108 protein-coding genes, 2 tRNA genes and 1 other RNA gene (1 of these 111 only partly in view) are annotated in these 113,505 nt (G+C 71.2%); 52 read left to right on the top strand and 59 right to left on the bottom strand.

Going from position 1 to position 113,505, the window contains the following annotated elements; translation table 11 throughout:
- Nucleotides 1–107: 107 nt before the first annotated feature.
- The 5 genes from AB0M30_RS36780 to AB0M30_RS36800 form a co-directional block, all read right to left on the bottom strand.
- Nucleotides 108–863: an SDR family oxidoreductase gene (locus tag AB0M30_RS36780; protein WP_364593877.1), complete on the bottom strand. Its 756-nt coding sequence runs from the start codon at nt 861–863 to the stop codon at nt 108–110.
- Between the two features lie 63 nt (nt 864–926).
- On the bottom strand, nt 927–1,754 hold the full coding sequence (locus AB0M30_RS36785) for a hypothetical protein (RefSeq protein ID WP_364593880.1): 828 nt from the start codon (nt 1,752–1,754) through the stop codon (nt 927–929).
- Between the two features lie 9 nt (nt 1,755–1,763).
- The gene (gene aspS / locus AB0M30_RS36790; RefSeq protein WP_364593883.1) at nt 1,764–2,978 is read right to left on the bottom strand and encodes an aspartate--tRNA(Asn) ligase; all 1,215 of its coding nucleotides are present in this window, start codon (nt 2,976–2,978) and stop codon (nt 1,764–1,766) included.
- A 297-nt stretch (nt 2,979–3,275) separates the two neighbouring features.
- Complete coding sequence (locus AB0M30_RS36795) at nt 3,276–4,475, bottom strand: cytochrome P450 (RefSeq protein WP_364593886.1); 1,200 nt, start codon at nt 4,473–4,475, stop codon at nt 3,276–3,278.
- 97 nt (nt 4,476–4,572) lie between these two features.
- Nucleotides 4,573–5,301, bottom strand: a complete 729-nt coding sequence (locus AB0M30_RS36800) for an SDR family oxidoreductase (RefSeq protein ID WP_364593888.1) — start codon at nt 5,299–5,301, stop codon at nt 4,573–4,575.
- 170 nt (nt 5,302–5,471) lie between these two features.
- Here AB0M30_RS36800 and AB0M30_RS36805 point away from each other — a divergent pair, with 170 nt between their 5' ends.
- Nucleotides 5,472–7,049 carry a discoidin domain-containing protein gene (locus AB0M30_RS36805; RefSeq protein WP_364593891.1) on the top strand — a complete coding sequence of 526 codons (1,578 nt, stop codon included), beginning with the start codon at nt 5,472–5,474 and terminating at the stop codon, nt 7,047–7,049.
- A gap of 77 nt (nt 7,050–7,126) precedes the next feature.
- Nucleotides 7,127–7,750 (top strand): class I SAM-dependent methyltransferase, encoded by a 624-nt coding sequence (locus AB0M30_RS36810; RefSeq protein ID WP_364593894.1) that lies wholly within the window; start codon nt 7,127–7,129, stop codon nt 7,748–7,750.
- Nucleotides 7,751–7,807: 57 nt separating this feature from the next.
- Here AB0M30_RS36810 and AB0M30_RS36815 read toward each other — a convergent pair whose 3' ends face one another.
- Together AB0M30_RS36815 and AB0M30_RS36820 are read right to left on the bottom strand one after the other, a co-directional pair.
- Entirely contained in the window at nt 7,808–8,824 is a 1,017-nt protein-coding gene (locus AB0M30_RS36815; RefSeq protein WP_364593897.1) for a S1 family peptidase, read from the bottom strand.
- 152 nt (nt 8,825–8,976) lie between these two features.
- The gene (locus AB0M30_RS36820; RefSeq protein ID WP_364593899.1) at nt 8,977–9,273 is read right to left on the bottom strand and encodes a GNAT family N-acetyltransferase; all 297 of its coding nucleotides are present in this window, start codon (nt 9,271–9,273) and stop codon (nt 8,977–8,979) included.
- Nucleotides 9,274–9,482: 209 nt separating this feature from the next.
- Here AB0M30_RS36820 and AB0M30_RS36825 point away from each other — a divergent pair, with 209 nt between their 5' ends.
- From AB0M30_RS36825 to AB0M30_RS36855, 7 genes are all read left to right on the top strand, one after another.
- Nucleotides 9,483–11,606, top strand: a complete 2,124-nt coding sequence (locus AB0M30_RS36825) for a germacradienol/geosmin synthase (RefSeq protein WP_364594154.1) — start codon at nt 9,483–9,485, stop codon at nt 11,604–11,606.
- Nucleotides 11,607–11,738: 132 nt separating this feature from the next.
- On the top strand, nt 11,739–12,530 hold the full coding sequence (locus AB0M30_RS36830; RefSeq protein WP_364593902.1) for an MBL fold metallo-hydrolase: 792 nt from the start codon (nt 11,739–11,741) through the stop codon (nt 12,528–12,530).
- Complete coding sequence (locus AB0M30_RS36835) at nt 12,527–13,108, top strand: VTT domain-containing protein (protein ID WP_364593903.1); 582 nt, start codon at nt 12,527–12,529, stop codon at nt 13,106–13,108. The genes AB0M30_RS36830 and AB0M30_RS36835 overlap by 4 nt, the downstream gene beginning before the upstream one ends.
- Entirely contained in the window at nt 13,105–15,213 is a 2,109-nt protein-coding gene (locus AB0M30_RS36840) for a phage holin family protein (RefSeq protein WP_364593906.1), read from the top strand. The genes AB0M30_RS36835 and AB0M30_RS36840 overlap by 4 nt, the downstream gene beginning before the upstream one ends.
- Nucleotides 15,210–15,440, top strand: coding sequence for a glutaredoxin domain-containing protein (locus AB0M30_RS36845; protein ID WP_364593909.1), 231 nt, complete (start codon nt 15,210–15,212; stop codon nt 15,438–15,440). The genes AB0M30_RS36840 and AB0M30_RS36845 overlap by 4 nt, the downstream gene beginning before the upstream one ends.
- Nucleotides 15,437–15,667, top strand: a complete 231-nt coding sequence (locus tag AB0M30_RS36850) for a ferrous iron transport protein A (protein WP_364593912.1) — start codon at nt 15,437–15,439, stop codon at nt 15,665–15,667. The genes AB0M30_RS36845 and AB0M30_RS36850 overlap by 4 nt, the downstream gene beginning before the upstream one ends.
- A gap of 2 nt (nt 15,668–15,669) precedes the next feature.
- The gene (locus AB0M30_RS36855; RefSeq protein ID WP_364594157.1) at nt 15,670–16,419 is read left to right on the top strand and encodes a methyltransferase domain-containing protein; all 750 of its coding nucleotides are present in this window, start codon (nt 15,670–15,672) and stop codon (nt 16,417–16,419) included.
- Here AB0M30_RS36855 and AB0M30_RS36860 read toward each other — a convergent pair.
- Entirely contained in the window at nt 16,397–17,197 is an 801-nt protein-coding gene (locus AB0M30_RS36860; RefSeq protein ID WP_364593915.1) for a TetR/AcrR family transcriptional regulator C-terminal domain-containing protein, read from the bottom strand. The two genes, AB0M30_RS36855 and AB0M30_RS36860, sit on opposite strands and share 23 nt — an antisense overlap.
- 76 nt (nt 17,198–17,273) lie before the next feature.
- Here AB0M30_RS36860 and AB0M30_RS36865 point away from each other — a divergent pair, with 76 nt between their 5' ends.
- From AB0M30_RS36865 to AB0M30_RS36885, 5 genes are read left to right on the top strand one after another with little or no spacing between them, the layout of a single operon-like run.
- Nucleotides 17,274–19,547 carry an excinuclease ABC subunit UvrA gene (locus tag AB0M30_RS36865; protein WP_364593918.1) on the top strand — a complete coding sequence of 758 codons (2,274 nt, stop codon included), beginning with the start codon at nt 17,274–17,276 and terminating at the stop codon, nt 19,545–19,547.
- Nucleotides 19,544–20,362 (top strand): siderophore-interacting protein, encoded by an 819-nt coding sequence (locus AB0M30_RS36870; protein WP_364593921.1) that lies wholly within the window; start codon nt 19,544–19,546, stop codon nt 20,360–20,362. Before AB0M30_RS36865 ends, AB0M30_RS36870 begins: the two co-directional genes overlap by 4 nt.
- Complete coding sequence (locus tag AB0M30_RS36875; protein WP_364593924.1) at nt 20,347–21,219, top strand: aminoglycoside phosphotransferase family protein; 873 nt, start codon at nt 20,347–20,349, stop codon at nt 21,217–21,219. Before AB0M30_RS36870 ends, AB0M30_RS36875 begins: the two co-directional genes overlap by 16 nt.
- Nucleotides 21,220–21,273: 54 nt before the next feature.
- Nucleotides 21,274–21,690, top strand: a complete 417-nt coding sequence (locus AB0M30_RS36880; RefSeq protein WP_364593927.1) for a nuclear transport factor 2 family protein — start codon at nt 21,274–21,276, stop codon at nt 21,688–21,690.
- Nucleotides 21,691–21,737: 47 nt separating this feature from the next.
- Nucleotides 21,738–22,283 (top strand): GNAT family N-acetyltransferase, encoded by a 546-nt coding sequence (locus tag AB0M30_RS36885; RefSeq protein ID WP_364593930.1) that lies wholly within the window; start codon nt 21,738–21,740, stop codon nt 22,281–22,283.
- Here the strand turns inward: AB0M30_RS36885 and AB0M30_RS36890 are convergent.
- Both AB0M30_RS36890 and AB0M30_RS36895 read right to left on the bottom strand, forming a co-directional pair.
- A complete protein-coding gene (locus tag AB0M30_RS36890) occupies nt 22,216–22,779 on the bottom strand; it encodes a TetR/AcrR family transcriptional regulator (RefSeq protein WP_364593933.1) in 564 nt (187 codons plus the stop codon). The two genes, AB0M30_RS36885 and AB0M30_RS36890, sit on opposite strands and share 68 nt — an antisense overlap.
- Nucleotides 22,780–22,900: 121 nt before the next feature.
- Nucleotides 22,901–23,605: an SDR family oxidoreductase gene (locus tag AB0M30_RS36895; RefSeq protein ID WP_364593936.1), complete on the bottom strand. Its 705-nt coding sequence runs from the start codon at nt 23,603–23,605 to the stop codon at nt 22,901–22,903.
- Nucleotides 23,606–23,706: 101 nt separating this feature from the next.
- Between AB0M30_RS36895 and AB0M30_RS36900 the strand changes: the two genes are divergently transcribed.
- From AB0M30_RS36900 to AB0M30_RS36910, 3 genes are all read left to right on the top strand, one after another.
- Nucleotides 23,707–24,198 carry a helix-turn-helix domain-containing protein gene (locus tag AB0M30_RS36900; RefSeq protein ID WP_364593939.1) on the top strand — a complete coding sequence of 164 codons (492 nt, stop codon included), beginning with the start codon at nt 23,707–23,709 and terminating at the stop codon, nt 24,196–24,198.
- A gap of 115 nt (nt 24,199–24,313) precedes the next feature.
- Nucleotides 24,314–24,868 (top strand): snapalysin family zinc-dependent metalloprotease, encoded by a 555-nt coding sequence (locus AB0M30_RS36905; protein WP_364593942.1) that lies wholly within the window; start codon nt 24,314–24,316, stop codon nt 24,866–24,868.
- A 113-nt stretch (nt 24,869–24,981) separates the two neighbouring features.
- Nucleotides 24,982–26,142 (top strand): AAA family ATPase, encoded by a 1,161-nt coding sequence (locus AB0M30_RS36910; RefSeq protein WP_364593945.1) that lies wholly within the window; start codon nt 24,982–24,984, stop codon nt 26,140–26,142.
- A gap of 6 nt (nt 26,143–26,148) precedes the next feature.
- Here AB0M30_RS36910 and AB0M30_RS36915 read toward each other — a convergent pair whose 3' ends face one another.
- A complete protein-coding gene (locus AB0M30_RS36915; RefSeq protein WP_103341995.1) occupies nt 26,149–27,153 on the bottom strand; it encodes a LacI family DNA-binding transcriptional regulator in 1,005 nt (334 codons plus the stop codon).
- A 153-nt stretch (nt 27,154–27,306) separates the two neighbouring features.
- Between AB0M30_RS36915 and AB0M30_RS36920 the strand changes: the two genes are divergently transcribed.
- Genes AB0M30_RS36920 through AB0M30_RS36940 form a run of 5 tightly spaced genes read left to right on the top strand, consistent with a single transcriptional unit; the run spans nt 27,307 to nt 34,390 of the window.
- Nucleotides 27,307–28,386 carry an ABC transporter substrate-binding protein gene (locus AB0M30_RS36920; RefSeq protein WP_364593948.1) on the top strand — a complete coding sequence of 360 codons (1,080 nt, stop codon included), beginning with the start codon at nt 27,307–27,309 and terminating at the stop codon, nt 28,384–28,386.
- A complete protein-coding gene (locus AB0M30_RS36925; protein ID WP_364593951.1) occupies nt 28,383–29,939 on the top strand; it encodes a sugar ABC transporter ATP-binding protein in 1,557 nt (518 codons plus the stop codon). The genes AB0M30_RS36920 and AB0M30_RS36925 overlap by 4 nt, the downstream gene beginning before the upstream one ends.
- On the top strand, nt 29,932–30,894 hold the full coding sequence (locus AB0M30_RS36930; RefSeq protein WP_364593954.1) for an ABC transporter permease: 963 nt from the start codon (nt 29,932–29,934) through the stop codon (nt 30,892–30,894). Before AB0M30_RS36925 ends, AB0M30_RS36930 begins: the two co-directional genes overlap by 8 nt.
- Complete coding sequence (locus AB0M30_RS36935; RefSeq protein WP_364593957.1) at nt 30,891–31,865, top strand: ABC transporter permease; 975 nt, start codon at nt 30,891–30,893, stop codon at nt 31,863–31,865. The genes AB0M30_RS36930 and AB0M30_RS36935 overlap by 4 nt, the downstream gene beginning before the upstream one ends.
- A gap of 29 nt (nt 31,866–31,894) precedes the next feature.
- Complete coding sequence (locus AB0M30_RS36940) at nt 31,895–34,390, top strand: LamG-like jellyroll fold domain-containing protein (protein ID WP_364593960.1); 2,496 nt, start codon at nt 31,895–31,897, stop codon at nt 34,388–34,390.
- Nucleotides 34,391–34,779: 389 nt separating this feature from the next.
- Here AB0M30_RS36940 and AB0M30_RS36945 read toward each other — a convergent pair whose 3' ends face one another.
- The 3 genes from AB0M30_RS36945 to AB0M30_RS36955 are packed head-to-tail and all read right to left on the bottom strand — an operon-like array spanning nt 34,780 to nt 37,290.
- The gene (locus AB0M30_RS36945) at nt 34,780–35,427 is read right to left on the bottom strand and encodes a TetR family transcriptional regulator (RefSeq protein ID WP_364593963.1); all 648 of its coding nucleotides are present in this window, start codon (nt 35,425–35,427) and stop codon (nt 34,780–34,782) included.
- 10 nt (nt 35,428–35,437) lie between these two features.
- On the bottom strand, nt 35,438–35,866 hold the full coding sequence (locus tag AB0M30_RS36950) for a PGPGW domain-containing protein (RefSeq protein WP_364593966.1): 429 nt from the start codon (nt 35,864–35,866) through the stop codon (nt 35,438–35,440).
- A complete protein-coding gene (locus tag AB0M30_RS36955) occupies nt 35,845–37,290 on the bottom strand; it encodes a serine hydrolase domain-containing protein (protein ID WP_364593969.1) in 1,446 nt (481 codons plus the stop codon). The genes AB0M30_RS36950 and AB0M30_RS36955 overlap by 22 nt, the downstream gene beginning before the upstream one ends.
- 153 nt (nt 37,291–37,443) lie before the next feature.
- Here AB0M30_RS36955 and AB0M30_RS36960 point away from each other — a divergent pair, with 153 nt between their 5' ends.
- Nucleotides 37,444–38,043, top strand: coding sequence for a dihydrofolate reductase family protein (locus tag AB0M30_RS36960; RefSeq protein ID WP_364593972.1), 600 nt, complete (start codon nt 37,444–37,446; stop codon nt 38,041–38,043).
- Between the two features lie 63 nt (nt 38,044–38,106).
- Nucleotides 38,107–39,336, top strand: a complete 1,230-nt coding sequence (locus AB0M30_RS36965) for a DUF222 domain-containing protein (RefSeq protein WP_364593975.1) — start codon at nt 38,107–38,109, stop codon at nt 39,334–39,336.
- Between the two features lie 172 nt (nt 39,337–39,508).
- Here AB0M30_RS36965 and AB0M30_RS36970 read toward each other — a convergent pair whose 3' ends face one another.
- Together AB0M30_RS36970 and AB0M30_RS36975 are read right to left on the bottom strand one after the other, a co-directional pair.
- A complete protein-coding gene (locus AB0M30_RS36970; protein WP_364593978.1) occupies nt 39,509–40,096 on the bottom strand; it encodes a CE1759 family FMN reductase in 588 nt (195 codons plus the stop codon).
- Nucleotides 40,093–41,205, bottom strand: a complete 1,113-nt coding sequence (locus tag AB0M30_RS36975) for an LLM class flavin-dependent oxidoreductase (protein ID WP_364593981.1) — start codon at nt 41,203–41,205, stop codon at nt 40,093–40,095. The genes AB0M30_RS36970 and AB0M30_RS36975 overlap by 4 nt, the downstream gene beginning before the upstream one ends.
- 107 nt (nt 41,206–41,312) lie before the next feature.
- Here AB0M30_RS36975 and AB0M30_RS36980 point away from each other — a divergent pair, with 107 nt between their 5' ends.
- From AB0M30_RS36980 to AB0M30_RS36990, 3 genes are all read left to right on the top strand, one after another.
- Nucleotides 41,313–42,809: a hypothetical protein gene (locus tag AB0M30_RS36980; RefSeq protein ID WP_364593984.1), complete on the top strand. Its 1,497-nt coding sequence runs from the start codon at nt 41,313–41,315 to the stop codon at nt 42,807–42,809.
- A 134-nt stretch (nt 42,810–42,943) separates the two neighbouring features.
- Complete coding sequence (locus tag AB0M30_RS36985; RefSeq protein ID WP_364593987.1) at nt 42,944–44,995, top strand: DNA topoisomerase IV subunit B; 2,052 nt, start codon at nt 42,944–42,946, stop codon at nt 44,993–44,995.
- 29 nt (nt 44,996–45,024) lie between these two features.
- Nucleotides 45,025–47,508: a DNA topoisomerase (ATP-hydrolyzing) gene (locus AB0M30_RS36990; protein ID WP_364593990.1), complete on the top strand. Its 2,484-nt coding sequence runs from the start codon at nt 45,025–45,027 to the stop codon at nt 47,506–47,508.
- A 51-nt stretch (nt 47,509–47,559) separates the two neighbouring features.
- Here the strand turns inward: AB0M30_RS36990 and AB0M30_RS36995 are convergent, their stop codons facing one another.
- Nucleotides 47,560–48,831, bottom strand: a complete 1,272-nt coding sequence (locus AB0M30_RS36995) for an RICIN domain-containing protein (protein ID WP_364593993.1) — start codon at nt 48,829–48,831, stop codon at nt 47,560–47,562.
- A gap of 28 nt (nt 48,832–48,859) precedes the next feature.
- Nucleotides 48,860–50,689 carry a glycoside hydrolase family 3 N-terminal domain-containing protein gene (locus AB0M30_RS37000; protein ID WP_364593996.1) on the bottom strand — a complete coding sequence of 610 codons (1,830 nt, stop codon included), beginning with the start codon at nt 50,687–50,689 and terminating at the stop codon, nt 48,860–48,862.
- A 153-nt stretch (nt 50,690–50,842) separates the two neighbouring features.
- Here AB0M30_RS37000 and AB0M30_RS37005 point away from each other — a divergent pair, with 153 nt between their 5' ends.
- The gene (locus tag AB0M30_RS37005; protein WP_364593999.1) at nt 50,843–51,334 is read left to right on the top strand and encodes a DUF664 domain-containing protein; all 492 of its coding nucleotides are present in this window, start codon (nt 50,843–50,845) and stop codon (nt 51,332–51,334) included.
- On the opposite strand, the gene AB0M30_RS37010 is transcribed toward AB0M30_RS37005, so the two are convergent.
- The 8 genes from AB0M30_RS37010 to AB0M30_RS37045 all read right to left on the bottom strand — a co-directional run bounded on the left by AB0M30_RS37010 (nt 51,335) and on the right by AB0M30_RS37045 (nt 56,383).
- Nucleotides 51,335–51,499, bottom strand: a complete 165-nt coding sequence (locus AB0M30_RS37010) for a hypothetical protein (protein ID WP_364594002.1) — start codon at nt 51,497–51,499, stop codon at nt 51,335–51,337. It lies immediately after the preceding gene.
- On the bottom strand, nt 51,492–52,397 hold the full coding sequence (locus AB0M30_RS37015) for a hypothetical protein (protein ID WP_364594005.1): 906 nt from the start codon (nt 52,395–52,397) through the stop codon (nt 51,492–51,494). The genes AB0M30_RS37010 and AB0M30_RS37015 overlap by 8 nt, the downstream gene beginning before the upstream one ends.
- Nucleotides 52,398–52,594: 197 nt before the next feature.
- The gene (locus AB0M30_RS37020) at nt 52,595–53,095 is read right to left on the bottom strand and encodes a YbaB/EbfC family nucleoid-associated protein (RefSeq protein ID WP_364594008.1); all 501 of its coding nucleotides are present in this window, start codon (nt 53,093–53,095) and stop codon (nt 52,595–52,597) included.
- Complete coding sequence (locus AB0M30_RS37025) at nt 53,092–53,475, bottom strand: YbaB/EbfC family DNA-binding protein (protein WP_364594011.1); 384 nt, start codon at nt 53,473–53,475, stop codon at nt 53,092–53,094. The genes AB0M30_RS37020 and AB0M30_RS37025 overlap by 4 nt, the downstream gene beginning before the upstream one ends.
- Nucleotides 53,476–53,478: 3 nt before the next feature.
- Complete coding sequence (locus AB0M30_RS37030; protein ID WP_364594014.1) at nt 53,479–54,612, bottom strand: NlpC/P60 family protein; 1,134 nt, start codon at nt 54,610–54,612, stop codon at nt 53,479–53,481.
- Nucleotides 54,609–54,953 carry a hypothetical protein gene (locus tag AB0M30_RS37035; RefSeq protein WP_364594016.1) on the bottom strand — a complete coding sequence of 115 codons (345 nt, stop codon included), beginning with the start codon at nt 54,951–54,953 and terminating at the stop codon, nt 54,609–54,611. Before AB0M30_RS37035 ends, AB0M30_RS37030 begins: the two co-directional genes overlap by 4 nt.
- A 110-nt stretch (nt 54,954–55,063) precedes the next feature.
- Nucleotides 55,064–55,810, bottom strand: a complete 747-nt coding sequence (locus AB0M30_RS37040) for a thioredoxin domain-containing protein (protein WP_364594160.1) — start codon at nt 55,808–55,810, stop codon at nt 55,064–55,066.
- Between the two features lie 66 nt (nt 55,811–55,876).
- Entirely contained in the window at nt 55,877–56,383 is a 507-nt protein-coding gene (locus tag AB0M30_RS37045; RefSeq protein ID WP_364594163.1) for a MauE/DoxX family redox-associated membrane protein, read from the bottom strand.
- 87 nt (nt 56,384–56,470) lie between these two features.
- Here AB0M30_RS37045 and AB0M30_RS37050 point away from each other — a divergent pair, with 87 nt between their 5' ends.
- The 4 genes from AB0M30_RS37050 to AB0M30_RS37065 all read left to right on the top strand — a co-directional run bounded on the left by AB0M30_RS37050 (nt 56,471) and on the right by AB0M30_RS37065 (nt 61,458).
- On the top strand, nt 56,471–57,301 hold the full coding sequence (locus tag AB0M30_RS37050; RefSeq protein WP_364594019.1) for a glutamate ABC transporter substrate-binding protein: 831 nt from the start codon (nt 56,471–56,473) through the stop codon (nt 57,299–57,301).
- Nucleotides 57,298–59,691, top strand: coding sequence for an ATP-dependent helicase HrpB (hrpB, locus tag AB0M30_RS37055; RefSeq protein WP_364594022.1), 2,394 nt, complete (start codon nt 57,298–57,300; stop codon nt 59,689–59,691). The genes AB0M30_RS37050 and hrpB overlap by 4 nt, the downstream gene beginning before the upstream one ends.
- A gap of 70 nt (nt 59,692–59,761) precedes the next feature.
- A complete protein-coding gene (locus AB0M30_RS37060) occupies nt 59,762–60,676 on the top strand; it encodes an ATP-binding cassette domain-containing protein (RefSeq protein ID WP_364594025.1) in 915 nt (304 codons plus the stop codon).
- Nucleotides 60,673–61,458 carry an ABC transporter permease gene (locus AB0M30_RS37065; RefSeq protein ID WP_364594028.1) on the top strand — a complete coding sequence of 262 codons (786 nt, stop codon included), beginning with the start codon at nt 60,673–60,675 and terminating at the stop codon, nt 61,456–61,458. Before AB0M30_RS37060 ends, AB0M30_RS37065 begins: the two co-directional genes overlap by 4 nt.
- 788 nt (nt 61,459–62,246) lie before the next feature.
- On the opposite strand, the gene AB0M30_RS37070 is transcribed toward AB0M30_RS37065, so the two are convergent.
- Nucleotides 62,247–62,789, bottom strand: a complete 543-nt coding sequence (locus AB0M30_RS37070) for a TetR/AcrR family transcriptional regulator (protein WP_364594031.1) — start codon at nt 62,787–62,789, stop codon at nt 62,247–62,249.
- A gap of 64 nt (nt 62,790–62,853) precedes the next feature.
- Here AB0M30_RS37070 and AB0M30_RS37075 point away from each other — a divergent pair, with 64 nt between their 5' ends.
- Nucleotides 62,854–63,990 (top strand): FAD-dependent monooxygenase, encoded by a 1,137-nt coding sequence (locus AB0M30_RS37075; RefSeq protein ID WP_364594034.1) that lies wholly within the window; start codon nt 62,854–62,856, stop codon nt 63,988–63,990.
- On the opposite strand, the gene AB0M30_RS37080 is transcribed toward AB0M30_RS37075, so the two are convergent.
- From AB0M30_RS37080 to AB0M30_RS37090, 3 genes are read right to left on the bottom strand one after another with little or no spacing between them, the layout of a single operon-like run.
- On the bottom strand, nt 63,935–64,609 hold the full coding sequence (locus AB0M30_RS37080; RefSeq protein WP_360176585.1) for a response regulator transcription factor: 675 nt from the start codon (nt 64,607–64,609) through the stop codon (nt 63,935–63,937). The two genes, AB0M30_RS37075 and AB0M30_RS37080, sit on opposite strands and share 56 nt — an antisense overlap.
- The gene (locus AB0M30_RS37085; RefSeq protein WP_364594037.1) at nt 64,606–66,180 is read right to left on the bottom strand and encodes a histidine kinase; all 1,575 of its coding nucleotides are present in this window, start codon (nt 66,178–66,180) and stop codon (nt 64,606–64,608) included. Before AB0M30_RS37085 ends, AB0M30_RS37080 begins: the two co-directional genes overlap by 4 nt.
- 47 nt (nt 66,181–66,227) lie before the next feature.
- On the bottom strand, nt 66,228–66,350 hold the full coding sequence (locus tag AB0M30_RS37090) for a hypothetical protein (RefSeq protein ID WP_364594040.1): 123 nt from the start codon (nt 66,348–66,350) through the stop codon (nt 66,228–66,230).
- Between the two features lie 441 nt (nt 66,351–66,791).
- Here AB0M30_RS37090 and AB0M30_RS37095 point away from each other — a divergent pair, with 441 nt between their 5' ends.
- Together AB0M30_RS37095 and AB0M30_RS37100 are read left to right on the top strand one after the other, a co-directional pair.
- Nucleotides 66,792–67,001: a hypothetical protein gene (locus AB0M30_RS37095; protein ID WP_103343677.1), complete on the top strand. Its 210-nt coding sequence runs from the start codon at nt 66,792–66,794 to the stop codon at nt 66,999–67,001.
- An 11-nt stretch (nt 67,002–67,012) separates the two neighbouring features.
- Nucleotides 67,013–67,762, top strand: a complete 750-nt coding sequence (locus AB0M30_RS37100; RefSeq protein WP_364594166.1) for a hypothetical protein — start codon at nt 67,013–67,015, stop codon at nt 67,760–67,762.
- Here the strand turns inward: AB0M30_RS37100 and AB0M30_RS37105 are convergent.
- Nucleotides 67,744–67,965: a hypothetical protein gene (locus AB0M30_RS37105; protein ID WP_360176591.1), complete on the bottom strand. Its 222-nt coding sequence runs from the start codon at nt 67,963–67,965 to the stop codon at nt 67,744–67,746. The two genes, AB0M30_RS37100 and AB0M30_RS37105, sit on opposite strands and share 19 nt — an antisense overlap.
- Nucleotides 67,966–67,973: 8 nt before the next feature.
- Nucleotides 67,974–69,101 carry an inorganic phosphate transporter gene (locus AB0M30_RS37110; protein WP_364594044.1) on the bottom strand — a complete coding sequence of 376 codons (1,128 nt, stop codon included), beginning with the start codon at nt 69,099–69,101 and terminating at the stop codon, nt 67,974–67,976.
- Between the two features lie 194 nt (nt 69,102–69,295).
- Between AB0M30_RS37110 and AB0M30_RS37115 the strand changes: the two genes are divergently transcribed.
- Complete coding sequence (locus AB0M30_RS37115; RefSeq protein ID WP_364594047.1) at nt 69,296–70,714, top strand: acyltransferase; 1,419 nt, start codon at nt 69,296–69,298, stop codon at nt 70,712–70,714.
- Between the two features lie 81 nt (nt 70,715–70,795).
- A complete protein-coding gene (locus tag AB0M30_RS37120) occupies nt 70,796–71,659 on the top strand; it encodes a lipase (protein ID WP_364594050.1) in 864 nt (287 codons plus the stop codon).
- Here the strand turns inward: AB0M30_RS37120 and AB0M30_RS37125 are convergent.
- The 6 genes from AB0M30_RS37125 to hutH form a co-directional block, all read right to left on the bottom strand.
- Nucleotides 71,643–72,800 carry an NAD(P)/FAD-dependent oxidoreductase gene (locus AB0M30_RS37125; RefSeq protein WP_364594053.1) on the bottom strand — a complete coding sequence of 386 codons (1,158 nt, stop codon included), beginning with the start codon at nt 72,798–72,800 and terminating at the stop codon, nt 71,643–71,645. The genes AB0M30_RS37120 and AB0M30_RS37125 overlap by 17 nt on opposite strands.
- A gap of 107 nt (nt 72,801–72,907) precedes the next feature.
- On the bottom strand, nt 72,908–74,053 hold the full coding sequence (gene hutI, locus AB0M30_RS37130) for an imidazolonepropionase (RefSeq protein WP_364594056.1): 1,146 nt from the start codon (nt 74,051–74,053) through the stop codon (nt 72,908–72,910).
- On the bottom strand, nt 74,041–75,273 hold the full coding sequence (locus AB0M30_RS37135; RefSeq protein ID WP_364594059.1) for a formimidoylglutamate deiminase: 1,233 nt from the start codon (nt 75,271–75,273) through the stop codon (nt 74,041–74,043). Before AB0M30_RS37135 ends, hutI begins: the two co-directional genes overlap by 13 nt.
- Before the next feature lie 113 nt (nt 75,274–75,386).
- Complete coding sequence (locus AB0M30_RS37140) at nt 75,387–76,583, bottom strand: allantoate amidohydrolase (protein WP_364594062.1); 1,197 nt, start codon at nt 76,581–76,583, stop codon at nt 75,387–75,389.
- The gene (gene hutU, locus AB0M30_RS37145; protein WP_364594065.1) at nt 76,580–78,232 is read right to left on the bottom strand and encodes a urocanate hydratase; all 1,653 of its coding nucleotides are present in this window, start codon (nt 78,230–78,232) and stop codon (nt 76,580–76,582) included. The genes AB0M30_RS37140 and hutU overlap by 4 nt, the downstream gene beginning before the upstream one ends.
- Before the next feature lie 2 nt (nt 78,233–78,234).
- Nucleotides 78,235–79,761: a histidine ammonia-lyase gene (gene hutH / locus AB0M30_RS37150; protein WP_364594068.1), complete on the bottom strand. Its 1,527-nt coding sequence runs from the start codon at nt 79,759–79,761 to the stop codon at nt 78,235–78,237.
- Between the two features lie 84 nt (nt 79,762–79,845).
- Between hutH and AB0M30_RS37155 the strand changes: the two genes are divergently transcribed.
- The 3 genes from AB0M30_RS37155 to AB0M30_RS37165 all read left to right on the top strand — a co-directional run bounded on the left by AB0M30_RS37155 (nt 79,846) and on the right by AB0M30_RS37165 (nt 83,345).
- Nucleotides 79,846–80,628 (top strand): IclR family transcriptional regulator, encoded by a 783-nt coding sequence (locus AB0M30_RS37155; RefSeq protein ID WP_364594071.1) that lies wholly within the window; start codon nt 79,846–79,848, stop codon nt 80,626–80,628.
- Between the two features lie 121 nt (nt 80,629–80,749).
- A complete protein-coding gene (locus AB0M30_RS37160; RefSeq protein ID WP_364594074.1) occupies nt 80,750–81,967 on the top strand; it encodes an MFS transporter in 1,218 nt (405 codons plus the stop codon).
- A 139-nt stretch (nt 81,968–82,106) separates the two neighbouring features.
- Nucleotides 82,107–83,345 (top strand): GGDEF domain-containing protein, encoded by a 1,239-nt coding sequence (locus AB0M30_RS37165; RefSeq protein ID WP_364594076.1) that lies wholly within the window; start codon nt 82,107–82,109, stop codon nt 83,343–83,345.
- A gap of 4 nt (nt 83,346–83,349) precedes the next feature.
- Here the strand turns inward: AB0M30_RS37165 and AB0M30_RS37170 are convergent, their stop codons facing one another.
- Together AB0M30_RS37170 and ssrA are read right to left on the bottom strand one after the other, a co-directional pair.
- Nucleotides 83,350–83,505, bottom strand: a complete 156-nt coding sequence (locus tag AB0M30_RS37170; protein WP_014466647.1) for a hypothetical protein — start codon at nt 83,503–83,505, stop codon at nt 83,350–83,352.
- Nucleotides 83,506–84,284: 779 nt separating this feature from the next.
- Nucleotides 84,285–84,652, bottom strand: a transfer-messenger RNA (tmRNA) gene (gene ssrA / locus AB0M30_RS37175).
- A 152-nt stretch (nt 84,653–84,804) separates the two neighbouring features.
- Here ssrA and AB0M30_RS37180 point away from each other — a divergent pair.
- Genes AB0M30_RS37180 through AB0M30_RS37190 form a run of 3 tightly spaced genes read left to right on the top strand, consistent with a single transcriptional unit; the run spans nt 84,805 to nt 87,290 of the window.
- Nucleotides 84,805–85,479 carry a sensor domain-containing protein gene (locus AB0M30_RS37180; protein WP_364594079.1) on the top strand — a complete coding sequence of 225 codons (675 nt, stop codon included), beginning with the start codon at nt 84,805–84,807 and terminating at the stop codon, nt 85,477–85,479.
- The gene (locus tag AB0M30_RS37185) at nt 85,476–86,609 is read left to right on the top strand and encodes a sensor histidine kinase (protein ID WP_364594082.1); all 1,134 of its coding nucleotides are present in this window, start codon (nt 85,476–85,478) and stop codon (nt 86,607–86,609) included. Before AB0M30_RS37180 ends, AB0M30_RS37185 begins: the two co-directional genes overlap by 4 nt.
- Nucleotides 86,610–86,648: 39 nt before the next feature.
- A complete protein-coding gene (locus AB0M30_RS37190) occupies nt 86,649–87,290 on the top strand; it encodes a response regulator transcription factor (RefSeq protein ID WP_014466646.1) in 642 nt (213 codons plus the stop codon).
- Here the strand turns inward: AB0M30_RS37190 and AB0M30_RS37195 are convergent.
- Entirely contained in the window at nt 87,275–87,706 is a 432-nt protein-coding gene (locus AB0M30_RS37195) for a heme-binding protein (RefSeq protein ID WP_364594085.1), read from the bottom strand. The genes AB0M30_RS37190 and AB0M30_RS37195 overlap by 16 nt on opposite strands.
- 138 nt (nt 87,707–87,844) lie before the next feature.
- On the opposite strand from AB0M30_RS37195, the gene AB0M30_RS37200 reads away from it, so the two are divergent.
- Together AB0M30_RS37200 and AB0M30_RS37205 are read left to right on the top strand one after the other, a co-directional pair.
- Nucleotides 87,845–88,069 (top strand): hypothetical protein, encoded by a 225-nt coding sequence (locus AB0M30_RS37200; RefSeq protein ID WP_360176636.1) that lies wholly within the window; start codon nt 87,845–87,847, stop codon nt 88,067–88,069.
- 97 nt (nt 88,070–88,166) lie between these two features.
- Entirely contained in the window at nt 88,167–89,477 is a 1,311-nt protein-coding gene (locus AB0M30_RS37205) for an acyltransferase (RefSeq protein ID WP_364594088.1), read from the top strand.
- Here the strand turns inward: AB0M30_RS37205 and AB0M30_RS37210 are convergent.
- The 8 genes from AB0M30_RS37210 to AB0M30_RS37245 all read right to left on the bottom strand — a co-directional run bounded on the left by AB0M30_RS37210 (nt 89,467) and on the right by AB0M30_RS37245 (nt 95,463).
- Nucleotides 89,467–90,363 (bottom strand): amidohydrolase family protein, encoded by an 897-nt coding sequence (locus tag AB0M30_RS37210; RefSeq protein WP_364594091.1) that lies wholly within the window; start codon nt 90,361–90,363, stop codon nt 89,467–89,469. The two genes, AB0M30_RS37205 and AB0M30_RS37210, sit on opposite strands and share 11 nt — an antisense overlap.
- Nucleotides 90,360–90,842: an SsrA-binding protein SmpB gene (smpB, locus tag AB0M30_RS37215; protein WP_013223156.1), complete on the bottom strand. Its 483-nt coding sequence runs from the start codon at nt 90,840–90,842 to the stop codon at nt 90,360–90,362. The genes AB0M30_RS37210 and smpB overlap by 4 nt, the downstream gene beginning before the upstream one ends.
- A gap of 45 nt (nt 90,843–90,887) precedes the next feature.
- The gene (ftsX, locus tag AB0M30_RS37220) at nt 90,888–91,781 is read right to left on the bottom strand and encodes a permease-like cell division protein FtsX (protein WP_364594094.1); all 894 of its coding nucleotides are present in this window, start codon (nt 91,779–91,781) and stop codon (nt 90,888–90,890) included.
- 62 nt (nt 91,782–91,843) lie between these two features.
- A complete protein-coding gene (gene ftsE / locus AB0M30_RS37225; RefSeq protein ID WP_003082104.1) occupies nt 91,844–92,533 on the bottom strand; it encodes a cell division ATP-binding protein FtsE in 690 nt (229 codons plus the stop codon).
- A 112-nt stretch (nt 92,534–92,645) separates the two neighbouring features.
- A complete protein-coding gene (gene prfB, locus AB0M30_RS37230; RefSeq protein WP_364594097.1) occupies nt 92,646–93,746 on the bottom strand; it encodes a peptide chain release factor 2 in 1,101 nt (366 codons plus the stop codon).
- A 63-nt stretch (nt 93,747–93,809) separates the two neighbouring features.
- The gene (locus tag AB0M30_RS37235; RefSeq protein ID WP_086852689.1) at nt 93,810–94,310 is read right to left on the bottom strand and encodes a helix-turn-helix transcriptional regulator; all 501 of its coding nucleotides are present in this window, start codon (nt 94,308–94,310) and stop codon (nt 93,810–93,812) included.
- 417 nt (nt 94,311–94,727) lie between these two features.
- A tRNA-Met gene (locus AB0M30_RS37240) sits at nt 94,728–94,801 on the bottom strand.
- A gap of 77 nt (nt 94,802–94,878) precedes the next feature.
- A complete protein-coding gene (locus AB0M30_RS37245) occupies nt 94,879–95,463 on the bottom strand; it encodes a TetR/AcrR family transcriptional regulator C-terminal domain-containing protein (RefSeq protein ID WP_364594099.1) in 585 nt (194 codons plus the stop codon).
- Between the two features lie 94 nt (nt 95,464–95,557).
- Between AB0M30_RS37245 and AB0M30_RS37250 the strand changes: the two genes are divergently transcribed.
- A complete protein-coding gene (locus AB0M30_RS37250; protein ID WP_364594102.1) occupies nt 95,558–96,979 on the top strand; it encodes an FAD-dependent monooxygenase in 1,422 nt (473 codons plus the stop codon).
- Between the two features lie 134 nt (nt 96,980–97,113).
- On the opposite strand, the gene AB0M30_RS37255 is transcribed toward AB0M30_RS37250, so the two are convergent.
- Nucleotides 97,114–97,187 (bottom strand) — tRNA-Met (locus AB0M30_RS37255).
- Between the two features lie 67 nt (nt 97,188–97,254).
- Entirely contained in the window at nt 97,255–100,251 is a 2,997-nt protein-coding gene (locus AB0M30_RS37260) for a UPF0182 family protein (RefSeq protein ID WP_364594105.1), read from the bottom strand.
- 149 nt (nt 100,252–100,400) lie between these two features.
- Between AB0M30_RS37260 and AB0M30_RS37265 the strand changes: the two genes are divergently transcribed.
- Nucleotides 100,401–100,952, top strand: a complete 552-nt coding sequence (locus AB0M30_RS37265) for a PPA1309 family protein (RefSeq protein WP_364594108.1) — start codon at nt 100,401–100,403, stop codon at nt 100,950–100,952.
- On the opposite strand, the gene AB0M30_RS37270 is transcribed toward AB0M30_RS37265, so the two are convergent.
- Entirely contained in the window at nt 100,949–102,055 is a 1,107-nt protein-coding gene (locus AB0M30_RS37270) for a PDZ domain-containing protein (protein WP_103339528.1), read from the bottom strand. The two genes, AB0M30_RS37265 and AB0M30_RS37270, sit on opposite strands and share 4 nt — an antisense overlap.
- Nucleotides 102,056–102,156: 101 nt before the next feature.
- Here AB0M30_RS37270 and AB0M30_RS37275 point away from each other — a divergent pair, with 101 nt between their 5' ends.
- Entirely contained in the window at nt 102,157–103,539 is a 1,383-nt protein-coding gene (locus tag AB0M30_RS37275) for a zinc-dependent metalloprotease (RefSeq protein WP_364594110.1), read from the top strand.
- 366 nt (nt 103,540–103,905) lie between these two features.
- Here the strand turns inward: AB0M30_RS37275 and AB0M30_RS37280 are convergent, their stop codons facing one another.
- On the bottom strand, nt 103,906–104,415 hold the full coding sequence (locus tag AB0M30_RS37280) for a M48 family metallopeptidase (RefSeq protein WP_013223146.1): 510 nt from the start codon (nt 104,413–104,415) through the stop codon (nt 103,906–103,908).
- Between the two features lie 230 nt (nt 104,416–104,645).
- On the opposite strand from AB0M30_RS37280, the gene AB0M30_RS37285 reads away from it, so the two are divergent.
- The 3 genes from AB0M30_RS37285 (at nt 104,646) to AB0M30_RS37295 (ending at nt 108,143) form a co-directional block, all read left to right on the top strand.
- The gene (locus AB0M30_RS37285) at nt 104,646–105,692 is read left to right on the top strand and encodes a hypothetical protein (RefSeq protein ID WP_364594113.1); all 1,047 of its coding nucleotides are present in this window, start codon (nt 104,646–104,648) and stop codon (nt 105,690–105,692) included.
- A 60-nt stretch (nt 105,693–105,752) separates the two neighbouring features.
- Nucleotides 105,753–107,093 (top strand): AarF/ABC1/UbiB kinase family protein, encoded by a 1,341-nt coding sequence (locus AB0M30_RS37290; protein ID WP_364594116.1) that lies wholly within the window; start codon nt 105,753–105,755, stop codon nt 107,091–107,093.
- Between the two features lie 162 nt (nt 107,094–107,255).
- A complete protein-coding gene (locus AB0M30_RS37295; RefSeq protein ID WP_364594169.1) occupies nt 107,256–108,143 on the top strand; it encodes a hypothetical protein in 888 nt (295 codons plus the stop codon).
- A 32-nt stretch (nt 108,144–108,175) separates the two neighbouring features.
- Here AB0M30_RS37295 and AB0M30_RS37300 read toward each other — a convergent pair whose 3' ends face one another.
- From AB0M30_RS37300 to AB0M30_RS37325, 6 genes are all read right to left on the bottom strand, one after another.
- On the bottom strand, nt 108,176–108,361 hold the full coding sequence (locus tag AB0M30_RS37300; RefSeq protein WP_364594119.1) for a hypothetical protein: 186 nt from the start codon (nt 108,359–108,361) through the stop codon (nt 108,176–108,178).
- Nucleotides 108,358–109,224 carry a methyltransferase gene (locus AB0M30_RS37305; RefSeq protein ID WP_364594121.1) on the bottom strand — a complete coding sequence of 289 codons (867 nt, stop codon included), beginning with the start codon at nt 109,222–109,224 and terminating at the stop codon, nt 108,358–108,360. The genes AB0M30_RS37300 and AB0M30_RS37305 overlap by 4 nt, the downstream gene beginning before the upstream one ends.
- A 609-nt stretch (nt 109,225–109,833) precedes the next feature.
- Entirely contained in the window at nt 109,834–110,088 is a 255-nt protein-coding gene (locus AB0M30_RS37310; protein WP_364594124.1) for a hypothetical protein, read from the bottom strand.
- Complete coding sequence (locus AB0M30_RS37315; RefSeq protein ID WP_364594127.1) at nt 110,085–110,441, bottom strand: WhiB family transcriptional regulator; 357 nt, start codon at nt 110,439–110,441, stop codon at nt 110,085–110,087. Before AB0M30_RS37315 ends, AB0M30_RS37310 begins: the two co-directional genes overlap by 4 nt.
- Nucleotides 110,442–110,591: 150 nt before the next feature.
- On the bottom strand, nt 110,592–110,849 hold the full coding sequence (locus tag AB0M30_RS37320; RefSeq protein ID WP_360176683.1) for a hypothetical protein: 258 nt from the start codon (nt 110,847–110,849) through the stop codon (nt 110,592–110,594).
- A gap of 221 nt (nt 110,850–111,070) precedes the next feature.
- A complete protein-coding gene (locus AB0M30_RS37325; RefSeq protein WP_364594130.1) occupies nt 111,071–113,155 on the bottom strand; it encodes an ATP-dependent DNA helicase UvrD2 in 2,085 nt (694 codons plus the stop codon).
- Nucleotides 113,156–113,220: 65 nt separating this feature from the next.
- Here AB0M30_RS37325 and AB0M30_RS37330 point away from each other — a divergent pair, with 65 nt between their 5' ends.
- Nucleotides 113,221–113,505, top strand: partial view of a DUF4191 domain-containing protein gene (locus AB0M30_RS37330; RefSeq protein ID WP_364594133.1) — the beginning only. Its footprint extends 444 nt past the window's final position; 285 of the gene's 729 nt are visible here — the first part of the coding sequence; it begins with the start codon at nt 113,221–113,223; its stop codon lies off the right edge, out of view.

Genomic DNA, 113,505 nt, shown 5'->3' on the forward strand with positions numbered 1-113,505 from the left:
CCTTCGGTGCGTTGAACGCACCGAAGGCCGCCTTCGGTGCGTTCAACGCACCGAAGGCCACATTGGGGCGCTCTTCCCGGACGTCAAACAACTTGCGACGCGCGACACTAGTCGACCAAGGCACCGCAGCTGACGTTCACCGTCGCCGCCGTCATCGAGGCCGCCCGGTCCGAGGCCACGAACGCCGCCACCGCACCCACGTCGGCCAAGGTCGCCGCGCGGCCGAGCATCGTCTTGCCCGCGATGTTCTCCGCCAGCTCCGACCTGCCCGGAAAGTCCGCCGGCAGCGTCTCCGGGATGCCGCCCGTCCGGAGCGTCACCGTGCGGATCCCGTGCGGGCCCAGCTCGGCCGCGAGCTGGCGGCGCATCGCCTCGACCGCGTGGAACGCCACCTGCAGCCCGCCGACCGCGAACTCGCGCACCGGGTCGGCCGCTCCCCCGAAGAACAAGATCACCCCGGACCGCCGCGCGATCATGTGCCGGGCCGCCGCGCGGGCGGTGAGGAACTGGGTGCGCACGGCCGTCACCACCGGGCGTTCGTAGTCCGCGAGCGCCATGTCCACCAGCGGCGTGCCCTGGACGTCGCCGTGGCCGATCAAGTTGACCGAGACGTCGATGCCGCCCTCGGCGGCGACCGCGGCGGCGTGCTCGTCCACCGCTCGCTCGTCGAGGGCGTCGACCTCCGCCGTCTCGGCCTCGCCGCCGGCCGCGCGGAGGGCGCCGGCCACCTCGTCGAGGCGGGCCCGGGTCCGGCCGGCGAGGAACACCCGCGCGCCTTCCCCGGCGAACGCGGTGGCGACGGCCGTGCCGATCCGCCCCGCGGCGCCGTAGATGATCGCGTTCTTGCCGGCGAGCAACGTCATGGAGTCCTCCGAAGTCCGGGTGCGTTCACCAGTGCGTCGAACGGGCCCGGCCGAAATCGACACTCACGGACGGGTGACACCCATCGGGTTCGGCACCGGGACCACGCCGCTGTCGAACACCGCCCGGGCCAGGGGCACCGCCAGCTCCAGCAGCCGCTCGACGTCGGCGCCCAGGGCCGTCACCGGCGCCTCCGCCAGGCGATCCGTGTCCTCCTCGATCCCGCGGCGCAACTCGCGGCCCGCGTCGGTCAGGCGGCCGTGAGCGTCGAGGATTCCGCGGGTGCGCAACCGGTCGACCGCCGCGTCCCACTGAGTGTCCGACCAGCCGCGGTGGGGCTGGACGTCCCTGCGGCCGAGCACTCCGTCACCGATGTGGGTGAGCGTCGTCTCCAAGCCGCTCAGGCCGGCGTGGACCGCCGCCAGGACGTGGCCGTCGCCGCGGTGCTCGCGCAGGATCGTCGTCGCCAGCCACAGGCTCGACAGCGGGTCCGCCGGCTTCGGCACCGCCGCCCACGCCGCCGCGAGCGGGCGGCCGCCGAACTCGCACGCGTCCGCCGCCCGCCACAGGAGGGCGCTCAGCTCCGACACGTCGGCCATGACCGGCCGCAACGCCGTCCCCACGGCCTCGAGCCGGGAGCCGAGGACGGCCGCGGGCGAGGCGAACGACCACGCGTCGGGCAACGCCCGGGCCACCATCTCCGGCGCGAAGCCGAACAGCACCGCCGCCGCCGGCTCGGGACCGATCGGGCCCAGGGGCGCCAGCCGCCCCGCGAAGTAGCCCATCCAGTAGCCGCGCAGGCCGGCCGCCTTCGCCGCTTCGGCCGTCTCGGGCGCGAAGTAGACGACGGCGTGCAACGGTTCCACGGCCGCCCAGAGGCGACGAGCTGTCATGGGCCCTCCTCACGGGGTCAGCCGGTGCAGGTCGCGCGGGAACAGCGTGACCTGCCGGACGTTCGCGGCGCCGAGCAGCCGCGCCGTCCAGCGTTCCAGACCGATCGCGAAGCCGCCGTGGGGTGGCATGCCGTGCGCGAACGCCTGCAGGTAGTCGGCGTACTCCGGCGCGGCGTCGCCCAGCACCGCGAGGTAGTCGGCGTGCCGGTGCAGGCGCTGGCCGCCGGTCACCAGCTCCACCCCGCGGAAGAGCAGGTCGAAGCTGTTCGAGTAGCCGGGCCGCGCCGGGTCGGGGTGCGTGTAGAACGGCCGTTTCGCCATCGGGTAACCGGTCACGAAGAGGAAGTCCGACCCGTGCTCGCGCCGCGCCCACGCCGACAGCGCCCGCTCGTGGGCCGGGGCGAGGTCGGGCTCACGCGGGTCCGCCTCCAGCAGGTCCAGCGCCGCGGCGAAGGGGATCTCCGGGATCTCCCCGGGCACGGTGACCAGCGCCGGGTCCGCCATCCCGGCCAGTACTTCGCGGAGCACGGCCATGACGTCGCGGTGGTCCCGGATGAACCCCAACTCGACGTCGAGGCTGGTGTACTGCGCGAGGTGCCGGGCGGTGTCGTGCGGCTCGGCGCGGAAGACCGGGCCGACCTCGTAGACGCGTTCGAACACGCCGACGAGTGCCTGCTTGAAGAACTGCGGCGACTGCGCGAGGTAGGCGGGCCGGCCGAAGTAGTCGATGCCGAAGACGTTCGCGCCGGATTCGGTCGCCGACGCCACGATCTTGGGCGTGTGCACCTCGGTGAAGCCCAGGCTGTCCAAAGTGGACCGGAATCCGCGCACGGCGGCCGCGGCCACCGCGAAGCGTTCCTTCAACGCGGGGTGCCGCAGGGCCACCGGCGCGTGGTCGAGGATCGCCGGCAGTGACGCGGTGACGGCGGGCCGGTAGAGGTCGAACGGCGGCGGCACCGCTTCGGCCAGCGTTTCCACGACCGGCTCGGTCAGCTCGACACCGCCGGGTGCGCGCGGGCTGGCCGACACGGTGGCGTGCACCTCGACGACGGTTTCCTCCGGCGGCGCGGCACCGCGCAGCACGACCTGCGCGAGCCCGGAGCGGTCCCGGACCACGACGAACGTGACGGACTTCAGGCGTCGCCGGCGGTGCACCCAGCCGGCGACGCGGACGCGGGCGCCGACGTACCGGGGCAGGTCGGCGGCCAGAACACGAGAACTCATCACCCTCCCAACAAGATCCCTCGGGAGTGCGGGCGACTAGGGGAATCGCGGTGCCACCGCACTTTCACCGCCGGCGGGGCGGCCTCTTCGCGGCCCGGTGACGGGGGCCGGCCGGCGGGGCATGGGACGCGGACGCCGTTCCTCCCCGCACTCCGGAGGGTCTTCGCCGCCGGGCACGGGACCGCCTTCCCAGCTACCGGCGGCTCTCTTGACCCGTGCGCTCCCGGGACTACTCGGCTCCATCAGCGCGTTGCCGGCCACGGTAGCCGCCCGGCCGCGAAGACGCCCCCGATTTTCTCAGCCCCAGGCGACCGGCAGCTCCCGGACGCCGTACACCAGCGTGTTGTGCTTGTACCCCAGTTCCTCCCGCGGCACGGCCAGCCGCAGGTCGGGCACCCGGCGGAACAACCCGGTCAGCGCCTCCTGCAGCTCCACCCGGGCCAGCTGCTGCCCGACGCACTGGTGGGCCCCGAACCCGAACGCCACGTGCGTCCGCGGCGACTCGCGATCGAAGTCCAGCTCGTCCGCGCCCGGGAACACCGACTCGTCGCGGTTGGCCGAGTTCAGCGCGGCGACGAGCCACTCGCCCGCCCGGACCGGCTGCGACCCGACCTGGACGTCCGAAGTCGCGTACCGGAGCACACCCCACTGCACCACCGAGAGGTACCGCAGCAGCTCTTCGACCGCCCGCTCCGGCGCGGCGAGCGCCGCCTCCCGCTGGCCGGGGTGGTCCAGCAGCACCAGCGTGCTCAACGCGATCATGTTGGCCGTCGTCTCGTGGCCGGCCACCAGGAGGCTCAGCCCGAGCACGACCAGCTCCTCCATCGTCAGCGGGTCGTCGGCACCGGCGACCGAAAGCCTGCTGAACAGGTCGTCCTGCGGATTCCGCTGCTTTTCGGTGAACAACGCGGCCAGATAACCCGAAAGCGCGTCGTACGCTTCCTCGCCTTCCTCACGCGTCGCGTCCGTGCTGACCAGCGTCGTGCTCTGCCGCTGGAACCGCGACCGGTCGGCGTACGGGACGCCGAGCAGCTCGCAGATCACCAGCGACGGGATCGGCAACGCGAAGTCCCGCACCAGATCGGCCGGCGCGCCCTGCGCGAGCATCGCGTCCAGGTGGCTCTCCACCAGCTGCCGGACGTAGCCGCGCAACGCCTCCACGCGCCGCACGGTGAACTCCGCGATCACCTTCTTCCGCAGCCGCGAATGCGTGGCGCCGTCGAGCTGGATGATCGAGCCCGGGTGGACCTCTTCGTCGAGGTCGGCGTTCGGGTTCACGTGCACCGATGACGCGCCGCGCGAGCTCATCGTGCGGTCGGCGAGCACGGCGCGGACGTCGGTGTACCGCGTCACCAGCCAGGCGTCCATGCCCGCCGGGCACCGCACCTTCGACGTGGGCGCGGTTTCCCGGCGGGCGGCGTAGCTGCCGGGTGGGTCGAACGGGCAGCCGGCCGGCCGGGTCGTCGGGAGGGCCGGGGTTGCGGGTGCGGCCGTCACGGCGGATCACCTCTCTCTTCCGGTGGTCTTTCCCTTTCCACCATGGAGAGGACCGCGGCCGCCGTGGGGCGGGCGCCCCACTTGCGACCCGGATGGCCTAGCGAGCGCCGTACGCGCCGCCGTTCACGTGCACGACCTGGCCGGTGAGGTGGGCGGCTTCCGGCGCCGCCAGGAACCGCACGGTGTCCGCGATTTCCTCCGGACGGCCGGCACGCTGGTTGAAGGCGATGGAGATCCGGGAACTCAGCCATTCGTCGGTCATCGTGCCGTGGAAGAACTCCGTGTCGAGGACGACACCCGGCGCGACGACGTTGGCCGTTCCCCCGGCGCCCAGCTGCCGCGCGAGGTCGGTGTTCCACGCCTCGATCGCCGCCTTCGCCGCGCCGTACGAGCCCGAGCCCTGCTTGGCCGCGATCGAGCCGAGAGTCACGACACGCACGTTGTCCGCGAAGCGCGGCTTCAGTGCCGCGGTGACGAGCACGGCGGAAAGCACGTTGGCCTCGAAGTTCGCCTGCCACGCGTCGGCGAGGCCCTTCAGGTCGCCGGCCGCGGGCGCCTCCCGGACCCGGTCGGTGTTGCCGCCGGCGTTGTTGACCAGGACGTCCACCCGCCGCGGCAGCTCCGCCAGCGCGGCCTGCACGGCCGCCGGATCGCTCGCGTCGAAGGCCACCGCCCGCGCGCCGATCTTCTCCGCCGCCGCTTCGAGGACGTCCTTGCGCCGCCCGGTGACCGTCACCCGCTCGCCCGCCGCCGCGAACCGCGCGGCGATCGCCAGCCCGATGCCGGTGCCGCCGCCGGTGACCACGATTTCCCGCTGTTCGCTCATGGCGCCATCTTCGCCGAGGAATCCGCTTCCCCACCGGATTTTCCCGGCGAGCGGGACACGAAACCCGGTTCGTTAGGAAAGTTTACGAATAGGTCTTGACGCGCCCGCGAACCCCGGCGAACCTTGGACGCACGCCGCAGTCATCGTCCGCCCAGTCCCTCGGAGGCAGCATGACCCGGCGCGCGCTCGTGCTCGTCGTGACCCTGTTCCTCGCCTTGACCGCCGCGCTGACCGGCGCGAGCACGGCGAGCGCGGCCGCGACCCAGCCGACGTTCCTCACCTTCTACGGCTGGTGGGACAACACCCCGCCCGGCGGGGACATCTCCTACCCGCAGATCCACGGCACCGCGGGCGGCAAAGGCACGTACGCCGACCCGATCACCTTCGCCACCAGTAGCGACGAACTCAAGCCCGGCACCAAGGTCTGGGTGCCGCGGGTGCAGAAGTACTTCATCATGGAGGACGGCTGCGACGAGTGCTCCGACGACTGGAACAGCCAGGGCCCGAACGGCGGCCCCGGCCTGCGCCACATCGACCTCTGGCTCGGCGGCAAGGGCGGCAGCGCCTTCGACGCGATCGACTGCGAAGACGCGCTCACGCACTACAACCCCGACAACACGCCGGTCATGGAGCCGGTCGTCGTCGACCCGCCCTCGAACGAGCCTTATGACGCGACGCCGATCTTCAACACGAGCACCGGTGAGTGCTGGGGCGGCGCGCAGCCGAACACCACGGTCGGGCAGTACCGCAACACCGCCACCGGCACCTGCCTGGCCGCTCCGAGCAGCGGTACCACGCTGAAGGTGGCCGCCTGCACTTCAGGTGCCGAGCAGCGGTTCACCTTCCACGGCGCCTTCCTCGTCATCAACGACAAGTGCGCGGGCATCTCCGGCAGCTCGATCGTGCTGCAGACCTGCACCGGCGGCCCGGCCCAGCAGTGGTCGATCAACCCCGACGGCACCATCTCGGACATCCAGACGAGCAAGAAGTGCTTCCACGCCTCGGGCACCACGCTGACCGCGGGCAGCTGCTCCGGCACCGCGGCCCGCTGGACGTTCACCGCGGCGAGCGCCGCGGGCCTCAGCGTGACGCCGTCGTCGGTGACGGTCGCGCCGGGCGCTTCGGCGACGGCCACCGTGACCTCCACCGACGCGGTGACGCTCTCCGCGAGCGGCGCTCCCGCGGGCGTGACCGTCTCCTTCTCCCCCGAGTCGGTGCCCGCCGGCGGGACCTCGACCGTCACGGTCGCCGCCGCGGCCACCGCGTCCCCCGGCTCGGCGGCGATCACCCTCACCGGCGGCACGAAGACGGCCTCGCTGGGCGTCACGGTGACCGGCACCGGCGGCCCGGAAACGCTGCTGTCGCAGGGCAAGGCCGCGACGGCGTCCTCCACCGAATCGTCGTCGTACCCGGCGGGCGCGGCCGTGGACGGCAACCTGACGAGCACGCGGTGGGCGTCCAAGGAAGGGAGCAACGCCGAGTGGCTGCGCGTCGACCTCGGCGCGGCGAAATCCGTCACGCACGTCAAACTGACCTGGGAAGCCGCGTACGGGAAGGCGTACAGCATCCAGACGTCGGCCGACGGCACCACCTGGACGACCATTTACACCACCACGACCGGCAACGGCGGCACGGACGATCTCACCGGCCTGACCGGCACCGGCCGGTACGTGCGGATGAACGGCGTCACGCGCGGGACCTCGTACGGCTACTCGCTGTACGAAATGCAGGTGTACGGCACGGCCTGAGTTGCCGGATCGGCAACGAGGTTTGCCTTCTCGGGGACGTCGTCCGCATGCTGGGTGGACGTCCCCGAGGAGGAACCATGCCCCACGACCACCCGATGACCGTCGACGCGATGCTCAAGCAGGACTTCTGGGAAGCGATGTACCAGCGTGACGAGCACCGCATCTGGAGCGGGAACGTCAACGTCAACCTCCGCACCGAGGTCGAGGGCCTGAAACCCGGGCACGCCCTCGACCTCGGCAGCGGCGAAGGCGGCGACGCGATCTGGCTGGCCAAGCGGGGCTGGACGGTCGACGGCGTCGACATCTCGACCACCGCGCTCGCCCGCGCGGCGGAAGCCGGCGCCGAGGCGGGCGTGACGGTGAACTGGCTGCACCGCAACATCCTCGAGTGGCGGCCGGAGGCGCAGTACGACCTGGTCTCGGCGCAGTACATGCACCTCCCGCCGGACCTGCGCCGCGACGTCTTCACGGCGGCCGCGGCGGCGATCCGGCCCGGCGGTTCGCTGCTGGTCGCCGGCCACTCGCCGAAGGCCATGCGGGAGTTCGACGGCCAGAAGCCGCCGGAGGAGCTGTACTTCGAGCCCGAGGAGATCACCGGCTACCTCGGCGACCCGTGGCAGTGGGTGGTCGAGACGTGCGAGACGCGCGGCGAGGGTCACCACACCGACGCCGTCTACCGCGCGCGGCGGCTCCAAGCGTGACGGAACGAGGGCCCGCTCACCTCCCCCGACGGAAAGTGAGCGGGCCCTCGCCCTGGCTCAGGCGAGCTGGAGGCCGTAGGCCTGCAGCTCGAGGGTGAGCGGGTAGAAGTAGCTGGTCACGGTGTCGCCGCCGGACAGCGTGCCGAGGCCTTTGGAGCCGTCGTAGGCCGGGCCGCCGGAGTCGCCGTGGTCGGTGTGCGCGGTGGTGCCGAACTCGTGGTTGAGCACGCCGACGTCGAAGTTGACCGACTCGTCGACCGAAGTCACTTCACCGCTGCCGCCGCCGGTGGTCGAGCCCTGCTTCTGCATCTGCTCGCCGACGGTCGGGGTGGCCGCGCCGGTGATCTGCTGGCCGGTGTTGATATGGCCGGGCCCGGTGCCGTTCGGGCGGGTCAGCAGGCCGGAGTCGGCGCCGGGGCAGTCGCTTTCGACGACCTGCGCGCCCGAGACGTCGCCGCCGGCCCAGGTGCCGCCGAGGTTGGTGCAGTGGCCCGCGGTGAGCAGGAACGGCGAGCCGCCGCGCGTCACGTTGAAGCCGAGCGAGCAGCGGCCCTGGCTGTTCTGGATCGCGTCGCCGTCCTTGATGTACAGCTCCAGCTTGCCGGTGCGGTGCTCGACGCGGACGCTGTCGCCGTACCGCGCGGCGGCCGCGGCAACCTTGCCGGCGGTCTCCTGGCTGGCCGCGTCGTAGACCTTCACCACGACCTGGTTGGTCTTCGTGTCGATGCCCCAGGCGGTCTGCGGCACGTTCTTCACCGCGTCCAGCTGGTTCTTGACACCGGTGAGCGCGGCGAAGGTGTGCTTGACCTTCTTCGCGGTGAGGCCGGCGGCCCGCACCTGCTGCATCGCGGCGTCGTCGACGACGTTCACGACGGCCTTGCCGTTCTCCAGGTAAACGCCGCCGGAAGCGGCGCCGAGCGCGTCGGCCACCTGGGTGGCGTCGGTGATCGCCTGGGCCTGCAGTTCGGCGAAGGCCAGTGGGGACGCGGTGGCCGCCGAGGCGCAAACGCCGCTGGTCAGCGCGGCGGCCGACAAGACCGCGAGGGTCTTGAGGGCGGTCTTCCGGGGAGTCATCAACTTCCTCCAGGGTTGCCGTTCGAAGCCTGTGCCGACACTTTCGTTGCCAGGCAACCAACGCAGTACCGACGAAGGTTGGTTAATAACCAAGGGAACCGGACATACCGCTCAGATCACCCGGACGGCCCAACGCTCGTAAGGCTTCCGGCCTACTCGCGCGGCCAGCGGACGTGGTCCTCGTAGCCCGGGTTCTTCTTCAGGTACCCGGCGATGAACGGGCAGACCGGCACGATGGTCCGGCCCTGGGCGACGACGTCGTCGAGCGCGCCGGCGGCCAGCACCTTGCCCAGGCCCTGGCCGGAGAACGCGTCGTCGATCTCGGTGTGGGTGAACACCGTGAGGTCGCCGCGGCGGTCGTACTGCGCGATCCCCGCCAGCTTCTCACCCGCCCACAGCTCGTAGCGGTCTTCGTCCGGGTTGTCGACCACCCGGGTTTCGTCGGTCATCTGCTCTCCTCGTTCGCCGGAGACACCGGAGACACCATCGTGCGACGGCCCGCCACCGCGTGCCGATCGGGCCGGACCGCCGCTGGGCCGGCCGGGGGACGCGCTCGTCCCGTTCGTGTGCTTCGCGGCTGTTCCCCTTGGCGGACACCGCGGGCGGCTGGTTGCCTCGCGGTGTGCCTGAACAGCCGTTCGTCCTCCCCGAGTTCTACATGCCCTACCCGGCGCGCCTGAACCCGCACCTGGATCGGGCGCGCGAGCACAGCAAGGCCTGGGCGCGCGAGCTCGACATGATCGACGTGCCGCAGCACGGCACGGTGATCTGGACCGAGCACGACCTCGACTCCCACGACTACGCGCTGCTCTGCGCGTACACCCACCCCGACGCCGGCGCCGGCGAGCTCGACCTGATCACCGACTGGTACGTCTGGGTGTTCTACTTCGACGACCACTTCCTCGAGCTCTACAAGCGCACCGGCGACATCGGCAGCGCACGCGCCTACCTCGACCGGCTCGAACAGTTCATGCCGGTCGACGGGGAAATCACCGCGACCCCGGAAAACCCGGTCGAGCGCGGCCTCACCGACCTGTGGAACCGGACGGTCCCGCACCGGTCGGCCGGCTGGCGGCGCCGGTTCGCCGACAGCACGAAGGCACTGCTGGACGAGTCGCTCTGGGAACTGGCCAACATCAACGAAGGCCGGCTCGCCAACCCGATCGAGTACGTCGAGATGCGGCGGAAGGTCGGCGGCGCGCCGTGGTCGGCGAACCTGGTCGAGCACTCGGTGCACGCCGAGGTGCCGGCCGCGATCGCCGCGTCCCGGCCGATGGAGGTCCTGCGAGACTGCTTCGCCGACAGCGTCCACCTGCGCAACGACCTGTTCTCCTACCAGCGTGAAGTGCAGGACGAGGGCGAGCTGTCCAACGGCGTGCTGGTGTTCGAGAAGTTCCTCGGGCTGGGCACCCAGGAGGCGGCCGACGCGGTCAACGACCTGATCACCTCCCGGCTGCACCAGTTCGAGCACACCGCGCTCACCGAGGTGCCCGCGCTGCTCGACGACCACTGCGTCGACCCGGCCGCGCGCGCGGCGACGTTCGCCTACGTCAAGGGCCTGCAGGACTGGCAGTCCGGCGGGCACGAATGGCACCTGCGGTCCAGCCGGTACATGAACGAAGGCGCCCTGGCCGGCCACGGCGGCCCGGACCTCGGCACGTCCGCGGCCCGCATCTTCGCTTCGGTGCTCGCCACCGCACCGCAACGGCTGCGGGCGTACGGCTCGACGCCGTTCCGCCCGGCCGACGTGCCGCGGCCGTCGCTCGACCTGCCGCTGCCGCCGCGGTTCAGCCCGCACCTGGACGCCTGCCGGGTCCGCAACGTCGACTGGGCACGGCGCACGGGCTTCCTCGACGGCGTGGTGTGGGACGAGCGGAAGCTGCGGGCCGCCGACCTGCCGCTGTGCGCGGCGGGCATCCACCCGGACGCGACCGCCGACGCCCTCGACGTCACGAGCGACTGGCTGACCTGGCGCACCTACGCCGACGACTACTACCCGCTGGTGTTCGGCGCGACCCGCGACCTCGCGGGTGCGAAGGCGGCCAACTTCCGCTTGCCGGCCTTCATGCCGGCGGCCGGCGCGCCGATGCCGGCGCCGACGACACCGCTGGAGGCGGGCTTGGCCGACCTCTGGCCGCGGACCCCGGCGGAGAGCCGGCCCGCCGTGCGCCGGGCGGTCGAGTCGATGACGTCGAGCTGGCTCTGGGAGCTGGCGAACCAGGCCCAGAACCGCATCCCGGACCCGATCGACTACGTCGAGATGCGGCGCCGGACGTTCGGCGCGGACCTCACGATGAGCCTCTCGCGTGACAGCGCGGTGCCGCCGGCACTGCACCGGACGCGCCCGGTGCAGACGCTCGAGCACGCGGCGGCGGACGTGGCCGGCCTGGCCAACGACCTGTACTCCTACCGCAAGGAGATCCAGTACGAAGGCGAGCTGCACAACGCGGTGCTGGTGGTGCGGAACTTCCTGGACTGCCCCGAGGAGCGCGCGGTCGAGGTGGTGACCGACCTGATCCACGCCCGCTTGGCGGAGTTCGACCACGCGGCGGCGACCGAGCTGTCCGCCCTGTACCGCGACGACGCCACCGAGGAGACCCTGCTCGGGTTCGTCAAGGAGCTGCGCGACTGGATGGCCGGCATCGTGCACTGGCACCAGACCTCGGCCCGCTACACGGAGCCGGAGCTGGGCTACCACCCGGCAACGGTCCCGGTCTTCAGCGGCCCGACCGGCATCGGCACATCGGCACTGCGCATCTCGTCCCTGCTTCCGACCCCCTGAGTACGCAAACCGACCCTCCAGGCACGCGAGCCGACCCTCCGAGTACGCGAGCCGACCCTCCGGGGTCACCGGACGGCGTTGCCCTGGCCACTCCGCCGGGCGTCCGGCGGCGGCGAAGGTGATACTCGGGGCGTGAGCGGCTTCAGCCTGCGATTCCTCGGCCATTCGACCGTCCGCCTGGAACTCGGTGGCCGGGTCGTGCTGACCGATCCGGTGCTCACCGCGCGCGTCGGCGGGCTGGTCCGGGTCGTGCCCGTGCCGGCACCCGAAAGCTACGCCGGCGTCGACCTCGTCCTGCTGTCCCACCTCCACGGCGACCACCTGCACCTGCCATCCCTGCGGCTGCTCGGCGAAGACACCCGGATCGTCGTCCCCCGCGGCGCCGGGACGTGGCTGCGCAAGAAGGGCTTCGAGCGCGTCGAGGAGATCGCGCCCGGGGAGACGCTCACCGACGGCGGCCTGACCGTCACCGCCACCGAAGCCGTCCATTCCGGACACCGGTGGGGGCCGCGGCTGACGCACGGGCCGCAGAGTCCCGCGCTCGGGCACCTCCTGGAAAGCGACGGCAAGAAGATCTACGTCGCCGGCGACACCGACCTCTTCGACGGCATGCGCGGCCTCGGCCCGGTCGACGTCGCCCTGCTGCCCGTCTGGGGCTGGGGCCCGAACCTCGGCCCCGGGCACCTCGATCCCGCCCGCGCCGCGCGGGCCGCCGGGCTCGTCGGGGCCCGGGCCGCCGTGCCGGTGCACTGGGGCACGCTCGCCCTCCCCGGCCTGCGGCGCACCGCCCGGATGCGACGGCTGCTGGCCGATCCGCCGCGGGTGTTCGCCGCCGAGGTGAAAGCCGCCGGCGGAACCACCGACGTCCTGTTCACCGAGCCCGGTGCCGACGTCGCCCTGCCCTCGCCGAAGGACCGCGCGTGAACTGGACCGACCCGGCCGCCATCGGCTACCCCGCGGTGTTCGGCGGCGTGCTGCTCGGCTCGATCATCCCGATCGTGCCCACCGGCGCGGTCGTCGGTGCCGCGGCCGCCGTCGCGATGACGACCGGCCACCTGTCCCTGCCGCTGGTGATCGTCCTCGCCACCCTCGGCGCCTACCTCGGCGACGTCGTGACGTTCGGGATCCCGCGCCTGGGCAGCGAAGCCGCGTTCCGCTGGATCAGCCGCCGCCAGCCCGCCGAACGGCTCGAGAAGGCCCGCGAGCAGTTCGCCCGCCGCGGCTGGCAGCTCGTGGTGATCGGCCGGCTCGTCCCGGCCGGCCGCATCCCGGTGCTGCTCGCCGCGGCCGCGCTGGGCTACCCGTGGCGGCGCCTGCTGCCCGCCGCGCTCGGCGCGTGCGTGCTCTGGGCGAGCGCGTACGCGGTGCTCGGCATCCTGAGCGGGGGCATCTTCGACTCGCCCGTCGTCGCGACGCTGCTGGCGACGGTGCTCGTCCTGCTGGTCACCGTGCTGGCCAACGTGATCGCCCGGTGGCGGCGCAAGACCAAGGAGCCGGTGTGACGTCGGCCGCGCCGAAGGGCCGGCTGCTGCGCGGCGGCCGGGCCGTGGCCCGCGCGGTGGGCGTGTGGATCGCGGTGACCGGCGCGCTGCGCCTGCTCGACGTGCTCCTGCCCGGGTTCCGGATGACGCACTGGTGGCAGCCGGCGGTCTGCGCGCTGCTGTTCGGCCTGCTCGCCGCCGTGGTCTGGCCGCTGGTGATGCGGATCGCCTACCCGCTGGCGTTCCTCACCTTCGGCGTCTTCGGGTTCCTGCTGCTCGGGGCCGGGACGCTGGCCGTGTTCCGGACCGTGCCCGGCGTCGAGGTCGCCGGGTTCCGGACCGCGGTGATCGTCACGCTCGGCATGGCCGCCGTCGGCGCGCTCATCTCGAGCGTGCTCGCCGTCGACGAGGACGAGATCTTCTTCCGCCGCGCCGCCCGGCGCCGCCGGCGGCACACCCCCGCCACCGGGGCCGCGGACCAGCCGCCCGGGGTGCTGTTCCTGCAGATCGACGGCCTCGGGTACGACACCGTCCGCCGCGCGATCCGCGACGGCGACATGCCGACGTTCGCCGCGTGGCTCGCCGAGGACAGCCACGCGTTCACCCGGTGGCACACGGACTGGAGCTCGCAGACCGGGGCGAGCGTCTGCGGCATCCTGCACGGCTCCAACCACGACATCCTCGGGTTCCGCTGGTACGAAAAGGACCGCGACCACGTGATGGCGTGCGCGCACCCGGCCGACGCGGCCGAGATCGAGCGGCGGCACTCCGACGGGCGCGGCCTCCTGGCCGGCGACGGCGCGAGCCGCGGCAACCTGTTCTCCGGCGACGCCGCCCACGTCAGCCTCACGATGAGCTCGATCCCGTTGCTGGTCCCGAAAAAGCTGCTGCGCCGGCACCGGGATCGGCTCGGCGCGGGCTACTACGCCTACTTCGCGAACCCGGTCAACGCGCTGCGCACGTTCGCCGTCGCGCTCGTCGACGTCTTCCGCGAAATCAGCGCGTCGGTGCGCCAGCGCCGCGCCGGCGTGGTGCCGCGGATCCCGCGCGGCGGCTGGTACCCGCTGGCCCGGCCGGGCACGACGGTGATCGCGCGTGACATCGTCGTCTCCGCGATCCTCGGCGACATGCTCGCCGGGCGGCCGGTCGTGTACGCGGACTTCCTCGGCTACGACGAGGTCGCGCACCACTCCGGCATCGAGCGGTTCGACACGCTGTCGGTGCTGCGCTCGATCGACCAGCAGGTCGCGCGGCTGCACCGGGCGAGCCGGCTGGCGCCGCGCCGCTACCACGTCGTGGCGCTGTCGGACCACGGCCAGACCCAGGGCCAGGCGTTCTCGCAGCGGTTCGGCGAGACGATCGAGGCGTACGTCGGCCGGCTGTGCGGGGGTTCGCCGTCAACGGCGTCTTCGGGGAAGCGGCGGCAGGCCGAGAGCTGGCAGATCAACGCGGCCCTGGCCGAGGCGACGACGAGCGGCGGCCCGATCGCGCGCCGGCTGCGCGCCCGGGTGGAGGACGCAGAGTGCGCCGAGGACCGCCCGCGCACGACGTCCGGCGCGCCGGGCGCGGTCACCCGGGTGGCACCCGGCGTGGTGGTGGTCGTGTCGGGGCACCTCGCGATGGTGTCGTTCACCGACCACGAAGGCCGCGTCGAGCTGGAGACGATCGAGCGGGAGTTCCCGGACCTGCTGCCGTCCCTGGTCGACCACGCCGGCGTCGGCTTCCTGCTGGTGCGCAGCCGCGAATTCGGCCCGGTGGTCCTGGGCCGCGACGGCCTGCACCGGCTGGCGACGGGGGTCGTCATCGGCGAGGATCCGCTGCCGCCGTACGGCCCGCACGCGGCGGACCTGATCCGCCGGGTGGACACGTTCCCGCACTGCGCGGACGTGATGATCAACAGCCGCTACGACCCGGATTCGGACCAGGCGTCCCCGTTCGAGACGCACGTGGGCTCGCACGGCGGCCTCGGCGGCCCGCAGCAGCGCGGGTTCGTGGTGCACCCGCGTGAGCTGCGGTTCCCGGGCGAGGTCGTCGGGGCGGAGGCCCTGCACCGGGTGTTCCGCGGCTGGCTGGCAGAGTTGGGGCACGTCCCGGTGGAAACCCCGGTCAGGGAGGTAGTTTCGTGAAGCTGACGGTCTACGGCGCGAGCTGGTGCCCGGACGTGAAGCGCAGCCGCGCGCTGCTCGACCGCAAAGGCGTCGAATACTCCTATGTGGACGTCGAGGCGGACGCCGACGCCGAGCGCCGCGTCCGCGAGCTGCAGGACGGCGCCCGCCGCATCCCGACGATCGTCTGGGAGGACGGTTCGTTCCTGGTCGAGCCGTCGGACGAGGAGCTGAGCGGCCGGCTGTGAAACTGCTGCGAGAACTGCCGCTCGGCACGCGGGTCGTGGTGCGCTACCGCATCGAGGGCGGCTTCACCGACGCGCTCGGCGACCTGGTGGCCCGCGACGAGGACTCCTGCACGGTGGAGACCCGGCGCGGCCCGGTCGTGGTGGCGTTCTCCGCGGTCACGCTGGCCAAGCCGGTGCCCCCGCCGCCGGTCCGGAAATCGGGTGGCGGCCCGCCGTCGGCTTTGTGACCATCGGAGGCGTGTTCGAGGACTTGGTGGCCGAAGCGTCGGCGGTGTCCGTCGACGGCTGGGACTTCTCCTGGCTGGCCGGCCGCGCCACCGAAGCCCGGCCGTCGTGGGGCTACCAGCGGCTGCTCCGCGAGCGCCTGGCCCAGGTTTCCGCCGCGCTCGACTTGGAAACCGGCGGCGGCGAAGTCCTCGACGGCTGCCCGTCTCTGCCACCGCTGATGGCCGCCACCGAGTCGTGGGCGCCGAACATCGCGAAGGCGGCGGCCCGGCTGCGGCCGCGCGGGGTCACCGTCGTGGCGACCGCGGGCTTCCCCTTCCGCGACAACGTGTTCGACCTCGTCAGCAGCCGCCACCCGGTGACAACGCGGTGGGCCGAGATCGCCCGCGTCCTGCGCCCCGGCGGGACGTACTTCTCCCAGCAGGTCGGCCCGGCGAGCGTGTTCGAGCTGGTCGAGTTCTTCCTCGGCCCGCAGCCCGAGGCCGCGCGCAACAGCCGTCACCCGGACCGGGCCGCCGCCGCCGCTTCCGCCGCGGGGCTGGAAGTCGTCGATCTGCGCTCGGAGTCGCTGCGCACGGAGTTCTTCGACATCGGCGCGGTGGTGTACTTCCTGCGCAAGGTGATCTGGATGGTGCCGGGGTTCACGGTGGAGCAGTACCGCGGCAAGCTGCGGGAGCTGCACGAGAAGATCGAGCGCGACAGCCCGTTCGTCGCCCACACGACCCGGTTCCTCATCGAGGCCCGGAAGCCTTGACGATCGCCGCCTCGACGCCGTCCAGCAGCAGCTCCAGGCCCGCCTCGAACGATAACCGGGCCTCCCGCTCGAGATAAGGCTCCTCCGACGCCGCAGCCTCGTACTCGCCCTCCTCACCCAATCGAGCCACCGTCGGGAACCGCGCCGGAAGATCCGGCGCCAGCTCCCCCAGCAACGCCGACCGCGCGTACCACCAGTCCTCTTCGGACTGTCCCGTCTCGCGGGCCGCCTGCCGCGATTCCGCCGCCGCCTGCACCGAGCCGCGCACGATGTTGAACAACGCCGCCACCACCCAGCGGACCCGGGACAGCGGCAGCCCGGTCGACGCCAGAACGGACAGCAGCGTCTCCTGCACGTGGAACTCCCCCGGCCCGAGCACCGGCCGCGCCGGCGAGACCTGCAGCAGCCACGGGTGGCGCAGGTGCAGGTCCCACAGCGCGTCGGCCAGCGAGAAAGCCGCCGCGCGCCACCCCGAAGTCACCGGGAACGACGAAGGCAATTCACCCAGGGTGCGGTCGTACATCAGGTCGACCAGCTCGGTCTTGCCCGGCACGTACGTGTACAGCGCCATCGCCGTGCGGCCGAGGCGCTCCCCGACCGCGCGCATCGACAGCGCCGCCATGCCCTCGGCGTCCGCGATGTCGATCGCCGCCGCGACGATCGCCTCGACCGACAGGCCCGGCTTGGGCCCGGGGCCCGTGCGCGGCGCCACCACGCGCGGCCCCCACAGCAGTTCCATGGACCGGCGGGCGTCGCCCTGACCCGCGAAGACGACCACCTTGCCGACTCCTTACACCCTAAAGTATTGTACGATCGGTAATCACTTTACAGCCTAAACTATCGAGAAGGACGGTATGACCTCACCCAGGCGGGCCGCCGACACCCACGACGTGATCGAGGTCCGGGGAGCCCGGGAGAACAACCTGACCGGCATCGACCTGGACATCCCGAAGCGCCGGCTCACGGTGTTCACGGGCGTCTCCGGCTCCGGCAAGTCGTCCCTGGTCTTCGGCACCATCGCGGCCGAGTCCCAGCGGCTGATCAACGAGACCTACAGCGCCTTCCTCCAGTCCTTCATGCCCAGCCTGTCCCGCCCGGACGTCGACCTGCTGGAGAACCTCAGCGCGGCCATCGTCGTCGACCAGGAGCGGATGGGCGCCAACTCGCGCTCCACGGTCGGCACCGCGACCGACGCCTACGCGATGCTGCGGATCGCCTTCTCGCGACTCGGCGAACCGCACGTCGGCACGTCCGGCGCGTTCAGCTTCAACCTGCCCGAGGGCATGTGCCCGGGCTGCGAGGGCCTCGGCCGGGTGTCCGACCTCGACGTCCACGCCCTGCTCGACTTCGACCGCTCACTGCACGACGGCGCGATCCAGGTACCCGGCTTCACGCCCGACAACTGGTACGTGCAGACCTACCTCTCGTGCGGCTTCTTCGACCCGGACGCCAAGATCCGCGACTTCACGCCCGAGCAGCTCGACGACCTGCTGCACAAGGGGCCGTGCAAGGTGAAGGTCGGCAAGACCAACATCACCTACGAGGGCCTCGCGGTGAAGGTCCGGCGGCTCTACCTGCAGAAGGACACCGAGTCGCTGCAGCCGCGCCTGCGCGCGTTCATCGAGAAGGCGGCGACGTTCAAGACGTGCGGGGAGTGCGGCGGCGCCCGGCTCAACCAGGCCGCGCTGTCGGCGAAGATCGAGGGCCGGAACATCGCCGACTGCGCCGCGATGCAGATCAGCGACCTCGCCGAGTTCGTCCGGAGCCTCGACGCGCCGTCGATCCGGCCGCTGCTGGGCAACCTGCGCGACACCCTCGACTCGCTCGTCGAGATCGGCCTCGGCTACCTCTCGCTCGACCGCGAATCCGCGACGCTCTCGGGCGGCGAGGCCCAGCGCGTGAAAATGGTGCGCCACCTCGGGTCCAGCCTCACCGACGTCACCTACGTCTTCGACGAGCCGACCGTCGGGCTGCACCCGCACGACATCGAGCGGATGAACAACCTCTTGTTGTGCTTGCGGGACAAGGGGAACACGATCCTGGTCGTCGAGCACAAGCCGGAGACGATCCGGATCGCCGACCACGTCGTCGACCTCGGTCCCGGCGCGGGCACCGCGGGCGGGCGGCTCTGCTACACGGGAAGCGTCGACGGCCTGCGCGCGTCCGGCACGCTCACCGGCCGCCACCTCGACCACCGCGTCACCCTGCGCGCGCAACCCCGCACGCCGTCCGGGCACGTCTCGATCACCGGCGCTCACCTGCACAACCTGCGTGACGTCAGCGTCTACGTCCCGCTCGGCGTGCTGACCGTGGTCACCGGCGTGGCCGGGTCCGGGAAGTCGTCGCTGATCCACGGCTCACTGGCGAGCCGCGACGGCGTCGTCGTGGTCGACCAGTCGGCGATCCGCGGGTCCCGGCGCTCCAACCCGGCCACCTACACCGGCCTGCTCGACCCGATCCGGACGGCGTTCGCCAAGGCCAACGGCGTCAAGGCGAGCCTGTTCAGCGCCAACTCCGAGGGCGCCTGCCCACGCTGCAAGGGCCTCGGCGTGATCTACACGGACCTGGCGATGATGGCCGGCGTCGCCTCGGTCTGCGAAGAGTGCGAGGGCAAGCGGTTCACGCCCAAGGTGCTCACCTTCGAACTGCGCGGCAAGAACATCAGCGAGGTCCTGGCGATGTCCGTCGCCGAAGCCCGGGACTTCTTCGCCACGGGCAACGCGCGGACGGTCCTCGACCGGCTCGCCGACGTCGGCCTCGGCTACCTGACGCTCGGGCAGCCGCTGACCACGCTTTCCGGCGGCGAGCGGCAGCGGCTCAAGCTGGCGATCCGGATGGCGGAGAAGGGCTCGACGTACATCCTCGACGAGCCGACGACCGGGCTGCACCTCGCCGACGTCGACCAGCTGCTGGCGTTGCTCGACCGGATCGTCGACGCCGGCAACACGGTGATCGTCATCGAGCACCACCAGGCCGTGATGGCCCACGCCGACTGGCTGATCGACCTCGGCCCCGGCGCCGGCCACGACGGCGGGCGCGTCGTCTTCGAGGGCACGCCGGCTTCACTGGTGGCCGACGCCTCCACGCTCACCGCCCGCCACCTGCGCGAATACCTGGGGAAGCCGTGAAGCCGACCGGTCTGCTCGAAGTGACGGCGGTGCGGCCGGTCACCCCGCGCACCGTGCGCGTCACCTTCACCGACTCCGATTTGGCCGACCTGGAGCCGTGGCCGGACCAGCAGCTCAAGCTCCTGTTCCCGCCGCCGGGCCGCCCCGTGCGGCTGCCGGCGGCCGACGGCGACGTGATGCGCTGGTACCAGGCGTTCCTCGCGGTCCCCGAGAACGAGCGCCCGGTGATGCGCAGTTACACCGTGCGCTCGCGGGATCGCGACACGATCGACGTCGACTTCGTGCTGCACTCCGGCTCGGCGGGACCGGCCACGGCGTGGGCGCGCCGAGCCGCGCCGGGCGACGTCCTCGGCCGCTACGGCCCGGACGCGGCCTACCGCCGCCCACTGTCCACAGCGGACACATTGCTGTGCGCGGGCGACGAGACGGCGATCCCCGCCATCGCGACCATTCTGTCCGAAGTGGACAACGCGGTGGCGTTCGTCGAAGTCGCGGACGCGGCCGAGGAGCAGCCGCTGCCCGGCGAGGTGCACTGGCTGCACCGGGACGGCGCCGGGCACGGCCGCAAGCTGGTCGAGGCGGTTCGCGGGGCGGCGTTGCCGGAGGGTTCGGTGGCGGCGTGGCTGGCCGGCGAGGCTTCGACGGTCCGTGCGGTGCGCCGCCACCTCGTCGGCGAGCGCGGCTGGGCCAAGAACGTCGTCGAGTTCACCGGCTACTGGCGGCGCAGCCTGACCCAGGACGATGCCCCGACCCCGGAGGACCTGGCCGACGCGGCGGAAAAGCTGGAAGACTCGGCCGGGTGGAAGGGGAACTGACGGCATCGGGCATCGACCCGGCTTCGGTGGTGGCGGCCGAGGAGATCGGCGGCGGAACGTACAACCGGGCGGTCCGGGTGCGGCTCGCGGACGGACGGCGGCTGGTCCTCAAGATCGCACCGACGGCTCCCGGCCTGACCTACGAACACGACCTGCTCGCGACGGAAGCGGAGTACTACCGCCGGATTCCGGGCCCGGTGCCGTCGGTGGTGGGCGCCGGGCCGGGGTTCCTGCTGATGACGGAGGTGCCGGGCGTCCCGTGGGCCCAGGTGCCCGGCGCCGGCCCGCACCTGCGCACCGAGCTGGGCGCGATCGTGGCCGGCCTGCACGAAGTGACCGGCGACGGGTTCGGCTACCCCCAGGACCCGCTGCACCCGACGTGGCCGGCGGCGTTCGCGGCGATGGTGGACGCGGTCCTCGCGGACGCCGTCCGGTACGGCGTGCGCCTCCCCCGCCCGGCGGCGGAGATCGCCCACCTCGTCCGCCGCCACGAGCCGCTGCTGGAGCTGGTCACGACGCCGGTGCTGGTCCACTTCGACCTGTGGAAGGGCAACATCCTGCTCGACGGCGACCGGGTGTCGGGCATCATCGACGCGGAACGCGCGTTCTGGGGCGACCCGGTGGCGGAATTCGTGTCGCTGACGCTGTTCGACGACCTGGACGCACCGCTGCTGGCGGGGTACGGCGCGGCCCGCTTCGACGCCCCGGGCCGCCGCCGGCTGACGGTGTACCGCGTCTACCTGGGCTTGATCATGCTGGTGGAGATGGTGCCGCGGCAGGACACGAACGCCGACCGGGAGCGGTTCGTCTCGGCCTGGCTGGCGGAGCACCTGGACGCGGCCCAGCGGGCCTTGTGATGACGTCGCGAATCCGCCAGCCTGCGCCACCCGCGCCCGGTTAGGGTCGCGGGCATGCCGAGCCGCGACATCGTCGAAAACGCCTGGAAAGCCTTCGCCAGCCACGACGCGGACCGGATCTCCGCCGTCTTCACCGAGGACGCCGAATGGCTGGCGCCGCCGGGCAACGCCACGGCGGTCGCCCTGGGCGGCTCCTCGCACCTCGTCGGCAGGCCGGCGATCGTCCAGTTCCTCGCCGAGGACTTCCCCCGCTTCTTCGTCAGCGACGTCACGGTGACGTTCCACGGGTTCCACGCGGACGGCGAGCGCGTCATCGTGGAGGAGACGATGACGGCCACCCTGGCCAACGGCAACCACTACGCCAACGACTACTGCTTCGTCTTCGAACTCCGCGACGGCCTCATCCACCGCGTCCGCGAGTACATGGACACCGCCCGCGGCCACCGCATGGTCTTCGGCGAGACGGCCTGATCACGCGCTTTGCCGAGCAGCCGGGTGAACTCGATACCGTGGCTTCCGTGCGCTCCGAAATCGTGGTCCCGCTGGTCATCCGCGACCTCACCGAAGCCGACCTGCCCGGATGCGGCTGGTCGGGCTCCCGGCTGCACCTCGAACACGTGGCCCGGGAGCTCCGCCGGGACGACGCCGACTACCTCGTCGCGTGCGCGGCGCGGTCCGGGCTGCCCGTCGGCAAAGGACTGATCGACTACCGGAAAGCCGCCGGGGCGGGCACCATCGGGCAGCTGGCCGTGCACCCGGCGCTGCAGTCGTGCGGGATCGGCACCGCTCTGGTGCTCGCGGCCGAGGACCGCATCCGGGCGCGCGGCCTGGCCCACGCGGAGCTGGGTGTCGAAGTGGACAACCCGCGTGCGCAGGCGTTGTACGAGCGGCTCGGCTACCTCGCCTACGGCAGTGAACCCGACGGCTGGGACGAGGAAGCTCCCGACGGTTCGATCCGCCGCTACGAGACCACCTGCGTCCTCATGCGGAAGCCGGTCACGCGAACACCAGCGACACCAGCTCGTCCACGAACGGCTCCACCAGCTCGGCCCCCGTCCGGTTGAGCACGCTGTGGAACAACGCCACCCGCCCGTGCGCGCCCACGAACACCACCGCCGCCGCGCGGCCTGGTGTCACCCGGAGCGGGTGACCTGCCTCGATGCAGCGCTCGAAGCCCGCGGCCAGCCGGTCGATCACGTCCAGCAGCGGGCCTTCCGCGCGGGCGTCGGGGTCCGGCCGGGAGGCTCCGTTGGCCAGCATCAGGCGGTAATGGCCCGGATTCTCCATGGCGAACGCGCAGTAGGCGTGAATCTGGGCCCGGACCCGGCCGACGACGTCGGATTCGCCGATTGACTCCTCCGCGGCGCGCATCGAATCCCGCAGCCGGACGTATTCGTGGTCGAGCAATCCGCGGACCAATTCCGCTCGATCGGAGAAATGCTGGTAGATGCTCGCCGGGGCGATGCCGACGGCACGGGCGACGCCGCGGATCGTCAGCCCGTCCTCGCCGCCGAGCTCGGCGAGCAACCGGCCGGCCGCGGCCAGGATCTCGCCGCGCAACCGTTCGCCTTCGCCCCAGCGGTTTCTCGTTCGGCCTATTCCGGCTTCGACGTGTTCCGGCACCCGCCTATTCATACGCCCGCGGCGGGGACCACCGTATTCCGGGGTCGGAAAAACGCCTTCAGGAAACCAGTGCGGGGTACAGCCCGGTGAGATCGCCGGAGAGCCCGGCCCGCACGTTCCGGCTGACGTCGTCGGCGAGCACCTCGAAGCGGCCTTCTTCGACGCCGTCCAAGGCGAGGCCCGCCACGACCGCCGGGTCGATCTTCGGGCCGTCGACGTTCTTGGCCATGTCGGTGTCCATGTACCCGACGTGCAGCGCCGTCACCTGCGTCTTCTGGGCCGCCAGTTCCAGGCGCAGCGCGTTGGTCAGCGACCAGGCCGCGGACTTCGCCGCGGAGTACGCCGCCACCTGCGGTGCGGTGAACCAGGAAAGCACCGACAGCACGTTGAGCACCGCGCCGCCGCCGTTGCGCTCGAGGACCGGCGCGAACTCGCGCGTCACGGCCAGCGTGCCGAAGTAGTGCGTGTCCATCTCCAGCCGGATGTCCTCGATGGACCCGCCCAGCAGGGACGACCCGGTCGACGAGCCGGCGTTGTTCACCAGCAGCGTGACGTCGCCCGCCGCGGCCGCGGCGGCCCGGATCGACTCCGGATCGGTGACGTCGAGGCGCAGCGGGACCACTCCCGGCAGATCGATCGACTCGGGATTGCGCGCGGCCGCGTAGACCTTCGCCGCGCCGCGCTCCAGCAGCGCCGCGGCGAACCGCCGGCCGAGGCCCCGGTTGGCTCCGGTGACCAGCGCCACCGCACCCGTGATGTCCATGACGAACTCCTCTCGCACCTGGCTTGCTCGTTGCAAGCTAGCTGACTCAGACGGTACGGGGTAAACTTGCTCCAAGCAAGTCAGGTCGAAGGGATCACACGATGAGCCGTCGCATCACCTGGGCGGACGCCGCCTGCCCGATCGCGCGCGCCGCCGACGTCCTCGGCGAGCCGTGGACGCTGCTGATCCTGCGCAACGCCACCGCGGGCACCACCCGGTTCGAGGACTTCCGCGCCCAGCTCGGCATCGCGGACAACGTGCTGACCACCCGGCTGGCCAAGCTCGTCGACCGCGGCCTGCTCACGAAGCTCCCCTACCGCGACGGCGGCCGCACCCGCCACGAGTACCGCCTCACCCAGGCCGGCTCGGACGCGCTGCCGGTGCTGCACGCTCTCGGCGCCTGGGGTGACGCCCACACGGCGTCGGAAGCCGCCCCCGGCCCGATGACGCTGGTCCACACCCGCTGCGGGCAGCTCACCCGGCCGGGCGCGAAGTGCGATTCCTGCGGAAAACCCCTGACCAGGGGCGACCTGGCGTGGCGCGGATCCTGGCTCGGCGAGGGCGAAGTCCCCCTGGCGGACCCGGTCGGCTGAGCCGAACGGCCCCAAGCCGGTACGAAAGTCGGGTCACAAACGCGGGGCGATTCCGTAAGTTCGACACCCAGCGCGCGCAGACCTGGCAAATTCCCCACGGCAAGGAGTCGTCCCGATGTCCAGGAAATACCTGCTGCCCGGAGCCGCCGTCGCCCTGGCGATGATCGCGACCCCGCTGACGGCCGGCCCGGCCTTCGCGGCCCCGGAAGCGGCCACGATCGTCTACTACGACACCTCGGACGCCCCCAGCTTCCGCGCGGTGATCAACGCCGGCGCGGCCCACTGGAACGCGGCGGTGTCGAACGTCAAGCTCCAGGAACGCTCCTCGGGCGCGTCGCTGCACTACACCGAGGGCAACGACCCGCGTGGTTCGTACGCCCAGACCGACGGCCACGGCAGCGGCACGATCTTCATCGACTACACCCAGGCGGGGCAGTACGACCAGACGCGCATCGCCGCCCACGAGACCGGCCACGCGCTGGGCCTGCCGGACCACTACGAAGGCCCGTGCTCGGAACTGATGTCCGGCGGCGGTCCCGGCCCGTCCTGCACCAACGCGAACCCGAACGCCACCGAGGCGTCCCGGGTGGAATCCCTGTGGGCCAACGGTTTCACCGGCGCCCGCAAGGCCGCCACCCGCGTCTACGAAGTGACGATGCCGGTCAAGTGAGCGGGCATCCCGCCTGCCTGAAGGGGCATTGCGCGTGATCGAGGGGGGCATCAGCCGTGATGCCCCCTCGATCACGAGTGCCTGCCCCTCGGCATGTCGGCTAGGTTCGAAGCATGCTCACCACGCTGGCCGTCGAGAACTACCGCTCGCTGCGTGACCTGGTGCTGCCGCTGTCCGGCCTGACCGTCGTCACCGGGCCGAACGGCAGCGGCAAGTCGAGCCTGTACCGGGCGCTGCGGCTACTGGCCGACGCGTCGCGCAACGGCGCCGTGGCCGCGCTGGCCCGCGAGGGCGGGCTGCCGTCGACGCTGTGGGCCGGCCCGGAGAACGGCGTGCGGCGAGGGACCACGCGCGTCGAGGGCAAGGTGCACACCAAGGCCGTCGGGCTGCGGCTCGGCTTCGCGGGTGACGAGTTCGGCTACGCCCTCGACCTGGGGCTGCCGGTGCCGGGCAAGCGGACGTTGTTCAACCTCGACCCGGAGTTCAAGCGGGAAGCGGTCTGGTCGGGGCCGTACCTGCGGCCGTCGGCGTTGCTGGCGGACCGGGCGGGCCCGTCGGTGCGCACGCGCGTCGCGTCCGGGGCCTGGGGCGACGACCGGTTCAAGATCCGGCTCACGGACAGCATGCTGAGCGAGTTCTCGGACCCGCGGGCCTGCCCGGAACTGGTGGTGCTGCGGGAACGCATCCGGTCGTGGCGCTTCTACGACCACTTCCGCGCGGACGCCGACGCGCCCGCGCGCCAGTCCCGCATCGGCACCCGCACGCCGGTGCTGTCCCACGACGGCGCCGACCTCGCGGCGGCCCTGCAGACGATCATCGAGGTGGGCCGCGAAGCGGACCTCGCGGAAGTGCTCGACGCGGCCTTCCCGGGCTCGACCGTGGAGGTGCGGCGCTCCGAGGACGGCCTGCTGTCGGTGGAGTTCCGCCAGCACGGGTTGCTGCGTGCGTTGTCGGCGGCGGAGCTGTCGGACGGAACGCTGCGGTTCCTCCTGTGGGTGGCGGCCCTGCTGACCCCGCGCCCGCCGGAGCTGCTGGTGCTGAACGAGCCCGAGACCAGCCTCCACCCGGACCTCCTGCCGGCCTTGGCGACCTTGATCGCGACGGCGGCGAAGGAGACCCAGCTCGTGGTGGTGTCCCACGCCCAGCCCCTCATCCGCGCCCTGGCGGAGGTGGCCGAGGTGAGCACGGTCGAGCTGGAGAAGGAGTACGGCGAGACGAAGGTGGCCGGCCAAGGCCGGCTGGACCGTCCGTCGTGGCACTGGCCGGCCCGCTGAGAAGCGTCAGCGGCCGCGAGTGCTTTCGCGGATCTCCAGCGCGAACGGCGTCTGGATGTCCTGCGGCGGCGACGTCTTGTCGCCGGTGATGCGCCGGTGCACGAGGTCCACCGCCGCCTCGGCCAGCGCGGTCTTGTCCGGCGCGATCGTCGTCAGCGACGGCAGCGAGAATGCGCTCTCTTCGTTGTTGTCGAACCCCACGATCGCCACGTCCTCCGGCACCCGCAGCCCCAGCTCGGCCACCGCGCGCAGCGCGCCGACGGCCAGCAGGTCGTTGAAGCAGAACACCGCGTCCGGCGGCGAAGGCAGCGCCAGCAACGACTTCATCGCCGCCGACCCCACCGACCGGTGCCACTTCTCCGCCGGGGCCACCAGAGCGTCCGAATAGGACAAACCGGCCTCCGCGAGCGCCGAACGGTAGCCGGCCAGGCGCTGCGACGACGTCCCGCGCTCCGGGTTGCGCCCGATCGCCGCGATGCGCTTGCGGCCCAGCGCGGCCAGGTGCGACACCGCCGTGCGGGCGGCCAGGACGTTGTCGATCGCCACGTGGTCGATGGGCACGTCCACCGCGTGCTCACCCAGCATGACCAGGGGAATCCCGCCCGGGTCGGCCGGGAAGTCCGGCGCCTCCAGGGCTTCCGGGTGCACCAGGGCCCCGTCGACCAGGTGGGGCCCCAGCGACGAGAGCGTCTCCCGCTCCCGTGACCGCGTCCCCTGCGTCTGTTCGATCAGGACGCTCCAGCCGCGCTTCTGGGCCGCCGTGATCACCAGGCCGGCCAGCTCGCCGAAGTACGGGATCGACAGCTCCGGCACCATCAGCGCCAGGAAGCCGGTGCGGCCGCGGCGGAGGTTGCGGGCCCCGACGTTGGGCCGGTACCCGGTCGTCGCCAGGGCTTCCTCGACCCGCCGGCGGTTCTCCGGCTTGACGAAGGCGTAGCCGTTCACGACGTTCGACACCGTCTTCACCGAAACTCCGGCAAGCGTGGCGACGTCCTTGAGCGTCACGGTCACGGGCGGTCCCTTCAGAGAGTGAGCACGAAGTGTAGCGAGCCGCCGCCGGTTTACAACGTTGTTCCAACGATGTAAAAAGTACCTCAAGGCTCCCGCGGTGACCCCGATCACCCCGGCGAGCGGGCCACCAACGACGCTGCCCGAGGAGTCGCCGTGCTCTTGTCCTCCCGTCCCCGACTGGTTCTGGTCACCGCAGCCGCCGCCGCGCTGACCCTCACCTCCTGCACCAGCAGGGAAGATTCCCCCGCGGCCCCGTCGAGCGGCGGTGGACCGGCCGCCAGCGCCCAGTCCGCCGCGCCCTCCGCCGACGGCTGCACGCTCGAGAAGACCGGTTACCCCAAGGTCGACCCGAAGACGGCGGTGGTCGGTTTCTCACAGTCCGAAAAGGAGGCCAATCCCTTCCGGATCACCGAGACGCAGTCCATCCGCGACGAAGCCGCGAAGCTCGGCATCGCGAGCGACAAGCTGCTCGTCACCAACGCCCAGAGCGACCTGAACCGGCAGATCAGCGACATCAAATCGATGCTCGACCGCGGCGCCCAGCTGCTGGTCGTCGCCCCGCTGAACTCCGACGGCCTCCAGCCGGCCCTCGACGCGGCGAAGGCCAAGAAGGTCCCGGTCATCACCATCGACCGCAAGGTGACGTCGCAGGCCTGCACCGACTACCTGACCTTCATCGGCTCGAACTTCGTCGAGCAGGGCAAGCGCGCCGCCGAGGAGACCGCGCGGGTCACCGGCGGCACCGGCAAGGTCGCGATCCTGCTCGGCTCGTCCGGCAACAACGTCACCACCGACCGCACCAAGGGCTTCAAGGACGAGCTCGCGAAGACACCGGGCCTGTCCGTGGTCGCCGAGCAGACCGGCGAGTTCGACCGGTCCAAGGGCCAGTCCGTGATGGAGCAGCTCATCCAGAGCCACCCGGACATCACCGCCGTCTACGCCGAGAACGACGAAATGGGCGTCGGCGCGGTCAACGCGCTGAAGACGGCGGGCAAGACGCCGGGCAAGGACGTCAAGATCATCTCCATCGACGGCACCCGCAACGCGGTGCAGCTCATCGTCGACGGCAGCTACAACGCCGTGATCGAGTCCAACCCGCGCTTCGGCCCGCTGGCCTTCCAGACGCTGCAGAAGTTCGAGAGCGGTGAGCCGATCCCGGCGAGCATCGTGATCACCGACGACCAGTACGACGAGACCAACGCCGCGCAGAAGGTCGGGAACTCCTACAAATGACGGCAGCCACCGAAGAGGACGTCGCCATGACGACCGCACCGGTGCTCGAGGTGGCCGGGGTGACCAAGCGGTTCCCCGGCACCCTCGCCCTCGACGACGTCAGTTTCGCGCTGAAGCCGGGCGAGGTGCACGCGCTGGTCGGCGAGAACGGCGCCGGCAAGTCCACCCTGATCAAGGTGCTCACCGGCGTCTACCAGCCCGACGAGGGCGAGGTGCGCCACCTCGGCGAGCCGGTGGCGTTCAAGCGGCCGATCGACGCGCAGCGCGCCGGGATCTCCACGATCTACCAGGAGGTCAACCTCGTCCCGCTGATGAGCATCGCCGGCAACGTCTTCCTCGGCCGCGAGCCGCGCACTCGCACCGGGCTGGTCGACTGGTCCAAGATGTACGCCGATGCCCGTGAGCTGCTCAAGGGCTACGGCATCGTCGACGACGTCAAGCGCCCGCTGCACACCCTCGGTGTCGGCGCGCAGCAGATGGTCGCGCTCGCCCGCGCGGTCTCGACCGACGCCAAGGTCGTCATCATGGACGAACCGACGTCGTCGCTCGAGCCGCGCGAGGTCGAGACGCTCTTCGAGGTGCTGAACCGGCTGCACGCCGAAGGCATCGCGATCGTCTACGTCAGCCACCGGATGGACGAGCTGTACCGGGTGTGCGACAGCGTCACCGTCCTGCGCGACGGCCGAGTCGTCCACAGTGGACCGCTGAAGCCGCTGCCGCGCATCGAGCTCGTGTCGCTGATGCTCGGCCGCGAGATCCGCCAGATCCGCGAAGAGGGCGTCACGGCGTTCGGCGAGGAGCACGACGTCGAGCGCGAGCCGCTGCTCAAGGCCGAAAACCTGTCGGGCATGCGCAAGCTGCACGACGTCTCGGTGAGCATCCGGCCCGGCGAGGTCGTCGGCCTGGCCGGCCTGCTCGGTTCCGGCCGCAGCGAGACGGCGAGGGCCATCGTCGGCGCGTTCCCCCTCGACGGCGGCAGCGTGCTGCTGGCCGGGAAACCTCTGAAGAAGGGCAAGATCAAGGCCGCCATGCGGGCCGGGATCGCGCTGCTGGCCGAGGACCGCAAGACCGACGGGATCATCCCGAACCTGTCGGTCCGCGAGAACATCGTGCTCGCCGCGCTGCCGACGCTCTCGCCGTTCGGCCTGGTCAGCAAGGCCAAGCAGGACAAGATCGTGAAGATCTTCATGGACCGCCTGCGGATCAAGGCGGCCAGTCCCGAGCAGAAGGTGTCGGAGCTCTCCGGCGGCAACCAGCAGAAGGTGCTGCTCGCCCGCTGGCTGGCCACCGGCCCGAAGATCCTGCTCCTCGACGAGCCGACGCGCGGCATCGACGTCGGCGCGAAGGCCGAGGTGCAGGCGCTGATCGACGAACTCGCGCAGGAAGGGCTCGGCGTGCTGCTCATCTCGTCCGAACTGGAAGAGCTGATCGACGGTTCCGACCGCGTGGTCGTGCTGCGCGACGGCTCGGTCGTCGGCGAGCTGACCGGCGACCGGATCACCGAGGAGAACGTCCTGACCGCCATCGCAGCCGAGGGTGACAACGATGTCTAGCGCCACCCTGACGAGAACCCCCGACCGCGCGAAAGTCACCGCGTGGTTGCAGAACTACGGCGTCTACCTGGCCGTCGTGGTGCTGCTGCTGTTCAACATCGTGTTCACCGAGAACTTCCTGTCCGCGGCCAACTTCCGCACCCAGCTGGTGCAGGCGGCGCCGGTCTGCATCGTCGCACTCGGCATGGCGCTGGTGATCGGCACCGAGGGCATCGACCTGTCGGTCGGCTCGGTGATGGCGATCGCCGCCGCGCTCATCCCGCTCTACCTGGGCGCGGGCCCGCTGATGGCGATCATCGTCGCCGCCATCGCCGGCGTGGTCTCCGGCCTGTTCAGCGGCTACCTGGTGGCCTACCTGGGCATCCAGCCGATCATCGCGACGCTGGCGCTGCTCGTCGGCGGGCGCGGGCTCGCCCTGGTCATCGCCCACGGCCAGCTCGTCCAGCTGCACAACCGGGAGTTCCTGGAGCTGGGTACCGGCGACTTCCTGGGCGTGCCGATCATGGTCATCGTCGCGGGCGTGCTCGCGGTGCTGGCCGGGCTGGTCGTCCAGCGCACGACGTTCGGGCGGCACCTGGTCGCGGTCGGCGGCAACCGTGCCGCGAGCACCCTGGCCGGCCTGCCGGTGAAGCGCGTGCTCATCAGCGTCTACGTCATCTCCGGGGCACTGGCCGCGATCGCCGGCGTGCTGGCGACATCGCGACTGGCCGCCAGCGACCCGAGCGACGTCGGCCTGCTCATGGAGCTGTCCGCGATCACCGCGGTCGTCGTCGGCGGCACCCCGCTGACCGGCGGCCGGGTCCGCGTGCTCGGCACCGTGTTCGGCGCCCTGCTGATGCAGCTCGTCCAGGCGACCCTGATCAAGCACAACCTGCCGGACTCGACCGCGCAGATGGTCCAGGCGGCCATCATCGTCGTCGCGGTCTACGTCGCGCGCGAGCGGAGCAGCCGATGACCGCCACCCAGACCACCGCTCGCAACGCGGCGTTCGCCGGCGTCTTGCAGCGCCAGGGCGCGGCCGTCGTGCTCGTGCTCGGCATCTTCGCTTCTTGGTTCGCCTTCCCGCACTTCGGCACCGCGGACAACCTGCGCAGCCTCGTGCTGCAGGGCTCGTTCCTCGCGGTGATCGCGCTGGGCATGACGTTCGTGATCATCTCCGGCGGCATCGACCTGTCGGTCGGCTCGAACTACGCGCTCGGCGGCGTCCTCGCCGCGTACGGCGCCCAGTACGGGCTGGTCGTGGCGATCCTGCTGCCGCTGGCGGTGTGTTCACTGATCGGGTTCGTCAACGGCGTGCTCATCGCCCGCACCGGGATGGCGCCGTTCATCGTGACGCTGGCGTCCCTGCTGTTCGCCAGGGGACTCCTGCTCGCGCTGACCTCCGAGGGCGCGACGACGTACAAGGTGGAGCCGGGCTCGGCGTTCCTCTGGCTCGGCCAGGGCACGATCTTCGGCATCGGCGTCCCGGTCTACCTGACGCTCGTCCTGTTCGCCCTCGGCGGGCTGCTGCTGCGCCGCACCCGGTTCGGGCAGTCGGTGTTCGCCATCGGCGGCGCCGAGCAGTCGGCGCTGCTGATGGGGCTTCCGGTCGCCCGCACCAAGATCAGCCTCTACACGCTCAGCGGCGCGCTCGCCGGCGTCGCGGGCATCCTCACCGCCGCGTACCTGCAGTCCGGCGTCACGGTGATCGGCGTCGGCACCGAACTCGACGCGATCTCCGTCGTCGTCATCGGCGGCACGCTGCTCACCGGCGGCGCCGGGACGATCATCGGCACGCTCGTCGGCGTCCTGCTGCGCACGCTGATCCAGAACGTCATCAACCAGATCGGCACCCTCGACTCCAACTACCAGACCGTGGTGAGCGGGGCCTTCCTGCTCGTCGTCGTGGTGATCCAGCGCCTGCTCGCGCGCTCCCGTACCCGCTGAACCCGCGTCCCTACCAGGAGGTTCAACGCATGTTCCGCCCCGCCCGAAAATCCCGGAGATGGCTCACCGCGGCCGCCGCGTTCGCGGTCGCGGTGGCCGGCCTCGGCACCGTGCCGGCCGCGGCCTCGGCCGCCGAACCGCAGTGGCAGCGGCTCACCCCGCCGCTGTCCACGCCGTGGACCAAGGACGTCTCCCCCGCCAACGCCCTCCCCGACTACCCCCGGCCCCAGCTGACCCGCGACAAGTGGCAGAACCTCAACGGCGTCTGGGAATTCGCCAAGGCGACCCCCGGTGAAGCCGCGCCGGTCGGCAAAACCCTCGGCGAGCGCATCCTCGTGCCCTACCCGGTCGAGTCCGCGCTGTCCGGGATCATGCGCCACGAGACGAACATGTGGTACCGGCGCGCGTTCGAGGTCCCGAAGGACTGGCAGGTCGGCAAGGGGCAACGGCTGCTGCTGCACTTCCAGGCCGTCGACTACGACGCCACGGTCATCGTCAACGGCAAGACCGTCGGCCGCCACACCGGCGGGTACGACGCGTGGTCGGTGGACGTCACCGATGCACTGACCACCCGGAAGACCCAGGAGGTCGTCGTCGGCGTCGCCGACCCGAACGACCAGGGCGGGCAGCCGATCGGCAAGCAGCGCCAGCCCGGTGACGGCATCTTCTACACACCGTCGTCGGGTATCTGGCAGACCGTCTGGATGGAGCCGGTGGCGGCCACGCGCATCGACCGCCTGGACGTGACGCCCGACGTCGCGAGCGGGTCGGTCGCGGTGAACGCCGTGGTCGGCGGCCCGGTGAAACAGCGCGTCGAAGCCGTCGCCTACGACCACGGCCGCCCGGTGGGGCGCGTGTCCGGCGACGCGAACAAGCCGTTGAAGCTCAAGGTGGACCGGCCGCACCTGTGGTCGCCGGACGACCCGTTCCTCTACGACCTGCGGGTGAAGCTCTCCGGCGGCGACGAGGTCGGCTCGTACTTCGGCCTCCGGTCGATCAGCGTCGGCAAGACCGCCGACGGCAAGCAGCGGATGCTGCTCAACGGCAAGTTCGTCATGCAGGTCGGCCCGCTCGACCAGGGTTTCTGGCCGGACGGCATCTACACCGCGCCGACCGACGCGGCGCTGAAGTTCGACCTGGAGCAGGAGAAGGCGCTCGGCTTCAACATGGTGCGCAAGCACATCAAGGTCGAGCCGGACCGCTGGTACTACTACGCCGACAAGCTCGGGTTGCTGGTGTGGCAGGACATGCCGGCGATGAAGGATGACATCGAGCCGTCCGCGGCTTCGCGCGTCAACTTCGAGTCCGAGATGCACCGGATGATCGACCAGCACCGCAGCTTCCCGTCGATCGTCAGCTGGGTGCCGTTCAACGAGGGCTGGGGCGACTACGAAGTCGGCCGCATCGCCGATCTCGTCAAGTCCTGGGATCCGACGCGGCTGGTGAACGCCGAGTCCGGCGTCAACTGCTGCCGGTCCGAACCGGACAGCGGCAAGGGCGACGTCTACGACGACCACACCTACACCGGCCCGGGCACGCCGATCCAGACCGGCCCGCGCGCGGCGGTCGACGGCGAGTACGGCGGCCTCGGCCTCAAGGTCGCCGGCCACGAGTTCGACGCGACGGGCAGCTTCGCCTACGAAATGGAGCCGGACAGCGCCACGCTGACCAGGCGCTACGGCGAGCTCCAGCAGCGCCTGCTGCTGGTCGCCCAGCGGTGCGGGGTGTCCGCGGGGGTCTACACGCAGACCACCGACGTCGAGAAGGAGGTCAACGGCTTCTTCACCTACGACCGGCAGGTGAAGAAGATGGACTTCGCGGCGGTCCGCGCGGCGAACCTCGCGGTGATCAAGGGCGCCACCGGCGCACCGGTTTCCGGTCCCTCGGTGCCGGCCGGAACGCCCGGGATCGACGGCATCGCGGCGTACCCCTTCGACGAGAACACCGGCACGGTGGCGAAGGACGTCGCCGGCAGCCACGACGCGACGCTCGCCGGCGGCGCGTCCTGGACCGCGGGCAAGAGCGGTTCGGCGCTGGCGGTGAACGGGTCGGGCCAGTACGCCGACACGGGTGCCGCGCTGCTGAACACCGAAGGCAGCTACAGCGCGGCGGCGTGGGTGAAGTTCAACGCCGTGGGTGACGGCTTCCAGACGATCGTGAGCCAGGACGGCGACAGCAACAGCGCGTTCTTCCTGCAGTACTCGGGCGCGGACCACCGGCTGGCGATGAGCTTCGTCGGCACGCGGGCCCTGGCACCCGCGGCCCCGGAGCCGAACCGCTGGTACCACGTGGTCGGCGTCCGCGACGCGGCGTCGGGCACGCTGAAGCTGTACGTCGACGGCCAACTGGCGGCGACGAAGAGCGTCTGCCTCGGTGAAGCATCGACGGGCCACACGGTGATCGGCCGCGGCAAGTACGGCGGCGGCCCGGTCGACTACCTCAACGGAGCGGTCGACCAGGTCCACGTCTACGACCGGGCCCTGTCCGACGCGGACGTGAGCGCGTTGTACAGCAGCGGCAAGTAGCGATTCATCCGGAATGGCCGCATCGGGATTTCCGGTGCGGCCATTCCGCTTTCCACCGGTAACACCGCCGCGGCGCCGGCGCCTCGTGGGCGTACTCAGCAGCAGCTACGATCGCGCGCCGCTGAAGCCGGCGCAGCTCACGGTGAACACGCACCCGTGCGCGGCGAAGCCCGTCGCCGCCGGCGACAGCCCTGTTCCGCTCGGTGCCGTGGTCACCGACCCCGACGGCGACTCCCGCCAGACCGAGCTCTGGTCTTCCGTGCGCGCGAAGCGCCAACGCGGCCAGGCAGCACACGGACACGGTCCACCAGCTTCTCCGTCGACCCTGCCGCGAGCACAGCAGCAAAGCCGGGGCTGCGCACAGTCCGGCGACCGCTGACGGGTGGCCGTCACTGCCGTGCGACCAGCCCCACCAGCAGGTTCGTCAAGCCCTCGGCCAGCCCGAACACCGGCGGCTCGTCCCGCTCGGCCGCCGCCACGGCCGCCGTCGGGTGGGTCGCGGGCCACGAGCCCGACACCAGGACCACCACCCCGCCGGCGAAGTGCCGGGCCGCTTCCGCCGGCAGCTCCGGCACCCGGACCCGCACCAGCTCACCCAGCCGCCCGGTGTTCGCGGCGGCGCGGCGCTTGAAGCCGCGGGCGAACTCCACCGGGATGTTGCGCTCCAGCACCGGCGCCATGGAACTGAGCAGCTCGCACAGCACCGGCCGCCCGGCGAGCGTCGCCGCGATCGTGCCGGCGATCCGCTCCTCACGGGCGAACCCGGGCTCCGCCGGCCCCGGCTCGCCGAGCGCCTCGGCCAGGTCGTCGAGCCAAGCGGTCCACGCGCTGTCGAGGACTTCCAGGAAGATCGCTTCGCGGCTGTCGAAGTACCGGAGCACATTGGACTTCGCCAGCCCCACCCGGCAGCTGAGCTCCCGCAGGCTGATTTCGGCGACCGGCCGCTCGGCGAGCAGCTCCCGCGCGACGGCGAGGATGACCCGCCGGCGCGCCTCGATCTGTTCGGGACGGCGGGCGCGCTGGAATCCGGCGCTCATGGCGCCGAGGCTACCGATCGGTGGAAGCCTTCGTCCCGCTCTCCCGGCGCGACCTGACCCGGTGGTAGCTCCAGCCCAGCAGCGCGAACAGGATCACCGACGACAGGATCAGGCTCGACCCGGTGCTCCAGCCGCTGAACGGCAGCGACTTCACCGTGCCCCAGACGATCCCCGCCGCCAGCAGCGCCAGCCCGGCCAGCACCGACCCGGCGATGCGCAGCGGCGACGACACGCTGTCCTCGGCCGCCTTCATCGCGCGGTCGCGCACCGGGTCGACGTACCGCTCGAGCGCCGGGAACTCCGAGGCCAGCAGCAGCAAGCCGGCGAGCACCAGCAGCAGCCCGGGGCCGGGCAGCACAAGCAGCAGCACCCCGACCACCAGCAGGATGGCACCGGCCACCACGACCAGGACCCGCTTCATCCGCTTTCCGAGCCCCACGCGACCACTCCTGTCGTTTCGGCCGATTCTTCCCGTCGCGGCCGCTGTCTGCCACTCACGAGAGCCCGTACCCGCGCGGCGGCCACCACTAACGCGCAGAGCGTCGCCGATCCCAGCCAGCCGACGACGCCGGGCCAGACGTACAGCACCTGCCCGAACGTGCCCCGGCGGCCGGCGAAGAGGACCCCCATCAGCTCCGGCAGCAGCACCAGGGCCACGCCGGGCACCAGGCAGGGCAGCAGCCGCAGCCCCGCCCGCCACGGGCTCGTCCGCCGCGCGGCCCACCGGCGCGCGTGGCGGACGCCGAGGGCGGCGAGCAGCACCGAAAGCAGGATCAGCCCGGCGAGCACCCGGTCCGCGACCACCCCGGCGGGCAGCGCGAGCTCCGGCGAACCACCCTGGACCAGGGTGGCCAGGCCCTGCGCCAGCGTCTCCGCGTCGTTGTCCAGCGCCAGGCCGGTGGTGGCGATCACGGCGACGCCGTGGCCGTCCGGCAGCAGGATCTGCGCGGCGGTGTGGCTGAACCAATCGCCGGAGTGGGACAGCTGTCCCGGCGGATAGGCACGCCAGCCGAAGGCGTAGTCGCGCCCGGGTGCCGGGGTGTGCGCCAGCGCGACCGACGACGGCGACAGGACACCGCCGCCGTCACGCTGCGCGATCAGCCACCGCGCCAGGTCCTCGGCGGTGGTCAGCACGCCGTGGCTGCCACCGGTGAACCAGTCGCGTTCGGCGACCGGGATCTCCAACCCGAACGCTCGCACGTACCCCGGCGAGAGGTCCGCGGGCGGCTCGTCCACGGTCGTGCTCGACGCCATCCCGAGCGGCAGGAACAGCCGTGTCCGCAGGTATCTGTCGAACGGCTGCCCGGCGACGACCTCGACGATCCGGGCGGCGACCTCGTAGTTCGGGTTGTGGTAGTGGAACCGCGCGCCCGGCTCGTCGGCGAGTTCGGCGTCCTTCAGCCGGGTGACGGCCTCGGCGAGGGTGTGCGGCTGCGGCAGCGTCAGGTCGGGGAACGCCGAGTCGGCCATCCCGGACGTCTGGTCCAGCAGCATCCGGACGGTGATCTTCGCGCCGCGCGGGTCGGCGAGCCGGAAGTCCGCCAGGTACCGCGTCACCGGCTCGTCCAGCCCCAGCCGGCCCGCTTCGGCGAGCTGCAGGACCGCGAAGGCCGTCATGGACTTGCTCACCGACGCGATCGGCAGCCGGGTCGACGCCGTGAGCGGCGTGCCCGCGGCGTCGTGCCCGTAGCCGGCGACGCGGACGACGTCCTTGCCGTGCGTGACCACGACCGTGGCGCCGGGCAGGCCGGTGTAGTCCAGGTAAGCGCGCACGTAGCTGTCGATGTCCCGGGGCGCGGCCGCGGCCGCCGGGGTGGCGGTGGCCAGCAGGAGGGCCGCCAGCACGAGGAGGAGCCTGGTCATGGCGGTGAAGGTAGGCAGCGCGGGGCGGCGGGCGCTGCTGCCGGACGATCGGGTCGGCCCCCTACTTTCGGCACCTCTTGACGAGCCGTCGCCGCCTGCTTATATTCAACTTATCGGTTGATAAACCACTAGGTTGATCAGGAGAGGTGACTCATGCCGGACGTGGTGGCGAGCTTCTGCATGTCGCTCGACGGGTTCGTGGCCCGGTCCGACGACAGCGTCGGACCGCTCTTCGACTGGTACCAGGCCGGCGACGTCGAGGTACCGATGGTCGGCTACCCGATGACGTTCCGCGTCGCCCCCGCCAGCGCGGAGTACCTGGGCACGTTCCTCGATTCGGTGCGCCACAGCGCCTTCGTCTGCGGCCGACGCGTGTTCGAGTACACGCACGGCTGGGGTGGCCATCCCCCGGGCGGCGGCGCGGCGTTCGTCGTGACCCACCGGCCCCCACCGGCCGACTGGCCCGCGGACCACTTGGCACCCTTCACGTTTTGCGCGGACATCAGTAGCGCGATCGAGAAAGCCAAGGCGGCCGGCGACGGAACGGTGGGCGTTTCCGGGCCGTCGATCGCCCAGCAGTGCTTGAACCTCGGCCTGCTCGACGAGGTGCGGATCGACCTGGTTCCGGTGCTGCTCGGCGACGGCGTGCGGTACTTCGACGACTCCGGCACCGGGAACGCCGAGCTGGAACAGGTGGAAGTCGTTGCGGGGCAAGGGGTTACGCATCTGCGGTATCGGGTTCACTACCGCTGATCCCGTTTGGACACCACCCGATCGTGTGATGAACTCCTGTTCGATGCTCGGTAATCTTGAGCTATGTCCGACAACGCGACTCTCACCTCCGACGCGGTGGCCATCGCCGACCGCATCGGTGAACTGCTCGCGTGCATGCGCTCCGCCGAAGCCGAACTTGGTGCGCTGCTGGTGGAAATCGAACAGCGCGGGGTGATGGAGCTGTTCGGTTACCGCTCTGTCGCACGACTGTTGGAGCATCTCGGCGATGTTCCGACACAGGCCGGCGAACGGATAGTGAAACGGGCTCGGGCCCTCAACCCGGGCCGGAACCTCGACGGCAGCCCGATTCCTGCTCTCGCACCCGCGACCGGTGTTGCGGCGCTGGCGGGGCGGTTGAGTAACCCGATGATCGATGTGATCACCGGTGTGCTCACCCAAGTCCCACCCGAGCATCACGCGAACGTCGAGGTCGACCTTCTGACTTTCGCCACCAATGCCGGACACAAGCAGGTCGCCGCCCTCGGGGCCCGCATCCTCGCCCACCTCGCTCCTGACGGCGCCGAACCCTCTGACTCCGAACCCGCCGCCCCGACCCGGGAACTGTTCTTGCGCCGCAAGCGCTCCGGGGTCTGGGAGTTGAACGGCAGGTTCGATGACGAGACCGGCGCTCGCGCCAGCGCTTTGCTCGACGCGCTGGCTGAACGCCGCACGGGCGACGAGGGCCCCGACCACCGAACGCTGCCTCAACGCTACGGCGATGCTTTTTCCGACGCGGTCGACCTTGCTTTGAACTCTCCGGATCTGCCCATGCAGGCCGGAGAACGAGCGCATGTGATGGTCGCGGTGTCGCTAGCCGACCTCAAAACCGGCGTGGGTACGGCCACCCTCGGCGACACCGGCGAAATGACCGCCGCCGAAGCCCGGATACACGCCTGCGACAGCATGATCATCCCCGCCGTCCTGGGCGACAAGAACGAACCCCTCAACCTCGGCCGCCTCCGCCGCCTCATCTCCGCCGGACTCCGCCGCGCCCTATACCTACGCGACCGCGGCTGCGCCTTCCCCGGCTGCCACCGACCACCACGACACTGCCAAGGCCACCACATCCGCCACTGGGCCGACGGAGGACCCACCGACCTCACCAACCTGGTCCTGATGTGCGCCCACCACCACCGACTCCTCCACCGCTCCGGCTGGGAAGTCCGCATCGCCCCCGACGGCCTCCCCGAATTCCTCCCACCGGTCTTCATCGACCGGCGCCGAAAACCCAGACGCAACAACATCCACGAACCACTCCCACTCGCAGCCTGAACACGGGAAAGGCCCGCAGCCACACGGCTGCGGGCCCACACCCACGGCAATCCGGTCCGGCGACCGGCTCAGCAGTCGCAGCGCTTCGTCTGCGCCGCAACCACCGGGCTCAGCGACCAGTCACCCACCTCAACCGCATACAAGACACACCGAGCCGGCAGTGAAGCCAGCCTCACTCGGCCGCCAGCAACTGCTCGAACGGAACGAAATCCGGCTCCCCCGACACAGCAGGCCGTCCCCCGGCCAGCGCAGCCAACTCCGCCCCCGCCTTCTCGATCCGCCGCTGCAACGCCCCCGAGGCCTCACCGCTGCCCCAGTCCGACGAAGCCGCGTACACGCCCGTAGCGACCGGGTCGGCCTTCAAGTACCCGAACAACGGCCGCAGCTGGTAGTCGAGGACCAGGGAATGCCGTTCCGTCCCGCCCGTGGCCGCGAGCAGCACCGGCTTGCCCACCAGCGAATCCGCGTCCAGCACGTCGAAGAACGACTTGAACAGCCCGCTGTAGCCCGCCGTGAACACCGGCGTCACCGTGATCAGCGCGTCCGCGCCGGTCACCGTCTCGATCGCCGTGCGCAGCTGCGGGCTCGGGAAGCCCGTCAGAAGGTTCTTCGTGATGTCCAATGCGATGTCCCGCAACTCGACCACGGACACCGAGACCGGTTCCCCGGCCGCGGCGACGGTCGCCGCGGCCAGGCGGTCGGCCAGCAGGCGGGTCGATGAAGGCACCGACAGGCCGGCCGTCACCACTGCGAGTTTCATACCGAAGCCTCCATCGAAGCCGCCACCGAAGCCGCCTCCGCCGAAGCGGCCTTCAGGGACGCGTGCGTCGGCGCGTCCGGGACGTGGGCGGGGCGCAGGGAGTCCAGTTCCTTGCGCAGCACCGGGATCACCTGCTCGCCGAGCAGGTCGAGCTGCTCCAGCACCGTCTTAAGCGGCAGGCCCGCGTGGTCCATCAGGAACAGCTGGCGCTGGTAGTCGCCGAAGTTCTCGCGGAAGGTCAGCGTCTTGTCGATGACCTCCTGCGGGCTGCCGACCGTCAGCGGCGTCTGCTCCGTGAACTCCTCCAGGGACGGGCCGTGGCCGTACACCGGTGCGTTGTCGAAGTACGGCCGGAACTCGTTCCACGCGTCCTGGGACTTCGGGCGGATGAACGCCTGGCCGCCGAGGCCGACGATCGCCTGGTCCGCCGAGCCGTGGCCGTAGTGCTCGAAGCGCTGGCGGTAGAACGAGATCAGCTGCTGGAAGTGCGACGTCGGCCAGAAGATGTGGTTGGCGAAGAAGCCGTCGCCGTAGTACGCCGCCTGCTCGGCGATCTCCGGGCTGCGGATGGACCCGTGCCAGACGAACGGCGGGACGCCGTCCAGGGGCCGCGGGGTCGACGTGAAGCCCTGCAGCGGGGTGCGGAACTTGCCGGACCAGTCGACGACGTCCTCGCGCCAGAGCCGGCGCAGCAGCGCGTAGTTCTCGATGGCCAGGGGGATGCCCTGGCGGATGTCCTGGCCGAACCACGGGTAGACCGGGCCGGTGTTGCCGCGGCCCATCATGAGGTCGACGCGGCCGTCGGCGAGGTGCTGCAGCATCGCGAAGTCCTCGGCGATCTTCACCGGGTCGTTCGTGGTGATCAGCGTCGTCGACGTCGACAGGATCAGCTTGGACGTCTGCGCCGCGATGTGGCCCAGCATCGTCGTGGGCGACGACGGGACGAACGGCGGGTTGTGGTGCTCGCCGGTCGCGAAGACGTCGAGGCCGACCTCCTCCGCCTTGAGCGCGATGCGGACCATCGCCTTGATCCGCTCGTGCTCGGTGGGCGTGGTTCCGTTCGTGGGATCGGTCGTGACGTCGCCCACCGTGAAGATTCCGAACTGCATGACCTGCTCCCTTCGCGAGCACCATCTTACATGCGCGTTCAACTACTTCCAAGCAAGAGATATTCCGGCCGTCAGGTGCTCCAGGGGCACCGGCTAAGGTCGGGGGCATGGACGCGGAGCTCGCTCGGCTGGGTTTGGCAGAACGTTCGGTACGACTACTCGCCGGTCGCGACATCTGGGCCTCGATCACCCCCTTGCTCGCCCCGCGCCGGAACCTGGTGGCCGCCTTCGGCCACGTCGGTCCCGGCGCGGCGGCCCTGCTGCCGTTGCAACCCGGCGACACGCTGATCACGGACGCGAGCCTGGACACCGTGCTGTCCGGCGCGACGAGCCCGCACGCGCTGCTGCACTGGGTCAAGGCCGGGGTGATCGTGCACTCGCTGCGGGGGCTGAACGCGAAGCTGGTGATCGCGGAGGACGACCCCTCGTTCGTCGTGGTCGGCTCGGCCGATGTCACGGCCGCCGGCCCGCGGCAGCTGTTCGAGGCCGTCACCCTCTCCCACGAGCGGCAGACCGTCGAGGAGGCCCAGGAGGCCTGGCTCGAGTGGTGCGACCTCGCGGGCCCCTCGCTGACCGCCGGCGACCTGGAGCCGCTGCTGGAGCAGTACGGCGCCGGCAAGCTGGTGACGGCCCGCCCCGCGGCGACCCGGCCCGCCGCCGCCCGGCCGGTGGTGACCAGCCGCCCGGTGACGCCGGTCCGGCCCGCGGCCGCGGCACCGCCGCCCTCGCCGGTGCGCCCCGCGGCTCCCGCGCCTTCGCCCGTCCGCCCGGCTCCCACACCGCCCGCTTCCCCGGTTCGCCCGGGCGTTCCGGGCGCGGCTCCGTCGGGCGTGATCCGCCCGGGTGTCCCCGGTGGCCCGGCCACGACGTCCGCGGCCCGCCCCGGCGTCCCTGCCGAGGTCGCGGGCCCCGCACAGCCCGCCACGGCCCCGCCGGCCGCCTCCGCCGCCGAGCCGGGCACCACACAGCCGGAACAGCCGGAACCGGCCACGCCCGCCGCTGCCGAGCCCGGTTCCCCGGCCGGCACCGCGGAACCGGTTGCGGCCGAACCGGAAGCCTCCGAAGGCACCGAAGCCACTGAAGCCCCCGAAGCCACTGACGTGCCCCGGCCGTCGTGGCCGCGCCCGGCCGAGCTGTACCTGGTCAGCCTCGTCGAAGGCGGCGAACCGAACGCCGAGGCCGCGTACCGGCTCGAAGAGCTGCAGCGCGAGTACACCCACCCCGGCGAGGACGGCGAGTCACCGTTCCGCGTCGAGCTGCTCTGGGCCGACGACGGCCAGGGCCAGGACCCGCCGCGCACGCTCCGCGCGGGGGTGCACGTGATCCCCGTCTACAGCCAGAAGCAGGGCCGCCCCCTCGTCGGGTCGCGGATCGAGGCCCCCGGTCTCGTCCTGCAGGCGTACATCGACGAATTCGCGTACCCCCGCCGGACGTACTGCTACGTCCTGACCCGGCAGTCGGCCGCCAAACCGGCCTTCGGCGACCTCCGCAAGGCCCTCGCCACGATCGGCGAGAAGCCGAACTTCCGGAACAGCTTCCAGGTCCCGCGGAAGATCGAAGCCCTGCTGGGCCTGTGGCCCGACCTGGGCTACGACCCCCGCTGACGGGCGGCGTACGCCACTCCGGGGACGGGAGCGCGCGAAAGTTGTCGGGGTCGGCGGATATCCTGCACTACGGTGCAGGCGAGTCCGCACCACCACCAGCACTTTCGCGAGCCACGATCCGGGAGAACGACCCTGTGACTGCCGAGACCTTGTACGGGGCCGACGACCTGACGCATCTCGAGGGTCTCGAAGCCGTCCGCAAACGACCCGGGATGTACATCGGCTCCACCGACAGCCGGGGCATCAACCACCTCTTCTCGGAGGTGGTGGACAACTCCACGGACGAGGGCGTCGCCGGCCACGCGACGAAGATCGTCGTCACCCTGCACGCCGACGGCAGCGTCCAGGTGGACGACGACGGCCGCGGCATCCCGACCGGCACCCACGCCAAGTCCGGTTTGTCCGGTGTCGAGCTGGTGCTGACGCGCCTGCACGCCGGCGGCAAGTTCGGCGGCTCGGGCTACAAGACCTCCGGCGGCCTGCACGGCGTCGGCGCTTCGGCGGTCAACGCGCTGTCGCACCGCTTCGACGTCACGGTGAAGCAGGACGGCAAGGTCCACCAGATGTCGTTCAAGCACGGCGTCCCGGGCACGTTCGACGCGCCCGGCCCGAAGGCGAAGTTCACCCGCCGGTCCGGGCTGAACCTCACCGGCAAGATGAAGCGCGGCGAGCGCAGCGGCACGTCGATCCGCTACTGGTACGACGCGCGCTACTTCGAGTCCGGCGCGGCGCTCGACGTCGACGGCGTGCGGGCCAAGCTGCGCAACACCGCGTTCCTCGTCCCGGGCGTCACGTACGTGCTGCGCACGGCGATCGAAGACACGATCAACGAGGAAACCTTCCACTTCCCGCACGGCCTGGTCGACATGGTCGACTTCCTCACGCCGTCGGGCGAGAAGCCGGTCTGCGGCACACTGCTGATCACCGGCGAAGGCACGTACAAGGAGAACGCGGCCGACGCCGCCGGCGTCATGCAGTCCAATGTGGAGCGCCACGCCGAGGTGGAGGTGGCGATGCGCTGGGGCACCGGCTACGAGCGCACGGTCGAGTGCTTCACCAACACGATCCGCAACGTCCACGGCGGCACCCACCGCCGCGGCTTCGACCGCGCGGTGACGAAGGCGCTGCAGGAGGCCATCTCCAAGACCCGCGGGCTGCTCAAGCCCAAGGAGGACATGCCGACCCTGGAGGACGTCCTCGAGGGCATGACGGCCGTGGTGCACGTCCGGCTGCCGGAGCCGCAGTTCACCTCGCAGACCAAGGACGAACTGTCCACCGCCGGGATCACCCGGGTCCTGCAGGCCATCGTCGACAAGCACGTCAAGGCCTGGACCGAGGACCGCAAGACCAAGTCCGAGGCGAAGGTCGTGCTGCAGAAGGTGGTCGACGCCTCCCGCGTCCGGCTCACCCAGAAGCAGCAGAAGGACGCCGCCCGGCGCAAGACCGCCCTCGAAGGCGCGGCGATGCCGCCGAAGCTGGTCGACTGCCGCACCACCGGCGTCTCCCGCAGCGAGCTGTTCCTGGTCGAGGGCGACAGCGCGCTGGGGTCGGCGCGGATGGCGCGCGTCTCGGAGTACCAGGCCCTGCTGCCGCTGCGCGGCAAGATCCTGAACGTCCAGAAGGCGTCGCTGGGCGACACGCTGAAGAACGCCGAGATCGCGTCGATCGTCCAGGTGCTCGGCGCGGGCACCGGGCGCACGTTCGACCTGACGACCATGCGCTACGGCCGGGTGATCCTGATGGCGGACGCCGACGTGGACGGCTCGCACATCCGCACGCTGCTGATCACGCTGTTCGCGAAGTACATGCGCCCGGTGATCGAGGACGGCCGGCTGTACGCGGCGATGCCGCCGCTGCACAAGCTCGTCACGAAGGGCCGCAACCCGGAAACGCACTTCACGTACACGCAGCAGGAGATGGAGACGAAGTTCGCCGAGCTGGAGCGGGCCGGCAAGAGCATCGTCACCCCGGTGCCGCGGTTCAAGGGTCTCGGCGAGATGGACGCCGACGAACTGTGGGAGACCACGATGAACCCGGCCACCCGCTCGGTCCGCCGGATCACCATGGACGACGTCGAAGCCGCCGAAGGCGCGCTGGAACTGCTGATGGGCGAGAAGGTCGAGCCCCGGCGGAACTGGCTGGTCGCCTCTTCGGACCGGATCGACCGCGAAGCCATCGACGCCTGAGTTTTTCGTAGCTACCAAGGAGTTCTGCCGTGGCACGCCGCAAGGGCACCACCACCAAGGTCGATCCGAGCGCGTTCGACGCCGCCGGGGCGCAGGTCTTCGAGAACCCGCTGAAGACCGAGATCGAAGACTCCTACCTGGAGTACGCGTATTCGGTCATCCACTCGCGCGCCCTGCCGGACGCGCGTGACGGGCTCAAGCCGGTGCACCGCCGGATCCTGTACTCGATGAACGAGAACGGCTACCGCCCGACGCACGCGTACGTGAAGTCGTCGCGCGTGGTCGGTGACGTGATGGGCAAGTACCACCCGCACGGCGACGTCGCGATCTACGACGCGATGGTGCGGCTGGCGCAGGACTTCTCGCTGAACGTCCCGCTGATCGACGGCCACGGCAACTTCGGCTCCCCCGACGACGGCCCGGCCGCCAGCCGGTACACCGAAGCCCGGATGTCGCCCGAGGCGATGCAGCTGGTCGGCGAGCTCGGCGAGGACACCGTCGACTTCCGGCCGAACTACGACGGTTCGCTCGAGGAGCCGTCCGTGCTGCCCGCGGCGTTCCCGAACCTGCTGGTCAACGGCACGTCCGGGATCGCGGTCGGGATGGCGACCAACATGATCCCGCACAACCTCGGCGAGGTCGTCGCCGCGGCGCGGTGGCTGATCACGCACCCGTCCGCGACGCTCGACAAGCTGATGGAGTTCGTCCCGGGCCCCGACCTCCCCACCGGCGGCAAGCTGCTCGGACTCGACGAGGTCCGCCGCGCCTACGAGACCGGCCGCGGCGTGGTCCGGATGCGCGCGAGCGTCGAGACCGGGCCCCTGGAGGGCAGCCGCGGGCGGCAGGCGATCACCGTCACCGAGCTGCCCTACGGCGTCGGCCCGGAGAAGGTGATCGAGAAGATCACCGACGAGGTCAACAAGTCCAAGCGGCTCACCGGCATCGCCGACGTCAAGGACCTCACCGACCGCGAGAACGGCACGCGGCTGGTCATCGAGTGCAAGGTCGGCGTCAACCCGCAGGCGCTGCTGGCCGACCTCTACCGGCTCACGCCGCTGGAGCAGTCGTTCGGCATCAACAACCTGGTCCTCGTCGACGGCCAGCCACAGACCCTGGGCCTGAAGGAACTGCTGGAGGTCTTCCTCCGCCACCGCTACGACGTCGTCACGCGGCGCACGAAGTACCGGCGCCGCAAGCGCGAAGAGCGGCTGCACCTGGTCGACGGCCTGCTGATCGCGCTGCTGAACATCGACAAGGTGATCAAGCTCATCCGCGAAAGCGAGAACGCGCAGGCCGCGAAGGACGGCCTGATGACGCGCTTCAAGCTGTCGGAGATCCAGGCGACGTACATCCTGGACACGCCGCTGCGCCGGCTGACCAAGTACGACCGGCTGGAGCTGGAGTCGGAGCAGGAGCGGCTGCGCGAGGAGATCGCGGAGCTGTCCAAGATCCTCGACGACGAGTCGGTGCTGAAGAAGCTCGTCTCGGCGGAGCTGGCGAAGGTCGCAAAGGACTTCACGACCGAGCGCCGCACCGCGCTGATCGACGGCGACCTGAAGGAGGTCCTGGCCGCGTCGAAGCCGTCCGGGCCCCTCGAAGTCGCGGACGACCCGTGCCAGGTGATCCTGTCGGCGACCGGGCTGGTGGCGCGCACCGCGGCCGAGTCGGAGGAAGCGACGGAGACGCGGCGCCGCAACGGCCGGGTGAAGCACGACGCGGTGGCGGCCCTGGTCCACACGACCGCGCGCGGGCAGGTCCTGCTGGTGACCAGCCGCGGCCGGGCGTTCAAGACCGACGTGCTGCCGCTGCCGGTGCTGCCCGAGCAGGCCGGCACGGTCTCGCTGCGCGGCGGCATGGCGGCGAAGGAACTGGTGCCGCTGGAGAAGGGCGAGACGGTCGTCGGGATCGCGCCGCTGGGCGAGCAGGCGGCGGCCTCGCCGGGCCTGGCGCTCGGCACGAAGGCCGGCGTCGTGAAGATCTGTTCGCCGGAGTGGCCGGTCCGCTCGGACGAGTTCGAAGTGATCTCGTTGAAGGACGGCGACGAGGTCGTCGGCGCGACCTGGCTGACGGACGGCTCGGAGACGCTGGCGTTCGTGTCGTCGGAGGCGTCGCTGCTGAAGTACCCGGCATCCCTGGTCCGCCCGCAAGGTCTCAAGGGCGGCGGCATGGCGGGCATCAACGTGGGTTCGGGCTCGGTGGTGTTCTTCGGCGCGGTCCGCACGGACGACGACGAGCACGGCGAGCCGATGGTGATCACCGCGACGGGCCAGAGTGTGAAGGTGACACCGTTCAGCGAGTACCCGGCCAAGGGCCGCGCGACGGGCGGCGTCCGGGCGCAGCGGTTCCTCAAGGGCGAAACGGAGCTGCGGGTGGCGTGGATCGGCCCGCGCCCGGCGGGCGCGGCCCGCAACGGCGACCCGGTGGAGTTGCCGGAGATCGACGTCCGCCGCGACGGTTCGGGCCACGCCCACCCCGGCCCGGACGTGGTGGGCCACCTCATCGAACGCGGCTGACGGTCGTGAGTATTTAGGCGGGTTAGAACCCGCCTAAACACTCACGACCCGCTAGCCGACCTTGAACGACTGAGCGGCGCTGCCGCTGCAGGCTGCCTGGACCAGCTGGACGCTGTCCGCCGTCGACGAGCCCGGCACGGTCAGGCACTTGCCGCTGTGGCGGGCGGTGAAGTGGTAGTAGCCTCCGCCCTCGGAGACCGGCTGCCACTGCTGGTTGCCGCCGCCGCTGTAGGACCACAGCTGCAGCCCGGCGTTGTCCGCGGTCGAGACGTCGGTGACGTCGATGACCTCGGCCGGGTTCGTCCGGTTGTTGATCCGGTCGTAGCCGCCGCCGGCCGGGGCGATCTGGTACTGCTGGGCCGCGGTGCCGTTGCAGGTGTACTGCTGGATCACCGTGCCGTTGGCGCTGCCGGCCGCGCGGGCGTCGACGCACTTGCCGGACGCCTTGTTCGTCACCGCGTAGAAGGCCGCGGGGTCGATCGTGCCCGGGTCGGTCGGCCCGGTCGAGCCGCCGCCGAGCCACTTGAGCCCGTCGAGCACGAACCGGTTCTGGTCGGCGCTCTCGAACGTCGACGACAGCGCCGTGTTCGTCTCGTAGTTCATCGCGTTGTGGCCGAAGTTGGCGTAGAGCATCTTGTAGTTCTTGTTCGTCCACGCGATCGGGTAGTAGCCGCTGTACCAGGTCTGGTTCGGGTCGGTGCCGATCGGGAAGGTGCCCTGGTCCATCGACGCCAGGATGGTGATGTTGCCGTTCTGGCGCAGGTCGTTCTGCCAGGCGTACCACTCCGACGTCGACGACCGGATCGTCGCCGGCAGGTTCGCCGTCGACGGGTGCGTGCGGTTCTCGATCTTCAGGGTCTCCGGGGTCGGGCCCCACGTGTTCGACGTGAACCGGCCGGTGCCGAGGAAGTCGTTGTGGAACCAGTTCGCGTAGGACGGCGTCGAGCTGTCGTTGTAGGCGGTGACGTGGAAGCCGAAGAACCCGCCGCCCGCCTGCATGTACCGCTGGAAGCCCTGGAACTGCGCCTGCGACTGCGGCTGGTCGTCGAGGAACAGCACCACCTGGTACTGGTCCGGGGTGAGGGTGGTGAGCTGGTTCCAGTTGGTCGTCGCGGTGTAGGTGAACCCGTTGGCCGCCGCCTGCTGCGGGAACCAGACGTTCGCTTCCTTCTCGAAGCTGATGTGCGCGGCGTCGTACGTGCCGCTGTAGAACGCCAGGACCTTGAACGGGGTGGCGGCCTGCACGGGCGGACCACCCAGGCTCAGCCCGAGGCAGGCGGCGAAGAACGCCAGGATCCGGAGCAGCGGACGGCGGGATCTCATGGGCGGACCTTTCCGTGGGGGACGGGGATCACCAGGGGCGGTGCGGGTACCGCAGGCCGAAGCCGAACGGGAACAGGGCGGGCTTGCCGTCGCCGGCGTTGATCGGCTGCTGGTCGGCGCTGCGCATCCAGGTCACCGGCAGCTTGCCGGTGGGGTTGTAGTCGCCGAAGAGAACGTCGGCGACGCCCTGTCCTTCGCTGCCCGGCAGCCAAGATTCGACGAGCCCGGCCCAGTCCGGCAGCTGCGCGGCGATGTCGAGCGGGCGCCCGGACACCAGCACGACCACCGTCGGCACGCCGGAGTCCTTCAGCTTCTGGAGCGTGGCGAGGTCGGTGGCGTCCAGCCCCATCCCCTGGGGACGGTCGCCCTTGCCTTCGGCGTACGGCGTCTCCCCCACGACCGCGACGGCGACGTCGTAGCTCTTGTCGATCCCCGTGCCGTCCTTGGCGAAGGTGACCTGCGCGGACTTCTGCCGGACGCCCTGCAGGATGGTGGTGCCCGGGATGACCGGGCCGCTGGTGCCCTGCCAGCCGACCGTCCAGCCGCCGGACTGGTTGCCGAGGTCGTCGGCGTTCTTGCCGGCCACGAAGACCTTGCCGCGCTTCGAAAGCGGCAGGACACGCCCCTCGTTCTTCAGCAGCACCTGGGATTCCCGCACGGCCTGGCGCGCCAGGTCGCGGTGCGGCTTGCTGCCGATCGTGGCCAGGAACCGCCGGTCGGTCAGCGGGTGCTCGAACAGGCCGAGCTCGAACTTCTTGGTGAGGATGCGGCGGTTGGCGTCGTCGATCCGGGACATCGGCACGCGGCCCTGGTCCACCAGCGACCGCAGCGTGTCGATGAACTTCTGCCACGCGTAGGGCACCATCACCATGTCGATGCCGGCGTTGATCGACGCCTCGACCTCTTCCGGGGTGAAGCCGCTCTGGCCGTCGATCTTGTCGACGCCGTTGTAGTCGGAGACGACGATCCCGGTGAACCCGAGTTCCTTCTTGAGGACGTCGTTGATCAGGTAGGAGCCGGCGTGCATCTTGACGCCGTTCCAGCTGCTGTAGGAGATCATCACCGAGCCGACGCCGCGCTGGATCGCGGCCTTGAACGGCGGGAGGTGGATCGCGCGCAGCTCCTGCTCGCTGATCTCGGTGTTGCCTTCGTTGACGCCGCCGGTGGTGCCGCCGTCGCCGACGTAGTGCTTGGCGGTGGCCATGACCGAGCCGGGCCGGTTCAGCGCGTTCCCTTGCAGGCCGGTGATGATCGACGTCATCTGCGTGGCGAGCTGCGGAACCTCGCCGAAGGACTCGTAGGTCCGCCCCCAGCGGTCGTTGCGGGCGACGCACAGGCAGGGCGCGAAGTCCCAGTCGATCCCGGTGCCGGAGACCTCTTCCGCGGTGGCGCGCCCGATCTTCTCGACCAGCCGCGGATCGCGTGTCGCGCCGAGGCCGATGTTGTGCGGGAAGACGGTGGCACCGTAGAGGCCGTTGTGGCCGTGGACGGCGTCGACACCGTAGATCAGCGGAATGCCGAGCGGCGTCGCGAGCGCGGCCTTCTGGAAGCCGTCGTACATGTCGGCCCAGGTGACGGGCGTGTTCGGGGTCGGCTGCGAGCTGCCGCCGGAGAGCAGCGAGCCGAGCCGTCCGGTGGTCACGTCCGCCGGGCCGCTGACCCCGAGCCGCTCGGCCTGCATCATCTGGCCGAGCTTGTCGTCGAGGGACATCCGGCCCAGCAGGTCGGCCACCCGCACCTTGACCGGCCGCCAGGAGTCCTTGTAGGCCGGGCCGTTCCCGGCCAGCGCGGGTGTTTCCGACGTCAGCAGCAACCCCACGGCCAGCGCGCCGATGCCCAGCCTGTGTCCGAGGCGCATCCGGGTCCTCCTCGTCGAGAGACCAAAATTCACGCCTTGAATTAATACATAGCCGTTCCCGGTTGGTCCAGACCTCTGCCGGAACTCGGTTGCCGCTCAGCGGGATCGCCCTTCCGGTCAGGAACTGGCCTAATTCGGTTCTACGGTGTGCCCATGACCCGCGAACACGAAGATCTCTTGGACCTCCTGGCCGAAGTCCGCAAGCGCTTGCTGATCCCGGCCCGCGACATCTCGGACGCCGACGCGGCCAAGCGCACGACGGTCAGCGCCCTGACCCTGGGCGGCTTGATCCGGCACCTGGCCACGGGCGAGCGCCTGTGGCTCCGGATCCTGCGCACGGCCGACGGATCCCTGCCGGACGGCATGCTGGACACGGACCAGTACGCGATGAGCGAAACGCTGTCCCACTGGCGCACGGCTTACGCGGAGGCCGCCGCCGCGACGGACGAGTACGTGGCTTCGCTGCCTTCGCTGGACGTCGAGGTACAGCTCCCGACGACACCGTGGTCACCCCCGGAACCCCAGTTCTGGTCGGCCCGCCGGATCATCCTGCACCTGATCCACGAGACGGCCCAGCACGCCGGCCACGCGGACATCATCCGCGAATCCCTGGACGGCGCGAACTCCACCACCCAGCTCGGCTGACTACTTCGGGCTCTTCGGTTTTCGCACCAAGGAGACCAGACACCGGAGAACAGCAAGCGCATCCGCCCGACGACGCTCGTTCGGGTGAAACAGCGCGACCGACACCGCCAATCCCAGATACGCGATGACCAACACACCCATGACCACCAGCGCCAGGTCAACCATCGGCACGGGACACCCCGTAGCGGAGCGTGAGCACGGACGAGCCCAGCCGGATTTCGCGGACGTGAGCGGAAAGCCGTACCGCGGCTGCCCCGGGAACTCCGATGTGCGGATCGGTCAGGCAGCCGACGATGTCGTCGGGGTCGGGGTGCTCGGTCCACGCCAGTTCCCATCGTCCACCTGAGCCCCAGAGCGATATCCCGCCGTCGTGGCCGGCGGTGATCGAGCGCCGCAAGGGATCCGTCCACCACAGGCCCAGCGCCCACTCGCCGGCCGGGTCCCGGGCGTCCAAACAGGCGACGAGTGCAGCGAGAAGAGCCTCGATCTCCTCGGTCATCGCCGGGATCCGAGCGCGAACGGCCCGCTCGACGGGCGAAATCGCCACGTCGAGCCCCGGCCATTCGCGAGCCCAGGAGGAAGACTTGCCCGGCTTGCCACTCCGGATGTCCGCGATCGAGGGGTAGGCGGACTGCCTGGCCAGCGTCATCCGTCCACCGGTGACGAGATCGACCAAGTGATAAGCCTGGTAGGGCGCCGACGCGGCCACCCGCAGGCCCGGTACACGATGGCGAGGATCGGAAGAGCTGCTGGACAACCGGCTGAGCGCGTTCTCGAGGGCACCGGGAACAATGCACAGAAGCTCGTCGTACCGCGGGGACACCGTCATCGTGTACGAGAGGAAGGCGCGTGCACTGTGCAGCTCCGCGTCCGAGAACGGGGGTTTGCCATTGTTCTCGTTGAACAGGTGCACAGCCAGGGTGGCGCGAAATCGCCGTTGGACCGGCGAGCAGTGTGTCACGCCGAGGCCACCGCGGCCTACTCCGGCCTCGGCGGCCTTCTTGTCTTCGCCCGTATAGGCACGGCGGACATCACGAAGGGAACGGCGACGAGAAGAAGGCACCCGTGATCCATCTCTGCGTTCCGGCCCGCGCATGGTCACGACGAACAATGGACGAGTACTGGTACGCGCGAAGCGGGTGCACCACACCCTCGGCATTGTCCGCGGTGTGGCGCCGGAGCCCTTTCCGCCAATGCCGTCGCGGTCCTTCACGCAGACCGCCGCCCTCAAGGGGCGGCTTCACGATAACACGAAGAGAGTCAGCGATCCGAGCGCAGCGAAGCCGGGTCGAAGGACTCCCAATACGCGTCCTCGTCCTCGACACTCGCGGCCGGAGCGGACTCCGGGGACGAAGGTGCCGCCCCCAGCCGCTCGGCCCGCTGCCGCTGGAACTCCTCGACCGTCATGCCCGGGTCGTCGTCCTCGGCGCGGGCCGGGGCCGGCATGCCGGTCATCTGCTCGATCATCGCCGTCATGTCCTCGCCGAGCAGCAAGGCCACCTTGTTGTAGCCGTCCTGGGTCGCCTCGCGCATCGCCGCCTGGGCGATCTCCACCACCAACGGCCCCAGGCGCTCGCCCAGGTCCACCGCCGAGGGGGCCAGCCACAGCCGCAGGAGCTTTCCGCGGGCGTCGACCGTCACCTCGACCTGGCCGTCGAGGTCGTGGGCCGTGCCCGACGCCGACGCGAGCAGTTCCTCCACGCGGGCCATGGCTTCTTCGCGGGCGCGGGCCTGGGCGATCAGCTGGCGGGTCGTGATCACCGCGGTCCCCCACCGTAGGAGTAGGTCTCGGCGTCCGGGTCGTCGTCCGGAATCGGCTCGTAGCCCAGGGTTTCCAGCTGTTCGCGGTCGACGACCGGCGACAGCGCGTGGTACATCCGGTCGCCCGCGCGGCGGGTCGCGCGCTGGGCCAGCTCGAAGATCCGGTCGGCGAGCACCGCGGACCCGTGCCGCAGCTCCGAGCGGTGGATCGACACGCCGGTCAGCAACCCGCCCGGCGCCACCTGGACCTCGATGCCGCCGGACGCAGCCTTGCCCACCACCGGACCCGAGCGGGCCAGGCGTGCGGACACCTCCTCGCCCGCGCGCGAGGCCTGTTCGGCGATCCGCGCGGACGCCAGGTCGATGTCGAATTCAGCCACAGCTCACCCCGTAGGCCGGTAGAAGCCGATGAACGACTGCCCGGCGTTCGTGGTGCGGATCTTGCTGATCTGCACCGGGTCGCCCGCCTCGATCATCTGGCCGTCGCCGATCACCATCGCCACGTGCCCGGACCACACCACGAGGTCGCCGGGCAGCAGCTGGTCGATCGAGGGCACCTCGGCCCCGACCGTCTGCTGCGCCGCCGTCCGCGGCAGCTGCATGCCGGCGTCCTGGTACGAGGTCATGGTCAGCCCGCTGCAGTCGAGGCCGACGCCGCGGGCGGTGCCGCCCCACACGTACGGCACGCCGAGCTGGGAAAGCGCGTTGCGCACGGCCTTCGCCGCGGTTTCGTTCGGCGCCATCACCTGCTTGCCGCCGGGCAGGTTGATCGCGACGCCGCTGCCGGGCTGCGGCGGGATCGCCACCGGCAGCCGCGGTTTGTGGACGGCGCCACCGCCACCACCGCCGCCGCCACCTCCCCCGCCGCCGCCTCCGCCGTTCGAACCGCCGGAGTACCCGCTGTTGCTGTTGAACGACGACCCGACCTTGGTCGAGGAAGCGGAGGCCGAAGACGACGACGTCGTCTGCTCCTCGCCGCCGAGCCTGGTACCGATGGCGGTCAGGTCGTTGATCGTCTGCTCGCTGAACGTCGCCGCCTGCCCGGTGAGCTGGCTGATCTTCGTCTGCAGCTTCATCAGGATGTCGCGCGAAGCGGCGCCGCGGCTCTCCGGCGGCTGGATGGTCTTCACCGCTTCCAGCGCCTTCATCGACGCCGCGATCTCCTTGATGATCTGGTCGCGGACCTGGTCGTTCTTGATCTCGCCCACGTGCAGGGTCTCGGCGGCCTCCGCGACGGCCTTCTCGATTTCGGCGCTCTCGTCGAGGAGGTCCTGGACCTCCTTCTCCAGGCTCTGCGACGTCGCCGTGGCGCGGTCGGTCGTCGAGCCGGAGCTGGCCGAAGCCAGCGAAACGCGCTGCTCGGACGCGACGTCGCGGGTGCGGCCCACCGACGTCTGCAGCGCGACGTGCGCGTCCCGCGCGCCGCCGATGGCCGCCGGGTCGTGGCGCAGCTTCTGCGCGAACTGGTTCGTCGTGTCCAGGCCGTGCCGGACGAGCTGGTCGGTGTGCTCGGTCACGCGGAGCCCTGCCCCAGATCGCCACCGAGCCGCCGGACGACGTCGCCGTGCTCGCCCTCGACCGCCGCGTAGTTGCGATCGGTCTGCCGGGCGGCTTCGCCGACCTGCCCCCAGCCGCCGCCGACGCGGTGCATCTTCTCCCGCAGCGCGCGCATCCGGCCGCTGTAGGCGCCGGAGAAGCCGGCCTCGCCGCCCATCTCCGAAAAGCCGTGGCCGCCGAGCGTCACGTGCGGGCCGACGTGCCGCTCCGCGGCCCCTTTGACGTCTTCCCCGAGCGGGTCGACTTCGCGCGCGTACCGCGTGTACGCGCCCTCATCGACGTGAAACCCCGAACCGTCCACTGGCCCTCCCTGTCACCGGAGGTGCGACGTGCGCACGGCACCCCCGGTTCCCCTGGTGCGGGAATCAGCCTAGTCCACGGTCCGTACCCGGGTGGGCGAATTGCCCGGAGTCAGCCGAGGACCTTCGTGAGCCAGTTCGGGTCCTGCCAGGACACGATCGAGCCGTTCGCGGTGACCGTCGGCGTGCCGAACCCGCGCTGCCCGCCGCCGAAGTCCTGCGCCAGCTTCGGGTCGTTCTCGATCTGCTGGAACGCGGCGTTCAGCTGCTGGTCGTAGGTCCCGGCGTTGACGGTCTGGGCGAACTCCGGGTCGGTGATGCCGACGTTCTTGCCGAGCTCGATCAGCTGCGCCTTGTCGTAGCCGCGCTTGCCCTCTTCGGGCTGGCTGGCGAACAGCGCGTCGTGGAACTGGAGGAACTTGCCGGCGTTGGCGGCGGCCAGCGCCGCGTTCGCCGAGTCGAGCGAGTAGCCCGGCGGGCTGGACCGCTCGTTGAGCAGCGGCACCATGTGGTAGCGCACCTGCAGCTTGCCGTCGTTGATCGCCTGCTCGATCTGGCTCTTGTACTGCTTCTCGAACTCGCCGCAGATCGGGCAGAGGAAGTCGGCGTAGACGTCGATCGACGCCTTGGCCCCGGTCTTGCCCACGATGGCGACCACGCCGTCACGCTTCTGGGTGACATCGCCCGTCAGTGCGCTCGTCGACGCGCCGGGGTTGATCACCTGGCCCTCGGTCCGGTTCCGGTCCGCGATCGTCCAGATCACGCCGCCGATCACGAGCGCGACCACGACGACCACGGCACTGACCCCGATGATCCACTTCCGCCGGTCGCCGGACGCTCCCCTGGCCTGCGCGACCACGTTCGAACCGGACTGCGCCGCCTGACGGCGCTTCCGTGCGGTCCGCTCAGCTCCACCCACTGTGTATCAGTTCCCTTCCGCGATACCCGAGTAGTCGTGCCCGGGTTCGCCCGAGTTCCCGCGACCTCGCGCCAGCCAGCCGTCGAGCGACAGCCAGGTGCGCGGCCGCGCCAGCAGCCAGCCGGCGAGCAGCGCGAATCCCGTGTCGCGGAGGATCTCCTGCGGGTACGCGGTCTGGCCCGCCGCCACTTGGCCGCCGCCACCGAAGCACCCGCAGTCGATGCTCAGGCCGCGCGCCCACGATTGGGCGATCCCGGCGATGAGCACGACGAGCAGCCCCAGCGCGGCCGCGGCGGCCCACCGGGTCGCCAGGCCCGCGAGCAGCAGCAGCCCGAGCACGAGTTCCACGAGCGGCAGCGCGATGGCCACCACGTCTTCGAGTGCGTCCGGCAGCACCTCGTACGCCTGCACGGCGATCAGCGTCTGGCCGGGATCCGCCAGCTTGAGCGCACCGGAAACGAGCCAGACGGCCGCCAGCCCGAGCCGGGCGAGCGTGCCGACGGTGTTCAGCACGGGTTGGGACGGTCGCACCACGCACTTAGGCTAACGGGAGGACCTGAGAACTTCGTGAGGCAGGACAGCGCGGGAGGGAGCGGCCGGATGCGGTGGCGCACGCTCCTCGGCTCGTTGTTGCTGCTGGTCACCGTGTCGGCGTGCGGCCCGGCGAAGGTTTCGCCGACGGACTCGCTCGTCACCCGGGCGAGTGCCACGGATCACCTGACCATCGGCATCCGGTTCGACGCGCCGGGACTTTCCGAGCACACCATCGACGGCCGGTTCGTCGGGTTCGACGTCGATGTCGCGACTTTCGTCGCGAGTGAACTCGGTGTGCCCGCGAAGGACATCACGTGGCGCGAGACGACGTCGGCGACGCGGGAGACGGACCTCACCTCCGGCGCGGTCGACCTGGTCGTGGCGAGTTACTCGATCACCGACAAGCGCAAGCAGGTCGTCTCGTTCGCCGGCCCGTACTTCACCACCGGCCAGGACCTGCTGGTGCGGCGGACGTCGGCCGACATCGCCGGGCCGGAGGCGCTCAACGGCCGCCGGCTGTGCTCGGTCACCGGGTCGACGCCGGCGCAGCAGGTGAAGGACAAGTACGCCCAGGCCGTCCAGCTGGTCGAGTACCCGCGGTACTCCGACTGCGTGACCGCGCTGCTCGCCGGGCAGATCGACGCGGTGACCACCGACGCGGTGATCCTGGCGGGCTACGTCGCGCGCGACCCGGAGCTGCTGAAGATCGTCGGGAAGCCGTTCTCGAAGGAGAGCTACGGTGTCGGCCTGCGCAAGGACGACACCCAGGGGGTGGCCGCGGTCGACGACGCGATCCGGAAGATGATCTCCTCCGGCGAATGGCTGCGCTCGCTCAACGCGAACATCGGCCCGTCCGGTTACCAGCTGCCCCCACCTCCCGAGGTCACGGCGAAGTGAAGCTCCCCGACCTGCCGGTCCGGTCCGTGCTGCCGGACGTCGTCGCCGCGCTCGACGAACGCGGCGCCGCGGTGCTCGTGGCGCCGCCCGGCACGGGGAAGACGACGCTGGTCCCGCTCGCCCTCGCGGAGGCGGCCGAGGGCCGGGTCGTGGTGGCCGAGCCGCGGCGGCTGGCGGCGCGCGCGGCGGCGGCTCGGATGGCGGCGCTGCTGGGTGAGCCGGTCGGCGAGACGGTCGGCTACGCCGTGCGCGGCGACCGGAAGGTGTCGGCGCGGACCCGCATCGAGGTCGTGACGTCGGGGCTGCTGGTGCGGCGCGTGCAGGGCGACCCGGAGCTGGCCGGCGTCTCGACGGTGCTGCTCGACGAGTGCCATGAGCGGCACCTGGACGCCGACCTGCTGCTCGCGCTGCTCCTGGACGTCCGCGCCGGGCTGCGCGAGGACCTGCGGCTGCTGGCGACGTCGGCGACGGTCGCGTCCGGTCGGCTCGCGGCGCTGCTCGGCGACGCCCCCGTGGTGACGGCCACGGCCCGGACCTACCCGGTGGAGTTCTCGTACGTCCCGCCCGCTCGCGGTGAGCGCGCCGAGGCGTGCGTCGCGCGGGCTGTAAGAACGGCGTTGTCCGACGGGGACGGCGATGTGCTGGCTTTCCTGCCCGGCGCTGGAGAGATCGCCCGGACCGCCGGTCTGCTACGGCTGTCCGATGTGGACGTTCTTCCGCTGCACGGCCGGTTGTCGGCGGCGCACCAGGACGACGCGCTGCGGCCGCGTGACCGGCGGCGGGTGGTGCTGGCGACGGCGGTGGCGGAGTCGAGCCTGACGGTCCCGGGCGTGCGCTCGGTGGTGGACTCGGGACTGGCGCGCGTGCCGCGCGTCGACCACCGGCGCGGGCTGCCGGGACTGGCGACGGTCCGGGTGTCGGCGGCGGTGGCCGCGCAGCGGTCCGGCCGCGCGGGCCGCGAGGCGCCCGGGCGGGCGTACCGCTGCTGGGCCGAGCACGAGCAGGCGACGCTGCCGGCGTACCCCGAGCCGGAGATCCGCACGGCCGAACTGGCCCGGCTGGCGCTGGAGCTGGCGTGCTGGTCGACGCCCGACGGCAGCGGGCTGGCCTGGTGGGACCCACCGGGCGAAGGCGCGCTGGCGGCGGGCCGGGCCCTGCTGGTGACGCTGGGCGCGACGGCCGCGGACGGGACGGTGACCCAGCGCGGACGGCGGATGGCCGAGCTCGGCCTGCATCCGCGGCTGGCCCGCGCGCTCCTGGACGGCGCTTCCGAAGTGGGCGCCCGCAACGCGGCGGAGGTGGTGGCGCTGCTGGACGCGGGCGCGACGCTGACGGACGTGACCGCGGAGCTGCGCCGCCTCCGCTCGGCGAGTGACGAAGGTGCGCGGCGCTGGAAGCGGGAAGCGCGGCGGCTGGAGGGCCTGGTCCCGGGACGGCGGGCCGAGCGTGCGGCCCCGGCCGATCCCGCGCTGGTCGTCGCCCTCGCCCATCCCGAGCGGCTAGCCAAGCGGCGGCCCGGCGGCGCGCCCGTCTACCTCATGGCCGGTGGCACCGCCGCCGAACTTCCGCCCGGCAGCGGCCTCGACGCCGAGTGGCTGGCGATCGCCGAAGCCACCCGCGATCCCGGCCGCGTCCACGGCACCGTCCGCCTCGCCGCGGCCGCCGACGAAACCCTCGCCGTCCGCGCCGGCACGGTGTCCGAAGTGGACGAAGTCACCTGGGACGGCGATGTCGTCGCCCGGCGGGTCCGCAAGCTCGGTGCCATCGTCCTGTCCGAGAAGCCGCTGAAGAACGCCGACGTCCGCGCCGCCCTGATCGCCGGGCTGAAGTCCGAGGGGCTCGGCCTCCTGAAGTGGAGCCAGGACGCGACCCGCCTGCGCGAACGGATGGCCTTCCTGCACCGCGTCCTCGGCCCGCCATGGCCCCCGGTCGACGACGCCGCCCTGCTGTCCGATGTGGACAACTGGCTCGACCTGGGCATCGCCCGCCGGAAGGCGGACCTGGCGAACATCAACGCGGGCACCGCCCTGAAGGCCCTCCTCCCCTGGCCGGACGCGGCGAAACTCGACGACCTCGCCCCGGACCGCCTCGCAGTGCCGTCGGGGTCGCACATCCGCGTCGACTACCGCGGTGACCGGCCCGTGCTCGCCGTGAAGCTCCAGGAGACCTTCGGCTGGACCGAAACCCCGGTGCTCGCCGGCGTCCCGGTGGTGCTGCACCTGCTCTCCCCCGCCGGCCGGCCCGCGGCGATCACCGCCGACCTCGCGTCCTTCTGGACGTCCGGCTACCCGGCCGTGCGCGCCGAACTGCGTGGCCGCTACCCGAAGCACCCCTGGCCGGAGGACCCCGCGGCCGCCGTCCCGACCCGGCACACCCGCCGCCGCTCCTGACGAAAGTCGGGGGCGGCCCGCGACCGTCGTCCGATGCCCGCGCACCCCCGCGGACCGCAGACTTCGACGCATGATCACACTCAGGGGACTCACGAAGCGCTACGGGGAGAAAACCGTCGTCGACGCGCTCACCTGCGACGTCGCCGCGGGGCAGGTGACCGGGTTTCTCGGCCCCAACGGCGCCGGGAAGTCGACGACCATGCGGATGACCGTCGGGCTCGACCACCCGCAGGCGGGTGAAGTCCAGGTCGGCGGGCGGCGCTACGCCGAGCTGCGGCACCCGCTGCGCGAGGTCGGCGCGCTGCTCGACGCCAAAGCCCTGCACCCCGGCCGCAGCGCGGGAAAGCACCTGCTGGCCGTGGCCCGCAGCAACGGCATCGCGGCGAGCCGCGTCGAGGAAGTCCTGGCGACGGTCGGGCTGTCCGACGTCGCCGGCAAGCGGGCCGGGCAGTTCTCGCTCGGCATGGGACAGCGGCTCGGCATCGCGGGCGCGCTCCTCGGCGACCCGGGAGTGCTGCTGTTCGACGAGCCGGTGAACGGCCTCGACCCGGACGGCGTCCGCTGGGTGCGGCAGCTGATGCGCTCGCTGGCGGCCGAGGGGCGGACGGTGTTCGTCTCGAGCCACCTGATGAGCGAGATGCAGCTGACCGCCGACCACCTGGTGGTGATCGGCAAGGGCCGGCTGCTGGCCGACGCACCGGTGGCGGAGTTCATCGCCGGCCATTCCCGCACGACGGTCTCGGTCCGCGTCCCGGCCGACGCCGAACGCTCTTCGCTGGACGCGCGGTTGCGCGCCGAAGGCGGGCTGACACACCCGGGCGAGCCGGGAGAGCTGGTAGTGGACGGCATCGACGTCACCCGCGTCGGCGACCTCGTGCACGAGCTGGGGATCCGCGTGCACGGCCTCGCCGAGCGGACGGCGTCGCTCGAGCAGGCGTACATGGAACTGACGGCTTCTTCGGTGGAATACGGGGTGTCGGCATGACCACATCGGCCGAAGTACGCGGCGGCGGCCTCCCGGGGGCGGTGGCCGCGGAGTGGACGAAGTTCTGGTCGGTCCGGGCAACGTGGTGGTGCTTGGTGGCAGGAACGGTCCTGATGTTGTGCTACGGAACGCTGTCGGCCATCGCCCAGCGCATCGGCGACGACCCGCAGGCCGCCAACACGATCACCCTCGGCGGCGGGTTTTACCTGACCCAGTTCGCGGTGATCGCCCTGGCAACACTGTTCGTGACGAGCGAGTACGCGGGCGGCGGCATCCGCTCGACACTGCTGTGGACCCCGGTCCGCGCCCGGGTGGTCCTGGCGAAGGCGGCGGTGGTTCTACCGGTCCTGTTCGCGTACGGGGTGCTGCTGTCGTGCGCGGGAATGGCCTTGGCCACAGCGGTGATGAACGGCGGCGGCCTGCCGACATCGTTCGAAGCGGGCTTCACAACGGCATCGGGCATGGGCGGCTACTTCGCGCTGCTGGGTCTGTTGTGCACGGGCATCGGCTGGGCGTTGCGCAGCGCGGCCGGAACACTGGTGTCGGTGATCGTGCTGCTGGTCCCGCTGCCGCTGATCGTGGCGTCGCTGGGCCTGCCGGAGGCGGTGCCGTACTTCCCGGGCATCGCGGGGGTGAACGCAATGGTCGAGGCGGGCCGGCCCAACCCGATCACGATGACGTCCGCGCCGTATCCGCCTTGGGTGGGCTTGCTGATCTGCGCGGCTTGGGCCGCTGCGGCGCTGCTGGTGGGCGCGGCGGTGTTGCGCCGCCGGGACGCCTGACAAGAAAAACGCCCCCACCCTCTCCGGCAGGGTTCCGGCAAAGTCTTTTGGCCTGGTTGCAGGACGGGCACGGCTCTCGTTGATCATGTGATTGTCTAGGTCCCATGATTGTGGGAGAGAGCCGTGCCCGCTTCCCACTCGTGCCTGATCCCCGCAGTACGTGATCGTCTGACCCCGGTCCTCGATTCCGGTGCCGATCCACTCTGGACTGCTGACCTGCGGAAACAGTTCGCCGCAGTGCCTGATCCACGAGATCGGCGTGGGGTGCGGCATTCGATCGGATCGATTCCGACGCTCGCCGCCGCGGCCGTCGTCGCGGGAGCCCAAGCGTTCACCGCGATCGGCGCTGCACTCGGGATCACCAGCCTCACCGGCCCCTGGGCCCACCCCGCCCACATCGGACAGTACGTCCGCGGCCACTGGCACATCGAAAACAAACTCCACCGGGTCCGCGACGTCACCTACAACGAAGACCAATCCCGAGTCCGCACCGGCACCGCACCCCGCGTGATGGCCACGCCTGCACAACCTCGCCACCAGCGCACACCGCCAAGCCGGGCACACCAACATCGCCCAAGCACTCCGCCACACCACCCGCAACGCCACCCGAGCCCTCACCCTGCTCGGAATACCGACCTGACCAGCACAAATACTTTGCCGGAACCCTGACCTCTCCGGGGTGCTGTCCCAGGTCCAGTCTATCGAGGCCGCCCGACAAAACCCGGAAAAGCCGCCACTGCGAGCCGGTTGTCCACATCACCGCAAGGGTGTGGACAACCGGGCCGAGGTCACTCCACACCGATGCCCGACAGGATCTCCCGAGCGCTCTCGACCAGCTCGTCCAAGCCAAGCGGCGCAAGCGATCCCGTCCCCGCGAGCGCGCCGAAGATCGTCCCCTCCATCCAGTCCACCACCACCCTCGCGTGCCGCGAAGGGTCCGCCGAACCGGCCGCCTCCAGCGCCGCCGCTGCTTGGCGGCGGATCTGCAACCCACCCTCGTCGTACACCGCTCGCAGCTCCGGGCGCCGCGTCGCCTCCAGTGCGAATTCGTACCGCGCCAGCATCCGCGTCCGCCCCGAGGTGATCGCCTCGAACGCGTAGCCCGCGATGAATTCCGCCAAGGACCCCGACGACCCGGTCGGAGCCTGGTCCAGGAGCACGATCCGCGCGATCGTCAGCTCCAGCAGCGCCGCCCGCGTGCGCGCGTAGTACGACGTCGACCCCACCGGCAGGCCCGCCGCGCGATCGACCGCCCGGTGGGTCAAGCCGCGCATGCCCTCCGCCGCGATCACCGCGATCGCCGCGTCGGCGATCACATCCACTCGTTCCACGCAGTGCACTCTACAAGAAGCACTCTACAGGTGTAGAGTGCTCTACAGATGTAGAGGAGGCGCCATGCACGCAGTAGTGGTCGGCGGAGGCATCGGCGGCCTGGCGGCGGCCGCGGGGCTGCACCGGGTCGGCTGGACCGTCACCGTCCTCGAGAAAGCGCCCGAGTTCGGCGACGTCGGCGCCGGGATCTCGCTCTGGCCGAACGCCCTGCGCAGCCTCGACGAACTCGGCGTCGACCTAGGCGGGCGCCTGGCCCCGCAACGAGAAGGCGGGTTCCGCGACCGCCGCGGCCGGCGGATCTCCCGCTTCGACGCCACCGAATTCGCGCGACGGCACGGGCGGCCACTCGGCGCGATCCACCGGCGGGACCTCATCGCCGCCCTTCGGGACGCGATTCCCGCCGAAAGCCTGTGCACCGCCGAAGAAGTCACCGAAGTCCGCGAGGACGGCCTGGTCCGCGTCGGCGGCAAAGAACTGCGCGCCGACCTCGTCGTCGCGGCCGACGGCATCCACAGCCGGGTCCGCCACACGCTCTTCCCGGACCACCCGGAACCCGTTTACACCGGCAGCACGGCGTTCCGCGGCGTCGCGCACCGCCCCGGAACCGGGCTGAGCACGAGCTTCGACCGCGGCACCGAAGTCGGCGTCCTCCCGCTGACCGGCGGCGACGTCTACTGGTGGATCTCGGCCCTCGCCGCACCGGGCACCCGCCGAGCCGACCTCGCACAGGCCTTCGCGAACTGGCACGACCCGATCCCGGCCCTCCTGGCCGCCACCCCGCCCGAAGCCGTGCTGCACCACGACCTCTATTACCTCGGCACCCCGCTCCCCACCTACACCCGCGGCCGGATCGCGCTGCTCGGCGACGCCGCCCACGCGATGCCGCCGTTCCTCGGCCAGGGCGGCTGCCAAGCCATCGAAGACGCCGTCGTGCTCGCCCACGCCGTGTCCACACAGGACACCGTCGACGCGGCCCTCGAGCACTACGACCGGCAACGACGGCCGCGCAGTCAGCACGTCGTGCGCGAGTCCGTCCGGATGGGCAAACTCGGCCCGCAGCTGACCAACCCCGTCGCGATCGGACTGCGCACGGCCCTGCTGAAGTGCCTGCCGGCCAAAGCGACGGCCCGCGCCGGCGCGGGGATCACGGGGTGGACGCCGCCGCGTCTCCCCCGACCAGTCCCGCCTCGTACGCCGTGATCGCCGCCTGCACCCGGTTCTTCGCGCCGAGCCGGGTCAGGATGGTGCTCACGTGCGCCTTCACCGTGCCCTCGACGACGAACATCTTCGCCGCGATGTCCGCATTGGACAGTCCCGAACCCAGCAGCGTCAGCACTTCCCGCTCGCGCGGGGTCAGCGCGGCGATCCGCTCGCGGGCCGCGGCGGCGCGCGCCAGCTGCCCGCCGGAGAGCCGGGCGATCACCCGCTGGGCCACCTTCGGCGAGAGGAACGCGGCCCCGCCGGCGACGGCGTGGATGCCGGCGAGGAGCTCGCGCGGGTCGCCCGACTTGAGCAGGAACCCGCCCGCGCCGAGGGAGAGGGCGCGCTCGATGTAGTCATCCTCGCCGAACGTGGTCAGCATGATCACGCCGGTCGCGGGCAGCAGCCGCCGGATCTCGGCGGCCGCGCCGAGGCCGTCGAGGCCCGGCATCCGGATGTCCAGCAGCACGACGTCGGGGTGCGTGGCGAGGACCTGGGAGACCGCCGAACGGCCGTCGGCGGCTTCGGCGACGACCTCGATGCCCGGGTCCGCGGCGAGGATCGCCGCCACCCCCGCCCGCATCATCGCTTCGTCGTCGGCCAGCACGACCCTGATCACGTTGCCCCCTCGGCGAACCTGTCCTTGGCGACCAGTCTCCCATCGGCGAAACACAGCCGGTAGGCGGCGTAGTCGTTGTCGAGCCAGGACCGCCCGGTGCCGTAGTACTCGCACGCGATCCCGGCCACCGCCGGCAGGGGCGGCTCACCTCGCACCGGCCGGGCGATGCGCTGGTTCTCCGGCAGCTGCGGCGCCACCTCGGCCCGCGGCTGCCCGATCCGCAGCCGCTCGTAGACCGGCGTGGGCAGCTCCGAGGAGTTCCACTGGTACAGGAACGCGATCCCGGCGACCGCGAGGACCATCGCGAACAGGACGAGCGGGACGGTGACAGCCTGGATCAGGCTGCGCCGCACGTCACGCCGGGCCAGTTCGAGAGCGCGAGCCGACGTCGACTGCCCGGACTCGTCGTCGGCCGAGCCGGTCTCCTGCCGCTCGACCGGCGCGGCCCCGTGCGGCAGCGTCGCGCTGACGGCGAACCCGCCGGCGTCAGGCCCGGCCCGCAGCGTGCCACCCACGAGCCGGACGCGCTCGCGCAGGCCGATCAGCCCGACGTGCCCGGACGCGGCCCCGGGCAGCGGCCCGGCGGGCGGCGGCGCGTTGACCACGCTGACGTCGGTCCGCGCGCCGCTGCCGGTCACCCGGACCGTCACGGCGGCGCCAGGCGCGTGCTTCGCCACGTTCGTCAGCGCTTCCTGCACCACCCGGTAGGCGGCGCGGGCCACCATCGGCGGCACCTCCGCGGCGTCCACTGTGGACTCGATGAGCAGCCCGGACGCCCGCGCCCGCGCGATCAGCTCGCCGAGGTCGCCCTGCACCGGCTCGACCGGCGCGGCGTCTTCGCGCAGCACGCCGATGATCTCGCGCAGCCGCTCGGTCGCCGTCGCGGCGCTGATCCGCAGCTGCGCGGCGGCGTCGCGCTGGGCGTCGTCGAGCCCGCCCGCGACCTCCAGCGCGGCGGCGCGGACGGCGATCAGGCTCAGCTCGTGCCCCAGCGAGTCGTGCATGTCGCTGGCGATCCGCGCCCGCTCCCGCAGCCGGGCCTGCTCGGCGACGAGCTGCTGCCTGCTCTCCATCTCCTCGGCCCGCCGCCAGCCGGTGCGGGCGAGCTCGCCGCGGACCCGGACGTACCGGCCGAGCAGCCACGGCGACAGCCCGGCGAAGACGATGATCGCGACCATCTGCGCCCAGTCGCCGAGGCCGTCCGGACCGAAGACGAGCGCGACCGGCAGCCCCAGCACCGTGACGGCCGCCCCGGTCAGGATGCCGGGGCGGGCGCGCGGCATCCGCAGCCCGGCCTGGTAGCTCATCGCGACCAGCACGAAGATCACCCACGCGGGCATGCGGCTGCCATAGGGGAACGGCACGGCCAGCGCCCCGGCCAGAGCGACGCCGAGCGAGACGGCCGGGTACCGCCGGGCCGTCGCGACCGAGCCGGCGACGACCACGAGGCCGCCGGCCAGCTCCCAGCACGACCGGGTGTCCAGCGTGCCGACGACGACGGTGAACGCGAGGAACAGCCCGACGGCGACGTCGAGCACCGCCCGCCACCTACGCTTCGTCACCGCCCGCACGGGGTCGAAACTACAAGGCGTGACAGCGACCCGACCACTGCCGAAAGTCAACCGTTCAGCTTGCCCACGCCCTGCAGCGGCCCAGTCTTGGCATCGCCGAGAGCGGTGCTCTCGAAGCTGAACATCGCTCGCGGCGGCAGGTGAGCAGTGCTCTCGTTCCAGAGCGCCACGCCGGGCTGCTTGTGAGCAGTGCTCTCGCCTCACGCCGCGGTGCGCCGCAGTGCGAGAGCAGTGCTCTCGTTCCGGAGCGTCGCGCCGGACCGGTTGTGAGCAGTGCTCTCACCTCCCATCGTGGCGCTCTCGCCCACGCCGTGGTGCGCCGCCGCGCGTGAGCAGTGCTCTCGCTTCCCGTCGTGGTGCGCCGCCGCGCGTGAGCAGTGCTCTCGCCTCACGCCGTGGTGCGCCGCGGCGCGTGAGCAGTGCTCTCGACATCGAGCACCGCTTTCTGTCGCACGAGAGCAGTGCTCTCGAAGCAGAGCGCCGTCGGCCATTCAGTGAGAGCAGTGCTCACAACACGGAGCACGGCGCGGCGAGGTCGCCGACACGGACGGTGGGCGTCTCGATGCGCATATCCGCACGGTGGCGGCCGCGGTGTTGCATGATGATCCACCATGGCCGAGCGCACACTCGCCGACCAGTTGGGCGGCTACCTCCCCGAAGGCATCGAGGCCCTCGAAGAGCACGAGCGGCAGGACCTCGCCGACGCGCTGCGTGACGCGCGCAGACGTCAGGCGAAAGCGCTCGCCGAAGCGGGTGAAGAAGGCCTTCGGTACGTTCCCTCGCTGCTGCGCGGCGCGGTCCGGAAGGTGGTCGGCCTGTGACGGAGCACGCGGTGCCGTCGGCTAACTACGGCGCCGAGGCCGAAATCCTCAAGCTGGCCCGCGTCCTCGGCGTCGAGCCCGCGCGCCTGGCCTACCTCGCCCGCGTCGACGCCGACGACCTGCAGGCCTTCCGCGAGCAGGTCACCGACACGCTGTTCGACGCCAACGCCGCCGCGCTGCAGCGGATGGCCCTGGCCGCGCGGGTCGTGCCCGTCGGGGTGCTCGCCAAGATCGCCGAGAAGGTGTTCGGCCCGCTGCTGTGCGCCCGGATCGCCGGGCTCGTCGACGTCGCGCGCGGGGTCGATGTCGCCAAGCGGCTCAGCACCCGGTTCCTCGCCGACGTGGCCGCGGAGCTCGACCCGCGGCGCGCGAGCGCGATCATCAGCCGGATCCCCTTGGACACCGTCCTCGCCGTCGCCGGCGAACTGGCGCGCAAGGAGGACTGGATCACCCTCGGCCGGTTCGTCGGGCACCTGCCGGACCCCACCGTGCGGCGGGCCCTGGAACAGATCGACAACCCGGCGCTGCTGCGGATCGCGTTCGTGCTCGACGACAAGCGCCGCATCGACCACGTCGTCGGCCTGCTCCCGGCGCACCGGCTCGGCCGGCTGGTCACGGCGGCGAGCGCCGACGAAGACCTCTGGACGCCGGCGCTCGACCTGCTGACCCACCTGGGCGAGGCACGGCGCGCCACGCTCAAACCGATGCTCAGCGGGCTGCCCGGCGGGTTCCGGGACCGCGTTCAGGCGACGATCAAGTAGATCCCGTAGCCGACGATCGCGAGGCAAGCGGCGAAGCAGACGACCGCGCCGGCCAGCGGCCCGCTGCCCGAGCCACCCTCCGCACGGGCCGATTCACGCTGCGAGAGCCCGACCACGCCGAAGGAGAAGAGGCTCGTCAGCACGACGACCGAAGCCAGCGCGACGACGAAAACGAGACCGAGGGAACCCCAATTGATGTGCACGGCGCTCCTCAGGCGTTGGCCGGCTGCGCGACGCCGGACTCGGGCTCGTGGATGGAGTTGGCGTTGACGGGGTTCCGCTTCGAGGCGAGGTAGATGCCCAGGGCGACGACGACCCCGGCCAGGCCGACCAGCACGGTGCCCCAGGTCCCGAGCGTCGAGACCTCGGCGGCGACCGCGCCGACGATCGCGGCGGCGGGCAGCGTCAGCGCCCAGGCCAGGACCATCCGGCCCGCGACGCCCCAGCGGACCTCGGCGAGCCTGCGGCCGAGCCCGGAGCCGATGATGCCGCCCGAGCAGACGTGCGTGGTGGACAGCGCGAACCCGAGGTGCGCCGACGTCAAGATGACCGCCGCGGCGCTGGTTTCCGCCGCGAACCCCTGCGGTGTCTGGATTTCGGTGAGCTTCTTGCCCATCGTCTGGATGATCCGCCAGCCGCCGAGGTAGGTGCCGAGCGCGATCGCGGTGCCGGCGGTCAGGATCACCCAGAGCGGCGGCCCCGAGTTCGGCGCCAGCGAACCGGACGCGATCAGCGTGAGCGTGATGACGCCCATGGTCTTCTGCGCGTCGTTCGTGCCGTGCGCGAGCGAGACCAGCGACGCGGAGGCGATCTGGCCGGCCTTGAAGGTGCGGCCCACCGTGTCCTGCTTCGCCCGGGCGGTGATCCGGTAGACGAGGAAGGTTCCCAGCGTCGCGACGAGCCCGGCGACGATCGGCGAAGCGAGCGCCGGGATCAGCACCTTCTCGACGACCTTCCCGAAGTGGACGGCGTCGGAGCCCGAAGCGATCCAGGTCGCGCCGATCAGGCCGCCGAACAGCGCGTGCGACGAACTCGACGGCAGCCCGATCAGCCAGGTCACCAGATTCCACACGATGGCGCCGACGAGCCCGGCGAAGATGATCACCGGTGTCACCTTCGTGTCGTCGACGATCCCGCCGGAGATCGTCTTGGCGACCTCGACCGAAAGGAACGCGCCGACGAGGTTCAGCACGGCCGAAACGGCGACGGCGACTCTCGGTTTGAGCGCCCCGGTGGCGATCGAGGTGGCCATCGCGTTGGCGGTGTCGTGGAAGCCGTTGGTGAAGTCGAAGGCCAATGCGGCGACGATCACCACCAGCACGATCAGCGAGAAGTCCATGGGCGGCCCACTTTCGTTGCTGTTCGTTAGCAACGCTACTGATCGACAGGGACGGCTCCGATCCCTGTCGAGTGACGGCTTACTGAACTCTGCGTGAACCGGGGTGGGGTTAACCCCACCTGAATCGGGTGGTTCGACCCAGTGTGGCCGCCCGCCTCCCCTGGAACGATCAAAACCGGGCGAAAGGGGCCACGATGAACAAGCTGGGGTGGGCGGTCGTCGCGACGGTGGCGTCGGCGGTGTTGTTCTTCTTCGGCACGGGCTTGGCCCCGGTCCCCGAACTGGCCTGGGTGGCACCTCTGCCGATCCTGCTGCTCGCGCCGCGCGTCCCCGGCGCCGCCGCGATGGCCTGCGCGTTCGCCGCCTACCTCGCCGGGAGCACCGGCAGCTGGAGTTACTACTGGCATTCGCTTTCGATCCCGCGCCCCGCGGCGATCGGGATCCTCGGCGGCAGCGCGCTGCTGTTCGCCCTGTCCGCCGGGCTGTTCCGGGTGCTGGTCCGGCGCGGGCACGGCCTCCTGGCGGCGCTCGCCGCACCCGCGTTGTGGACCGCCGCGCTGTACGTCGTTTCGCTGCTCAACCCGACCGGCGTGATGGACACCCTGATGACGACCCAGGCCGACCGGCCGTCCGTGCTGCGGCTCGCCACGGTGACCGGCGGCTGGGGCGTGGAGTTCCTGGTGCTGTTCGTCCCGGCCGCCGTGGCCGCCGCGCTCGCGCCGGGCGTCCGTGGCCGGGCCCGGCTCGCCGGTCTGGTCGTCACCGCCGCGGCGCTGGCCGGGCTCGCCTTCTGGACGACGCCGCCGCTCACCGGGCCGCCGACGCGGATCGCCCTGCTCGCCATGGGACAGAGCCGCTGGGGGCTCGACGTGGCCACGTTCGAGGGCCGCACCCGCCTTCAGTCCTATGTGGACGAAATCGGCCGGCTGCCGGACGGCGTCCGGGTGGCCGTGCTTCCCGAGGGCACCTTCGCGGTGGACCAGGCCAGCCGTCCGCGGCTCGTCGAGGCCTTCACGAACGTCGCCCGCAAGCGGAACCTCGACGTCGTCACCGGCGTCATCGACACGACCCCGGACGGCCGGTTCAACGCCGCGCTGGCGATTCCGCCGTCCGGCCCGCCGGTGGAGTACCGCAAGTGGCACAACGGGGATTCGCCGAACCTCACCTCCGGCACCCAGCTCGCGCACCTCGCCGGGATCGGGCTCATGGTGTGCATGGACGTCAACTTCGCCGACCCCAGCGGCGGCTACGGCGAAGCCGGCACGGGCCTGGTCCTCATCCCGGCCTCCGACGAAGACGTCGATGGCTGGGCCCACAGCCGCACCGCGCTGATCCGCGGCGTCGAGAACGGTTTCTCGGTGGCGTGGAGCGCCGCGCGCGGCACGCCGATGCTGGCCGATGCCCAAGGACACGTGCTGGCCGACGCCCACACCGGTGACCGCCCGTTCTCGGTGGTCGTCGCCGACGTCCCGCTCGGGCCGGGGAAGACTCCCTACGCCCGCTTCGGCGACTGGTTCGCCTGGCTTTGCGGGCTGGTCGCGCTGGCCGGGATCGTCACCGCGACCCGCAGGCCGTCGTTGTCACCCGTCACAACGCCCGCCGGGCAACTCTGAGCATTTTCCCAGGTCGTCTCCAGCGGTCTGTGACCGATCATGATCTGGGTCACGTACTGACGGGTAACTGGAGGCAATGGAATGCGGGTCACCAACGGCGGTGTCAAGCGAACCCTGGCCGTGCTCGCCGCGGCGCTCACCCTCGGCGCGGTCGCGCCGTCGGTCGCGGAAGCGGCCCCGAGCAGCGGCTGGAACGACTGGGTCTGCCGACCCTCGGCCGCGCACCCGGAGCCCGTCGTGCTCGTGCACGGGCTCGGCGCGAACGACACCGTCAACTGGTTCTTCCACGCGCCGAAGATCGCCGCCCAGGGCTACTGCGTCTTCTCGCTGACGTACGGCACCGGCATCCTCGGCCCCGGCGTCGGCGGGCTCGCGTCCATGCGCGACAGCGCGGCGCAGCTCGGCCGGTTCGTCGACCGGGTCCGGTCCGCGACCGGAGCGGCGAAGGTCGACATCGTCGGGCACTCCGAAGGCAGCACGATGCCGGCGTACTACCTGAAGTACGGCGGGGCCGCCAAGGTCGCCCACTTCGTCGGCTTCGGCGCCAACTACCGCGGGACGACGCTCGGCGGCCTCGACGCGCTCGCCAAGGCCCTGCTCACCTCCGTGCCCGGGCTCGGCGCGGTCCTGCGCACGGCGTGCGGCGCGTGCACCGAGTACCTCGCGCCGTCGGCCTTCCTGGACGACCTCGCCCGCGGTGGCGTCCACGTCCCCGGCCCCACCTACACGAGCATCGTGAGCAAGTACGACGAGGTCGTCACGCCCTACACCAGCGGAATCCTCGGTGAACCCGGCACCACGGACGTCGTCCTGCAGGACTTCTGCGCGGGAGACGCGTCCGGGCACCTGAGCCAGGCGGTCGACCCCAACGTCACCGGCCTGATCCTGCACGCGCTCGACGCGAGCTACGCGCCGGCGTGCACGCCGTTCACCCTGCCGTTGTGAGCGGGTTCTGCCCGAGGTACCGGCGCCCGTTTTCGGCGGACTCCCGCACCGCGGCGAACCCGTAGCCCACCATCGCGGCCTCGTAGGCGGCCACCGCCTCGAGCGGCGGAGCCCCGGCCAGCGCGGACGCCAACGCCGCACCGTCGCGCAACGCGGTGTTGGCGCCCGCGCCGGCGGCCGGGCTCATCGCGTGGATCGCGTCGCCGACGAGCGTCACGCGCGACGGTTCCCACGGCCCGATCGGGATGCTCGTCCGGATGGGTTGCGGGAACGTCGCCGGGACGTCCCAGTGCTCGACCATCGCGCGGGCCAGGGGGTGCCAGCCGTCGACCAGGCGGAGCGCCACCTTCTGCAGGTCCTCCGGCGCCATCGCGGCGAGCTCGGCTTCGGAGTGGCCGGCGATTTCCCAGCGCGCGCCCACCGAGCAGGTCATGTACGGCTGGTCGTCGCGCAACCGCAGGTCCGGCACCAGCCGCGCGCACGCGGCGGCCACCGGTTCGGGGTAGTCGACCGGCGCGAACCCGGCCATCGTCCGGTCCGGGCCGAGCATCATGGAGAACACCGCGAACATCTCCGGCTCGAACAGCGCGCGGGTTTCCGGCGTCAGCGGGAGCCGGCCGTAGAGGTGCACCAGCCCGGCGTCGACGACCGGGGCGTGCGGGAGGTACTGCCGCCGCACGCCGGAGTTGATGCCGTCGGCGCCGACGAGCAGGTCACCCCGCGCGGTCGTCCCGTCGGCGAAGTGCGCGGTCACGCCGTCCGCGCCGGTCTCGTAGTGCGTGCACTGCTTGCCGTAGGCGACTTCCTGGCCGTGCAGCAGGATCTGCCGCAGGGTGAAGCGGTTGATGTTGAGGTGCGTTCCCTCGTCCTCCATGCGCGTGAGCAGCCGCAACCGGTGGTCGTAGACGTTCGTGTGCGGCAACGCGCGGCCGGCGGTGGCGCGGAAGAGTTCGTGCAGCTCCGGCGGCAGCACCTCGCGCAACGCCGCGTCGCCGACGCCGCTGATGTGCAGCCGGTACCCCTGCTTGCGCGCGCCCGCCGACTCGTCGCGTTCGTAGACCCGGCAGGGGATTCCGGCGCGGCGCAGGCCGTGCGCCAGGCTCAGGCCACCCAGGCCGGCCCCGATGATGATCACAGACACAGCTGTCCCTTCGTCACGGATGAGGAAGGGACGCACAGGTAAGCCTGTGTGAGCTGTCCGGACTAACCCATACCGGACTGTGTCTTCGCGCGTCCTCGCTTTCGACGTTAGCGCACACGCTCCCCGACACGCCACACCATGTTCGTCAGCGGCACGCCGGGCCGGTAAGCCAGGTGGGTCACCGAAGGCGCGTCGAGCACGTGGACATCCGCCCGGGCGCCCGGGCGCAGCACACCCACGTCTTCGCGGCGCAGCGCCTTCGCGCCGCCGGCCGTGGCGGCCCAGACGGCCTCCTCGATCGTCATGCGCATCTGCAGCACCGCCGTCGCGACGCAGAACGCCATCGACGTCGTGTACGAGCTGCCCGGGTTGGCGTTGCTGGCCAGCGCCACCGTCGCCCCCGCGTCGAGCAGCCGCCGAGCCGGGGCCAGCGGCTGGCGGGTCGACAAGTCGCACGCGGGCAGCAACGTCGCGACCGTCTCGGAAGCCGCCAGCGCTTCGACGTCCGCGTCCGCGAGATAAGTACAGTGGTCGACGCTCGCCGCGCCGAGCTCGACCGCCAGCCGGACCCCGGGGCCTTCGCCGAGCTGGTTGCCGTGCACCCGCAGGCCGAGCCCGCGCCCGGCGGCGGCCTTCAGCACTCGCGCGGACTGGGCCTCGTCGAATGCGCCCGTCTCGCAGAACACGTCCGCCCAGCGCACGCTTTCCGCCACCGCGTCGAGCATCTCGCCGCAGACCAGGTCCACATAGGACTCCGCGTCGGCACCGGGCGGCACGAGGTGCGCGCCGAGGAACGTGACCTCGTCGGCCACTTCACCGGCGATCCGGGCACTCCGGGCTTCGTCGGCCACCGTGAGCCCATAGCCCGTCTTGGTCTCCAGGCACGTCGTGCCCTGCCGGGCCGCCTCGGCGACGTGGTGACGCAGGTTCGCCGCCAGCTGCTCGTCCGTCGCCGCCCGCGTGGCACCGACCGTCGTCGCGATTCCGCCTGCGGTGTAGGGCTTCCCGGCCATCCGCGCCTCGAACTCGGCGGTGCGGTCGCCGGCGAAGACGAGGTGCGTGTGGCTGTCGACCCAGCCGGGCAGCACCGCGCGGCCGCCGACGTCGACGCGTTCGTCGGCGTCCGGGGCCTGCGCGGCGGACCCGGCCCAGGCGACCTTCCCGCCCTCGACGACCAGGGCGGCGTCGGTCAGCCGGCCCAGCGCCGGGTCGTTGGTGGTGAGCTCGCCGATGCCCGTGATCAGGACCGCCACAGTGCCTCGATCTCCTTCGCCAGTAGGATTTCCGGTCGGTCGACGAGCAGGTGCGCGCCGTCCCGCACGACCTCGCGGCCGGCGACGACGACGTGCCGGACATCGGCCCCCGACGCCGCGAACACGACACCCGACGGCTCGATCCCGGCCGTCCGCACCGAATCCAGGGCCACGGTGACGAGGTCCGCGCCCGCTCCCTCGGCGAGCGCGCCGACCTCGTCCCACCCGATCGCCGCGTGGTCCGTGCCCGCTTCGAGGAGCTCTTCGGCGCTGAACCGCCCGCGTTCTTCGCTGGCCAAGCGATCGTCCAGCTCCAGCGCCCGGGTCTCTTCGAACGCGTCGACGACGGCGTTGCTGTCGCTGCCGATGCTCAGCCGCACCCCGGCGTCGCGCAGGGCGCGGGCCGGCCCGATGCCGTCACCGAGGTCGCGTTCGGTGGTCGGGCAGAAGCACGCCCGCGCTCCGCTCAGCCGGTCGATGTCCGACGCCGTCAGGTGCGTGGCGTGCACGGCGACCAGGCGCTCGGTCAGCACCCCGCGGTCGTCGAGCAGCTCGGTGGGCGTGCGGCCGTAGGCGGCCCGGCACTGCTCGTTTTCGGCCCGCTGCTCCGACAAGTGGATGTGCACGACCCGTGCACTGTCCACAAGGGACAGCTGATCGGCGGGCACCGCCCGCACGGAATGGATCGCCGCGCCGACCCGGAACAGTTCGTCTTCCTTCAGCGTGGCCACCCGGGAAGCCCACGCCGACGCCGAGTCGTCGGAGAACCGCCGCTGGACCTCGTCGGGCTCGACACCGATGCCGCCCGCCAGGTAGCACGTGTCGAGCAGCGTCAACCGGATCCCGGCGTCGGCCGCGGCCTGCCGCAGGGCGGCCCCCATCGCGTTCGGGTCGGCGTAGGGCTTCCCGCCGGGCGCGTGGTGCAGGTAGTGGAACTCGCCGACGCTCGTGTACCCGCCGAGCACCATCTCGGCGTAGACCCCGCGGGCCAGCCGGTAGTACGTGTCGGGGTCGAGCCGCGCGGCCAGCGTGTACATGCGCTCGCGCCACGTCCAGAACGTGCCGCGTTCGTGGTGCGTCCGGCCCCGCAGGGCCCGGTGGAAGGCGTGCGAATGCCCGTTCGCGAAGCCCGGCAACGTCAGTCCGGTGAGCACGGTGCCGGACCGCGGCGAGCCCGGTGTCACGGCGGTGATCCGGCCGCCGTCGACGTCGATGCGCACCCCGGCCGCGATCCCGGCCGGCAGCCAGGCCTGTTCGCACCAGAAAACTGTCGGTGCCGCGCGATAGGCTGGAAACGGGGGGCGCCCCCGCGGGCCGAGGGTCGGGTTGGGGGTCACTGCGCCAGCCGCTCCAGGGCCGTGGCCAGCGCCGCGGCACCGGCTTCGACGTCGCCGGCCTCGGCGAACTCCTCCGGCGAATGGCTGATCCCGGTCGGATTGCGCACGTAGAGCATCCCGGCCGGGACGAACCCGGCCAGGATCGCCGCGTCGTGCCCGGCGCCGGTCGGCAGCTCCGGCGGCGCGCCGAGCCACTCGCCGAGGTCACGCCGGAAAGCGTCGTCGAACACGACATCGCCGGAATACGACTCGCGCGTCACCTCGACCCGGCAGCCTTCCTCCCGCGCCACGTCCGAGGCCGCCTGGCTGACCTCGGCGACCAGCCCCGGCGTGCCCTGGCCGGGCACCCGCGCGTCCAGCCACAGGTCCACTGTGGACGCGATGACGTTGGTCCCGCCGGGGGTCGGCACGAGCCGGCCGACGGTCGCCCGCGCGTCCGGCACCTTCGCGGCCAGCCGCCGCACGGCCGTGACCGTCGCCGCGGCGGGCAGCATCGGGTCCACGCGGTCGGCGAGCAGCGTCGCCCCGGCGTGGTTCCCCTGGCCCGCGAAGGAAAACCGCCACCGTCCGTGCGCGATCACCGTGCTGCCCACGGCCACCGGCGAACCGAGGTCGATCAGCCCGCGCCCCTGCTCGACGTGCAGCTCGAGGAACTGCCCGATCCGGTCGAGCCGCTCGGTGTCCCGGCCCATCCGCGCCGGGTCGACGCCCGCCTTCCCGGCCGCCTCGGCGAACGTCACGCCGTCGGCGTCCCGCAGGCCGCGGGCCTTGTCGGCGTCGATGGTGCCGGTGAGCAGCCGCGAACCCAGGCAAGGAACGCCGAACCGGCCGCCCTCCTCCTCGGCGAACACCACGACGGCCAGCGGCCGGCGCGCCCGGAACCCCTTGGCCTGCAAGGCCTCGACAGCGGCCAGCGCGCTCACCACACCCAGCGGGCCGTCGAACGCGCCGCCGCCCGGCACCGAGTCGAGGTGGCTGCCGGTGACGACGGCGTTGCGCCCCGGCGGCCCCCACCAGGCCCAGATGTTGCCGTTGCGGTCGGTCTCGACGTCCAGCCCGAGCCCCAGCGCGCGCTCGACGAACCACTCGCGCAGGTCGTGCTCGGGCGAGTCGAAGGCGTGGCGGGAGTAGCCGCCGCGCTTCGGGTCACGCCCGACGTCGTCGATCTCGGCCAGCAACGTCGAGGCGGTCACGCGTCTCCTTGCATCGGCACCCGCACGCCCCGCTCGTCGGCGACGTCGGCCGCGCGATCGTAACCGGCGTCGACGTGCCGGATGACGCCCATTCCCGGGTCGTTAGTGAGCACACGCTCGAGCTTCTGCGCGGCCAGGAGCGTCCCGTCGGCGACGCTGACCTGGCCCGCGTGGATGGACCGGCCCATGCCGACGCCGCCACCGTGGTGGATCGACACCCAGCTGGCGCCCGAGGACGTGTTGACCAGGGCGTTGAGCAGCGGCCAGTCGGCGATCGCGTCGGAGCCGTCGGCCATGCCCTCGGTCTCGCGGTACGGCGAGGCGACGCTGCCGGAGTCGAGGTGGTCGCGGCCGATGACGACCGGCGCCTTGAGCTCGCCGCTGGCGACCATCTCGTTGAACCGCAGCCCCGCCAGGTGGCGTTCGCCGTAGCCGAGCCAGCAGATCCGGGCGGGCAGGCCCTGGAACGCCACGCGCTCGCCGGCCAGCTTGATCCAGCGGGCGAGGGATTCGTTCTCCGGGAACAGTTCCAGCATCGCGCGGTCGGTGGCCGCGATGTCCTCCGGGTCGCCCGAGAGCGCCGCCCAGCGGAACGGGCCGTTGCCTTCGCAGAACAGCGGCCGGATGTAGGCGGGCACGAAGCCGGGGAAGTCGAACGCGCGCTCGCAGCCACCGAGCTTGGCTTCGCCGCGCAGGGAGTTCCCGTAGTCGAAGACTTCGGCCCCCTTGTCCAGGAAGCCGAGCATGGCCTCGACGTGGTCGGCCATCGACTCGCGCGAGCGGTCGGTGAACTCGTCGGGCTTCTTGGCCGCGTAGTCGTGCCAGTCGTCGACGCCGACACCCTTGGGCAGGTAGGACAGCGGGTCGTGCGCCGACGTCTGGTCGGTGACGATGTCGACTTCGACGCCGCGGCGCAGCAGCTCCGGCAGCACCTCGGCGGCGTTGCCGACGACGCCGACCGACAGTGCGCGCTTCTCCTGCTTCGCTTTGGTGACGCGGGCGATGGCGTCGTCGAGGTCGTCGGCCACCTCGTCGAGGTAGCGGGTTTCGACGCGGCGGTGCGCGCGCTGCGGGTCGCATTCGATGACCAGCGCGACACCGTCGTTCATGGTCACGGCGAGCGGCTGCGCGCCACCCATGCCGCCGAGGCCGGCGGTCACGGTGAGGGTGCCTTTCAGCGTCCCGCCGAACTTCTTCTTGGCGACCGCGGCGAACGTCTCGTAGGTGCCCTGGAGGATGCCCTGGGTGCCGATGTAGATCCACGAGCCCGCGGTCATCTGGCCGTACATCGTGAGGCCCTGCTGCTCCAGGCGGCGGAACTCCGGCCAGGTCGCCCAGTCGCCCACCAGGTTCGAGTTCGCGATGAGCACGCGCGGCGCCCACTCGTGCGTGCGGAACACCCCGACCGGCTTGCCGGACTGGACGAGCAGCGTCTCATCGACGTCCAAAGTGGTCAGTTCGCGGGTGATGGCGTCGAAGCTGGCCCAGTTGCGGGCGGCCTTGCCGGTGCCGCCGTAGACGACCAGGTCCTCGGGCCGCTCGGCGACGTCGGGGTCGAGGTTGTTGTGGAACATCCGCAGCGCGGCTTCGGTCTGCCACGACTTCGCGGTGAGCTGGGTGCCGCGGGCGGCACGGACGACGCGGGACATTCTCAGACCTCCAGACGGGCGGCGTCGAGGACGGCGCCGGAGCGGACGAGTTCTTCGGCAGCCGCGATCTCGGGCGCCAGGTGCCGGTCGGGACCGGGACCGTTCACTTTGGTGCGCAGCAGGTCCCGGACGCGGCCGGTGACCGGCGACGGCTCCAGCGGCGCCCGGAAGTCCAGCGCCCGGGCCGCCGTCAGCAGCTCGATGGCCAGCACGGTGGTCAGGCCGTCGACGGCCTTGCGCAGCTTCCGCGCGGCCGACCAGCCCATGGAGACGTGGTCCTCCTGCATGGCGCTGCTCGGAATGGAGTCGACGGACGCCGGGACGGCGAGCCGCTTGAGCTCGCTGACGATCGCGGCCTGGGTGTACTGGGCGATCATGTGGCCGGAGTCGACGCCCGGGTCGTCGGCGAGGAACGGCGGCAGGCCGTGCGAACGCGCCTTGTCGAGCATCCGGTCGGTGCGGCGCTCGGCGATGCTGGCGACGTCGGCGACCGGGATGGCCAGGAAGTCGAGGACGTAGGCGACGGGCGCGCCGTGGAAGTTGCCGTTGGACTCGACGCGGCCGTCCGCCAGGACGACGGGATTGTCCACAGCGGACATCAGCTCGCGCTCGCCGACGAGTTCGGCGTGCGTGAGGCTGTCGCGCGCGGCGCCGTGGACCTGCGGGGCGCAGCGCAGCGAGTAGGCGTCCTGGACGCGGTTGCAGTCCGGGCCGCGGTGGCTCTCGACGATCTTCGAGCCCTGCAGCGCCTGCCACATCCGGGCCGCGGACTTCGCCTGCCCGGGGTGCGGGCGCAGCGCCTGGAGGTCGGCGGCGAACGCGCGGTCGGTGCCGAGCAGGGCCTCGACGCTCATCGCGGCGGTGAGGTCCGCGATGTCGAAGAGCCGGTGCAGGTCGGCGGCGGCGAGCAGGAGCATGCCGAGCATGCCGTCGGTGCCGTTGGTGAGCGCGAGGCCCTCCTTCTCGGCCAGGACGACGGGCTCGATCCCGGCCTGCTTCAACGCCTCCGCGGCGGGCTTCAGCCGACCGGCGTGGATCACTTCACCCTCGCCCATCAGCGCCAGCGCGACGGCGGCCAGGGGCGCCAAGTCGCCGGAGCAGCCGAGCGAGCCATACTCGTGGACGATCGGCGTGATATCGGCGTTGAGCAGGGCCGCAAGCGTTTGCGCGGTGCCCGGGCGGACCCCGGTGTAGCCGCTGGCGAGGGTGCGCAGCCGCAGCAGCATCAGCGCGCGGACGACCTCAGGTTCGACGGCGGGCCCGGCACCGGCGGCGTGCGAACGGATCAGGCTGCGCTGCAGCGCGGTCCGGCTCTCGACCGGGATGTGCCGGGTGGCGAGCGCGCCGAAGCCGGTCGAGACGCCGTAGGTGGGCGTGACGGCGTGGGCGAGGTCCTCGATGTGCAGGCGGGTCGCGGCGAGGTTCTTCTCGGCGGCGTCCGTGAGCCCGACCGGCGCGTGGCCGCGGACGACGTCGACGACCTGGGCGGCGGTCAGGGGCTCCGGGCCCAGGAGCACTTTTTCCGGCATGGGCCCATTGCACCCCTTCGGAACCGCTGGTGGGATGCCTCAACGGGTGGTTCTGTCTGGTATCCCAGACACTAGGCTCGGGCCATGGGCGACAGCAGTGAGGTCCCGGCGCTGCGCCGCGGGCTGGCGGTGCTGAGCCTGCTGGCGACGCGGCCCGGCCCGGTCACCGCGGCCGCCATCGCCCGGGAGGCGGGACTCCCCCGCTCGACCACGTACCACCTGCTCAGCGAGCTCGAAGCGGCCGGTTTCGTCGTGCACCTGCCCGCCGAGCGCCGCTACGGCCTGGGCATCGCGGCGTTCGAGCTGGGCTCGGCCTACCTGCGCCACGATCCGCTGGAGCGCCTGGCCGGGCCGTTGCTGCGCAAGCTCGTCGACCGCGTCGGGCACACCGCCCACCTCGGCGTCCTGCACGGCAGCGAGTCGCTGTACCTGATCAAGGAACGCCCGGCCCGGCCCGAGACGCTGGTGACGGAGGTCGGCGTCCGGCTGCCTGCGCAGCTGACTGCGTCCGGCCGGGCGATCCTGCGGCACCTGCCGGCCCCGCACGTCCGGGCGTTGTTCCCGGCGGCGCCGGCGTTCGTGCTCCGCACCGGCCGCGGCCCGCGCACGCTGGCCGAGCTGCGCCGCACCCTCACCGCGGAGCGCCGGCTCGGCTGGTCGGTCGAGGACGGCCACGTCACCGCCGGCTTCGCCTCGGTGGCCTGCCCGGTCTTCGACCACGGCGCCCGCCCCCTGGCGGCGATCAGCGTCACGCTTCGCCACCACTGCGCGGCGGAGCCCTGCCCGGAGACCTGGCCGGACCTGGCGGCGGAAGTAGCGATGATGGCGGCCGAGCTCACCACCCGCATCGGCGGCCACCCGGCCTGACGGCCGTCGCGGGCCGTCCGGGGGTTGTGGCTGGTGCGATCGGGGCAACTGTCACCGAACGGCTCGATTCCACTCCGGTGGGTGATTACCGTAGCGGGGGCTGCGGTTTCGAGGGGCACCGATGGATGACGCAGGGGTGAAGAAGGCCGGTTTCGGTGCGGTGCTCGCCGTCGCCGAGTTCCGGGCGATGTGGGCTGCCGAGCTGCTCTCCGTCTGCGGTGACCAGCTCGCCAGGGTCGCGCTCGCGGTGCTCGTCTTCCAGCGCACGTCCTCCGCCGCGCTGACCGGTCTCACCTACGCCCTGACGTACGTGCCTTCGCTGCTCGGCGGCATCCTGCTGGCCGGCGCGGGCGACCGGTGGCCGCGGCGGGACGTGATGGTCGCGGCCGACCTGGCGCGGGCCGCGCTGGTCGCGGTCATCGCCGTCCCCGGTGTCCCGCTGTGGGTGCTGTGCGTGCTGGTCGCGGTGATGACGGCGCTCGGCGGGCCGTTCAAGGCGGCGCAGCAGGCGCTGCTGCCGTCGGTGCTGGAAGGCGAGCGGTACCTCGTCGGGATGGCCCTGCGGAACGTGACGATGCAGGGCGCGCAGCTGGCCGGGTTCGCCGGGGGCGGCGCGCTGATCGCCGCGTTCACGCCGTCGGCGGCGCTGGCGTTGGACGCGGCGACGTTCCTGCTTTCGGCGTTGTTCCTGGTCACCGGCGTCCGGCGGCGAGCGGCGATCGCCCAGTCGGTCCGGCCGGCCTGGCTGTCCACGACCGGTGCGGGTATCCGGCTGATCTGGCGCGACCCGGCGTTGCGGACGTTGGTGGCGCTCAACTGGCTGGCCGGGTTCTACGTCGTGCCGGAGGCGCTGGCCGCGCCGTACGCGGCCGGGATCGGCGCGGGCGCGACGCTGGTGGGGCTGCTGATGGCGGCGGACCCGGCGGGCAGCGTGCTCGGCGGCGTCGTGTTCGGCAAGTGGATCCCGGAGCACGTGCAGGTCCGCGTGCTGGGCTGGCTGGGGATCGTGGCCGGGCTGCCGCTGGTGGTGTTCGTCTGCCGGCCCGGCCTGGTGACGTCGGTGGTGCTCATGGCGGCGTCCGGGCTGGTGGCGACGGGCTACAACATCCAGGGCACGGTCTCGTTCATGCGGCGGGTGCCCGACGAGCACCGCGCGCAGTGTGCCGGGGTGAATTCGACGGGCCTGATCACCGTGCAGGGGCTGGGCGCGGCCGCGGCGGGCGCGCTGGCCGACGTGCTGGGCCCGGCGCACACCATCGCCGTGGCCGGGGCGGCCGGTGCCGCGGTGGCCGTGCCGATCGCGAGGGCGTGGCGCCGGGTCGGGGTGGTGAGCCGATGACCTCAGTTGTCGCGTCCGCACATGGTGCGCCTCCCTTCACCGCCTCGAGCCGGACCGGCTCCGTCACCGGCCGGACACCATGAGTATGCGGACCGGGGGCGGGATTGCGCGCTCCGGGCCGCGTATTCGTGACGTCCTCGTGGCACCGCGACGCTGGGTGCTGTGGCGCCAGGGTCCGCGGGTGATCGTCTACTGCCTGGTGAGCGAGGTGGTGGCGGTGGTGCTGACGCTCCGCCCGTCCCCGATCGCGGTGGACCGCCGGACGCTGTCGATCCTGGCGGTGCTGCTGGTCCTGGGGGTGGCGCAGTCGGAGTCGGGCCGGCGCGTGGAGCGGATCCGGCGCCGCGTGTCGGGGACGCCGCACATCAACATGACGTCGGTCTGGACGTTCGCCGGCGTGCTGCTGCTGCCCCCGCTCCTGCTGGCGGTCCTGGTCGGGGGTCTGTACGCGCACCTGGCGGTCCGCAGCTGGTACCGCCTGCAGCGGGTGCCGGTCTCCCGCACGGTCAGCAACGCGGCGATCATCGTGCTGTCGTGTTACGCGGCTCAGTCGGTGCTGCGGGTTTCGGGCTTCTCCGACGTCCGCTCGGCGATGCCGCACAGCTGGGCGGGGACGTTCGCGATCGCGGCCGCGGGGGTGACGTTCTTCGCGGTGAACGCGCTGCTGGTGCTGCCGGCTCGCCGTGAGGTGGGCCGGACGCCGGAGGCGCTGTTCGGCACGTGGTCGGACAACGGCCTCGAGGTGGCGACGCTGTGCCTGGGTGCGCTGAACGCGGTGGTGCTGGCGACCTTGCCGGGCCTGGTGGTGCTGGTGTTCCCGCCGTTGCTGCTGTTGCACCGGACCGTGCTGGTGAAGCAGCTGGAAGTGGCGGCCCACCGCGACGAGAAGACGGGTTTGTACAACACGAGCGGCTGGCACGCGCTGGCGGAGCGGACGCTGGCGGCCGCTGCTCGCCAAGGGGGCACGTTCGGGCTGCTGATGCTGGACTTGGACCACTTCAAGCAGGTGAACGACACGTACGGTCACCTGGCGGGTGACGCGGTGCTGAAGGCGGTGGCCGAGGCGATCATCTCGGCGGTCCGCGGCCGGGGGGACGCGGTGGGCCGGTTCGGTGGTGAGGAGTTCGTGGTCTTGCTGCCGGGGATCGCGCAGCCGGACATCGGCGCGGTGGCGGAGCGGGTCCGCCGGGCGATCAGCGCGTTGCGGGTTCCGGCGGGCCAGCTGGCGATCTCGGGCCTGTCGGTCTCGATCGGCATCGCGGTCTACCCGTCAGCAGGCGCTTCGCTACAGCGCCTGCTGGACGCCGCGGACACGGCGCTCTACCACGCGAAGGCGACGGGGCGGAACAAGGTGGTCCACGTGGCGGACCTGGTGTGAGGGGTCAGGCGGTCCGCTGCCGCCGCCCGGCGTCGAGGCCGAGCATGGCCAGCAGTTCGGCGCAGTCGTGGACGTCGGAGGAGTGTCCGGCCACGGTGAGCACGGCGCGGTCGTTCTGTTCGCCGAGGCGCACCGCCTCTTCAGCCCGGATAACGCCCATCCGGCTGTCTTCATCATTGGCAAGGGAGCTGCCACTACGCCGGGCCCAGGTCATCTGGCCACCTACTTCCGACTCCACGGGTGCGAAGTCATTGGTCGGACCCCAAGCATGACATTGACACGAATTTCACTCACAAGTGGCCCCCACCACAAGCAGCAACCACCCCACCCGAAACCGAACACACCAGGTGAGCGCCCCCGCCCACTCCCCCAGACGAACGACCCACCACAACCCCGCGCGCACCCAGGCCCCGCCCTCATCACCCGATCCACCCCACCGCCGCCCCTCACCCACGCAGGCCCCCGGTCGCCTGCCTCACCACCTACGGCGGCCCTCTCGACTAACTCACCACCACGAAGGCCCACTGGCCTGCCTCACCCACGGAGACCCGCCCGGCCTGCCCCCCCCCACCCACGAAGGCCCCGGTCGCCTGGCTCGGCCACCCACGAAGGCCTCACCGCGCCTGACTCACCACCATGAAGGCCCCCCTGGCCCGACTCACCAGCGACAGAGGCCAGCTGGCCGGGCTCACCACCCGAAGTCATCCCGCCGCCGGGCTCACCACCGCAAAGGCCCACCAGCCCCGCCTGGCTCACCACCCACGCGCCCACCACCACCCAACGGAGGACCCACCCGAGCCTGGCTCACCACCAAACGCAACCACCCGGGGGGTCCAGGGGGGCGAAGCCCGCCCTGGCGGGGGTTTGGGGGTCCGACCCCCAAAGGAAACCCGAGAACGAGAGAAGGCCCAGCCCCCGAAGGGGGCGTGGGCCTTCTCGTAGTGGAGGTGCCGGGAATTGAACCCGGGTCCTCTGGCGTATCAACAGGACTTCTCCGTGCGCAGTCCGCTACGTCTCTGCTTGGCTCCCTCAATCACGCGAACAAGCTGAGGTGACGAGCCCAGCCACTGTTTGCTTCACGACTGTTCCCCGTGGCCGGGACAGTCGCTGAGCCTCCTAGCTGATGCCGGTACCCGGGCCGGAGGCGAACCCGGGCCGACAGAGTCGCACTCGCTCAGGCGGCGAGGGCGAACTCGCGCTGACTGGAGTCGGCGCTTATTTGGTTGCGATGACGCTTACGGTGGTCTCTCGCCTGCACCGGCACGCTTCTCCTGAATCAACGTCCAAAGTCGAAACCGTTCACCCCCTTGTCGGGACACAACCTGTCCATCATAACGCGGGGCGCCATCGGTTTGGTCCGGGTGGGGTGGGGCCAGCCCTACCGCCGGGATGCCCGCTCGCACCATGTCGCCCACCTCGCGAAACCGCGATGCTGGTACTCGATGAAGGGAGCGCGGTCATGGTGAGCGAGAGGCGGGATCCGCCGTTCGGTGGTTCGGTGGTGTTCTTGCTGATGAACTTGCCGCTGGGGGTGGTGGCGTTCGCGTTCCTCACCGTCTTCTTGTCGGCCGGGGCGGGGACGGCGGTGGTCTGGGTCGGGGTGGGTCTGCTGGCCGCCGTCGTGCTCGCGGTGCGGGGGGCCGCGCGGCTGGAGCGGGCGCGGGTCTACGCGTTGCTGGACCGTTACATCGACCTCCCGTATCTGCCGTTGCCCGCCGGGAAGCAGGTCGAGCGGTGGAAGGGGCGGGTGAAGGATCCGTCGACCTGGCGGGACCTGACGTACTTCGCGCTCCTCTTCCCGGTGGGCCTGGTCGAGTTCGTGCTCGTGACGACGTTCTGGGCGACGAGCCTGGCGCTCGTGGGCCTGCCGGTCTACTTCCGGTGGCTGCCGGGCGGGGAGTACCACTTCCCGGCTTGGGAGGTGCCGTGGCTGACCGTGGACTCGACCGTGGAGGCGCTACCGTGGGCAGCGCTCGGGGTGTTGTTCGTCGCGTTGTCGGTGGCGCTGACCAGGGCGCTGGCGGGCACGCACGCCCGGCTGGCGTCCGCGCTGCTGGGGCCGACGGTGGCGCAGCGCCACCGGATGGAGCGCTGGTGGGAAGACGCGGAAGAGAAGAACCTGGTGGCGGGATGACCGAGGCGCAACAGCTGGAACACCCGCGGCCGCACCCGGCTCGCACGATCCTCTACATGATCGCCGGTTTCGTCTTCCGGCTCGTGCAGTTCGTGCTGATCGTGGTCGGCATCGGGGTGGGCGTCTCGACGGCGGTGATCTGGGTCGGGTTCCCGATCCTGCTGGCGACGACGAGTTTCATCCGCTGGTCCGGTGATCGCGAGCGGGGCTGGCTGGGGACGATGCTGCAGGTGCCGCTGCCGCCGGTGCAGCGGCGGCCGTACGAAGAGGGGCAGCCGCTGCTGCGGCGGTGGATGGTCCGGCTGAGCGATCCGACGACGTGGCGGGACCTGGCGTACCTGATGGTGGCGTTCCCGCTGGCGTGTGCGGAGTTGGTGATCGCGCTGGCGTCGGTCGTGCTGCTGCCGATGGCGATCTGGGTGACGCCGTGGCTGGGCTGGCTGCACGGCGAGCTGGCGCTGGCGCTGCTGGGGCCGGACCGCACGAAGCGGCTGGAGCAGAAGGCCGAGCGGCTGCAGGCGTCGCGAGCACGCGGTGTCGACGCGGCCGAAGCCGAACGCCGTCGCATCGAACGTGACCTGCACGACGGCGCGCAGCAGCGGCTGGTGGCCGTCGCGATGAGCCTGGGGCGCGCGAAGTCGAAGTTCGACCAGGACCCGCAGGCGGTGCGGGAGCTGATCGACGAGGCGCACTCGGACGCGAAGCTCGCCGTCTCGGAGCTGCGGGACCTGGCGCGCGGCATCTACCCGGCCGTCCTCGGTGACCGGGGGCTGGACGCGGCGTTGTCGGCGCAGGCGGCGAAGTCGCCGATCCCGGTGGACGTCTCGGTGGACGTCGACCCGCGTCCGCCGGCCGCGGTGGAGACGACGGCGTACTTCATCGTCGGCGAGACGCTGACGAACATCGCGAAGCACGCCGGAGCGACCGAAGCGACCGTGAAGGTGTGGCGGACCGACGACCACGTCGTCGTCGAGATCACCGACAACGGCCACGGGGGCGCGGAGGTGCGTCCCGGCGGCGGGCTGGCCGGCCTGGCCGACCGCGCCGCGACGATCGACGGGGTGATCACCGTGGTGAGCCCGGTGGGCGGGCCGACCGTGATCCGGGCTGACCTCCCCTGCCAGTGGTGAATAGGCTGGACCCCGTTCATCCACGAGCTTGGGGGCCGGATGCGGGTAGTGATCGCCGAGGACGCCGTGCTGCTGCGGGCCGGGGTGACCCGCCTGCTCGCCGACGAGGGCATCGAGACGGTCGCGGCCGTCGACAACGGCGACGACCTGCTCGGCGCGCTCAAGGAACATCGCCCTGACCTGGCGATCGTCGACGTCCGGATGCCGCCGACGTTCACCGACGAGGGGTTGCGCGCGGCGCTGGCGGCGCGCAAGGAGATCCCGGGGCTGCCGGTGCTGGTGCTGTCGCAGTACGTCGAGGAGTCGTACGCGGTGGAGCTGCTCTCGGGCGGCGCGGGCGGCGTCGGTTACCTGCTGAAGGAGCGGGTGGCGGACGTCGCGGACTTCCTGGACGCGGTCCGCCGCGTGGCGGGCGGCGGCACGGCGATCGACCCGGACGTGATCGCCCAGCTGATGGCCCGCGGCCGGCGCAACCCGCTGGACGCGCTGACGGCCCGCGAGTCCGAAGTCCTGGGCCTGATGGCCCAGGGCTTGTCGAACACGGCGATCGCGAACTCCCTGGTGGTTTCGCACGGCGCGGTGGAGAAGCACATCGGCAACATCTTCTCGAAGCTCGGCCTCGAAGCCAGCGCGGAGGAGCACCGCCGGGTCCGGGCGGTGCTGACCTACCTGGGCCGCTGAGCCCGCCACCCTTCGACGGCGACCCGCACCGCCTCTTCGTCCTCGCGGGCGTGCGCACCGGACGCCCCGGCGGCGCCGAGGATCATCTCGCCGTCCGTGACGAGGATTCCGCCCGCGTAGGGGACGTAGTCCCCGTGGAAGAGGTGCTGGATGCCGTCGACGATCGGGCCGGGCAGCTCGAGCCCGCCCGAAGCGGTCAGCGTGAGCAGCGCGGTGCGGGCCTTGGCCACGGCGATCCGGCTGGTCATGGGCATCCCGCCGTCGGCTCGGCGCAGCGCGATGACTTCGCCGGTGACGTCGAGCACGGCCACGGCCAGCGGCGGGAACCCGCGCTCCACCCCGGCCGTCAGCGCGGCGTCCACCAGCCGGTCGGCGTCCGCCAAGGTGAGGCCCGGGAGGCGAGGCGATCCGATCATGGCACCGAGCTTAGCGTCGCCGGCGACGGACGGTGACCAAAAGTCCCGTAGGGTGGCGACGGGTCACCCGTTCCGCGGGCGGCACCCGGGTGAGCGCTCACCTACCATGAGCGGACCCGCTGTCGAGAGGAGCCGCAGATGTCCGACGAGACCCGCTGCGTCCGCTTCTTCGGCGGCCCGCTCGACGGCCGCGTCCAGGAGCTCGGGGACGCCGAACCGATTCCCGGCACCGTCATCCGGCACATCCACCTGCACGGCGGCCCGAAGATCGAGACGCGCTACGAGCTCGGCCTCACCGACCACGGCTGGGAGTACCGCCTCGCCGCCGCGCAGCACGAACCCGAGCCCGACGGCCTGCGCTAGTAGGGAGAACCCCCGTATCCACCGGGGGTGAACAGGACCCCCGATAGGCCGGGCAGCACCGCTGTCTTCCCCGGTCGAACCGGCCAGGCTGAGCAGCATGCACACGAGCCGCGACAGGTTCCTCGACGTCGTCCGGGCGGGGGCCATCCTCGCCGTCATCGCCCAGCACTGGATCATGCCGGTGCTCTCCTACTCCGACGGGCACCTCGCCACCGGCAACGCCCTGGCGACGCCGGGCTGGTGGGTCGTGACCTGGTTGTCGCAAGTGATGCCCTTGGTCTTCTTCGCCGGCGGCGCGGCCAACCTGATCTCCTTCCGCCGCGCGGCGTCCACGCAGCAGTGGCTCGCCGGGCGCATCAAGCGCCTGATGGTGCCGGTGCTGCCGCTGATGGCGGTCTGGCTGATCGTGCCGGACTTCCTGCGCGGCCTGGGTGTCCCGCCGCAGCCGTTGCAGGTCGGCAGCGCGATCGCCGCGCAGCTGCTGTGGTTCCTCGCGGTGTACGTGCTCGTCGTGCTGCTCACGCCGCTCATGGTCGCCGCGCACCGGCGCTGGGGCCTGAAGGTGCCGCTCGTCATGGGCGCGGCGGGCATCCTCGTCGACGTCGCGCGCTTCAACGACTTCGGCTACATCGGTTACGCCAACGCGATCTTCGTCTGGGTCGCCGTGCACCAGCTGGGCTTCCACTACGTCGAAGGCCGCCTCGGCTCGCTGACCCGCCGCGGCGCGCTGACGCTGTCGGCGGCCGGATTCGGCGTCACGGCGCTGCTGGTCGCGTTCGGGCCGTACCCGGCCAGCATGATCGGCATGCCGGGCGCGCCGGTGTCGAACATGAGCCCGCCGACCGTGCTGCTCGCCTTCCTCGCCGTCGGCCAGATCGGCCTGCTGCTCGCCTTCCGCCCGCAGCTCAACGCGCTCGCGGCACGCCCCGGCATCGGCGACGCCCTCGGCTGGCTCGGCGCGCGGTTCATGAGCGTCTACCTGTGGCACATGCCGGCGCTGATCGTGGTGGCGGGCGTGACCGTGTACGGCCTCGGCTACCGGACGCCCGCCCCGGGCACGGTGTTCTGGCTGGTCATGGCGCCGGCGTGGTTCGCGGCGTGCGGGATGGTGCTGTTCGGGCTGCTCCGGCTGTTCGCCCACTTCGAAATGCAGCGCGACACCGCGATCGCGACGGCGAGGGTGCCGCAGCTGGTCGCGGCCGGGCTGCTGGTCTCGGGTGGCCTGCTCGGCCTGGCGGCGCACGGGTTCGCCCCGCTGTCGGACGGCATCGCACGCGGCCCGGTGCCGTGGGTGGTCCTGGCGACGGCCGGGTTCCTCCTGGCGGGCAAGCAGATCCCGGTGGTCGACCTGCTGGGCCGCGCGGTCACCGTCAGCGAACGCGCGACCCTGCCCGGCCTCAAGCGCTGAGCAGCCGCAGCGGGGTGTCGTGCAGGACGGCTCGCAGGAACGGCTCCCCCAGGCGATCGTCGGCCGCCCAGCCGGCGATCGCCTGCAGCTGCGTCGCGTACGAGTACGGGATGTTCGGGAAGTCGGTGCCGAGCACGACGCGATCGGCGACTTCCGCCAGCCGCGCCGTCCAGTCCGGCGGCAGCGGCGACATCGCCTCGGCGAACGGCACGCCGACCATCGTGGTGTCCAGGTGCACCCGCGGGTACTTCGCCAGCAGCTCGAAGGCCGTTTCGAACTCGGGCATCGCCGCGTGCGCGAGCACCGCCGTCAGCCGCGGGTGCCGGGCGAGGACCTCTTCGAACACCGACAACCCGGTGAAGTCACCCCGCAACGGTCCGTGTCCACAGTGGACGACGACCGGGACGCCCGCGTCGGCCAGCGCGCCCCACACGGGCTTCAGCAGGTCGTCGCGCGGGTCGTACGCGCCCACCTGGACGTGCGCCTTGAACACCCGGGCGCCGGCGCGCAGCGCATCGTCCACAGCGGACCCGGCGCCGGGCTCGGGGTAGAACGTGCCGGTCGGCACCGCGGCCGGGACCCGGGCGGCGAACTCGAGCGCCCAGTCCGTCAGCCACTGCGCCATCCCCGGCTTGTGCGGGTAGACCAGCGGCGCGAAGCGCGTCACGCCCAGCGCACGCAGGGTGTCCAGCCGCTCCTCTTCGGACGTCCGGTAGTGCACCGGCCACTCGGTGCCGTAGTGCGTCGAGGCCCGGTCGAAGTACGCCCAGACCTTGTCCATCACCGGCTTCGGCAGGAAGTGGACGTGCAGGTCGACCAGGCCCGGCAGGCCCAGCGACGCCGTCCAGCGCGCGACGTCCGCGTCGGAAGCCGGGCCGGGCCTCACTCCGTGAACCGGCCCTTCAGCGCGCGGCCCATGGCCTTCCTGATGTCGCGGTCCGCGTCGCGCTTGGCGAGCGTCTGCCGCTTGTCGTAGGCCTTCTTGCCCTGGGCCAGCGCGATCTCGACCTTGACCTTGCCGTCCTTGAAGTACATCGACAGCGGGACCAAGGAAAGCCCGCTCTCCTTGGTCTTGCCGATGAGCTTCTCGATCTCCCGCCGGTGCAGCAGCAGCTTCCGGGTGCGCCGCGGCATGTGGTTGGTCCACGTGCCCTGCGTGTACTCCGGGATGTGGACGTTGCGCAGCCACACTTCGCCGTCGTCGACCGTCGCGAACGCGTCCGCCAGGGACGCCTTGCCCTCGCGCAGGCTCTTGACCTCGGTTCCGACGAGCACGAGACCGCACTCGTAGGTGTCGAGGATGGAGTAATCGTGGCGCGCCTTGCGGTTCGACACGATCACCTTCTGGCCACGTTCCTTGGGCATACGACCACTCTACGTGATTCCGACGGTGACGAGCAGCGGGTTAAATCAGTGCCGGACGTACAGGCGCAGCGTGACGTAACCGGTGATGGCGGAGATCACCACGGACACCCCGAGCAGGATCGGCGCGACCGGGAACAGCAGCTCCAGCGTGGTGATCTTCGGGAAGACGTCGCCGGTGAACACCGCGTCGAGGAAGCTCACCTTGGTCAGCACCAGCATGATGATCCCGAGGATCGCACCGACCGCGCCGGCGACCACCGCCTCCAGGAGGAACGGCAGCTGTGTGTACCACCGCGTCGCGCCGACCAGCCGCATGATGCCGACCTCGGTGCGCCGGGTGAACGCGGACACCTGGATCGTGTTGGCGATCAGCAGCAGCGCGGCGATGGCCATGATTAGCGCGGCGCCGAAGGCCATGTTGCGGACGCCGTTGAAGGCGTTGAAGACGCGGTCGAGGAACTTCTTCTGGTCGTCGACCTTCCGCACGCCCGGCTTGTTCGCGTACTCCTGCACGATCGCGTCGCTGCGGTCCGGGTCCTTCAGCTTCACGTGCAGCGACGCGGGCAGCGACTCGGGGCCGGTGAGCGCGACCAGCTCCGGCTGGCTCTCGAAGATCTTCTTGAACCGGTCGAAAGCCTGGTCGCGGTTCTCGAACACGACCGACTCGACACCGTTGTTGCTCTGCAGCGAGGTCCGCAGCGACTGGCACAGCGCCTGCGTGCAGTTCTTGTCGGTCGCGCTGATGTCCTCGGTGAGGTAGACGGAAACCTCGACGTCGGCGAGGAAGTTGGACTTCATCTTGTCGATCGTCCGCACGGCGAGGAGGCCGCCGCCGAGCATGGCGAGCGACACGGCCGTGGTCAGCATCATCGCGATGGTCATCGTGACGTTCCGGCGCAGGCCGGTGACTACCTCACTGAAGACGAAACTGGCGCGCATGGCGGGTGCAGGTCCTTGGGGGGTCGGGGTCGTTGAAGGGCTGCGTCGTTACGGAAACGCGGTCAGCGACCGATGCCGTAGACGCCGCGGGCGTCGTCGCGGATCACCCGGCCGAGCTGCAGCTCGACGACTCGGCGCCGCATGGAGTCCACGATGGAGTGGTCGTGGGTGGCCATCAGGACGGTGGTGCCGGTGCGGTTGATCCGCTCCAGCAGCAGCATGATGTCCTGGCTGGTGTCGGGGTCCAGGTTGCCCGTCGGTTCGTCGGCGAGCAGCACCAGCGGCCGGTTCACGAACGCCCGCGCGATGGCGACGCGCTGCTGCTCACCACCGGAGAGCTCGTTGGGCAGCCGGTCCGCCTTGCCGTCGAGGCCGACGAGCTCCAGCACCTCGGGCACGACCTTCTTGATGGTCGGGCCCGGCTTGCCGATGACCTCGAGGGCGAACGCGACGTTCTCCGCGACGGTCTTGTTCGCGAGCAGGCGGAAGTCCTGGAAGACGCAGCCGATGGTCTGCCGCAGGCGCGGGACCCTGCGGCGGGCCAGCTTGGCGACGTCGAAGTTGGACACCATCACGCGGCCCTTGCTGGGCGTCTCTTCACGCAGCAGCAGCCGGAGGAAGGTCGACTTCCCCGATCCCGAAGGACCGATGAGGAAGACGAACTCACCCTTTTCGATGTCGACGGACACCCGCTCGAGCGCGGGCCGCGTCGAGGTCTTGTAGACCTTGGAAACCTCTTCGAGCCGGATCACGATTCGGCATACTACCCACCGGTCTCGTGAAGCCCCGGTTGCCCGGTGCACCCGAGTGGAGCAGCGGGTGTTTGCGCACGGTGAGCGGTCGGCCGAACACCCCTTGCACCGATCAGGCGGCCGACTGCTTACGCCAGCGGATGCCGGCGTCGAGGAAGCCGTCGATCTCGCCGTCGAGCACCGCCGACGGGTTGCCGACCTCGTAGTCGGTCCGCAGGTCCTTCACCATCTGGTACGGGTGCAGCACGTAGGAGCGCATCTGGTTGCCCCAGCTGGACCCGCCGTCCTTGAGGGCGTCCATCTCGGCACGCTCCTCTTCCTTCTTCCGCAGCATCAGCCGGGCCTGGAGGACCTTCAGCGCGGCCGCCTTGTTCTGCAGCTGCGACTTCTCGTTCTGGCAGGAGACGACGATGCCGGTCGGCAGGTGCGTGATGCGCACCGCGGAGTCGGTCGTGTTGACGCTCTGGCCGCCGGGACCCGACGAGCGGTAGACGTCGACCCGGATGTCCTTCTCCGCGATGTCGACGTGGTCGACCTCTTCGACCTCCGGCAGCACCTCGACGTGCGCGAACGACGTCTGGCGGCGGCTCTGGTTGTCGAACGGCGAGATCCGGACGAGCCGGTGGGTGCCCTGCTCGACCGAGAGGGTGCCGTAGACGTAGGGGGCGGTCACCTTGAACGTCGCCGACTTGATGCCCGCCTCTTCGGCGTAGGAGATGTCGTAGACGTCGGTGGGGTAACCGTGGCGCTCCGCCCAGCGCAGGTACATGCGCAGCAGCATCTCGGCGAAGTCGGCCGCGTCGACGCCGCCGGCCTCGGAGCGGATGGTGACGACGGCGTTGCGGTCGTCGTATTCGCCCGAGAGCAGGGTGCGGACCTCGAGGCCGTCGATGGCCTTGCCGAGGTCGGCGAGCTCGCTTTCGGCCTCGGCCATGCTGCCGGAGTCGCCTTCGGCCTCGGCGAGCTCGTACAGCACGCCGAGGTCGTCGGCCCGCTGGCGCAGCTCGGAGACGCGCCTCAGCTCGCCCTGCCGGTGGGACAGCTGGCTGGTGACCTTCTGGGCCGCCTCCGGGTCGTCCCAGAGGTTGGGACTGGAGGCCTGCTGTTCCAGGTCGGCCACCTGGGCACGCAGCGCATCCAGGTCCATCACCGACTCGATCTGGGTCAGCTTGCCGGTCAGGTCCCTCAGTGCCGCGTCGAACTCATCACTCACGTTTGTCAAGGTTACGGCAAAACCCACGACCGGTTGCGAGGACCGGTCGTGGGCGCGCGAACCTCAGGCCGCGGGGATGGCGTCGAGCAGCTTCAGCGCGGCCTTGGCCTGCGCTTGGGCGAACTCGGCGACCGCCTTCTCGTACGGCCCCTCGGCGGCCTTGGTGGCCGCCTTGGCGTCGTCGAGCTGCTGGCTGTAGCTCGTCCGGGCCGACTCGAGCAGCGACTGGCGCTGCTTCGCGGTCAGCGACCCGGCGTGCACGAGCCGCAGGATCAGCGGGCTGCGCAGGTGGTCGGGGCCGGCTTCGGAGGTCAGCCAGGCCTTGAAGGCCTTCTTGCCGGCGGCGGTGATCAGGTACTGCTGACTGGAGCGCGGGCCCTGCTTGCCGAGCCGGACGAGACCTTCTTTGGACAGCGCCGGGAGCTCCCGGTACACCTGGCTGCGGGTGACGCTGAAGAAGGCGCCGAATCGCTCACCCGCTCCCGCGACGAGCTGCCCGCCGGTGGCGGGACCGTCGTGGAGCAGACCGAGCAGGGCGGCGGCTGTTGCATTCAATTCGGACACGCCCCCTAGATTCCCACTTATCGGCCGCTGTGTCCACAGTGGTCAGCGGATCTGTCCATTGTGGCTAGTGAGATCCCCTCGTTCGGCCCAATGCGACCCGGTCCACTGTGGACCTGGATACGCTCTGCAACCGCTCCCAGGGCATTTTGGCCCAACCAGACGCACGCGAACCACCCCGGCAACCTCCAGGCAGGTGAGTTCGGCGGACGGCACTCCCCGGCTTGGCCCACCCCGAACACACACCGCAACCACCAATGCCCGCCGCCCAAAACACGAGATCCGTAGCAAAAGGCGACCACAACGGGGGATCCAAGGGGGCGGAGCCCCTTTGGCGGGGGTTTGGGGGTTCGACCCCCAATACAATGCGAAAGAGGGGTGTACGGACGCTTTCCGTCCGTACACCCCTCTTAACCTCTGTAGCGGGGACAGGATTTGAACCTGCGACCTCTGGGTTATGAGCCCAGCGAGCTACCGAGCTGCTCCACCCCGCGCCGTTTTGGTACTTCAATAGATTACACGGGGTCGCGAGGGGCTTTACACCGGGGTCCGAAAAGCCGCTGACCTGGCCTTACGGTGCTTCGAGCCACTGCTGGGCTCCACTGAGGACCATGGTCAGCCCGTCCTCGAACCGCGCGTCGGCGTCCCCCAGCACCGCCTCGCCGGCCGACTCGCGGTAGCGCTCGTCGAACTCGCCGGGCATGGGCCGCACGGCCTGTTCCTCGATCACGTAGCCGATGACGAAGCAGTAGACGGTGAACGTCGCCCGGCTCGCCCGCCCCTCGTCGAGCCCGGCTTCGATGCTCCGGCGCAGCGGGTGTTCGCCGACCAGGCTCGTGTCGCCGAGGTACGTACCAGCGAAAACCTTTCCGCCGTCGCGATAGGCGAGCATCATCCGCCGGAGCGCCCGGGCGCTGTGCGCGGCACCTTCCCACTCCCCCGCCGACGCCGGCGGCCGCCGATCGGCCACGGAGTCGCGGTACATCTGCGTCGCCATCTCGTCGAGCAGTTCCTGTTTGTTCTTCATGTGCCAGTAGAGCGCGGGCGCCTTGACGCCGAGGTCGGCGGCGATCAGCCGGAGTGTGAGGCCGTTGAGTCCCACTTCGTTGAGCAGCTTCAGCCCGGCCCGAGCGATGTTCTCCCTGGTCAGGGCCATCTTTACAGCACCTCTCCGGATCACGGCTTGACAATTTAACGATGTTAAGGCCACCCTGGGGACAGGTCAATTTAACGTTGTTAAGGAGCTGGGGATGCAGGAGTTGACGGCGGAGGTGGTCGTCGCCGGCGCGGGCCCGACGGGCTTGATGCTGGCGAACGAGCTGGCACTGGCCGGAGTGGACGTTCTGGTGCTCGAGCGGATGCACGAGCGAACGGGGTTGTCGAAGGCCCTGAACCTCCAGCCGCGGACGGCGGAAGTCCTGGATCTGCGGGGTTTGCTGCCGCGCGCGCGGGACCGCTCGTTCGCGACTGTCGCGGACGGACACTTCGCGGTGATCCCGGTGCCCTACACGGGCTGGGACACCCGCCACCCGTACCAGCTGGGCATCCCGCAGGCGGAGGTCGAAGCGGCGTTGGAGGAGCGCCTGGCGGAGCAGGGCGTGAAGGTGCGGCGAGGGCACGAGCTCACGAACTTCGTCCAAGACGCCGGCGGCGTCACGGTCACCGCGGGAGACCTGCGCGTCCGAGCGGCGTACCTGGTGGGCTGTGACGGCGGCCGCAGCGGGGTGCGCAAGGCGTTGAACCTGTCGTTCGAAGGCATCGAGGGCCAGGGCCACGGCGTGGCAGCGGACGTGCTCTTCAAGTCGACCCCGCCGGGCGCACCGACGCAGTGGCGCTCGATGACCGACATGGTCACGTCCAGGAGCCCGGGCAAGTTCATCGGCGTCATCCCGTTGGCCGAGCCGAACTTGTACCGAATCAGCTTCGGCGACCGCCTGAACCGCCCAGCAAATCTCCGAGCCGACGTCACGGACGAAGAAGTCCGCCAAGCAGTCACCGAACGCTTCGGCACGGAGGTGGAGATAGCGGAGATCCGCTGGGCATCCCGTTTCTCGGACGACAGCCGCCTGGCAGAAACCTACAAGGTAGGCCGGGTCTTCCTGGCGGGCGACGCGGCCCACACCCACTTCCCAGCAGGAGGCCAGGGCCTGAACCTAGGCGTCCAGGACGCAATGAACCTGGGCTGGAAACTGGCAGCAGAGCTACACAATCGAGCTGCAGCAGGACTCCTGGACACGTACGAGTCAGAGCGCCGCACGGTAGCCAAGCAGGTCCTGGACAACATAGCGGCCCAGAACGCCCTGATCCCCACAACCCCGAACCAACTAGCCCTAAGAGCCCTCTTCCGAGACCTGGCAACCCTCCCCGAAGTCCAGCACCACCTATCAGGAATGGTCTCAGGCCTCAACATCCGCTACGCAACAGAGGAAACCCACCCAGCAACCGGAACCCGCCTCCCCGACTTCCCCCTACCAAGCGGCAACCAGGCAAGCACCTTATTCCACAAAGGAAACTGGGTCCTGCTGACAAAAACCCCAACCCCAAAGCCCCACACAGAGGTACTCGTAGCAGAGGTCCCCAACCTCCCCTGGCCGAACCTGGAAAAGATCCTCGTCCGCCCAGACGGCTACATAGCAAACACAACAGGCAAAACACAAGCCTGGCTAACCTGACAACCCAACCACCCACCGGGGGGTCCAGGGGCGGCGAAGCCCCCTGGCGGGGGTCTGGGGGTTCGACCCCCAGGAGCAAATGCGAAAGAGGGGTGCGTTCGCGCTTTCCGCGAACACACCCCTCCCAACCTCTGTAGCGGGGACAGGATTTGAACCTGCGACCTCTGGGTTATGAGCCCAGCGAGCTACCGAGCTGCTCCACCCCGCGTCGTGACACCTACCTTACGCCCTCGTTTCGCGGGGGTGCAAAGCAGGTGCCGCTTGGGTAACCGATGTCACCCTCCGGGCTGCGTGCTGGGCGGCGCGGTGCTGGTGCCGGGGGCTGCGGTCTTGGCTGCTTCGTAGGCGCGCGCGGCCGCGTCGAGGGCGGCGAGGGCGGCGCCTTGGTCGGTGAAGTTGCCGGATTGCTGGGCGGCCTTGAGCTTGGCGATGGCCGACTGGATGTCGGCGACCGCCCGGTCGAGGGCCGCGTTGCCGCCGCCGGTGTTGGGGGGTGTCGTGGTCGGGGTGGTGGGTGTCGTCGGCGAGGTCGGCTGGCCGGCTTGGGGTGGCGTGGTGGTGGCTTCGCCGGTGCCGGAGCCGAAGACCTGGTCGAGGGCTTCCTGGAGGGTGGCGCCGTAGCCGACCTTGGGTCCGTAGGAGACGAGGACCCGGGCCAGCTGCGGGTAGCTGTTCTGGTTGCGCTGCCGGATGTAGACGGGTTCGACGTAGAGGAAGCCGTCGGCGACCGGGAGCGTGATCAGGTTGCCGTAGATGGGGGTGACGTTGGGGTTGTTGAACAGGGTGCGGTCCTGGGCGACGCGGGAGTCGCTCTGGAACCGGTTCTGGACCTGGACCGGGCCGTCGACCTGGGTGGCTCCGGTGGCCGCGCTGGGTAGCTGGAGGACGCGGATCTTGCCGTAGTCGCCGGGGTCGGAGGACACCGACATCCACGACGCGAGGTACTGGCGCTGGAGACCGGTGAGCGAGCTGGTCAGCTGGAACGTCGGTTTGGTCTGGCCCGGGGTGTCGGCGAGGACGTAGTAGCCGGGCTGGTTGGCCGCGCCGGCCGCGGCCGGGTTCGAGCCGCCCTCGGCGGTCGGGTCCTGCGGGACGCTCCAGAAGGCCTGCTGCGAGTAGAACTCCTGCGGGTTGCTGACGTGGTAGCGCGACAGCAGTTCACGCTGGATCTTGAAGAGGTCTTCGGGGTAGCGGAAGTGGGCGCGCAGGTCCGGGGAGATCTCGGCGCTGGGCTTCACGAGTCCGGGGAAGACCTTCTCCCAGGCGTTGAGGACCGGTTCCTTGTCGTCGATCGAGTAGAGCTTCACGCTGCCGTTGAAGGCGTCGACGGTGGCCTTGACGGAGTTGCGGATGTAGTTGATGGAGCTGTTGGCCTGGCGGGCGACGCCGTTGAGGGAGTCGTTCGTGGCCGCGCCGAGCTGGGTCTGCTGGGCGTACGGGAAGTTGTTGAGGGTGGTGTAGCCGTCGATGATCCACTGGATCTTGCCGTCGACGACCGCCGGGTACGGGTCGCCGTCGAGGGTCAGCCACGGCGCGATCTTGCTGACGCGGTCGCGCGGGTCGCGGTTGTACATGATCTTGGAGTTGTCGCCGATGGCGTCGGAGAACAGGATGTTCCGTTCGCCGTACTCGGCGGCGAAGGCGAGGCGGTTGAACCAGTTGTCGATCGGGACGCCGCCGGCGCCCGTGTACTTGTAGCGGTCGGTGGCGGTGTCGTACTCGCCGGGCGCGTTGCCGGTGGTGCCGCCGACGATGGCGTAGTCGGATTCCGCGGCGGACAGCTCGCCGTAGTAGATGCGCGGTTCCTTGACCTCGATGCCGGGCTGGCCCGGGGCCGACGAGCCGGCACCCGACGGGTTCTGCGTGTCGCTGGTGGTGGCGATCGGGTAGCCGCCGTCGGAGTTGGCGTCCTTGACCGCGCGGTCGATCGTGTTGGCCGGCGCGACGACGAAGCCGTTGCCGTGGGTGTAGACGAGGTGCTTGTTGATCCAGCTGGTCTGGTTGCCGGTGAGGCCCTCGGTCTTGATCTCCTTGGCGGCGACGATGTAGTCCTGCGCCACGCCGCCGACGGTGTAGCGGTCGATGTCCAGCTTGGCCGGGAAGCCGTAGAAGTTCTCGCGGCCGACGCGCTGGGTGAAGGTGTCGGAGAGGATGTTCGGGTCGAGCAGCCGGATGTTCGACATCGTCCCGTTGTCGGCCTTGATCTGCTCCGGGGTGGCGTCCGACTTGCCGGTGTAGGGCTGGTACTGGACTTCGGTGAGGCCGTAGGCGCGGCGGGTGGCGTCCATGTTGCGCTGGATGGACGTCGCTTCCCTCTCGTTCGCGTTCGGCTTCACCGAGAACTGGTCGAGGACGGCCGGCCAGGCGACGCCGACGAGGATGCTGGACAGGATCAGCAGCACCAGGGCGATGGCCGGCAGCTGCAGGTTGCGCAGGAAGGCGCCGGCGAAGAACGCGATCGCGCAGATCACCGAGATGCACAGCAGGATCAGCTTGGCGGGCAGCACCGCGTTGAGGTCGGTGTAGGTGGCGCCGACGAACAGCGGCATCCCGCGGTCGGACAGCAGCAGGTTGTACCGGTCGAAGAAGTACTCGACCGCCTTCAGCAGCACGAAGAGCCCGACGGTGATGGCGAGCTGGGCGCGGGTCGGGCCGGCGAGCTGGCCGCCCTTGCCGGCCAGGCGGATCCCGCCGAAGACGTAGTGGGAGATCAGCGCGCCGAAGAAGGAGATGACGACCACGATGAACAGCCAGCCGAGCAGCCAGTTGATGAACGGCAGGTCGAAGGCGTAGAAGCCGACGTCGTTGCCGAACTCGGGATCGGTCTGGCCGAACGAGGTGCCGTTGAGGAACAGCTGCACGACCTGCCAGTCGCTCTGGGCGGACAGGCCGGCGATGAGGCCGGTGAGCACCGGGATGCCGACACCGAAGAGGCGGATGCGGGCGACGATCGCCGAGCGGTAGCGCGCCAGCGGGTCGTCGGTGCCGGAGATCGGCACGAACACCGGGCGGCTCCGGTAGGCGATCATCAGGCTGACCGCCAGCGCCCCGCCGACGACCAGGCCGACGGCGAAGAACAGGATGATCCGGGTCACCACCTGGGTGGTGAACACCTCTCGCGCGCCGACTTCGCCGAACCACAGCCAGTCGACGTACGTGTCGAGGAGACGGGCCCCGAGCAACAGCGCCAGCACGATCACCGCGGCGATGATGAGGAGGATCCGGCTCCGCCGGGACAGCTTCGGCAGGCTCACCGGGGGCCGAGTCGCCACGGCACACGCTCCTGTCTTCGTCAATACTCGAGCAGGGGCGCGTGCGCCCCCTGATTCCCTAACTCTACGGATGCCCGGTGAAGTTCCCGGGACCCGCCCAAACCGGACTCGCGACATCGGCGCGCCGGCCGACCTGACACGATGTGCGCATGGCAGCGAACGAAGCGCGACAGGCCGGCGTGGCCGCGCTCGCCCGTGAGATCGAGGAGTTCATGGCCGCGGGTGGCTGGGACCAGCCGCCGCAGCTGTTCGCGCTGGTGCCGACGGCGGCGCTGCTGGACGAGCAGCCGGAGCTGGCCGGCCAGCTCGACCGGGCGAACCCGCTGACGCCGGTGGCGCAGGAAGCGCTGCCGGAGGGCGATCTGGCCGAGGCGCTGGGCCGGATCGCGTGGCCGGACCTCGTGATCGGGTGCGCGCTGGCCCAGGAGATCATCGTGCTGCCGCCGGGCTCGGAGTCGGAACTGCCGGACGTCGCCGAGGCGGACGCCGAGAGCCTCCGCCGCGCGGCCGCCGACCACCCGCAGCGCACGGAGGCCCGCTTGGTGGCGGCCGTCCTGCGCGACGGGGAGGGCTCCTGCGTGATGCGGCTGCGCGGGATCGGCACGGCCGAGGGCACGGACGAAGCGATGGACGAGATCGTGGAAAGTCCCGACCTGGCCCCGAACCTGCTCGAAGCGTTGAAGGCCACGCTGCTGCCCTAGCAGGCGGCCGTCGGGCGTCCCGCCTTCAGGTTGGCGAGCTGGGTGAGCGCGTCGTCCAGTGTGGACACCTTGATGAGGTTGAGGCCGTCGGGCGCGGCGGTCTTGGCCTCGGCGCAGTTGTGCTCGGGCACCAGGAAGTCGGTGGCGCCGGCTTCGCGGGCGCCGACGACCTTGAACGAGATCCCCCCGATCGGGTCGACCTCGCCGGTCTCGGTGATCTCGCCGGTGCCGGCGATGTGCCGCCCGCCCGCGAGGTCGCCGGACTGCAGGCGGTCGATGATGGCGAGGGTGAACATCAGCCCGGCCGACGGGCCGCCGACGTCCTGCAGGGAGATGTTGACGGTGAACGGCGCGTCGGCGCGGTCGACCGCGGTGAGGCCGATGAAGCCCTCCTTGCGGTCGGGGCGCGCGGCGAGGGTGAGCGGCACGGTCCGCTCGGGCTGGCCGTCCGACTGGAAGGTGATCTGGACGGTCTGGCCGGGCAGGGTGCCGGCGAGCGCGGCCCGCACGTCGGCGGCCTCGACGACCTTCTTGCCGTTGACGGTGATCAGCTTGTCGCCGGGCGAGAGCACGTGGTCGGCCGGGCTGCCGGAGACGATCTGCTTCGCCAGCACCTTGATCGGGTAGCCCAGCTTGCGCAGGGCGGCGACCTGGGCGTTCGTCTGCGAGTCCTGCAGCTGCTGGATGTTCTCCTGCTTGACCTGCTCGTTCGTCTCGCCCGGCTTGAAGTACTCCTCGCGCGGGGCGAGGGCGAACCGGCCGCTCGCCCAGAAACCGAGGCCCTGGAACAGGGTGACGCCGTCGTGCAGAGAGACGGTCGTCATCCGCAGCTCGCCGGTGGTCGGGTGGGTCTCGTGCCCGGTGACCTGGATGACCGGGTTGCCCGCCGCGTCGCGACCCAGCGTGTCGTAGGTCGGGCCCGGGCTGATGGCGACGAACGGCACCGGCACGACCGAGCCGAGCACCACGAAGATCAGGAACAGCGAGCCGCTGACCACCAGTGTCCAGCCGCGCCGGGTCATCCGGCGGGCCTCGCCGGCCGGCTCCGGCGCCGGTTCCGGGGCGCTCTTCGCGGGGGCGGTCTCCTCGGAGGACTTGGTCACGACCGACAGCGTACGGTGACCGCGTTCGCTTCCCGGTGAAGGCCACGCACACGGGTCCGGTTGACCCCCTCGGCAGCCGCCGACCCGCGTACGGTGGACACATGAGCAAACCCCCGTTCGGCTTCGGACCTTCCGATCCCGACAAACGAGGAGAGAACGACCCCTCGGAAGGCGGGCAGCAGTCCGGCGCCGAGGCCTTCAACCAGCTCGGGCAGATGCTGAGCCAGCTGGGCCAGATGCTCAGCCAGGCCGGCACCTCCAGCGGGCCGGTGAACTACGACCTCGCCAAGCAGATCGCCCTGCAGACCCTCGGCAGCGAGGGCAACACCGGGGAGAGCAAGCTCGGCTTCCGCGGCGGCGACGACGCGAACGCCGCGGTCCGCGACGCCGCCCACCTGGCCGAACTGTGGCTCGACGCGGCGACGGTGTACCCGGCCGGCGCGACGTCGACGGTCGCCTGGTCGCCGCGCTCCTGGGTGGAGAAGACGCTCCCAACGTGGCAGCGGCTGTGCGACCCGGTCGCCCAGCGGGTCTCGGGCGCCTGGATGGAGGCGCTGCCGGAGGAGGCCAAGCAGGCCGCGGGCCCGCTGCTGCAGATGATGGGGCAGATGGGCGGGATGGCCTTCGGCTCCCAGCTCGGCAACGCGCTGGCCCAGCTGGCCTCGGAGATGCTGACCTCGACGGAGATCGGGCTCCCCCTGGCCCCGGCCGGCACCTCGGCCCTGCTCCCGGCGAACATCGAAAAGTTCGCCGAGGGCCTGGAGCTGCCGAACAGCGAGATCCTGGTCTTCCTGGCCGCCCGCGAGGCGGCGCACCAGCGCCTGTTCACGCACGTGCCCTGGTTGCGGCAGCGCCTGCTGGCGACGGTCGAAGAGTTCGCCCACGGCATTTCGGTGGACACGTCGGCCCTGGAGTCCCTGGCCGGCCAGATCGACCCGGCGAACCCGGCGAGCATCGAAGAAGCGATGTCCTCGGGACTGCTGGAGCCCCAGACGACGGAGGAGCAGAAGGCGGCGCTGAGGCGCTTGGAGACGCTGCTGGCTCTGGTCGAAGGCTGGGTCGACGTGGTGGTGGCCGAAGCGGTGGGCGACCGCCTCCCGGGAGCGGACGCCCTGCGCGAGACGCTGCGCCGCCGCCGCGCGACGGGCGGCCCGGCCGAGCAGACGTTCGCCACCCTGGTCGGCCTGGAGCTGCGCCCCCGCCGCATGAGGGACGCTTCGAACCTGTGGTCGCTGGTAGGCGAGCGCCACGGCACGGAAAAGCGCGACAGCCTCTGGTCCCACCCGGACCTGATGCCGACGGCCGAGGATCTGGACGAGCCGATCGACTTCGCGGACCGAGTGGGTTCGGCGGGCTCGATCGACGACCTGGATCCGATGGCCGAGCTGGAGCGCACGGAGCAGGCCGAACGCGCTGAACGCGCCGGGCGTTCGGAGCAGGAGAAGGAAGAGCCGCCGTCGGACGAGGACGGCAAGCAGTCCTGAGCTGAGTCCCGGAAGGCCGGTGCCCCGCCGCCCAAGCGCGATGGCGGGTCACCGGCCTTTTGCTTTCCGGTTCCGCTGTCCTCTGCTGGCTGTCAGCAGCGTCGGCGCCCGATCACCCGGCCATCGCCGCACCGCTTTCCGAGGCGTCGGCCGCCACCGAGTCGCCATCCGGCAGCGCTCGGTCGCAACTCACCGCGCCACCCTCGGCGCACCGGCTGACATCCACCGAGCGGCCACCACCGCCGGCCACTCCTCCAGCACCCCGGCCGCCACCCTCCCACCTGCCTCTCCCCGCCACCAGCGCGGCCGGAACGAGCAGCCGGGGCAACCCACCGAAGGCGGATCACCCCGGCCACCCTCACCCGCTCAATCCTCGGTGGAGATCCCCCACCCGGCGGCGGCCGACAACCCCTCCAGGTACCCGATCGCCCGTTCCGTCTTCGGGTACCGCTGCACCAGCGCCCAGAAGGCCGCGTCGTGCCCGGGCTCCCGCAGGTGCGCCAGCTCGTGCACCAGCACGTAGTCCAGGACCCACGGAGGCACCTTCCGCAGCCGTTCGCTGACCCGGATGGTCGCGTCGACCGGCGTGCAGGACGCCCACCGCGTGCGCATCGGCGGCACCCAGCGGACGCTCGCCGGCACCGCGGTGCCGCCCAGGTACTTGCCCGACAGCAGCGCGCAGCGCGCCAGCAGGGCTTCGTCCGACGTCTTCGGGGACGCCGGACGACGTGGTTCCGAGCGCTGCAGTTTGCGCTCCATCTCGGCGACCCAGTGTTTCTCCTCCGCCCTGGTCATCCGCGCGGGGATGAGCACGACGAGCGTGTCGTCGTTCCAATACGCGGTGACCGTCCGGTGCCGGCGCTGGCTGCGCCGCACTTCGACCTTGTGTCCGGGTGTGTCCGACGGGGGGTTCGTGTCCCCCCGGCTCCTCAGTGAGGGCATTCGTGCTTCGACCACCCGACAACGGTAAGGCCAGGCACCGACAACTCCGAGCGCCTTGAGGTCACAGACCTGAGTTGTCCACAGGGGGTTCCACTTGTGGACAACTCGGCCGTTCCGGCTCCTTCCGAGGCCTCGCGGTCGCCGCCGGGTGCGATCCTGCGGACATGATCCTCGACACCGCGGACATGCCACCGGTCCTCCTGCCGGCCCACCCTGCCCTGCTCCCGGGCCTCACCGTGCTCGAACGCGGTCCCCGGGAGATCCAGATCGGCCTCGACCCGCGCCACGGCGTGATCGTCGAAAACCTCTCCCCGTACCTCGTCGCGAAGCTGCGCGCTCTCGACGGCAGCAAGCCCGTCGAGCGGCTTCTGCTCGCCGAGAGCGAACACCGCGACCAGCTGCGGACACTGCTGCGGCAGCTGACCGCGCTCGGCCTGGTCACCGACGCCGGCCGGCCCGAGAGCCCGGGCTTTCGCGGCGAGCCCGGCCTCTGGTCGCTGCGGGCCCGGCACCACCAGCCGGCCATGGCCGACCGGCGCCGCGCGGCGGCGGTCTCGGTGCACGGCGACGGCCGGGTGGCGGTGGCGGCCGCCGTGCTGCTGGCCAACGCCGGCATCGGGCACGTCGAGCCACGGGTGTCCGGCACGGTGACCGAGCACGACCTCGGCTCCGGCTTCACCGCCGCGGACCTGGGCCGATCCCGGCGGGAGGCCCTCGCCGACCTGCTCCGCCGGGTCGATCCCGAGGTCCGGGTCACCCGCCTGCACGACCGGTACCCGGACTTGGCGCTGCTCACCGACGCCGTCGTGCCGGCTCCCGAGCTCGTCGCCGAGCTGATGGGCGACGGCGTGCCCCACCTGGCGGCGCGCGTCCGCGACGGCACGGGCATCGTCGGGCCCCTGGTCGTGCCGGGCCGCAGTTCGTGCCTGCGCTGCGCCGACCTGCACCGCACGGACCTCGACCCGTGCTGGCCGCGCGTCGCCGGGCAGCTCGCCGGCCGGCACCAGCGGCCCGACCTCGGCGCGGTCCAGTCCTGCGCGTCGCTGGCCGTCGCCCAGGCGATGCGGCTGCTTTCCCCGAGCGCGCCGGCCCCGCCGGCGTGGAACGCGACCCTCGAGATCGACGCCTTCGACGGCCGCATCCGCCACCGGGGCTGGCCGCCGCACCCACGGTGCCGGTGCGGCGCCCAGGAGGTGATCCTGGAGACGTAGCCCACGAAGACGTCGCTCGCAGGCTGCGCGCCGCCGTCGCCGCAGGGCAGAATCGCCGTTGTGACCGACTTCCGCGACCCAGCCGATCGTGACACCGCGATGCCGCGCAAGGGTGCCGCCCGTACCGCCAAGCTCGCCAGTCTCCCGCTCGGCATCGCCGGCCGGGCGGTCGGCGGCTGGGGCAAGAGGCTCGCGGGCCAGAGCGCGGAACAGGTGAACGCGACGCTGTCGGCGAAGGCCGCCGAGCAGCTGTTCGAGGTGCTCGGCACGCTCAAGGGCGGGGCGATGAAGTTCGGCCAGGCGCTGAGCGTGTTCGAGGCGGCGGTGCCGGACGACATGGCGAAGCCGTACCGCGAAGCGCTGACGAAGCTGCAGGCCGCCGCACCGCCGATGTCGGTCCGGCAGACCCACCGGGTGCTCGCCGAGCAGCTAGGCCGCACCTGGGCCAGCCGGTTCGCCTCGTTCGACGACGAACCGGCGGCGGCCGCGAGCATCGGTCAGGTGCACCGGGCGGTCTGGCACGACGGCCGCGCGGTCGCGGTCAAGGTGCAGTACCCGGGCGCCGACGAGGCCCTCCGCAGCGACCTGCGGCAGCTGCAGCGGTTCAGCAGGCTGTTCCAGGCGTTCGTGCCGGGCACCGAGGTCAAGCCGCTGCTGGCCGAGCTCGCGGAGCGGATGAACGAGGAGCTCGACTACCAGGCCGAGGCCCAGCACCAGCGCGCCTTCGCGAAGGCGTTCGACGGCGATCCCGGCATCCTGGTGCCGCGGGTGGTGGCCAGCGCGCCGAAGGTCGTCGTGACGGAGTGGGTGAGCGGCACACCGTTGTCGAAGGTGATCGCGGACGGCGACCGCGAGACGCGGAACCTCGCGGGCCGGCTGCTGGCGGAGTTCCACTACTCGTCGCCGGAGCGCGTCCACCTGCTGCACTCCGACCCGCACCCGGGCAACTTCATGATCACCGAGGACGACAGGCTGGTCGTCATCGACTTCGGCGGCGTCGCGCGGCTGCCCGAAGGCATCCCCCGCCACCTGGGCGAGATGACGCGGCTGGCGCTCGACGGCGAGTCCGCCGATCTGATGCGCCTGCTGCGGGAGAACCGGTTCATCCGGCCGGACAGCGACCTCACCGCGGACGAGGTGCTCTCCTACCTCGCGCCGTTCACCGAGCCGCTGGCGGCGCCGACGTTCCACTTCACCCGCCGCTGGATGCAGAAGCAGGCCGGGCGGGTGGGCGACAGCCGCGGCAACGACTTCCGCGTCGGACGCTCGCTCAACCTGCCGCCCGAGTACCTGATGATCCACCGGGTGACGGCGGGGTCGACGGGCATCCTCTGTCAGCTCGACGCGGAAATCCCGGCCCGCGGCATCGTGGAGCGCTGGCAGCCGGGGTTCGCCGCCTGAGTTGTCCACAGGCGGGGCCTCGAACGGAGGGATTCCGCCGAGTTGTCCACAGCTGGGGTGGACGGGGTTCCACCCGGTTGGCCGAGCCGCCATGCTCGGAACATGGCTGCTACTCAATGCACTGACCCGCTCGCCCTCAGTGAACCCGGCGGCTGCGAGGTGATGAACCTCGAACAGCTGCGCCGGGAAGGGGTGTCGGACCGAAGAACCCGGCGGCTCTGCGGCCCGGGAGGGCCGTGGCGCCGCCTGCACCCCGGTGTCGTCCTGCTGCGCAACACCGCCCCGACGCGGCAGCACCTGCTGCACGCCGCGCTGGTGCGCTACGGGCCCGGGGTGGTGATCACCGGGGCCGACGCCCTGCAGGCCCACGGCGTGAAGTGCCCGGTGGAGGGCGAGATCCACCTGCTGGTGCCCGGCCACTGCCGGGTGGTGGCCTGCGAAGGCGTCCGCCTGACGCGCACGGCCCGGTTACCGGACCCGGTCCAGGTCGACGGCCTTCCGTTCGCCCCGCCGGCGAGGGCGACGCTGGACATGGCGCGGTCCGCATCCGACCCGGCCCGTGTCCGGCACCTGCTGACGTTGCCGCTCTACTGGGGCCTGTGTGAGCGGCCGGAGCTACTGGCGGACCTCGAGTCGGGCCCCCAGCGCGGCACGGCGGTGGTCCGCAAGGTGCTGCGGGAGCTCGACGAGGGGCCGATCCAGGCGCACGGCCTGGCCGCCCGCGTCCTGGACCTGGTGCCCCTCCCGCCGCCGAGCTGGGACCAGATGATCTGCGACCGCCGCGGCCGCCGCATCGGTGCGGCGGACGCCTGGTGGGACGAGTTCGGCCTGGCCTGGCAGTACCGCTGCACCCCGGGCCCGGGAGGCGGCTTCAGTCACCTGGCGCTGGCGGCGACGGGCATCGTCCTGGTCCGTTGCACGGCCAGGCAGCTGCGCCAGGTCCCGCGAGAGGTGGCGCAGGAGCTGGCCAGGGCCTTCGGCGAAGCGTCCCGCACGCCTCGCCCCAAGGTCCGCGCGGTTCCGCAGACGCTCATCGGAGACGCGGCCTGATGACCGCCATCACGCTCAGGAGGGCGAAGTGATCACCAGTACTCGTCGGGGAGCTTGCCTTCGATGTCCCGCACGTGCTGCCGCGCGCAGTCCGGGCACAGCCACCGCAGCGCTCCCCGCTCGCGGGTGGAAACCCAGGCGAGCGCCGTAGCCGGATCGTCGCCGGCGGCGCGAGTCCGGCCGCAGCGCGTGCACACGACCGGTTCCGGCGCGGTCACCGCAGCCGTCCACAGTGGATCGCCTTGGCGCCGAGCAGGTACAGGTCGTCCCGCCGGCCGAGGAAGTCCGGGCTCCGCGGGTCGGTCAAGGTGGCGGCCGCGGCCCGGTCATTAGCGTCGAGCCACTCACCGGCCGATTCCGCGAGCCACCCGACGCGGTGCACCACGTACTCACGAAGGAGGTCCGAGCCCGGCAGCGGGTGGTCGATGAGCGCACCGAACGACTCGACGTCCTCGAGGCCGGCTTCGCGAAGCGCGCGCGGCCAGCCGTAGGGCAGGGCGACGCTGCCCGGAATCCCGGCGCGCATCCGCTCGAACCACGAGGCCCGGGCGGCGAGCAGCCGATGCTCCAGCCCGGGGCGCCCGACACCCAGTTCCCACGGGAGGCACCGCATCTCGAGCCCGCCCTCGGAGATGGCCAGCACCCCGCCCGGCCGCAGCAGGCCGGCAAGGGCGCGCAGCGCGGCCTGCTGATCGCCGACGTGGTGCACGACGCCGGACGCCCACACGAGGTCGGCGGCGGGCACGGCCAGCGCGGGATCGGTGAGGTCCCCGAGCAGGCTGACGACCTCGACGGACTCGCCGGCCACCTCGGCAACGGCCTGTTCGGCCTCGACGAGCAGCGCCGGCGTGGCATCGAAGAGCACAACGGTGCCCCCACCGCGCCGGCCGAGTTCGCGCGCGAACAGCACGCTCATCCCCCCGGCCCCACACCCGACATCGACCACGGTCGGCCGCTCCCCCACCGACCCGACGAGCCGCCGGGCAACGGGGGCGAGCGCCTCGGCATCGAGCGAGTCGGCCATGCGCAGCTGGGCCAGCCGATCCGCCCAGTCGATGTCGCCGTGGGTGTGTCCGGACATCACCCCATTCAACACCAGTGGCCCAGCCCCCGAGCGCCCCGAAAGGAGGCCACCCGAAGGAGGCACCGAGAACCCCGAACGCCAACGGCAACGGCAACGGCGAGCCGCAACCGCGCACGGCCGCGGCCTAATCCGCCCGCGCACACCCAGCGGCAGCAGCCCCACCGCGCACCAGCACGACACGACCGCGCTCGGCGAGCGCGACCACGCACGCCAGCAGCACCGACCGACCGCGCACCGCCACAGCGCAACCGCACCTCAGCGACACGCCCCGAACACCAACGGCAACGGCGGGCCGCAACCGCGCACGGCGGCGACACAGTCGGCCCGCGCACACGCAGTGGCACCCACCCGACCGCACACCGCCACAACACAACCGCCCTCCGCAGCGGCAACCGCGCACACCCAGCGGCACCAACCCGACCGCACACCGCCACAACACAACCGCCCTCCGCAGCGGCAACCGCGCGCGCCCAGCGGGACCAACCCCATCGCGCAGCGCAGCAGCACAACCGCGCCCAGCGAGCGCGACCACGCCACCGGACCGCGCGCCAAATCCCCCAAGCGCAAAGCCCCCACCGCCCGCGGACGGGCGGCAGGGGCCTGCGCTCAGTTCTGGTCCTGGTACCGCTCCGCCCGGCGAGCGGCCCAGCGGGCTACTCGCGACCATCGGCGGGCGGCACGCGCGCCACCTCGGGCCCGCTGGGCGCGGACCCCCTCCTCCAGGTCCCGTATTCGGGCTCTGGACAGTTCTTCGTAAAGCAACATCTCGCTGATCTCCTCGATCTCGGTCTTCGTCAGCTGCAGCTCTTCGCTGCGGGGGTGGGCTTCGTAATCCCTCGTGGTGACCGGTTCGACGCTCATGCGGCAGCGCTCCGGTGGTCGCCGCCGGCCTTGGCGGCGACGGGCTCGACAGCTGCGTTCTTGCGCGGGCGGCCTCGGGGCCGCTTGCGCGCGATCACCGCGCCGCGCTCGAAGATCTCGCCGCCCCAGACGCCCCACGGCTCGCGACGGGCCAGGGCGCCGGCCAGGCAGGCCTCACGGACCGGGCAGCCGGCGCACTGGGCCTTCGCACGCTCGAGCTCGGCCGGGGACTCCGCGAACCACAGGTCCGCGTCGCCCGAACGGCAGGGCAGCGCTACGTCGGGGACGGTGATCGGGTCGAGCAGGTCGGCGAATATTGCCTCACCGGAGGTGTAGGCGACGGCCGAAGACATGGTGGTTCCTCCTTGTGTCGTACGGGATTTCGAGTGGGTGCTGGAGCTGGGCAACGCTGTTCCTCTTGGGTTGTGCAGCCAAAAAGCACGAAGGCCGCGGATCCGGTATCCCGGTTCCGCGGCCTTCGTGAGCCTCGTGTCCTGACTAGGTCAGGAACTTCGCTCCCGTATCGACAACGGAACACGGAACTGCTTGATGGTCGGCAGATCAGCCTGCGGGTACGCGGCGAGAACGCCCTGCGTCCCGAAGACGACGACACCGGTGGCCCAACGACGCGAGACGCGCCGCATGCCACGGATCCCGTGAGCGCTCACGGACACACCGGTGCCCGGGCGCTGAGCAGCCGCAACTTCCGCGGCGCAGGACAGACGGGTGCCCGGGTTCGTGAGCGTCAGGTTGATGGTCATTTCACCGGCACCTCCTTCTGTACTCTGCACACGTGGCCGCTGAGCGGCACGTCTTGAGTTGACACTGCTCGTAGATCCCCAGTCGAGCCCTTCGGGCTCGGTACTGGCAGGTTATTGCTCCGCACCACACCGAGGCAACTCAATTAACGGGAAAATCCTCGAAGATACGAAGATCGCCCCTGAGCAGCGGGTTCGCCGCGTCGATCATGGTCCGGACGCGGTCAAGACCCCGTCGACGCCCGGACGACGCCGAGGATCTCCGCACCGAAGCGTTCGAGCTTCGTCGCGCCGATGCCGGAGATCGACACCAGCGCCGCTTCGTCGGTCGGGCGCTGCTCGGCGATGGCCATCAGCGTGGCGTCCGTGAACACGACGAACGTCGGCACCTTGAGCTCGCGCGCCCGGTCAGTGCGCCACGTCTTCAGCCGCTCCAGCAGGCCCTCATCCACTGTGGACGGGCACCGCCCGCAGCGGCCCAGCTTGACGTCGATGGTCTCCAGCAGCGGCCCGCCGCAGACGCGGCAGCGCGTCTTGACCGGCGTCGCCGGCTTCTGCTGGGACCGCGCGACCCTGGCGGCCGGGTGGTCCTCCGGGACCAGGCCGTAGAGGAACCGGCTGCGCCGCCGGTTGCGCCGGCCGCCCGGCGTGCGGGCCAGCGCCCAGGACAGCCACAGGTGCTCGCGGGCCCGGGTGACGCCGACGTAGAACAGCCGCCGCTCCTCCTCGATCGCCGCTTCGTCGTCGCCGGCGTGGAGGATCGGCATCGTGCCCTCGGCGAGCCCGACGAGGAACACCGCGTCCCATTCCAGGCCCTTCGCCGCGTGCAGCGACGCCAGCGTGACGCCCTCGACCGTCGGCGGGTGCTGGGCCGCGGCGCGCTGGTCGAGCTCGGCGCAGAAGCGCGGCAGGTCCGCGTCCGCGACCGTCGCGGCGAGCTCTTCGGCCAGTTCGACGATCGCCAGGAGCGCGTCCCAGCGTTCCTTCGCCGCGCCACCGGCGGGCGGGGACTCGGTCAGGCCGACCCGGGCGAGCACCGAACGCACCGTCGTGACCAGGTCGGAGCTGCCGTCACCGCTCGCCATCCGCAGCGCGGACATCGCCTGCCGGACCTCCGTCCGGTTGAAGAACCGCTCGCCGCCGCGGACCAGGTACGGGACGCCGGCCTCGGCCAGCGCCGACTCGTAGGCCTCGGACTGGGCGTTCACCCGGTAGAGGATCGCGATCTCGCTCGCCGGGACGCCGCCGTCGAGCAGCTCGCGCACCCGGCGGGCGACGGCCCCGGCCTCGACCGCCTCGTCGTCGAACTCGGCGAAGCGCGGCTCCGGCCCCGGCGGCCGCTGGCCGATCAGCTTCAGCCGCGAGCCCGCCGGCCGTCCGCGCGCCGCGCCGATCACCCGGTTGGCCAGCGCGACGACCTCGGGCGTCGACCGGTAGTCGCGCTCGAGGCGGACGACGGTGGCGTCCGGGTAGCGCCGGGTGAACTCCAGCAGCGGCCGCGGTGACGCGCCGCCGAAGGAGTAGATGGTCTGGTTGGCGTCGCCGACGACGGTCAGGTCGTCGCGGCCGCCGAGCCACGCGTCGAGCAGGCGCTGCTGCAGCGGGGTGACGTCCTGGTACTCGTCGACGACGAAGCAGCGGTAGCGCTCCCGGAATTCCTCGGCGACGGCGCCGTGCTCCTCGAGCACCGCGGTCGTGTGCAGCAGGAGGTCGTCGAAGTCGAGCACCTGCGCGGCGTTCTTCAGCTCCTCGTACGTCCGGTACACCTCGGCGACCTGCGCCGCCGGGGCCGGGATGTCGCGCTGGGCGCGCGCGGTGACGGCCGGGTAGTCGTCCGGGCTGATCAGCGACGCCTTCGCCCACTCGATCTCGCTCGCCAGGTCGCGCAGGACCTCGACCTCGGTCCCGACCTTGGCCCGGTTCGCGGCCTGGCCGACGTACCGCAGCTTGTTCTCCAGCAGGTCCCACGGCCGGTCGCCGACCACGCGCGGCCAGAAGTACCGCAGCTGGCGGCGGGCGGCGGCGTGGAACGTCAGCGCCTGCGCCGCTTCGACGCCGAGGCCGCGCAGCCGCGTCCGCATCTCCCCCGCGGCCCGCGTCGTGAACGTGACGGCGAGGACCTGACCGGCGGAAACGTGCCCGGACCGGACGAGGTGGGCGATCCGGTGGGTGATCGTGCGGGTCTTGCCCGTGCCGGCGCCGGCGAGCACGCAGACCGGCCCCCGGGGGGCACTGGCGGCGGCGCGCTGCTCGGGGTCGAGACCCTCGAGCAGACGGTTGATGCTCTTGGTGGAAAGTACGCCGGTCACGTCCGGCATCCTCGCAGAGGGGGACGGGGAAACGGGGCAGGGGCACGCGGCCGTATCCTGGTCATATGGCGGGTAAGCAGGACAAGGAAGCGGCCAAGCAGGCCAAGAAGGAGAAGCGCGCGGCGAGCAAGGCACGCCGTGGCCAGCTCTTCGAGGCCTTCAAGATGCAGCGCAAGGAAGACCCCTGGCTCATCCCGTGGATGGCCGGGGCGATCGTCGTCGTCGCCGGTTTGGCGTTCGGGATCGGGTTCTTCTTCGGCGCGCAGTGGGTGCTGCTGCCGCTCGGCCTGGTGCTCGGCGCCCTGCTCGCCATGATCATCTTCGGCCGGCGCGTCCAGAAGACGGTGTAC

This window comes from Amycolatopsis sp. NPDC051716 (genome assembly GCF_040681595.1).
Taxonomy (GTDB): domain Bacteria; phylum Actinomycetota; class Actinomycetes; order Mycobacteriales; family Pseudonocardiaceae; genus Amycolatopsis.

Coding starts and splice junctions, on each gene's coding strand:
- AB0M30_RS36780 (WP_364593877.1), bottom strand. CDS start 863: ATGACGTTGCTCGCCGGCAAGAACGCGATCATCTACGGCGCCGCGGGG.
- AB0M30_RS36785 (WP_364593880.1), bottom strand. CDS start 1,754: ATGACAGCTCGTCGCCTCTGGGCGGCCGTGGAACCGTTGCACGCCGTC.
- aspS (WP_364593883.1), bottom strand. CDS start 2,978: ATGAGTTCTCGTGTTCTGGCCGCCGACCTGCCCCGGTACGTCGGCGCC.
- AB0M30_RS36800 (WP_364593888.1), bottom strand. CDS start 5,301: ATGAGCGAACAGCGGGAAATCGTGGTCACCGGCGGCGGCACCGGCATC.
- AB0M30_RS36805 (WP_364593891.1), top strand. CDS start 5,472: ATGACCCGGCGCGCGCTCGTGCTCGTCGTGACCCTGTTCCTCGCCTTG.
- AB0M30_RS36810 (WP_364593894.1), top strand. CDS start 7,127: ATGCCCCACGACCACCCGATGACCGTCGACGCGATGCTCAAGCAGGAC.
- AB0M30_RS36815 (WP_364593897.1), bottom strand. CDS start 8,824: ATGACTCCCCGGAAGACCGCCCTCAAGACCCTCGCGGTCTTGTCGGCC.
- AB0M30_RS36820 (WP_364593899.1), bottom strand. CDS start 9,273: ATGACCGACGAAACCCGGGTGGTCGACAACCCGGACGAAGACCGCTAC.
- AB0M30_RS36825 (WP_364594154.1), top strand. CDS start 9,483: ATGCCCTACCCGGCGCGCCTGAACCCGCACCTGGATCGGGCGCGCGAG.
- AB0M30_RS36865 (WP_364593918.1), top strand. CDS start 17,274: ATGACCTCACCCAGGCGGGCCGCCGACACCCACGACGTGATCGAGGTC.
- AB0M30_RS36880 (WP_364593927.1), top strand. CDS start 21,274: ATGCCGAGCCGCGACATCGTCGAAAACGCCTGGAAAGCCTTCGCCAGC.
- AB0M30_RS36895 (WP_364593936.1), bottom strand. CDS start 23,605: ATGGACATCACGGGTGCGGTGGCGCTGGTCACCGGAGCCAACCGGGGC.
- AB0M30_RS36900 (WP_364593939.1), top strand. CDS start 23,707: ATGAGCCGTCGCATCACCTGGGCGGACGCCGCCTGCCCGATCGCGCGC.
- AB0M30_RS36905 (WP_364593942.1), top strand. CDS start 24,314: ATGTCCAGGAAATACCTGCTGCCCGGAGCCGCCGTCGCCCTGGCGATG.
- AB0M30_RS36910 (WP_364593945.1), top strand. CDS start 24,982: ATGCTCACCACGCTGGCCGTCGAGAACTACCGCTCGCTGCGTGACCTG.
- AB0M30_RS36925 (WP_364593951.1), top strand. CDS start 28,383: ATGACGGCAGCCACCGAAGAGGACGTCGCCATGACGACCGCACCGGTG.
- AB0M30_RS36930 (WP_364593954.1), top strand. CDS start 29,932: ATGTCTAGCGCCACCCTGACGAGAACCCCCGACCGCGCGAAAGTCACC.
- AB0M30_RS36935 (WP_364593957.1), top strand. CDS start 30,891: ATGACCGCCACCCAGACCACCGCTCGCAACGCGGCGTTCGCCGGCGTC.
- AB0M30_RS36940 (WP_364593960.1), top strand. CDS start 31,895: ATGTTCCGCCCCGCCCGAAAATCCCGGAGATGGCTCACCGCGGCCGCC.
- AB0M30_RS36945 (WP_364593963.1), bottom strand. CDS start 35,427: ATGAGCGCCGGATTCCAGCGCGCCCGCCGTCCCGAACAGATCGAGGCG.
- AB0M30_RS36955 (WP_364593969.1), bottom strand. CDS start 37,290: ATGACCAGGCTCCTCCTCGTGCTGGCGGCCCTCCTGCTGGCCACCGCC.
- AB0M30_RS36960 (WP_364593972.1), top strand. CDS start 37,444: ATGCCGGACGTGGTGGCGAGCTTCTGCATGTCGCTCGACGGGTTCGTG.
- AB0M30_RS36965 (WP_364593975.1), top strand. CDS start 38,107: ATGTCCGACAACGCGACTCTCACCTCCGACGCGGTGGCCATCGCCGAC.
- AB0M30_RS36970 (WP_364593978.1), bottom strand. CDS start 40,096: ATGAAACTCGCAGTGGTGACGGCCGGCCTGTCGGTGCCTTCATCGACC.
- AB0M30_RS36975 (WP_364593981.1), bottom strand. CDS start 41,205: ATGCAGTTCGGAATCTTCACGGTGGGCGACGTCACGACCGATCCCACG.
- AB0M30_RS36980 (WP_364593984.1), top strand. CDS start 41,313: ATGGACGCGGAGCTCGCTCGGCTGGGTTTGGCAGAACGTTCGGTACGA.
- AB0M30_RS36995 (WP_364593993.1), bottom strand. CDS start 48,831: ATGAGATCCCGCCGTCCGCTGCTCCGGATCCTGGCGTTCTTCGCCGCC.
- AB0M30_RS37000 (WP_364593996.1), bottom strand. CDS start 50,689: ATGCGCCTCGGACACAGGCTGGGCATCGGCGCGCTGGCCGTGGGGTTG.
- AB0M30_RS37005 (WP_364593999.1), top strand. CDS start 50,843: ATGACCCGCGAACACGAAGATCTCTTGGACCTCCTGGCCGAAGTCCGC.
- AB0M30_RS37010 (WP_364594002.1), bottom strand. CDS start 51,499: ATGGTTGACCTGGCGCTGGTGGTCATGGGTGTGTTGGTCATCGCGTAT.
- AB0M30_RS37050 (WP_364594019.1), top strand. CDS start 56,471: ATGCGGTGGCGCACGCTCCTCGGCTCGTTGTTGCTGCTGGTCACCGTG.
- AB0M30_RS37060 (WP_364594025.1), top strand. CDS start 59,762: ATGATCACACTCAGGGGACTCACGAAGCGCTACGGGGAGAAAACCGTC.
- AB0M30_RS37065 (WP_364594028.1), top strand. CDS start 60,673: ATGACCACATCGGCCGAAGTACGCGGCGGCGGCCTCCCGGGGGCGGTG.
- AB0M30_RS37075 (WP_364594034.1), top strand. CDS start 62,854: ATGCACGCAGTAGTGGTCGGCGGAGGCATCGGCGGCCTGGCGGCGGCC.
- AB0M30_RS37095 (WP_103343677.1), top strand. CDS start 66,792: ATGGCCGAGCGCACACTCGCCGACCAGTTGGGCGGCTACCTCCCCGAA.
- AB0M30_RS37110 (WP_364594044.1), bottom strand. CDS start 69,101: ATGGACTTCTCGCTGATCGTGCTGGTGGTGATCGTCGCCGCATTGGCC.
- AB0M30_RS37115 (WP_364594047.1), top strand. CDS start 69,296: ATGAACAAGCTGGGGTGGGCGGTCGTCGCGACGGTGGCGTCGGCGGTG.
- AB0M30_RS37120 (WP_364594050.1), top strand. CDS start 70,796: ATGCGGGTCACCAACGGCGGTGTCAAGCGAACCCTGGCCGTGCTCGCC.
- hutU (WP_364594065.1), bottom strand. CDS start 78,232: ATGTCCCGCGTCGTCCGTGCCGCCCGCGGCACCCAGCTCACCGCGAAG.
- hutH (WP_364594068.1), bottom strand. CDS start 79,761: ATGCCGGAAAAAGTGCTCCTGGGCCCGGAGCCCCTGACCGCCGCCCAG.
- AB0M30_RS37155 (WP_364594071.1), top strand. CDS start 79,846: ATGGGCGACAGCAGTGAGGTCCCGGCGCTGCGCCGCGGGCTGGCGGTG.
- AB0M30_RS37160 (WP_364594074.1), top strand. CDS start 80,750: ATGGATGACGCAGGGGTGAAGAAGGCCGGTTTCGGTGCGGTGCTCGCC.
- AB0M30_RS37170 (WP_014466647.1), bottom strand. CDS start 83,505: ATGGGCGTTATCCGGGCTGAAGAGGCGGTGCGCCTCGGCGAACAGAAC.
- AB0M30_RS37180 (WP_364594079.1), top strand. CDS start 84,805: ATGGTGAGCGAGAGGCGGGATCCGCCGTTCGGTGGTTCGGTGGTGTTC.
- AB0M30_RS37185 (WP_364594082.1), top strand. CDS start 85,476: ATGACCGAGGCGCAACAGCTGGAACACCCGCGGCCGCACCCGGCTCGC.
- AB0M30_RS37190 (WP_014466646.1), top strand. CDS start 86,649: ATGCGGGTAGTGATCGCCGAGGACGCCGTGCTGCTGCGGGCCGGGGTG.
- AB0M30_RS37195 (WP_364594085.1), bottom strand. CDS start 87,706: ATGATCGGATCGCCTCGCCTCCCGGGCCTCACCTTGGCGGACGCCGAC.
- AB0M30_RS37200 (WP_360176636.1), top strand. CDS start 87,845: ATGTCCGACGAGACCCGCTGCGTCCGCTTCTTCGGCGGCCCGCTCGAC.
- AB0M30_RS37205 (WP_364594088.1), top strand. CDS start 88,167: ATGCACACGAGCCGCGACAGGTTCCTCGACGTCGTCCGGGCGGGGGCC.
- smpB (WP_013223156.1), bottom strand. CDS start 90,842: ATGCCCAAGGAACGTGGCCAGAAGGTGATCGTGTCGAACCGCAAGGCG.
- ftsX (WP_364594094.1), bottom strand. CDS start 91,781: ATGCGCGCCAGTTTCGTCTTCAGTGAGGTAGTCACCGGCCTGCGCCGG.
- AB0M30_RS37245 (WP_364594099.1), bottom strand. CDS start 95,463: ATGGCCCTGACCAGGGAGAACATCGCTCGGGCCGGGCTGAAGCTGCTC.
- AB0M30_RS37250 (WP_364594102.1), top strand. CDS start 95,558: ATGCAGGAGTTGACGGCGGAGGTGGTCGTCGCCGGCGCGGGCCCGACG.
- AB0M30_RS37265 (WP_364594108.1), top strand. CDS start 100,401: ATGGCAGCGAACGAAGCGCGACAGGCCGGCGTGGCCGCGCTCGCCCGT.
- AB0M30_RS37275 (WP_364594110.1), top strand. CDS start 102,157: ATGAGCAAACCCCCGTTCGGCTTCGGACCTTCCGATCCCGACAAACGA.
- AB0M30_RS37285 (WP_364594113.1), top strand. CDS start 104,646: ATGATCCTCGACACCGCGGACATGCCACCGGTCCTCCTGCCGGCCCAC.
- AB0M30_RS37295 (WP_364594169.1), top strand. CDS start 107,256: ATGAACCTCGAACAGCTGCGCCGGGAAGGGGTGTCGGACCGAAGAACC.
- AB0M30_RS37305 (WP_364594121.1), bottom strand. CDS start 109,224: ATGTCCGGACACACCCACGGCGACATCGACTGGGCGGATCGGCTGGCC.
- AB0M30_RS37310 (WP_364594124.1), bottom strand. CDS start 110,088: ATGAGCGTCGAACCGGTCACCACGAGGGATTACGAAGCCCACCCCCGC.
- AB0M30_RS37315 (WP_364594127.1), bottom strand. CDS start 110,441: ATGTCTTCGGCCGTCGCCTACACCTCCGGTGAGGCAATATTCGCCGAC.
- AB0M30_RS37320 (WP_360176683.1), bottom strand. CDS start 110,849: ATGACCATCAACCTGACGCTCACGAACCCGGGCACCCGTCTGTCCTGC.